Annotated in this window: 91 protein-coding genes, 2 tRNA genes and 2 pseudogenes (1 of these 95 running past the window's edge); 45 read left to right on the top strand and 50 right to left on the bottom strand. The window is 68.8% G+C overall.

Going from position 1 to position 115,343, the window contains the following annotated elements; genetic code table 11:
* From CU044_RS03595 to CU044_RS03585, 3 genes are all read left to right on the top strand, one after another.
* Window positions 1–7, top strand: the final stretch of a protein-coding gene (locus CU044_RS03595) for a rodlin (RefSeq protein ID WP_129767032.1). The gene continues 404 nt to the left of window position 1, outside the view; only the last 7 of its 411 coding nucleotides appear in the window; its start codon lies off the left edge, out of view; its stop codon occupies window positions 5–7.
* A 318-nt stretch (window positions 8–325) separates the two neighbouring features.
* Window positions 326–559 carry a chaplin gene (locus CU044_RS03590; RefSeq protein ID WP_129767031.1) on the top strand — a complete coding sequence of 78 codons (234 nt, stop codon included), beginning with the start codon at window positions 326–328 and terminating at the stop codon, window positions 557–559.
* Window positions 560–709: 150 nt separating this feature from the next.
* Window positions 710–1,675 carry a chaplin gene (locus CU044_RS03585; protein ID WP_129766951.1) on the top strand — a complete coding sequence of 322 codons (966 nt, stop codon included), beginning with the start codon at window positions 710–712 and terminating at the stop codon, window positions 1,673–1,675.
* A gap of 93 nt (window positions 1,676–1,768) precedes the next feature.
* On the opposite strand, the gene CU044_RS03580 is transcribed toward CU044_RS03585, so the two are convergent.
* Window positions 1,769–3,037 carry an FAD-dependent oxidoreductase gene (locus CU044_RS03580; RefSeq protein WP_129766950.1) on the bottom strand — a complete coding sequence of 423 codons (1,269 nt, stop codon included), beginning with the start codon at window positions 3,035–3,037 and terminating at the stop codon, window positions 1,769–1,771.
* Window positions 3,038–3,102: 65 nt separating this feature from the next.
* Window positions 3,103–4,482, bottom strand: a complete 1,380-nt coding sequence (locus tag CU044_RS03575; protein WP_193563866.1) for an ATP-grasp domain-containing protein — start codon at window positions 4,480–4,482, stop codon at window positions 3,103–3,105.
* Between the two features lie 162 nt (window positions 4,483–4,644).
* Between CU044_RS03575 and CU044_RS03570 the strand changes: the two genes are divergently transcribed.
* Window positions 4,645–5,832 carry a glycosyl hydrolase gene (locus CU044_RS03570; RefSeq protein WP_129766949.1) on the top strand — a complete coding sequence of 396 codons (1,188 nt, stop codon included), beginning with the start codon at window positions 4,645–4,647 and terminating at the stop codon, window positions 5,830–5,832.
* Between the two features lie 34 nt (window positions 5,833–5,866).
* Here the strand turns inward: CU044_RS03570 and CU044_RS03565 are convergent, their stop codons facing one another.
* From CU044_RS03565 to CU044_RS03530, 8 genes are all read right to left on the bottom strand, one after another.
* Window positions 5,867–7,069 carry a GNAT family N-acetyltransferase gene (locus CU044_RS03565; RefSeq protein ID WP_129766948.1) on the bottom strand — a complete coding sequence of 401 codons (1,203 nt, stop codon included), beginning with the start codon at window positions 7,067–7,069 and terminating at the stop codon, window positions 5,867–5,869.
* A gap of 5 nt (window positions 7,070–7,074) precedes the next feature.
* Window positions 7,075–7,698 (bottom strand): lipopolysaccharide biosynthesis protein, encoded by a 624-nt coding sequence (locus CU044_RS03560; RefSeq protein ID WP_240045317.1) that lies wholly within the window; start codon window positions 7,696–7,698, stop codon window positions 7,075–7,077.
* Window positions 7,699–7,909: 211 nt separating this feature from the next.
* The gene (locus CU044_RS03555; protein WP_129766947.1) at window positions 7,910–9,067 is read right to left on the bottom strand and encodes a glycosyltransferase; all 1,158 of its coding nucleotides are present in this window, start codon (window positions 9,065–9,067) and stop codon (window positions 7,910–7,912) included.
* Window positions 9,064–9,924: a polysaccharide deacetylase family protein gene (locus CU044_RS03550; RefSeq protein ID WP_129766946.1), complete on the bottom strand. Its 861-nt coding sequence runs from the start codon at window positions 9,922–9,924 to the stop codon at window positions 9,064–9,066. Before CU044_RS03550 ends, CU044_RS03555 begins: the two co-directional genes overlap by 4 nt.
* A complete protein-coding gene (locus CU044_RS03545) occupies window positions 9,914–11,680 on the bottom strand; it encodes a lipid II flippase MurJ (protein ID WP_240045316.1) in 1,767 nt (588 codons plus the stop codon). Before CU044_RS03545 ends, CU044_RS03550 begins: the two co-directional genes overlap by 11 nt.
* Window positions 11,677–13,158 carry an O-antigen ligase family protein gene (locus tag CU044_RS03540; RefSeq protein WP_129766945.1) on the bottom strand — a complete coding sequence of 494 codons (1,482 nt, stop codon included), beginning with the start codon at window positions 13,156–13,158 and terminating at the stop codon, window positions 11,677–11,679. Before CU044_RS03540 ends, CU044_RS03545 begins: the two co-directional genes overlap by 4 nt.
* Entirely contained in the window at window positions 13,158–14,966 is a 1,809-nt protein-coding gene (locus tag CU044_RS39300) for a sugar transferase (protein WP_240045315.1), read from the bottom strand. The genes CU044_RS03540 and CU044_RS39300 overlap by 1 nt, the downstream gene beginning before the upstream one ends.
* Window positions 14,963–16,165 carry a glycosyltransferase gene (locus CU044_RS03530; protein ID WP_193563865.1) on the bottom strand — a complete coding sequence of 401 codons (1,203 nt, stop codon included), beginning with the start codon at window positions 16,163–16,165 and terminating at the stop codon, window positions 14,963–14,965. Before CU044_RS03530 ends, CU044_RS39300 begins: the two co-directional genes overlap by 4 nt.
* A 490-nt stretch (window positions 16,166–16,655) precedes the next feature.
* Here CU044_RS03530 and CU044_RS03525 point away from each other — a divergent pair, with 490 nt between their 5' ends.
* From CU044_RS03525 to CU044_RS03510, 3 genes are all read left to right on the top strand, one after another.
* Window positions 16,656–16,895: a chaplin gene (locus tag CU044_RS03525; RefSeq protein WP_129766943.1), complete on the top strand. Its 240-nt coding sequence runs from the start codon at window positions 16,656–16,658 to the stop codon at window positions 16,893–16,895.
* A gap of 345 nt (window positions 16,896–17,240) precedes the next feature.
* Window positions 17,241–17,708, top strand: coding sequence for a hypothetical protein (locus CU044_RS38315; protein WP_165371768.1), 468 nt, complete (start codon window positions 17,241–17,243; stop codon window positions 17,706–17,708).
* Between the two features lie 207 nt (window positions 17,709–17,915).
* Window positions 17,916–18,254, top strand: coding sequence for a hypothetical protein (locus tag CU044_RS03510; protein WP_129766941.1), 339 nt, complete (start codon window positions 17,916–17,918; stop codon window positions 18,252–18,254).
* Window positions 18,255–18,429: 175 nt separating this feature from the next.
* Here CU044_RS03510 and CU044_RS03505 read toward each other — a convergent pair whose 3' ends face one another.
* Window positions 18,430–19,065 (bottom strand): vitamin K epoxide reductase family protein, encoded by a 636-nt coding sequence (locus CU044_RS03505; RefSeq protein ID WP_129767027.1) that lies wholly within the window; start codon window positions 19,063–19,065, stop codon window positions 18,430–18,432.
* A 56-nt stretch (window positions 19,066–19,121) separates the two neighbouring features.
* Window positions 19,122–19,628 (bottom strand): DUF5949 family protein, encoded by a 507-nt coding sequence (locus CU044_RS03500; protein ID WP_193563864.1) that lies wholly within the window; start codon window positions 19,626–19,628, stop codon window positions 19,122–19,124.
* A 322-nt stretch (window positions 19,629–19,950) separates the two neighbouring features.
* Here CU044_RS03500 and CU044_RS03495 point away from each other — a divergent pair, with 322 nt between their 5' ends.
* The 3 genes from CU044_RS03495 to CU044_RS03485 all read left to right on the top strand — a co-directional run bounded on the left by CU044_RS03495 (window position 19,951) and on the right by CU044_RS03485 (window position 25,781).
* The gene (locus tag CU044_RS03495; protein WP_129766939.1) at window positions 19,951–23,184 is read left to right on the top strand and encodes a DUF6531 domain-containing protein; all 3,234 of its coding nucleotides are present in this window, start codon (window positions 19,951–19,953) and stop codon (window positions 23,182–23,184) included.
* Between the two features lie 68 nt (window positions 23,185–23,252).
* Window positions 23,253–24,677 carry an RHS repeat-associated core domain-containing protein gene (locus CU044_RS03490; protein ID WP_129766938.1) on the top strand — a complete coding sequence of 475 codons (1,425 nt, stop codon included), beginning with the start codon at window positions 23,253–23,255 and terminating at the stop codon, window positions 24,675–24,677.
* 159 nt (window positions 24,678–24,836) lie between these two features.
* On the top strand, window positions 24,837–25,781 hold the full coding sequence (locus tag CU044_RS03485; RefSeq protein WP_240045314.1) for a hypothetical protein: 945 nt from the start codon (window positions 24,837–24,839) through the stop codon (window positions 25,779–25,781).
* Between the two features lie 239 nt (window positions 25,782–26,020).
* Here the strand turns inward: CU044_RS03485 and CU044_RS03480 are convergent.
* From CU044_RS03480 to galU, 7 genes are all read right to left on the bottom strand, one after another.
* Window positions 26,021–26,094 (bottom strand) — tRNA-Ala (locus CU044_RS03480).
* Between the two features lie 130 nt (window positions 26,095–26,224).
* Window positions 26,225–27,388, bottom strand: coding sequence for a gephyrin-like molybdotransferase receptor GlpR (glpR, locus tag CU044_RS03475; RefSeq protein WP_129766936.1), 1,164 nt, complete (start codon window positions 27,386–27,388; stop codon window positions 26,225–26,227).
* Window positions 27,389–27,525: 137 nt separating this feature from the next.
* Window positions 27,526–28,164, bottom strand: a complete 639-nt coding sequence (locus CU044_RS03470) for a GNAT family protein (protein WP_129766935.1) — start codon at window positions 28,162–28,164, stop codon at window positions 27,526–27,528.
* Window positions 28,161–28,634: a MogA/MoaB family molybdenum cofactor biosynthesis protein gene (locus CU044_RS03465; protein ID WP_129767026.1), complete on the bottom strand. Its 474-nt coding sequence runs from the start codon at window positions 28,632–28,634 to the stop codon at window positions 28,161–28,163. Before CU044_RS03465 ends, CU044_RS03470 begins: the two co-directional genes overlap by 4 nt.
* Window positions 28,635–28,801: 167 nt before the next feature.
* Window positions 28,802–29,368 (bottom strand): cyclic pyranopterin monophosphate synthase MoaC, encoded by a 567-nt coding sequence (gene moaC / locus CU044_RS03455; RefSeq protein ID WP_129766934.1) that lies wholly within the window; start codon window positions 29,366–29,368, stop codon window positions 28,802–28,804.
* A 72-nt stretch (window positions 29,369–29,440) separates the two neighbouring features.
* Window positions 29,441–30,775, bottom strand: coding sequence for a gephyrin-like molybdotransferase Glp (gene glp, locus CU044_RS03450; RefSeq protein WP_129766933.1), 1,335 nt, complete (start codon window positions 30,773–30,775; stop codon window positions 29,441–29,443).
* A gap of 3 nt (window positions 30,776–30,778) precedes the next feature.
* On the bottom strand, window positions 30,779–31,681 hold the full coding sequence (gene galU, locus CU044_RS03445) for a UTP--glucose-1-phosphate uridylyltransferase GalU (protein ID WP_129766932.1): 903 nt from the start codon (window positions 31,679–31,681) through the stop codon (window positions 30,779–30,781).
* 115 nt (window positions 31,682–31,796) lie between these two features.
* Between galU and CU044_RS03440 the strand changes: the two genes are divergently transcribed.
* Window positions 31,797–32,384 carry a 5-formyltetrahydrofolate cyclo-ligase gene (locus CU044_RS03440; RefSeq protein WP_129766931.1) on the top strand — a complete coding sequence of 196 codons (588 nt, stop codon included), beginning with the start codon at window positions 31,797–31,799 and terminating at the stop codon, window positions 32,382–32,384.
* Window positions 32,385–32,522: 138 nt separating this feature from the next.
* Here the strand turns inward: CU044_RS03440 and CU044_RS03435 are convergent, their stop codons facing one another.
* Window positions 32,523–35,432, bottom strand: a complete 2,910-nt coding sequence (locus CU044_RS03435; protein WP_193563861.1) for a penicillin acylase family protein — start codon at window positions 35,430–35,432, stop codon at window positions 32,523–32,525.
* Between the two features lie 257 nt (window positions 35,433–35,689).
* Between CU044_RS03435 and CU044_RS03430 the strand changes: the two genes are divergently transcribed.
* From CU044_RS03430 to mscL, 6 genes are all read left to right on the top strand, one after another.
* Complete coding sequence (locus CU044_RS03430) at window positions 35,690–37,276, top strand: potassium/proton antiporter (protein WP_129766930.1); 1,587 nt, start codon at window positions 35,690–35,692, stop codon at window positions 37,274–37,276.
* A 328-nt stretch (window positions 37,277–37,604) separates the two neighbouring features.
* Entirely contained in the window at window positions 37,605–38,906 is a 1,302-nt protein-coding gene (locus tag CU044_RS03425; RefSeq protein ID WP_240045323.1) for an MFS transporter, read from the top strand.
* 66 nt (window positions 38,907–38,972) lie between these two features.
* Window positions 38,973–39,344 (top strand): FmdB family zinc ribbon protein, encoded by a 372-nt coding sequence (locus CU044_RS03420; RefSeq protein ID WP_129766928.1) that lies wholly within the window; start codon window positions 38,973–38,975, stop codon window positions 39,342–39,344.
* A 100-nt stretch (window positions 39,345–39,444) separates the two neighbouring features.
* Window positions 39,445–40,278: an S-methyl-5'-thioadenosine phosphorylase gene (locus CU044_RS03415; protein WP_129766927.1), complete on the top strand. Its 834-nt coding sequence runs from the start codon at window positions 39,445–39,447 to the stop codon at window positions 40,276–40,278.
* 194 nt (window positions 40,279–40,472) lie between these two features.
* Entirely contained in the window at window positions 40,473–41,120 is a 648-nt protein-coding gene (locus CU044_RS03410) for a hypothetical protein (RefSeq protein ID WP_240045313.1), read from the top strand.
* Between the two features lie 255 nt (window positions 41,121–41,375).
* Window positions 41,376–41,924 carry a large conductance mechanosensitive channel protein MscL gene (gene mscL, locus CU044_RS03405; protein WP_129766926.1) on the top strand — a complete coding sequence of 183 codons (549 nt, stop codon included), beginning with the start codon at window positions 41,376–41,378 and terminating at the stop codon, window positions 41,922–41,924.
* A gap of 22 nt (window positions 41,925–41,946) precedes the next feature.
* On the opposite strand, the gene CU044_RS03400 is transcribed toward mscL, so the two are convergent.
* Window positions 41,947–42,180 (bottom strand): hypothetical protein, encoded by a 234-nt coding sequence (locus CU044_RS03400; protein WP_193563860.1) that lies wholly within the window; start codon window positions 42,178–42,180, stop codon window positions 41,947–41,949.
* Between the two features lie 113 nt (window positions 42,181–42,293).
* Here CU044_RS03400 and CU044_RS39295 point away from each other — a divergent pair.
* The 3 genes and pseudogenes from CU044_RS39295 to CU044_RS03385 form a co-directional block, all read left to right on the top strand.
* Window positions 42,294–42,476: pseudogene (locus CU044_RS39295) on the top strand (low temperature requirement protein A); the annotation flags it as partial.
* The gene (locus CU044_RS03390) at window positions 42,473–43,504 is read left to right on the top strand and encodes a P1 family peptidase (RefSeq protein WP_129766925.1); all 1,032 of its coding nucleotides are present in this window, start codon (window positions 42,473–42,475) and stop codon (window positions 43,502–43,504) included. The pseudogene CU044_RS39295 and the gene CU044_RS03390, both read left to right, overlap by 4 nt.
* 145 nt (window positions 43,505–43,649) lie before the next feature.
* The gene (locus tag CU044_RS03385) at window positions 43,650–44,498 is read left to right on the top strand and encodes a DUF6227 family protein (protein WP_129766924.1); all 849 of its coding nucleotides are present in this window, start codon (window positions 43,650–43,652) and stop codon (window positions 44,496–44,498) included.
* 76 nt (window positions 44,499–44,574) lie between these two features.
* Here the strand turns inward: CU044_RS03385 and CU044_RS03380 are convergent, their stop codons facing one another.
* The 4 genes from CU044_RS03380 to CU044_RS03365 all read right to left on the bottom strand — a co-directional run bounded on the left by CU044_RS03380 (window position 44,575) and on the right by CU044_RS03365 (window position 50,084).
* Complete coding sequence (locus CU044_RS03380; RefSeq protein ID WP_129766923.1) at window positions 44,575–46,707, bottom strand: fructose-specific PTS transporter subunit EIIC; 2,133 nt, start codon at window positions 46,705–46,707, stop codon at window positions 44,575–44,577.
* 160 nt (window positions 46,708–46,867) lie between these two features.
* Window positions 46,868–47,815: a 1-phosphofructokinase gene (gene pfkB, locus CU044_RS03375; protein WP_129766922.1), complete on the bottom strand. Its 948-nt coding sequence runs from the start codon at window positions 47,813–47,815 to the stop codon at window positions 46,868–46,870.
* Between the two features lie 11 nt (window positions 47,816–47,826).
* Window positions 47,827–48,588 carry a DeoR/GlpR family DNA-binding transcription regulator gene (locus CU044_RS03370; protein WP_129766921.1) on the bottom strand — a complete coding sequence of 254 codons (762 nt, stop codon included), beginning with the start codon at window positions 48,586–48,588 and terminating at the stop codon, window positions 47,827–47,829.
* A gap of 107 nt (window positions 48,589–48,695) precedes the next feature.
* Window positions 48,696–50,084, bottom strand: a complete 1,389-nt coding sequence (locus tag CU044_RS03365; RefSeq protein WP_129766920.1) for a S1 family peptidase — start codon at window positions 50,082–50,084, stop codon at window positions 48,696–48,698.
* A 93-nt stretch (window positions 50,085–50,177) separates the two neighbouring features.
* Between CU044_RS03365 and CU044_RS38310 the strand changes: the two genes are divergently transcribed.
* Window positions 50,178–50,354: a hypothetical protein gene (locus CU044_RS38310; protein WP_165371767.1), complete on the top strand. Its 177-nt coding sequence runs from the start codon at window positions 50,178–50,180 to the stop codon at window positions 50,352–50,354.
* A 52-nt stretch (window positions 50,355–50,406) separates the two neighbouring features.
* Here the strand turns inward: CU044_RS38310 and CU044_RS03360 are convergent, their stop codons facing one another.
* Complete coding sequence (locus tag CU044_RS03360) at window positions 50,407–51,846, bottom strand: MFS transporter (RefSeq protein WP_240045322.1); 1,440 nt, start codon at window positions 51,844–51,846, stop codon at window positions 50,407–50,409.
* A gap of 248 nt (window positions 51,847–52,094) precedes the next feature.
* On the opposite strand from CU044_RS03360, the gene CU044_RS03355 reads away from it, so the two are divergent.
* Complete coding sequence (locus CU044_RS03355) at window positions 52,095–53,150, top strand: YafY family protein (RefSeq protein WP_129766918.1); 1,056 nt, start codon at window positions 52,095–52,097, stop codon at window positions 53,148–53,150.
* 156 nt (window positions 53,151–53,306) lie between these two features.
* On the opposite strand, the gene CU044_RS03350 is transcribed toward CU044_RS03355, so the two are convergent.
* Together CU044_RS03350 and CU044_RS03345 are read right to left on the bottom strand one after the other, a co-directional pair.
* Window positions 53,307–54,302, bottom strand: a complete 996-nt coding sequence (locus CU044_RS03350; protein ID WP_129766917.1) for a sigma-70 family RNA polymerase sigma factor — start codon at window positions 54,300–54,302, stop codon at window positions 53,307–53,309.
* Window positions 54,303–54,757: 455 nt separating this feature from the next.
* Window positions 54,758–55,540, bottom strand: a complete 783-nt coding sequence (locus tag CU044_RS03345; RefSeq protein ID WP_129766916.1) for a class III extradiol ring-cleavage dioxygenase — start codon at window positions 55,538–55,540, stop codon at window positions 54,758–54,760.
* A 171-nt stretch (window positions 55,541–55,711) separates the two neighbouring features.
* Here CU044_RS03345 and CU044_RS03340 point away from each other — a divergent pair, with 171 nt between their 5' ends.
* Window positions 55,712–56,236 carry a MarR family transcriptional regulator gene (locus CU044_RS03340; RefSeq protein ID WP_129766915.1) on the top strand — a complete coding sequence of 175 codons (525 nt, stop codon included), beginning with the start codon at window positions 55,712–55,714 and terminating at the stop codon, window positions 56,234–56,236.
* Window positions 56,237–56,396: 160 nt separating this feature from the next.
* On the opposite strand, the gene CU044_RS03335 is transcribed toward CU044_RS03340, so the two are convergent.
* Together CU044_RS03335 and CU044_RS03330 are read right to left on the bottom strand one after the other, a co-directional pair.
* The gene (locus CU044_RS03335; RefSeq protein WP_129766914.1) at window positions 56,397–57,932 is read right to left on the bottom strand and encodes an MFS transporter; all 1,536 of its coding nucleotides are present in this window, start codon (window positions 57,930–57,932) and stop codon (window positions 56,397–56,399) included.
* 300 nt (window positions 57,933–58,232) lie between these two features.
* Window positions 58,233–58,889 (bottom strand): TetR/AcrR family transcriptional regulator, encoded by a 657-nt coding sequence (locus tag CU044_RS03330; protein WP_240045312.1) that lies wholly within the window; start codon window positions 58,887–58,889, stop codon window positions 58,233–58,235.
* Between the two features lie 325 nt (window positions 58,890–59,214).
* Here CU044_RS03330 and CU044_RS03325 point away from each other — a divergent pair, with 325 nt between their 5' ends.
* The gene (locus CU044_RS03325; RefSeq protein ID WP_129766912.1) at window positions 59,215–60,657 is read left to right on the top strand and encodes a M6 family metalloprotease domain-containing protein; all 1,443 of its coding nucleotides are present in this window, start codon (window positions 59,215–59,217) and stop codon (window positions 60,655–60,657) included.
* 188 nt (window positions 60,658–60,845) lie between these two features.
* Here CU044_RS03325 and CU044_RS03320 read toward each other — a convergent pair whose 3' ends face one another.
* The 4 genes from CU044_RS03320 to CU044_RS03310 form a co-directional block, all read right to left on the bottom strand.
* Complete coding sequence (locus CU044_RS03320) at window positions 60,846–62,576, bottom strand: class I adenylate-forming enzyme family protein (RefSeq protein WP_129766911.1); 1,731 nt, start codon at window positions 62,574–62,576, stop codon at window positions 60,846–60,848.
* A 158-nt stretch (window positions 62,577–62,734) separates the two neighbouring features.
* Window positions 62,735–63,490, bottom strand: coding sequence for an SDR family oxidoreductase (locus tag CU044_RS03315; protein WP_129766910.1), 756 nt, complete (start codon window positions 63,488–63,490; stop codon window positions 62,735–62,737).
* Between the two features lie 79 nt (window positions 63,491–63,569).
* Entirely contained in the window at window positions 63,570–63,734 is a 165-nt protein-coding gene (locus CU044_RS38305; RefSeq protein ID WP_165371766.1) for a hypothetical protein, read from the bottom strand.
* Window positions 63,727–64,203, bottom strand: a complete 477-nt coding sequence (locus CU044_RS03310) for an SUKH-3 domain-containing protein (RefSeq protein ID WP_129766909.1) — start codon at window positions 64,201–64,203, stop codon at window positions 63,727–63,729. Before CU044_RS03310 ends, CU044_RS38305 begins: the two co-directional genes overlap by 8 nt.
* A gap of 26 nt (window positions 64,204–64,229) precedes the next feature.
* Here CU044_RS03310 and CU044_RS03305 point away from each other — a divergent pair, with 26 nt between their 5' ends.
* Both CU044_RS03305 and CU044_RS03300 read left to right on the top strand, forming a co-directional pair.
* Entirely contained in the window at window positions 64,230–64,814 is a 585-nt protein-coding gene (locus tag CU044_RS03305) for a hypothetical protein (protein ID WP_129766908.1), read from the top strand.
* A tRNA-Arg gene (locus CU044_RS03300) sits at window positions 64,805–64,877 on the top strand. The genes CU044_RS03305 and CU044_RS03300 overlap by 10 nt, the downstream gene beginning before the upstream one ends.
* Window positions 64,878–64,924: 47 nt before the next feature.
* Here CU044_RS03300 and CU044_RS03295 read toward each other — a convergent pair.
* Both CU044_RS03295 and CU044_RS03290 read right to left on the bottom strand, forming a co-directional pair.
* Window positions 64,925–66,595 (bottom strand): annotated as a pseudogene (locus CU044_RS03295) (site-specific integrase).
* On the bottom strand, window positions 66,592–67,278 hold the full coding sequence (locus CU044_RS03290) for a helix-turn-helix transcriptional regulator (RefSeq protein ID WP_240045311.1): 687 nt from the start codon (window positions 67,276–67,278) through the stop codon (window positions 66,592–66,594). The pseudogene CU044_RS03295 and the gene CU044_RS03290 overlap by 4 nt, the downstream one beginning before the upstream one ends.
* A 96-nt stretch (window positions 67,279–67,374) precedes the next feature.
* Here CU044_RS03290 and CU044_RS03285 point away from each other — a divergent pair, with 96 nt between their 5' ends.
* From CU044_RS03285 to CU044_RS03240, 10 genes are all read left to right on the top strand, one after another.
* On the top strand, window positions 67,375–67,614 hold the full coding sequence (locus CU044_RS03285; protein WP_129766907.1) for a hypothetical protein: 240 nt from the start codon (window positions 67,375–67,377) through the stop codon (window positions 67,612–67,614).
* A gap of 212 nt (window positions 67,615–67,826) precedes the next feature.
* On the top strand, window positions 67,827–69,092 hold the full coding sequence (locus tag CU044_RS03280; RefSeq protein WP_129766906.1) for a DUF3631 domain-containing protein: 1,266 nt from the start codon (window positions 67,827–67,829) through the stop codon (window positions 69,090–69,092).
* Between the two features lie 314 nt (window positions 69,093–69,406).
* On the top strand, window positions 69,407–70,255 hold the full coding sequence (locus CU044_RS03275) for a DUF2637 domain-containing protein (protein WP_129767021.1): 849 nt from the start codon (window positions 69,407–69,409) through the stop codon (window positions 70,253–70,255).
* Between the two features lie 192 nt (window positions 70,256–70,447).
* Entirely contained in the window at window positions 70,448–71,101 is a 654-nt protein-coding gene (locus CU044_RS03270; protein ID WP_129766905.1) for a plasmid mobilization relaxosome protein MobC, read from the top strand.
* A complete protein-coding gene (locus CU044_RS03265) occupies window positions 71,098–72,741 on the top strand; it encodes a mobilization protein (protein WP_129766904.1) in 1,644 nt (547 codons plus the stop codon). The genes CU044_RS03270 and CU044_RS03265 overlap by 4 nt, the downstream gene beginning before the upstream one ends.
* A 131-nt stretch (window positions 72,742–72,872) precedes the next feature.
* Entirely contained in the window at window positions 72,873–73,298 is a 426-nt protein-coding gene (locus CU044_RS03260) for a hypothetical protein (RefSeq protein WP_129766903.1), read from the top strand.
* A gap of 388 nt (window positions 73,299–73,686) precedes the next feature.
* Entirely contained in the window at window positions 73,687–74,913 is a 1,227-nt protein-coding gene (locus CU044_RS03255) for a helix-turn-helix domain-containing protein (RefSeq protein ID WP_129766902.1), read from the top strand.
* A gap of 60 nt (window positions 74,914–74,973) precedes the next feature.
* Complete coding sequence (locus CU044_RS03250) at window positions 74,974–76,224, top strand: hypothetical protein (protein ID WP_129767020.1); 1,251 nt, start codon at window positions 74,974–74,976, stop codon at window positions 76,222–76,224.
* Entirely contained in the window at window positions 76,221–79,520 is a 3,300-nt protein-coding gene (locus CU044_RS03245) for a hypothetical protein (protein ID WP_129766901.1), read from the top strand. The genes CU044_RS03250 and CU044_RS03245 overlap by 4 nt, the downstream gene beginning before the upstream one ends.
* Before the next feature lie 93 nt (window positions 79,521–79,613).
* Complete coding sequence (locus CU044_RS03240; RefSeq protein WP_129766900.1) at window positions 79,614–82,598, top strand: RNaseH domain-containing protein; 2,985 nt, start codon at window positions 79,614–79,616, stop codon at window positions 82,596–82,598.
* 265 nt (window positions 82,599–82,863) lie between these two features.
* On the opposite strand, the gene CU044_RS03235 is transcribed toward CU044_RS03240, so the two are convergent.
* Window positions 82,864–83,682, bottom strand: a complete 819-nt coding sequence (locus tag CU044_RS03235; protein WP_129766899.1) for a DUF317 domain-containing protein — start codon at window positions 83,680–83,682, stop codon at window positions 82,864–82,866.
* Between the two features lie 323 nt (window positions 83,683–84,005).
* Window positions 84,006–85,823, bottom strand: a complete 1,818-nt coding sequence (locus CU044_RS03230; RefSeq protein ID WP_129766898.1) for a restriction endonuclease, SacI family — start codon at window positions 85,821–85,823, stop codon at window positions 84,006–84,008.
* A 1,004-nt stretch (window positions 85,824–86,827) separates the two neighbouring features.
* On the opposite strand from CU044_RS03230, the gene CU044_RS03210 reads away from it, so the two are divergent.
* A complete protein-coding gene (locus CU044_RS03210) occupies window positions 86,828–87,370 on the top strand; it encodes an NUDIX hydrolase (RefSeq protein WP_129766897.1) in 543 nt (180 codons plus the stop codon).
* On the opposite strand, the gene CU044_RS03205 is transcribed toward CU044_RS03210, so the two are convergent.
* Window positions 87,367–88,695 carry a helix-turn-helix domain-containing protein gene (locus tag CU044_RS03205; protein WP_129766896.1) on the bottom strand — a complete coding sequence of 443 codons (1,329 nt, stop codon included), beginning with the start codon at window positions 88,693–88,695 and terminating at the stop codon, window positions 87,367–87,369. The genes CU044_RS03210 and CU044_RS03205 overlap by 4 nt on opposite strands.
* A gap of 149 nt (window positions 88,696–88,844) precedes the next feature.
* Here CU044_RS03205 and CU044_RS03200 point away from each other — a divergent pair, with 149 nt between their 5' ends.
* The 3 genes from CU044_RS03200 (at window position 88,845) to CU044_RS03190 (ending at window position 91,388) form a co-directional block, all read left to right on the top strand.
* A complete protein-coding gene (locus tag CU044_RS03200; RefSeq protein WP_240045310.1) occupies window positions 88,845–89,279 on the top strand; it encodes an ATP-binding protein in 435 nt (144 codons plus the stop codon).
* A 437-nt stretch (window positions 89,280–89,716) separates the two neighbouring features.
* Window positions 89,717–90,811: a radical SAM protein gene (locus CU044_RS03195; RefSeq protein ID WP_129766895.1), complete on the top strand. Its 1,095-nt coding sequence runs from the start codon at window positions 89,717–89,719 to the stop codon at window positions 90,809–90,811.
* A 28-nt stretch (window positions 90,812–90,839) separates the two neighbouring features.
* On the top strand, window positions 90,840–91,388 hold the full coding sequence (locus CU044_RS03190; protein WP_129766894.1) for a class IV adenylate cyclase: 549 nt from the start codon (window positions 90,840–90,842) through the stop codon (window positions 91,386–91,388).
* 403 nt (window positions 91,389–91,791) lie between these two features.
* On the opposite strand, the gene CU044_RS03185 is transcribed toward CU044_RS03190, so the two are convergent.
* From CU044_RS03185 to CU044_RS03145, 9 genes are all read right to left on the bottom strand, one after another.
* On the bottom strand, window positions 91,792–94,935 hold the full coding sequence (locus CU044_RS03185; protein ID WP_129766893.1) for a type I restriction endonuclease: 3,144 nt from the start codon (window positions 94,933–94,935) through the stop codon (window positions 91,792–91,794).
* Window positions 94,935–96,179 carry a restriction endonuclease subunit S gene (locus CU044_RS03180; protein ID WP_129766892.1) on the bottom strand — a complete coding sequence of 415 codons (1,245 nt, stop codon included), beginning with the start codon at window positions 96,177–96,179 and terminating at the stop codon, window positions 94,935–94,937. The genes CU044_RS03185 and CU044_RS03180 overlap by 1 nt, the downstream gene beginning before the upstream one ends.
* Window positions 96,176–97,921, bottom strand: a complete 1,746-nt coding sequence (locus CU044_RS03175; protein WP_129766891.1) for a class I SAM-dependent DNA methyltransferase — start codon at window positions 97,919–97,921, stop codon at window positions 96,176–96,178. The genes CU044_RS03180 and CU044_RS03175 overlap by 4 nt, the downstream gene beginning before the upstream one ends.
* A gap of 812 nt (window positions 97,922–98,733) precedes the next feature.
* Window positions 98,734–99,273: a Pycsar system effector family protein gene (locus CU044_RS03170; protein WP_129766890.1), complete on the bottom strand. Its 540-nt coding sequence runs from the start codon at window positions 99,271–99,273 to the stop codon at window positions 98,734–98,736.
* 86 nt (window positions 99,274–99,359) lie between these two features.
* The gene (locus tag CU044_RS03165) at window positions 99,360–100,805 is read right to left on the bottom strand and encodes a DUF4407 domain-containing protein (protein WP_129766889.1); all 1,446 of its coding nucleotides are present in this window, start codon (window positions 100,803–100,805) and stop codon (window positions 99,360–99,362) included.
* Window positions 100,798–101,871 (bottom strand): hypothetical protein, encoded by a 1,074-nt coding sequence (locus CU044_RS03160; protein ID WP_129766888.1) that lies wholly within the window; start codon window positions 101,869–101,871, stop codon window positions 100,798–100,800. The genes CU044_RS03165 and CU044_RS03160 overlap by 8 nt, the downstream gene beginning before the upstream one ends.
* Complete coding sequence (locus tag CU044_RS03155) at window positions 101,868–104,135, bottom strand: hypothetical protein (RefSeq protein ID WP_129766887.1); 2,268 nt, start codon at window positions 104,133–104,135, stop codon at window positions 101,868–101,870. Before CU044_RS03155 ends, CU044_RS03160 begins: the two co-directional genes overlap by 4 nt.
* Entirely contained in the window at window positions 104,128–104,937 is an 810-nt protein-coding gene (locus CU044_RS03150) for a hypothetical protein (protein WP_129766886.1), read from the bottom strand. The genes CU044_RS03155 and CU044_RS03150 overlap by 8 nt, the downstream gene beginning before the upstream one ends.
* A 93-nt stretch (window positions 104,938–105,030) precedes the next feature.
* Window positions 105,031–105,744 (bottom strand): Crp/Fnr family transcriptional regulator, encoded by a 714-nt coding sequence (locus CU044_RS03145; RefSeq protein WP_240045309.1) that lies wholly within the window; start codon window positions 105,742–105,744, stop codon window positions 105,031–105,033.
* 335 nt (window positions 105,745–106,079) lie between these two features.
* On the opposite strand from CU044_RS03145, the gene CU044_RS03140 reads away from it, so the two are divergent.
* The 3 genes from CU044_RS03140 to CU044_RS39985 all read left to right on the top strand — a co-directional run bounded on the left by CU044_RS03140 (window position 106,080) and on the right by CU044_RS39985 (window position 109,303).
* On the top strand, window positions 106,080–106,358 hold the full coding sequence (locus CU044_RS03140) for a hypothetical protein (protein ID WP_129766885.1): 279 nt from the start codon (window positions 106,080–106,082) through the stop codon (window positions 106,356–106,358).
* A gap of 265 nt (window positions 106,359–106,623) precedes the next feature.
* Window positions 106,624–108,069 (top strand): FG-GAP and VCBS repeat-containing protein, encoded by a 1,446-nt coding sequence (locus tag CU044_RS03135; protein WP_129766884.1) that lies wholly within the window; start codon window positions 106,624–106,626, stop codon window positions 108,067–108,069.
* A gap of 322 nt (window positions 108,070–108,391) precedes the next feature.
* Window positions 108,392–109,303, top strand: a complete 912-nt coding sequence (locus CU044_RS39985) for a calcium-binding protein (protein WP_129766883.1) — start codon at window positions 108,392–108,394, stop codon at window positions 109,301–109,303.
* 176 nt (window positions 109,304–109,479) lie between these two features.
* On the opposite strand, the gene CU044_RS03120 is transcribed toward CU044_RS39985, so the two are convergent.
* Window positions 109,480–110,346, bottom strand: a complete 867-nt coding sequence (locus CU044_RS03120; protein WP_240045308.1) for an adhesin — start codon at window positions 110,344–110,346, stop codon at window positions 109,480–109,482.
* Window positions 110,347–110,583: 237 nt separating this feature from the next.
* The gene (locus tag CU044_RS03115) at window positions 110,584–111,561 is read right to left on the bottom strand and encodes a hypothetical protein (protein WP_129766880.1); all 978 of its coding nucleotides are present in this window, start codon (window positions 111,559–111,561) and stop codon (window positions 110,584–110,586) included.
* Between the two features lie 53 nt (window positions 111,562–111,614).
* Between CU044_RS03115 and CU044_RS03110 the strand changes: the two genes are divergently transcribed.
* Both CU044_RS03110 and CU044_RS03105 read left to right on the top strand, forming a co-directional pair.
* The gene (locus tag CU044_RS03110) at window positions 111,615–112,946 is read left to right on the top strand and encodes a CapA family protein (protein WP_240045307.1); all 1,332 of its coding nucleotides are present in this window, start codon (window positions 111,615–111,617) and stop codon (window positions 112,944–112,946) included.
* Between the two features lie 359 nt (window positions 112,947–113,305).
* A partial coding sequence (locus tag CU044_RS03105) for a HAMP domain-containing protein (RefSeq protein WP_129766879.1) occupies window positions 113,306–115,343 on the top strand: 2,038 nt, incomplete at its 3' end.

Below are 115,343 nucleotides of genomic sequence, written 5' to 3'. Positions count from 1 at the left end.
CCGCTGATCCCGCACCTCCCGCACCACGTACGGGCCGGCCGGGGCGATGGAGCCCCCGCCGGCCCGTACGGCGTTCAGGACGGCCGATCGAGGACGTGGCACGGGGTGCGGAATTGCGCAAAATTGCGCATGTATTCCGGGATGCGCGAGGAAGAAAACATTATCGTGGCAACCGAGTGAACAAACGGCTGCACGAATCCTGAACAGTTTCTTCGACAGCACGTAATCGTTGGACTTCCAGCAGCGGACGTATGAGCCGGAAAAGCCGTGCTCGCGTTCCACGAAAGCCGTGCGAACGTATTCGCCGCTGCGGAAAGGGCTCAAGATGAAGTGCAAGAAGGCCGCAACGGTCGTCGCAGGCCTGCTCCTGGCCATGGGTTCCGCTGCCCCGGCCATGGCCGACGCCGAGGCGGAGGGCTTCGCCGCCCACTCGCCGGGTGTTCTCTCCGGAAACGTCATTCAGGTTCCCGTGAACATTCCGGTCAACGTGTGTGGTAACAGCATCGACGTCATCGGCCTGCTGAACCCCGCGTTCGGCAACAAGTGCATCAACAAGTGACGTTGCAGTGACGTTCTAAGGGCACCCCACGGGGGTGTTCTCGGCCGGTCCCGGGGCGCGTTCGACCTGCGCCCCGGGACCGGCCTCAGTTGGCACCGATTTCAACCAGCGACCACTGCCCGTCGAACCGGCGGGCAGGAGGAGAACCAGATGCGAGATCTCATCAGTAAAGGACTGCTCACCGCCGCGGCGGCGTCGAGTGTCCTCTCCATGAGCAGTGGTTACGCCCACGCGGTGGGCGCCGACGGGGCGGCCGTCGGTTCACCGGGCGTGCTGTCCGGGAACAACATCCAGGTGCCTGTGGAGATCCCGGTCAATGTCTGCGGGAATACGGTGGATCCCATCGGGGTACTCAACCCGGTTTTCGGCAATGCCTGCGTCAATTCGACAAGCGGACCGCAGCACGCGGCGCATCCGGCTCCCGCGCCCCACTCAGAGCCCGCGCCCCACTCGGCCCCCGCGCCGCACGCGGATCCGGCGCCCCACGCCGGTCCCCCGGCGCAGGCGGCTCCCCCCGCGCACGCCACACGGCCGGCTCCCCAGGCGGACGACGCCGTCACACCGCCGGCCCCGCCCCACAGCCACGCGCCGCACCACGGCGCGCCCGGCCACGCGTCCCCCGGCGGGTATCACGACGAGGCCGCCAGCTCCACGCACGCCTCCGCGGGGGCCGTCGGCTCGCCGGGCGTGCTCACGGGCAACGTCCTGGAGGCCGTCCTCGACATCCCGCTGAACATCTGCGGGAACTCGGTGGATCTGATCGGCGTCCTCAACCCCGCCTTCGGCAACCTCTGCGTGAACGGCACCCCGCAGGCGCCCCACGGAACCCCCGGCACCCCCGGATCTCCGGAGGCGCCCGAGACCGCCACGCCGCCGGACGACCGCGCCGTGGACCCGGCCGGCCCCGCCACGCAGCCGCGTACCCCGGCCCCCCGGGGTTCCTCCGAAGCGATCCTGCCCGCCTCGTCGCATCTGACCACGGCCTCGGACGAGTTCGCTCAGCTGGCCTCCACCGGCAGTGACCTGAACCTGCTCGCCATGGGAGCCGCGAGCGCCGGTCTGCTGCTCGGTGGCGGAATCCTCTACCGCCGCAGCACCGCCGCCTCGCGCGTCTGACGGCGCATCCGCCGGGCCGGGAGAATCACGACGGATTCTCCCGGCCGGCGTGAACCCGCCGCGACGGCCACCGCCCCGGCCCCGGCGGCGCCGTCAGGACAGTCGCGGCTCCCCCACCGGCGCCGGCGAGGTCTGCCGCTGCCGGACCGTGACGAGCGATCCGCCACGTGATCCGAGCCTCCGCCGCACCCCCGCCACCAGCCGCTCGGCGGTGTACGCCGCCCCGTACACGAACCGCATGGAGGGGCCGAACGACGGGGCGCTCAGCAGACCGGCGACGAACAGCCCCGGGTACGAGCTCTCGAAGACCGCGCTCGCCTCGGGCGCGCTGCTCGGGCGTACCGTCCGCATGCCGGTCCGCAGCTCGCGGTCGACCAGGCCGAGCCGTTCGAGCCCCGGAGTGAATCCGGTGGCGGCGATGACGTGGTCCGTGTCCACGGTCTCGACCCGGCCGGTGGTGGCGACCAGTTCCAGCCGTACGCGCCCGTCCGCCCGGACCGCGCCCGCCACGCTCTCGCCGAGCCGGACGTCCACCGCCGACTCGAAGCGGTCCCGCAGCCACCACGCGCCGGCGGGGCCGAGCGCCGAGGTGAAGACCCGGGCCCGGGTCGTCTCGGGCAGTCTGCGGAAGATGCCCGGGGTCTCCGCGTAGAGGTAGTTCTTCCATCCGCAGCCCAGACCGGTGTGCGGGGCGCGGGCCGCCTCCAGGGCGGGGCGCTGCCGGGGCGGCGGCAGGGTGTTCCAGTTCAGTCGGTCCGACCGGGCCACCACCCGTACGACGGTGCCCTGTTCGGCGAGGAGCGCGGCGGTCTCCAGGGCGGCCTGCCCGGCGCCGATGACCGTCACGTCCCGGCCCTCGAAGCGCGTCAGGTCGGCGTGGTGGCTGCTGTGCGACACCTGGTCGGAGGGGAGTCCGCGCAGCGGGGCGGGGATGTCGGTGAAGGGCATCACCCCGACCGCGAGCGCCACCGTACGGGCGAGGACGGTGGTCCCGTCGTCGGTGTCGAGCCGGAATCCGCCGGGGCAGGCCCGTACGGACGTGATCGTACGTTCGTCGACCGGCGGGGCCGCGCGCTCCGCGAACCACAGGCCGTACGAGGCGAAGAAGCCGACGGGCAGCGGGGAGGCGTGACGTACCTCCACCCCCTGGGTCGCGGCGTAGGCGGCCAGGCTGAACGCGCCTTTCGGGTCGGAGAGATTCGACGCCCACGGTTCGGACTTCAGGAACATGCCGGGCGGCATATGGTCCCGCCACGAGGCCATGGGTCTGCCGAACACCCGCAGATCGAGGCCGGCCGCCGCCGCGTGGGCGGCGATGGAGAGTCCGTAGGGGCCGGCGCCCACAACTACCAGGTCGTACATCGTGTGTCCCGCTTCTCTGTGTCGGACGTTCGGACGTGGGGCTTGGGTGGTTGACGGACGGTGCGTCAGGACGAGGGCGTGTGGGAGACAGGGGGGCGTGGATTGGCGCGGTTCCTGCCCCGTCCGCGCTGCCGTACGGGGGACGTACGAGGCCGCTCGGAGCCGGCCGTACGGCGCCCTGGCAGCGCCCGTCCGAGCCTGCGCCAGCCACGCCGTACGACATGCAGCAGCCACGCGACGGCCATGGCGTACGCGGGCAGCGGATCGTCCAGCGCGAACCACGCGGCCTCCGTGGACCGGGGCCGCAGCACGCCGCCCCCGCTCCGGCGTACGCCCCAGTACCGGAAGGGCGTCAGGAAGGACGACCGCAGCGACGCGAGGAAGGACAGCAGCGCGTAGTTCTCCACCACGAAGGTCCTGCCGTGCGTCGCCTCCTGCGGGGGAACGGCCCGGCCGGTCAGATCCAGATGCAGCGCCCGTACGACATCCGTGCCCGACCGGTCGGTGAAGAGCCGGAACTGCGCGCCGGGCCGGGGGTTGAAGTCGAGCAGGTGGTAGGCGCCGGTGGCGGTGTCGAGCCGGAAGTCGAGATCGAGGATCCCGCGATAGCCGAGCGCCGTGACCATCTGACGGGCCATCCGCTCGACCGCCGGATTGGGCAGCCATCGGCCCACCGCGGTCAGTCCGGCCCCCACCGGCCAGGACCGTTCCTTCCGTCCGGCGGCCCCGATCAGGCACTCGCCGCCACCGCCGCTGTAGCCGTGGAAGAACCAGTCCAGGTCCCGGCCCTGCGGCAGGAACTCCTGGAGGAGCAGCCGGCTGCCCGCCTCGGCACTGCGCCCGTACAGCTCGCGGGCCTCCTGCGGGGAGCGTACGACCAGGGTGGAGCGCAGTCCGGTCCCCTCGGGCAGGAGCCAGGGCCTGCTCCACTTCGCCACCACGGGCAGCCCGAGCGACCAGGCCGCCGCCGCGGCCTCCTCGGCGCCCGAGGGGATGACGGTGCGCGGATGGGGGATGCCGAGCGTGCCGCAGATCCCGACCAGCTCCGCCTTGTCCGCGACGCGTTCGGGCAGCCCTGACGGTTGTTCAGGGAGCAGATAGCGGCCGTCGAGCCGCTCCCGCAGCCGGCCGACCGCGATCGCGCTCAGATCGTCCATGGCGATGAGCACGGGCGGGGTGGCGAGCCGGTCCGCGATGCCGAGCAGCAGCCGCTGAATCTCCGCCAGATCCGAAGGCTCCGTCAGAACCATGGGGCGGTCGGGCCGTAGATGCGCCCGGCGCAGATAGCGGGAGCGCCCCACGGGGCTGCGGGCGGCCTCGATCACCGCGTGGACCTCGATCCCGGCGCGGCCAAGGGATCTGACGGCGCCAAGGGTGCCGTGGTGGAACGGGTTGCGGTCGAGCCTCATGAGTACGGCGGGGACTCGGGTGTCAAAGCTCGGCACGGTGATGTCCTTCATTTCGGTAACCCATGCGGGGGATGAAATTCACGAACGGACTACTGGAACGCCAGGCCGGGTTCCCGATCGGCTTATTAGAAATACTTTGTGATCAACGTGACCACGGCTCGGGGCCACGGAAAGAGGTCCAACTCACGAGGAGCGGACATGCCCCTTCGACGACGACGGCTGACGACCACCTGCCTGGGAGTGGTCGCGGCCGGCCTCCTCGCGTCCGGCGCGGCGCTGCCCGTCGCCCATGAAGCGGACGAACCGGCCGCGGCGAAGGATTCGACGGGACGCGGGAAGCCGAAACCTCCTCGGGCGGACTCACCCGCGCTGGGCGCGTATCTCGATTACGGCCCGAAAGGCGTCCGGCGTATCGCGGGCATGCAGAGATGGCTGGGCGGCAGGGAGCTGCGGGTGGGGCACACCTATCTTCCCGGCGATGTGTGGTCCAACATCGAGGGCAGACCCGGCTTCCTGGAGGACTGGGCCGCGTGGCGAAAGGCGAAGAACGACCGGCTGTTCGTCCTCAATGTCCCCATGCTCGAGCGGAATGAGGAACGGGTGCCGGACGGTCTCGTCCGCCGTGAGCTGCGCCGGGCCGCGCAGGGCGATTACGACAGCCACTTCAAGGCCCTGGCGGAACGGCTCGTCGGTCTGGGTGTCCCGGACACGGTGATCGTGCTCGGCTGGGAAATGAACGGGGTCACGTACACCCACCGCTGCGGGCCCGACCCGGAGTCGTGGAAGAAATACTGGAATCGCATCGTCACCACCATGCGTGCAGTGCCCGGACAGAAGTTCCGGTTCGATTTCGCTCCGAACCGCGGACGGGACGACATTCCCTGGACCGAGTGCTATCCGGGTGACGATGTCGTCGACATCATGGGCATGGATTCTTATGACCAGCCCCCGGGCCGGACATTTGATGAACAGGTGAATGAGCCCTTTGGGCTTCAGGAGCACGTGGATTTCGCCGCTGCACACGGAAAGGTTATCTCCTATCCGGAGTGGGGCCTCTTCCGCAACGGTGACAACCCGGAATACATGCGCCGCATGCTCCAATGGATCGACACGTACAAGCCGGTGTACAGCACACTGACCGACTACTGCCCGCACGGTGTGTGGCAGTGCGGGCAGAATCCCAAGTCGTCGAAGATGTTCCGGGCCCTGCTGTACGGGTTCAAGCCGGATCTCCTGCCGGCGCCGCTGCCCACACCGGCCCCGACCCCCGCGCCCACCGAGCCGCCGCGGAACTGCATGCCGCTGGACCTCGGCCCCTGGGTGGAGAAGTGGCTGGGCGGCAAGATCTGTGTCCACGTCAACTGGTCACGGCGCGAGGACGGCTGACCGGCCCCCGGTTACGGGGCGGCGGCGCCCGGGGTCACCCCCCGGCGCCGCCGCCCCGCAGCCGTTTGACGAGCGCGGCGGCCCGGTCGCGGCCCGCCGCGAGCCCGACCAGCAGCCGCAAGGACGGCGCCAGATACGGCCGGGCGAGCAGCAGCCGCTGGTTGCGGACGGTCTCGGGGCGCCAGTGGTGTTTGTACGGCTCGTCGCCGCGCAGCATGCTCAGCGTGGCGCGGCCGCTCGTACTGATCCGCAGCGCCCCGCTCCGCAGCAGCATCGAGGCCACGTCCACCTTCCTGGCGCGCAGCACCGGATCGGCCCCGTACAGATAGCCGCCCTCCAGCAGGCCGGACATCAGGGTGAGATCCGCGGCGACCACCGCGCCGGACAGCCGGAACTCGGTCAGCCGCGCGTCGCCGTACTCGGTCATGGACCGTACGGACCGGGTCAGATGGTCCGCGAAGCGCGGGCTGAGATGTTCCGGGGTGACCCCGCGGCCCCGCCACTGGAGCCGGTGCAGCTCCAGCAGCCGCCCGACCGCCGCCGGGATCTCGTCCTTCGGCACCACCCGTTCCTCGATGCCCAGCGCGTCCAGCTTGCGCAGCTTGGCGCGGGCGCGCTGGGCGCGCGAGGAGGTGAGTCTGCCGAGCAGTTCGTCCATCGGAACGCCGGGCAGTTCGAGGCAGAGGGAGTCGTCGAGCTTCCTGCGCGGGCCCGCCCAGCAGGCGAAGATTCGTTCCGCCGCGGCCCCGGGCCGTACCTCGCGCAGATCGATCACCGCCGTACGGGCCAGCTCAGCGAGCGACTTCGCCAGCGCCGCCGCGGCGGCCTCGGTGCAGTCGTCGTGGAGCAGGACATCGGAGAAGTCGGAGATGGAACCGCCGAGTTGGACGAGGACGGGGAGAGGGCGGTGAACGAGCATCAGCGGGGCGGCCGCGACGAGTTTCGTGCCCCGGCGTACGAGCAGGACGCGCAGCCCGCGTCTGTTCCCGTACGACAGCCACCACGAGTGCAGCCAGGCATGGCTCTGGAACGGTGTGGCCGTGCGTGAGCAGCGGTACAACTCGTTCCAGTCCGGGGCGAGTTCGGCGAAGCGGCCGGCATCGCGGCAGAGCTCCGTGGTGAACACCGGGCCGGAGGCCCGCGACGCGGAGGCGGAGAGCGGGGCGAAGACGCGAAGGTGCGTGACCGGAGGAGCTGTGGGGGCCGCGGCGGTGCGCGCGCTCGATTCGGCGGCCATCGGACTCACACCGTTTCCGACTGCGGCAGCGGCTGCGCCTGGGACTGCGGCGGGGCGGACGTCGGACCGGGCACGTTCGCGTGGAACTCACCGTGCCGCGGCTTCGGTCTGACCAGCAGCCCGAGCCCGCCGAGCAGCCCGCCCGCGCAGCCGCCGACCAGGGCCGACAGCCCCGCCGAGGGGGTGACCGGAGCGGAAGGCTTCACGGCCCGGGAGAACTGGAGCACCCGCACCCTCGTACTTCCCTGCAAGTGGGAGCCGTTGACGACCAGCGCCCGCGCCACCCCGTCCGCCATGTTCACCGCGTTCGACGCCCGGTCCGAGGTCGCCGTCACGGAGATCATCGGAGCGTCCGGCGAGGTCGCCGTCTGCACACTCTCCTGGAGAGTCCGCGCGGGCACCCCGGCCCAGACCGCCGCGTCACCGATCAGCGCGACCTGCGCGGCGACGCGCCCGTAGGCCGTCGCGAAGCCCAGCGCGGCGGCCGGGTCGGACTTCTCCGTCGGTACGACGACGACGTAGCTGGTCGCCGAGTACTGCGGGGTACGGAGCATCCCGTACGTACCGCCCGCCAGCGCCCCGGCCAGGACCGCCACCGGCACGATCCAGCGGGCGGGCAGCGCCGCCACCTTCGACAGCCGAAGACGCGGGAGACGCGGGAGACGCCTGAGACGGAGGCGACGCGGGAGGCGGCCGACACGGGAGCGACGAGGAAGACGTGGGAGACGAACGAGACGGGGGCGACGCTCCGCCACGGGGGCGGACGCCGATTCAGGGACGGCGGGCCGGCGCCGCCCCGCCGGGCGGCGCGGGGGATTGGTGTGCGGAGTCATGAGCAGCTCACTTCTCGGAGGGGGCCGGGCCGCGGACGGCGTTCTCGTAGACGGTCATCAGCTGGCGTGCGCTGTGGGCGATGTCGTAGTGGCGCGCGGCCGGGGGTACGGGCAGCCGCCGCGGCCCCGCCTCCTCGAACCGCCGCAGTTCGTCGACGAGTCCGGGTACGGAGCCGCTGACCCGGCGCGCTCCCGGCGCGGCGTCGGCGGGCAGGTCCTGGAGGGCGGGGCAGGTGACGTGGAGGACCGGCAGCCCTGCCGCGAGCCCCTCGACGACGGCGAGCCCGAACGCCTCGTCGTGGGAGGTGGAGACGAAGACGTCCATGGCCGCGAGCAGCGAGGGGAGATCCGGCACGTGCTGCCGCGGGAGCGCCGCGGACGGGGACGGCGGGGGCGGCGGGTCCTGACAGGAGCCGTGCAGCATGATCCGGTCGGCCGCTCCCCGCTCCCGCGCGAGCCGCAGGAGCCGGTCGCGCTCGGGTCCCTCACCGACGAGGAGCAGCCGCGCGCGGGGCAGTTCGGCGACGGCCCGTACGAGCCGGTCGAAGCGCTTGCTGCCGGTGAGCCGTCCGACCCCGCCGACCACGAAGGCGTCCTCGGGCACTCCCAGGCGGGCGCGGGCCGTGCGGCGTGCGGTCTCGTCGTAGGCGAAGCGGCCGACCTCGATGCCGTTGGGCACCACATGGATACGGTCGGGGCGTACCCCCCAGCGCTCCAGACGCCGGGCGACGGTGGCGGAGACGGCGACGGTCGCGGTGCCCAGGCGTTCGCCCGCGAGATAGAGGCCGCGGGCGCCCGCGGAGAGCGGCCGGCCCTCGATCTGGACGGCCCCCAGGGAGTGTTCGGTGGCCACGATGGTCCGTACGCCGGCGATCCGGGCAGCGAACCGCCCGTACAGGCAGGCGCGGTAGAGGTGCGTGTGCACCAGGTCGTACCGTCCCCGCTTGATCAGCCGCGCGAGCCGGGGCAGGGCGCCGACATCGCGGTTGCCCGCCATGTCGAGGTCGGTGACGGGGACGCCGTCGGCGACGATGCCCTCGGCGACCGCCCCCGGGTTGGTGAGCGTGATGACTTCGCTCTGGGTCGGCAACTGCCTTAACAGAAGTCTGAGTTGCTGCTCGGCGCCGCCGATGCCGAGACCGGTGATGATGTGCAGCACCTTCATGTCGTCGTCGCCGCCCGGGTGTCGTCGTTCACGGTCCGCTCGGTGTGGGCGGTGTGGGCGGCCTGCGTGGCCTGCGCCGTCCGCCGTGTGCGCGCCGCGTACTCGGCGTACTCCTCCGCCGGGACCGGCTCGCGGCGCCAGCGGTGTGTCCGCCGCTTGAGGTTCAGCCGCAGGCCGGTGTCGCTCTCCCCGACATGGACGCGGGGCAGGGCGAACACACCGGTGAGCGGCCCCGGGTCGATGGCGCAGGCGTACGCGTACCCCGCTGCGCGTACGGCCTTGATGGCGCGCGCGTCGACCGTGCCGTACGGATAGCAGTAACCGGCGACCTCATGACGGCCGGTCAGATCCCGCAGCAGTTCGCGCAGCAGCTCACGGCTCCGCGCGGTGTCGGCGGCGAGCACCTCGTCGTCGGCCTTGGTCAGATCGGTGTGGCGCAGTCCGTGCGAGCCGATCTCCATGCCCGCCCGCGCCGCCGCGCGGATACCGTCCGCGGTGAGGAGGGACTTGCTCGGGCCGGGGGTGTCCCATTCGTTCGTACCGCCGAGACGGCCGGGCAGGACGAAGACGGTCGCGGTGAAGGCGTAGCGGCGCAGCAGCGGGACGGCCTCTTCCAGGAAGTCGGCGTAGCCGTCGTCGAAGGTGAGCCCGACGAGTCCGGCGCCCCGCCCTTCGGCGCGGGCGCCCAGCAGCCGGTCCATACTGACGCCGGTCAGTCCCCGGCGGCGCAGCCAGCGCAGCTGCCGGTCGAGCCGGTCCGGCGAGACCGTCACCCGGTAGGGGTCGTCGGTGGGGTCGGCGACGGAGTGGTACATGGCGGCCCACAGGGGGCCGGCGGACACCGTGTCAGCGGGCATGCGCGAGCTTTCGTGTGAGGGGGCGGGAGAGGAAGCGGAGGATGGTGTCGGTCTCGGGGGCCCGCAGGGCGCGCGCGATGACGAGGAACACCGCGCTGACCACCACGCAGGCCGCCATGGCGCCCAGGACGGGTGACGGAATGAGGGCTCCGCAGAGCCATCCGGAACCGGTGGCCGCCGCCGCGGCGGCACTGAGCTTGACCAGGCCCCCGGTCATGAACCGGAGGCTGACGGGCACGCTGTGCCGGCCGACCCCGTGCAGCATCAGGGCGGCGGTGACGGTGATGCCGAGCGCGTTGGCGGCGGCGATGCCGAGCACGCCCCACACCTGTACGAGCAGGGTGCCGGTGCCGGTGGTCAGCGCGAGCCCGGTGAGCATGGCGAACGCGGGGAACCACAGCGGGCGCGCGGCGGAGAAGTAGCAGCGTACGAGCGCCCCGACGAGCGTGTGGCCCAGCAGACCGAGCGCGTACACCCGCATCACATCGGCGGTCGCCGCCGTGTCCGCCGGCTCGAACGCGCCGCGCTGGAAGAGCACTTCGATGATCTGCGGCGCGCAGGCGACCACCGTGGCGGCCCCGACCAGCACGATTATCCCGGCCAGCGCGAGATCGCGCTCGACCCGGCGCCTGGCCCGCTCGGTGTCCCCCGCCGCCATGGCGCGGGCGACCACCGGGAAGGTGACGGTGCACAGCATCATGGAGAGCGTCATCGGGATCTGCGCGACCTTCTGCGCGTAGTTCAGATGCGAGATGGCGCCGGCCGGCAGCGGCGCGGCGAGGAACCGTTCGATGAGGACCTGGGACTGCCGGCTGAGCGCGAAGACGATGACGGGCGCGAGCAGGGCGAGGGCGACGGTCGGTCCGCCGCCCGCGTCCTTCGGCCCCCGCTCGGTCACGGTCACGTCCACCGGCCGGCGTGCGCGCAGCCTGCGCCACAGGACCGGCAGTTGGACGAGCACCATCAGTACGCCGCCGATGGCGACCCCGGCGGCGGCGGCCCGTACCCCCCACCGGTCGGAGACCAACAGCATGGTGGTGATGATCCCGGCGTTGTACGCGACGTAGATCATCGCGGGCGCCGTGAAGCTGCCGTGCGCGCGGAGCGCCGCGCTGCAGTACCCGGCCATGCCGAAGGTGAAGGCACAGGTGGCGGTCAGCCGGGTGCAGTCGACGGCGAGCCCCGGCTCTGGCAGTCCCGGTGCGAGGACGGCCACCACCCAGGGAGCGGTGGCCACCAGCAGCGCCGAGCCCGCGCTGAGGGCGAGGAACAGCCTTGGCAGGGTGCTCCGCACCAGGAGCCGTACGGGATCCGGGTCCAGGGCCGGTGCGGTGGCACGCCGGGCCAAGGCCAGGCTGAACGCCGGTACGAGGATCAGTGCCATGGCGTCCTCGATGAGGAGCGTGGCCGCGACCTCGGGCACGGTCCAGGCGACCAGGAAGGCGTCGGTGTCGGGACCGGCGCCGTAGAGATGCGCGATGGTCTGGTCGCGGGCGAGCCCGAGGAGCGCCCCGGCGGCGGTCAGCAGCGCGGTGAGGAACGCCGCGCGCGCCAGGAACCGTCCGGAGGAGAAGGAGCCGCGGCTCTCCGCGCCGGGGCGGGCCTCCCCTCCTGTGCCGACTCCTCCTGTGCCGACTCCTCCTGTGCCGACTCCTGCTGTGCCGGCTCCTCCTGTGCCCCCGCCCTTCGCGACCTCCACGGAGGGCGACTCGGGCTGCGGTGGTACGGCGGGAAGGGAGTGTCTCGTATCGCTCACGCGCGCCCGGCCTCACTCGTGGCGGGGCGCCGGGCGGGGCCGAGGGCCCACCGGGCGGCCAGGCCGAGCATCACGGCCGTCAGTACGGTCGACGGGCCGCCGATGTCCGCGTAACTGAAGTCCACCAGCTGCCAGATGAGCAGCCCGGTGACGGCGAGGCCGCAGTCGGCGCCGGTTCGGGAGCGGTGCGCGCCGGGCAGCCGGCGCAGCGCGCGGACGAGGAGCGCGGCCCAGCTGCCCACCAGGGCGACGATGCCCAGCAGCCCTTGCTCGCTGAGGACCAGCAGATACATGTTGTGCGGGGAGAGCAGCGGCTGACGCTGGAAGCCGAGACCCGCGCCCTCGGTGTCACTGGCGGCGGAGAGCGCGAGCGAGGCGTGGCTGTCGCGGTGGGCGGGGAAGCCCTTCAGCCCGACGCCGGTGACCGGGTGCTCGCGCCACATGTCCGTGGCCGCGGCCCACATGGTGTACCGGTCGGTGACGGACTGGTCGGGCGCGTCGGTGACCCGCGTGATGCTGTCGAGCCGCTCGGTGATCATCTGCGAGCCGATACCGAGACCTCCGACGAGTACGACGCCGAGAGCCCCGGCCACGAGCGCGACCACGACGGCGCGGCGCGGACCCGAGAGCGTCAGCTGGAGGGCGACGGCCACGGCGGTGGCGATCCAGGCGCCGCGGCTGAAGGACAGGGCGAGGGGTACGGCGAGCAGCCCGGCGCAGCCGAGCGCGACGGCGCGCCGCACGCGGGCCGCGTGCCGCCCCCGGCCGTCCGCCCCCGGGCCGTCGGCCCCCGGGCTCAGGGCGAAGCCGACGCAGATGACCAGTCCGTACGCGACGACCGTGGCCATGCCCATCACGTCGGTGGGGCCGAAGGTGCCGACCGCGCGGATCTCCTCGCCCATGTACGAGGCGCCGGTGCCGGTCAGATACTGCGTGACGCCGATCGCGCCCTGTACCAGCGCGAGGACGACGACGGACCCGGCGACCAGCCGGAGGTCACGGCGGTCGCGCAGGAGGAGCAGCAGCGCGCCCGGCACCAGCACGAAGATCTGGAGGTAGCGCGCGATTCCGGGCAGGCTGGAGCCCGGGTCGTGGGCGGTGAGGGCCGCGATGGTCACGCCCAGTACGGGCAGCCCGAGGACGACCGCGGCGGTACGGGTCAGCGGCCTGGCGCGGTCGCGCAGGACGCGTACGAGACAGTGCAGGACGAGCAGGCCGGAGGCCGCGTCCGCGACGCTCCCGGACCCGGCGGAGCCGTCCCCGGCGGGTGCCGAGGGCACGGCGAGCAGCGCGACGACCGCGACGGCCGGCAGCAGATGCGCCGACCGGCGCAGGACGTGTCCCCAGGGGCCCGCCGCCGCTGACGGGCGGGCGGCGGACCGGTGGGCAGCGGGTCGGCGCGCGGCGGGATGACGCGCGGTCAGCCCCGCGATCCCGACGCCGCCCGGGAATCCGACGCCGGTGGCGTCCGAGGCCATCAGCTGCCCGCCGGGCGGACGAGGGACGCGGCGGTCCGCAGCAGGATGCACACGTCCTGCCACAGCGACCAGTGGTCGATGTAGTGGTTGTCGAACCGCGACCGCTCCTCGATGGAGGTGTCCCCGCGCAGCCCGTGGACCTGCGCGAGACCGGTGATGCCGACGGGCATGCGGTGCCGGGCCGCGTAACCGGGCTGGGTCTTGCTGAAGTTGGCGACGAAGAACGGGCGCTCCGGCCGGGGTCCGACCAGGCTCATGTCACCCCGCAGCACGTTCCAGAGCTGGGGCAGTTCGTCCATCGAGGTACGGCGCAGGAAGTTGCCCACCGGGCTCATCCGCAGATCGTTGGCGATGTTCCAGCGGGTGGCGGACTCGTGCTCGTCGGCCGGGCGCAGGGTGCGGAACTTCAGCAGGGTGAAAGTGCGGCCGTTCTGTCCGACGCGTTCCTGGCGGAAGAGCACGTCACGGCCGTCGCAGAGCCGGACGGCGAGCGCGCAGGCCAGCAGGACCGGGGAGGCGGCCAGCAGGAGCGGGAGCGTGAACACCACGTCCAGCAGCCGCTTGACGGCCGCGTCGCGGCGGTGGCGGCGTACGGGGGGCGGCTCGACGCGGCGGGCGGCGAAGCCCCACAGGTGCCGCTCCATGGCGACGGGCGCGGCGGTCAGGTCCCAGGGCCCCGCGCCGACGAACCAGGTGGCGCAGCCGTACTCGTGGAAGAGCGCGACGAGGGCCGCGCGCTCCGTGCCGTCGCCGGGGCCGGTGGGGTCATGGAACCCGACGTCCTGGAACCCGGACTCACCGAACCCCGGCTCACCGAACCCCGACTCGCTGAACCCCGACTCGCTGAACCCCGGCTCGTTGAACCCCGCCTGGCCGAACCCGGAGTCGCCGAGCCCTCGCTCGCGGTCGGTGAAGTCGATGAACCGGTGGTCGATGAACAGCGCGTCCTGGACACCGTTCTGGATGACCGCCCGGTGGATCTCCTCGGCCGAGGTCAGCACCGGCAGGGCGGGGGCGTCCACCGCTCCGCCGTCCCGCCCGCCGGTCCTGGCGGCGGCCCGGTCCGCCTCGTCCTCGTCCTGCGCGGACCCGGCGATCCCGACGGGCCGCAGACCGTACTCGGGATGCTGGGCCAGCAGCGCGGCCAGCCGCCGCGCGGCCGGTCCCGAACCGACGACCAGAGCGGACCGCAGCCGGTTGCGTGCCACGGCGCGGCGCCGCGTGTGCAGGAGCGAGCGGCAGCCGCACGCGACGACGAGCTGGAGTGCGCAGCCGCCCAGCAGGTCCGGGACCCCCACGGCCAGCGCGGGGAAGAGCGCCGCGAGTACGGCGGCGGCGGCGCACCAGGCCACCGCGATCCGGGCGGCCAGCGCGGGGAGCTGGTCCAGCCCCGACAGGACGACACCGGGGCGGTAGAGCCCGGCGCACGCGTTCAGCACGGTCACCCAGGCGATGAGCTGGACGACGAGTACGGCGTCGCGCTGCTCGTCGCCGAGGACGACGGTGGACAGCAGCGCCGCGAACACGTCCGAGGCGAACAGCGGCAGGCCGAAGCGCAGCGGAGAGCCCGCGGGACGGCGGGACGGCCGCGCGAGGCGGTCCGGGGTGTCGCGCGGGGAGGCGATCGAGACGCGCCGCAGGACCTGCTGCCCCAGGGTCTGTGGCCCCGGGGTCCGCGGTCCGACGGTCTGCTGTCCCAGGGTCTGCTGTCCTGCCGTCTGCTGTCCCAGGGCCTGCTGCCCCATGGCCTGTTCCGCCGTCCGCGCCCGCCCGGTGGGCGGGGGAACGCTGGTGCTTTCCGTGGTCACTGGGGAATCGGCTCCCTGCGTTCGGGGCGCGGCACGGAGGCGACTTCGCGATACACATCCGCGATGGCCCGCGCTGTCTGCCGCACGTCATAGGTGCTGAGTACGTGCTGATGGCCCTGGCGGCCGATCGCTTCGCGCAGTGGCGCGTCGCGGAGCAGAGTGCCGATGGCCGCCGCCAGCGCGGGCGGGTCCTCCGGCGGTACGAGACAGAGCGCTTCGCGGCCGGGCGGCAGGCTCTCGCGCGCCCCGTCCACGTCGCTGAGGACGACGGTCCTGCCGCTCGCCATGGCCTCCAGCGGAGCCACCGCCATGCCCTCCCAGCGCGAGGGCAGGACGACCAGCTCGGCCGCCCGGTACCAGGGCGCGGTGTCCGGTACGGCCCCGGCGAAGATCACCGAGGGCGGTGCGGCGGCGCGCAGCGCGGCGGCGTCGGGACCGTCCCCGACGAGGACCAGCCGCGCCCGTGGCAGTTGGAGGAGGACCTGGCGCCAGGCCCGCAGCAGGATGTCCTGCCCCTTCTGTCTGCAGAGCCGTCCGACGCAGAGCACGACGGGTGTGTCCGGCGGGAGGGCGGCCAACGGCGGGAGCGCGGCCCGCGCGGCGGTGGTGCCGGTCAGGTCGGCGGGCCCGGACGGCCCGCCGGCGGATCCGAACCGCCCGACGTCGACGCCGTTGTGGACGACGGACCAGGGTGCGCGGATGCCGGCCCGCTCGCCGGTGCGCCGTTCCGCGTCACTGACGCATACGACCCGGTCGGTCCACCGGACGGCCCACCGCTCCCAGTGTCCGGCCAGCCGGCCCGTCACACCGCCGACCGCCTCGAACGACCACGCGTGCGGCTGGAAGACGGTGGGCACCCGGCCCCGTACGGCGAGCCGTCCGGCCAGTCCGGCCTTCGCGCTGTGGGCGTGCACCAGATCGGGCCGGACCCGCCGCACCACGCGCGCTGCCCGCCCGATCTCACGGACCAGTCCGGGCCCGGGGTCACGGGTCGCCCGCCAGTCATGGACCTCGGCGCCGAGCCGGGCCGCAGCGGCGGCCAGCGGCCCTTCCACGGGACAGGCGACGGCCACGCGTACTCCGGCGTCCCGTTGTGCCCCGACCAGATCCAGGACCACCCTGGCCACTCCGCCGTCGACCGGCTGGACGAGGTGGAGCGCGGTGAAGCCGGCCCCGGGCCGGCGCCGTTCTGGCTGCACGCGCAACTCCTCCACTCGTGGATACGGAAAAACGATCTCTTCGAGCGGGCTCGGGCGCCCGGTGTTCAGTTCCGGTTTTCCGCTCCTACGAAAAACGCACCGGCACGACAGGGGTCACGCTGGACACCGAATCGAACACATGAGTCATCCGGCGCCCCGCGAATTCATTACCGCCCCCGAGAACCGTCGAATTCCACATAGTGGCTCTCCGTCTCGAAGACCGAAACAATCAGGCACCTTTACAGAGGGCGGACTGAAAATCACGTGAGACGCGCTGAATCGCGCTGAACGTACAAAAGGACTCTTAAGAGCGGTAGTTCCTCGCCCGACCGTTGCTCCTCACCCGATCGGCCACCGCACCCGGCCGAGTGGCAGACGGGGCGTCACTCTTTCGGGCGCGCAACCGATGGGCGCCTTCGGCGTTGATGCATAGGTCAGGCAATCGCGCCCGACACGTACTGCGTCCCTTTCGACCGAGGAGCCCTTCTCCATGTCGCGTATCGCCAAGGCTGTTGTTCTCTCCACCGCGGCCGCCGCCGCTGTCGCCGGCGCCTCCGGCGTCGCCTTCGCCGACGCCGACGCCGGGGCCGCCGCTGTCGGCTCCCCGGGTGTCATCTCCGGCAACGTCATCCAGGTCCCGATCCACCTGCCCGTGAACGTCTGCGGCAACACGATCGACGTCGTCGGCATCCTCAACCCGGCGTTCGGCAACACCTGCGTCAACAGCTGACGACCTTCGCTGTCGCTGTCGGCGCCACACCCACGTCGCGTCGACGTCGCACGCGAGAGCCGCTCTTTCCCTCGGGGGCAGAGCGGCTCTTCCGCTGTCCGGGGGACACCCTTACGCGCCCCGGCGACCACTCGTACGGCGGCGCGGCACGGGCCCGCGCGGGCGCCGTCCGGACGCGTCGGACCAGGTGAGAGCGGGTCGGAGCGGGCCGGGACGGATACGGCGGCCGTGATACCGGCCGCAGGGAGGGTGCCCGTTCGGTTGCGGGCTCCGGGTGGGGAACCGACGGTGAGGAGAACGTGACGACTCGTCCCGAACGTTCGGCTCAGCCCGAAAGGACCAGGCATGCGTCTCCCGCTCTCCCGCCGTTTCACGACCGCCGCCGTGTGCGCCGCGCTCGCGCTCGGCACCGTGGCTCCCGCCGCCGCCCGTGAACTCCCGCGCGACACCGGAACCGACACCGCTCCGGACCCCGCGCCCGCACCCGCGCCCGCACCCGCACCCGCGCCGGACTCGACGGCACCCTCGGCGCCTGCCGCACCCGCGGCGCCCGCGCAACAGGCCAAGCCCTCGGACGACGCCAGTGACGTGCTGAAGCCCATCGCGGATCTGGTCCAGGCGGCGCTGAAGGCTCCCGACGGAGAGCTGTCCGCCGCTGACATCGAGAAGCACACCAAGGCCATCAGGGACGCCGTGGCCGCCCTGAAGGCCACCGTTCCGGCCGACGCGCTGGCCGAAGTGGTCGCGACCGTACAGAAGTCCACCGACACATTGACCGAACCGTCTCCCGCGGCTGATCCCCGACAGCCGTGAATAGCCCACGCCCGGCTGCTCGTTCGATACGAGAATAGGGCGAGTCCCCTTCATTCGAGTGGCCTGTCCAGAATTCCTTCCCGACGGAGTTTCCGCCGCGCGCACGCGTCGTTACTGATGACGAGCGACCGCGCGAAGGGTTCTCCAAGAGGCCTGTGCGAAGCGTGAGTTGTCTCACAACAGACATCACCGAAAGAAGGATTCACGATGAAGCCCATGAAGGTCGCCGCTGTCGTCGCCGGTTCCGTGATGGCTCTCGGCGCCGCCGCTCCGGCGTTCGCCGCCGAAGGCATGAGCCTCAATGGCGGGCTGGAGACCGTGATGAGCGAGGGCCTCAAGGACCCCCGGCCGCTGAACACCAACGCGCTGGACACCGAGAACCCGGGGTCCGTGCTGAACGCCGTGAAGGGCGCCACGGACAGCCTGAACAAGAAGAAGGGCGGCAAGACGAACGGCAAGAAGACGTCGGGCAAGACGGGCGCCAAGGAGATCGTCGGCACGTCGACCGGCAACAAGCTGCTCGGTGGGCTTCCGCTCGGCAAGTAGTCCCCGGTCGGCACGTAGTCCCGGCAGCGGTTTCCGGAGACGGCATGACGGCTTCCCAGGACGGTTTCCGGAGGCGCGGCGATCCCGTGCGTGACCGGACCGGACGGTCCGGGCCCCGCGCGGGCCCGGACCCCGTAGCCGGCCGGCCCGTGGCCAGACCCCGCAGGACCTGACCTCAGCTGGTCCAGAAGTCCCACCAGCGGGTCAGGATGAGCATCCCGATGATTCCGGTCCACAGCACCGGCGGCACCCAGTGGAACTCGCCGAGCGCGTCCCGCAGCCCGGCGGGCGCGGGCAGGATCCCGTGCTCGATGTTGTGCGCCGTGACGTAGCAGAACATCACGATGGTGGCGACCCAGGCCAGACAGCACCACAGACACAGCGAGTTGATGCTGTAGAGCGACTGGTACTGGAGCCACGTGCAGAAGCCGACGCCGAAGAGCGTTCCGGCGTTCAGGCCGAGCCAGAACCAGCGCCGGTAGCGTGCCCCGGCCAGCAGCCCCGCGCCGACGCCGACGACCACCGCGTACGCCGCCAGCCCCAGCATCGGGTTGGGGAAGCCGAAGACCGACGCCTGGTCGCTCTTCATGATGTTCCCGCAGGAGACCACCGGGTTCAGACTGCATCCCGGGGTGAAGTCCGGGTCCTCCAGCAGTCTGAACTTGTCGAGGGTGATCACCCAGGCCGCCAGCAGCCCGGCCGCCCCGCTGATCATCAGCACGAGCGCGAAGGCCCGTCCGCCGCCCCACGTACCGCCGGTGCTGTCCGTACGCTCGTCGGTGGCCGAGTTCTCGGCCAGTGCCGTCGCCATGACGTCCGCTCCCCTGCTTCCGGTGCTCATCCGGTATCCGTCCGGGCTTCCGACGCTCAGCCGCGCAGGCTGCGTACCGGCACCAGACTGTGCGCGGCGCTGGTGAGCATCGCCTCGTCGCCCGCGAAGGCGCGCAGCTGCTCCTCGGTGACGGGCCTGCCCGGGGTCGCCTCGGCCCACGGCCGGGTGGCGACGATGAAGTAGACCTGCCCGTGGTCCCGCGCGTCCCGCTCCCACTCCGGCGGGACGGGGCACTGCGCGTTCAGATACGGCATCGTCAGCACGGCGCGCCCCGCCTCGACCAGCAGCGTGATCGGCACGTTGGGGGTCTTCGAGACATCGACCAGATCGCCGCCGGGGATCAGCCCGATCTCGGCGAGCACCGTACGCATCGTCTCCTCGCCGGCCTCCGCCCCGTCCTTGCCGTCCCCGAGTGAATAGGCGAGCAGGAAAGGGGCGTTGCGTTCGCCGCCGGAGGGGTCGCTGGTCCAGGGAATCACCGAGAGAGTGCCCAGCCTGGAGGCGTGCCGCGCACTGATCGAAACGGATTTGGTAGAGGTCATGTTGCGGCACATTAGTGGCCTGCGGGGAATATCCGTGAGCCCGCTTCACCCAAGTGGGGGACCACGCACGCCACTTCGGGACATCACTCTCCCAATTTCGTTTTTCAGTACGAGACTTGTTCATCAGTCCTCGCGCGGGGGCGCGTCGTACCGCCGCTTCGACGGCGCCGACTGACCCGAGCCGCACTGAACGGTCCCCGGAAACGCGAGAATCCGGGCCCGTGACAGGGCCGGGAGGACCGGCCGGGGTGGCTCCCCACGTCCCATGACATGCTGAAAGATCGTATGAACTGATTACCAGCAGAGCGGGGGCTGTTGCGTCGTGGGTTACACAATTCCAGAAGGCGTCGACACGATGCTCGATGTGGTCGGTGTGGGGTGGCCCAACGTCGACGAGGACGCCTACCGCGACATGGCCGACGCGTTGCGGGAGTTCGCGGATGATGCCGAAGATGACGCGCACGCCGCCTACCAGCACATCCAGCAGCTGCTCTCCACCGGGCAGAGCGAGTCCCTGACGGCGTTGGACAACCACTGGTCGAAGGTGCAGGGCAAGCACCAGAACCTGGCGAAGGCTTCCCGGACAGTAGCGGGCGCTTTGGACCGGGTGGCGGACATCATCGTGGCCCGGAAGATCGCCGCGGTGGGTGAACTGGCCGACCTGTGCGCCACGGTGGGCGTCACGCTCGCCTTCGCACCCGTGACGGCGGGGCTGTCGACACTCCTGGCCGGTGCCAAGATCGCGGCCACCCGGATCGCGTTCAAGAGGATCCTGAGGGAAATGGCGGAGGCGGCCGTCTCGGAGATCGTGGCGACGCTCACCGAGCCTGCGGTCGCGGCCATCGAGAACATCGTCGCCGACCTGGCGATCCAGACCGCGATGAACGCGGCAGGAGTGCAGGACGGCTACGACACCGACCGGACAGTGCGGGCCGGGAAAGACGGGCTACAGATCAATTCGGCCGGTGGGTCGTCCGGCCCGGCGCCGGGCGGCGGTCCCGAGATCGACCACGATGCGCACGGCAAAGCCGGTATGCACCTGGCCAACGTGCAGATCTCGATGACTGGCAGGACCAAGGACAAGCTCAGCAGAGCCAAGGGCCACCACGGGCGCGCCAAGGGCAAGGACTCCCTGACCGCCGTCCTGGACACCACCATCGAAGGGGTCACGGAAAGACTCGGCAAGGCGCTGAAGGACCTTGGCGACCACGTCGGCAAGACGGTGCCCAACGCCATCACCAGAAGCTCCAAGACCCACAGAAACACCGACCAGGACATCCGAGACCGCGTCAAGAGCATCGTGTCGAACGACGGCAGGGACGAGGGCGGCCTGGGCGGACGCCGCGGCGTCTCGGACGGCGAGCACCGTCGCGGATCCGACAACACACGTGTCAAGCCGAACTCCCTCGACGGCGCCAAGGACGACCCTCGCCGCAACGCCGTCTCGCTGGAGAAGAAGACGTGCAAGAACGATCCGGTCGATGTCGCCACCGGCGAGATGACACTTCCCCAGACAGATCTGTCGCTCCCCGGTGTCCTTCCCCTCGTCCTGCGCCGTACCCACCTGTCCGAATACCGGTGGGGCCGCTGGTTCGGCCGGAGTTGGGCCTCCACCCTGGACGAACGCATCGAACTGGACGCCAAGGGAAAAGGCGCGGTCTGGGCGCGGGAGGACGGCTCCCTGCTGATCTACGCGGGGCTCCCGGCTCCCGGCGACACCGACGGCGTCCAGCCGCTTGAGGGTCCGGACCTTCCCCTGATGTATGAGGGGCAGGACAACGCGTCCACGACGTACCGAATAACCGACCCGTCCTCGGGGTCGACGTGGTACTTCACCGGCAGCCCGTACAACGGGTCCCCCGCGTACTGGCTCAAGGAGGTGAGGGACCGTAACGACAACTATGTGTCCTTCGCACGGCGCCCCGATGGCGCACCTGTCTCCGTGACACACAGCGGCGGCTACCGCGTACAACTGACCGCCGACAGCTCCCGCGTCACCGCGCTCGCCGTGCGCGCTCCCTCCGGACCGGTCACCCTTCTCGACTACGGCTACGACGCGGCAGGCGACCTCACCGACCTGACCGGCCCTGTCGGACAGCCGATGCGCTTCACCTACGATGCCGACGGCCGTATCACGTCGTGGACCGACCGGAACCTCTCGACGTTCCAGTACGTGTACGACGGTGGCCGCGTCGTACGGACCATCGGCCCGGACGGCTTCCTGTCCTCCACGTTCGGATACGGCGTCGAGGCCGAGACCGGCCACCGCGTCGTCCGCTACACCGATTCCACTGGCGCCACCACCGTGTTCCGGCTCAACCACCGTCTTCAGGTGATCGCGGAGACGGATCCCCTGGGCAACACCACCACCCAGGCTTGGGGCCCGGACGGCCATTTGATCTCGCGGACCGACCCGCTGGGCCATGCCACGGAGCTGACATGGGACGACAAGGGCAATCTGGCCTCGGTCCGATTGCCCGACGGCGCCCTGGCCACCGCCCACTACAACGCACTCGGCCTTCCCGTGGAGGTGACGACCGCTGAGGGAGCCGTCTGGCGACAGACCTTCGACGAACTGGGCAACTGCACCAGCACCCGCTCTCCCGACGGGAGTGTCACCCGCTTCACCCACGATCGCACGGGTGCCGTGGCCGGCATCACGGACGCGCTCGGCGGCGTCACCCGTATCCGAGCCGATCGGGCCGGGCTGCCTCTTGAGATCACCGACGCCGGACACCATGTCACCCGCGTCGTGCGCGACCATCTGGGCCGCCCCACGCGGATCACCGACGCCATGGGAGGGACCGAACACTTCGCGTGGGATGCCGAGGACCGGCTGCTTTCCCGGATCCTCAAAGACGGCAGCCGAGAGGAATGGACCTGGGACGGCGAGGGGAACTGCCTCACTCACACCGACGCGCACGGTGGCGTGACAGCGGCCGAGTACGGGCACTTCGACAAGCCGATCACCCGCACCACCGCCGACGGAGCGCGTTACGAGCTGCGATACGACACGGAGCTGCGCCTTGAGCGGGTGACCAACCCACTCGGGCGGTCCTGGGACTACTCATACGACCCGGCCGGCCGGCTCGCCGCCGAGAGTGATTTCGACGGCCGTGAGACCCGGTACACGTACGACACCGCAGGACGCCTCGGATCCCGGACCACGCCGCTCGGCCAGACCTTCACCTACACATGGGATGCCATGGGCCGGTTGGCCGCCCTCGACTCGGGTGGATCCGTCACTCACTACACATACAGCGCCGGCGGTCGGCTGATCGGTGCGCGGTCCCCGGCTTCCGCTCTCACCATGGAGAGGGACGTCATGGGCCGCCTCGTCTCCGAGACCGTTGACGGCCGTACCAGCCGCTACACCTACGACCTCCTGGGCCGCCGTCTGACACGGACCACGCCCACGGGTGCCGTCAGCAGGCTGGAGTACAACGCGGAAGGTGACCGCGTCCGTCTGATCACCGACGGACACGCCCTGGCCTTCACGCACGATGTCCTCGGCCGCGAACTGTCCCAGTCCTGGGCACGCTTCAGACACCCGTAACCCTCGACACCGCCTGGGACACGCGCAGCAGGCCGAGCCATCGGTCACTGACATCGCGCGGCGTCACCTTGCGCGAGCGGCAGTACGTCTACCGGGCCGACAGCTATCCGGTTTCATGGAGCGAGTCGACCGCGGACAGCCGCCGGGACATGAACATATCCCTGGATCCGCTTGGACGCCCGGTCGCCGTCGAGGCCCCGGGCTGGCGGGAGCGCTACACCTACGACGCGGCCGGCAACCAGACAGCGGCCGACTGGCCGGAAGCGAACGGGCATGCGGACGCCCGCGGCCGGCGCGCCTACGACGGCGGACGGCTGATCTCCGCGGGATCGATCCGCTACGAGCACGACGCGGCGGGCCGAGTCGTCGTACGGCGCCGCACCCGGCTGTCGCGAAGGCCCGACACCTGGCGCTACGAGTACGACGCCGAGGACCGCCTCATCGCGTGCACCACGCCCGACGGCACCGTGTGGCGTTACACGTACGACCCACTGGGACGGCGCACGGCGAAGCTTCGTATGGCCGCCGACGGCCGGACAGTCGCGGAGACCGTCCACTTCACCTGGGACGGCACACATCTGGCCGAACAGTCGGATACGTCCACTGGCACCGTGGTGACCTGGGAATACGAAGGCAACAGGCCGCTCGCGCAGTACGAGCGCAGGACGCCGGGCGACGAGGAGACCGACGCCCGGTTCTTCGTGATCGTCTCCGACCTGGTCGGCACACCGACCGAGCTCGTGTCCGAGACGGGCGACACAGCCTGGCGCAGCCGCTCTACGTGCTGGGGCACCACCGCGTGGAACAAGGGAGCGACGGCATACACACCGTTACGTTTCCCGGGCCAGTACGCCGACCCCGAAACCGGGCTCCACTACAACTACTTCCGCCTCTACGACCCCGACACAGCCCGCTACACCAGTCTGGATCCGCTGGGCCTGTCACCCGCGCCCAACCCGTCCACCTACGTCCTCAATCCGTGGACGTGGACCGACCCGTTGGGACTCGCTCCCAAGCGCTGTCAGATGGACGCGTACGACTGGAACGGCGGCGTTCGTTACGGTCGTCTCGATCACCTGGGCCGTCCCACCGGCGTCTACGCGCAGCTCCGTCCGGAGATGCTGCACACCGGTTCGGAGGCCGGCTCCTTGTGGCCACCAGGCTGGCGCGGCAACGGAACGGCCTTCAACGAGGCGCGGGGACATCTGCTCGCCGACCGGTTGGGCGGCGCGGGCAAGGGAAGGCTGGCGTTTCACAACCTGGTGACCCAGACGCAGACGCCGACGAATTCACCGGACCAGCGGGACCAGGTCGAACAGGTCATCTTCGACGCGGTCAAGAAAGGCGAAATCGTTCAGTACAACATCAAGCCGGTCTACGAAGGCAGCAATCCAATCCCGATCCGTATCGACTTCACCGCTTTCGGCAATGACAAATTCAAGTTCACCCACAGTATGGAGAACCCCGCTGCCGGGATTCGAACCGGCGTGTAGCATCCGCGGGGAACAGCAACTGGGAGGAAAGAAGTGACGCGCACCACGCCCGAACGGCCCGTCGATATCGAGGAGGTTTTCCCGGAACTTGTCCGGTACCGTCGCACGAGTACCCGCCTGCACCCCCGGAAAGGCTCTCCGAAGCCTGACGAGAGCTCAGTGGCGGGCCCGTTCCTGTGGCCTTCCGCCGAGCCGTGGCCCGTGTGCACGGCCTCCCACGACAAAAGCACGGGGCACCGGCTGGAGGACGTACGGGAGGAGCGCCGGATTCTGGACGCCGCCTGGCAGCGCGACCCTCGGGGTGAACTGTCGCAGCCCGAACGTGAGGCTCTCTCCGCTCTCCAACCAGGCTTGCACGCCCCCGAGATCGGAACGGAAGATCCCATTCCGCTTCTCGCCGCCGCCCAGTTGTTCACCCGTGACATTCCGGATCTCAACGGCCCCGAGGGGAAGGACCTCCTTCAAGTCTTCTGGTGCCCGTTCGAGGCCCACGGACCGGACCGTACAGTCGACGTGGTACTGAAATGGCGGCACTCGCAGGATGTGACGGACATTCTCTCGGACATCCCGGAGCCCGTTGTCGTCGGCCGTCAGGAATGCGTGCCCATGACGTGCGTGATCGACCCGGAACAGGTGACGGAGCATGAATACCTCGGCATGCTGAGCCAGGAACTCCAGGAGTCCATCGAAGTATGGGAGGAAGAACTCCTGGACGCCGAGGACGACTCCGAGGACCCCGGCAGCTACGACAGTTACGAGGAATACGAGGCCGCCACCGGCGACGGCCCCGAACAGTCCGAACTCACCTACCAGCACGACCTGTCCATCCCACCGGGATGGAAAGTCGGCGGGTTCGCCTCCTGGCACCTCACAGGGCCGGCTCCGATGACCTGCTCGTGCGGCGTGGCCATGCGGCCCCTGCTGACCGTCCACGACCGCGAGTGGGACAACGGCACGCTGAGCTGGGTCCCGCTCGAGGACCGGGACAGCGTCCACTCGATGGGTGCCAACGTCCCCACCGGCGTCTATCTCGGTCGTGGGCTGATGCGCGTCTTCACCTGCCCTGACGACCCCACACACCCGCACCGGCTCAGCTTCCAGTGAGTGAGGACCGACGCGTCGCGAGACCGTAGGAGCCTGCTTCCACTCCGGCGGTCTCCACGGCAGGCCCGCTTCCCAAACCCCGGGCCTCCGAGACGGACCACTGCGCTTCCCAACGGCCCGGCAGGCTGACTCTCACACCAGCAGGAGCTCAAAACGACGAGATCCCGGTCAGACGATGACCGTCTGACCGGGATCTCGTGAACCGTTCCTGGATGAACCACTGAACGGCCTTGTTGTTGTGGACCTGAGGGGATTTGAACCCCTGACCCCCTCGATGCGAACGAGGTGCGCTACCAGTCTGCGCCACAGGCCCTTGCAACGAGTGAAACTTTAGCACCCTCTCCGCCGTGCTCGGAAATCCGTCAGGGGCTGGTCACCGGGGCACCGTGTCACCGGGCCCGGGGGTGGGCGGGGTGAGCGGGGGCGGGGTGGGGGGCGCTGGGTCACTCGTTGGCCGCTCGGGGGCGGTCGTCCTCGTCGTACTGGTCGAACAGCGGGGTCCTGCCGCGGTCGCGCGTGCGGCGGGGGGCCGGGGCGCGGGGCGGCGGTGGGGGCTCCACCGCGGGCTCCGCCGTGGAGGAGCGGGCCGCGCTCCACGTTTCCGGGTCGCCGACCTCGACGCCGCCGGTGGCCCGGGGAGCGACCGGGGCCGTGACGTACGTGGGGAGCGGGACCGGTACGGGGTCCCAGCTGTCGCCGCTCGCCGGGCCGCGCTCGCGCTGCTGGTCCACCCACTCCGCGTGGTCGGTCTGCTCGACCAGGGCGCGGCGGCCCGCCTCTTGGGGCGAGACCGTGGGCGCGGGGGCAGGCTCGGGGCCGGGTTCGGGCTCCTCGTCCGGCTCGCCCGCGGCGGCCGTCGACGGCTGGTGGCGGCGCGGGCGGTTCTCACGGAGCCGCTGCGCGGCGGCCTCGGCCCTGCGCCGGTCCATGGTGAACGCGAAGCGCCGTCGCTCCTGACCGCGCAGATGCACGATGTACGCGCTCAGGAGTACGGCCGGGACGGCCGGCGCCCAGAGGAAGCCGAGGCCGCCGACCGCCGCGACGACCGTGCCGAGTGTGAAGGCGAGGAAGAGGACCACGGTGGTACGGCGCCGGCGGGCGAGGACCTGGAGGCGCTGTGCGCGCCGGGCGCGTTCCGCCGCGGCGCCCGAGGGCCGTACGCGCCGCTCGGGAGCGCGCCGCCCGGGAGCGGGGGCGGAACGGTCGGGCGCGGGGCGCGCGGGCGCCGGGCGGGACGCCTGGGCGGGACGGGACGCCGGGCGCGCGGCCTCCGGCCTGGCCGGGGCCGGGACGTCCGCGCGGATTTCCATCCGGGCCTCGGTACGGGCCGGGGGCGCGGAGAAGGCCCGGACATCGACGGAGCTGATCGACTCCGTGCGGCTGTCCGGTTCCCGGTCGGGCCCCGCCTCCTCGGCGGTGCGCTCCTGAAGCTCCTTGGCGTAACGGCGCTCCATGGACGCCCGTCCGGACAGCAGCCGGATGGCGGTGCTGAAGCGTTCCGTCGGGCGTGCCTCATTGAGCTCGTCCTGCCTGCGGAGCCACATCGGCACCAAGTAGGCGGCCCAGGCCCCGACAATGACTGCGTAGATCAGGCCGCTGCTGCTCACGGTTCACACCGTAGAGGGGTTCGCACGAGGGCATCCGCCAATTGAGCCGGTGTGTCGCACGATCCAGCTGATAACACTGAATTTTTTTGTGATGGTGCGGATCAGTTTATGGCCATATGCCGATCATTATCGAACACTTATTTCATTTTCTGATCGTTTCCGGTCGCACCTGGTCGGGCCCTGCGCCAGCGACGGAGCAGCCCCTCGGGCACCTCCTCGGCGGTGAGCACATAGATGAGATGGTCCCGCCACGCTCCGTCGATATGCAGATAGCGGGGGCGCAGCCCCTCCTCGCGAAATCCGAGTTTGTCGACCACCCGGCGGCTGGGGCCATTCTCGGGGCGGATACAGATCTCGACGCGGTGCAATCCGACCGAACGGAAGCAGTGGTCCACGGCGAGGGCGACCGCGGTCGGCATGACGCCGCGGCCCGCGACCTCGCGGTCCACCCAGTACCCGACATGACCCGAGCACATCGAGCCCCAGGTGATGCCGGCGACGGTCAGCTGGCCGACGAGCCGGCCCTGGTACTCGATGACGAAGGGCAGCATCCGGCCGGCGTTGGCCTCGCCGCGCAGGTGGCGGACCATCTGACGGTAGGTGGGGCGCTGGGCGACCGGGCCGCCCGGGGGCGGCGGCGGGATGGTCGCCTCCCAGGGCCGCAGCCAGTCGCGGTTGCGCCGGTTCACCTCACGCCACGCGCGCTGGTCGCGCATCCTTATGGGGCGGAGGGTGATGTCTCCGTCCACCAGCATCACGGGCCAGGCCGGGTTCATCCGGAGGTACGGGGGTGGTCGCCGCCGTGGATCTGGTCCACGGCGTGGACGAGCAGCCGGCCGAGCACGGCGAGACCGTCCCGTACCCCGCCCGTCGAGCCCGGCAGGTTCACGATCAGGGTCCGACCCGCCACACCCGCCAGCCCCCGGGAGAGGGCGGCGGCGGGGACCTTCGCGGCGCCCTCGGCGCGGATCGCCTCCGGGATGCCCGGGATCTCGTAGTCGAGCACGCGCCGGGTGGCGTCCGGGGTGCGGTCCGTCGGGGAGACGCCCGTACCGCCGGTGGTGAGGATGACGTCGTACGCGGCGGCGACGCCCTCACGCAGGGCCTGCTCGACCGGATCCCCGTCGGGGACGACCTTCGGTCCGTCGACCGCGAAGCCCAGCGCGGTCAGGCCGTCGGCGAGGATCGGGCCGCCCGTGTCCGCGTAGACCCCGGCGGCGGCGCGGTTGGACGCGGTGACGACCAGGGCGCGGTACGTGGAGGCGGACGGGCCTGCGGACCGGGACGCGGACGGCTTGGCGGACCGGGACGCGGACGGTTCGGTGGGGCTCTCCGAGGCGGACGGGGGGACGGACCGGGAGGCGGACCGCGGCTCGGTCCCGGGACCGGGACCGCCGCTTCTCGCGGGCGTACTCACTCCGCACCTCCGTCCGCCTCGGGGACCGCCGCCCCGGGCGGCACCACCGCCCCGGGCCGGGTCCAGTGCCCCGACCTGCCGCCCGTCTTCTCCTCGACCCGTACGTCCGTGATGACCGCGCCCTTGTCGACCGCCTTCACCATGTCGACCACGGTCAGCGCGGCCACCGAGACGGCGGTCAGGGCCTCCATCTCGACGCCCGTGCGGTCGGTGGTCTTCACCGTCGCGAGGATCTCGACGGCGTCGTCCGCGACCGAGAGGTCGAGCGTGACCCCCGAGACGGCGAGCGGATGGCAGAGCGGAATCAGGTCGGGGGTCCGCTTGGCGCCCATGATGCCCGCGATACGCGCCGTGGCGAGGGCGTCCCCCTTGGGCACTCCCCCGCCCCTGAGCAGTTCGACGACGCGCGGCGAGACCAGCACCCGGCCGCTGGCGCGCGCGACGCGCGCCGTGACCTCTTTCGCCGAGACGTCGACCATGCGAGCCGCGCCCGACTCGTCGATATGCGTCAAGCTGCCTTGCTGAGGGGGTCCGGGGGTCTCCCCCCGGGAAAACACGGTCATTCGCTGTGGCGCTCCCGGTCCGGGCCCGACGGGGCCTGTGTGGGCAGACACGGTACCGCCACCGCGCGGTGCTCAGCCGATCAGGACGACGTCGACCTCCGTGCCGGGCTCCACCGAGACGGACTCCTCCGGGATCACGATCAGCGCGTCGGCATGGGCGAGGGCGGCGATGAGGTGGGAACCGGCCCCTCCCACGGGGGTGATCGTGCCCCCCTCGGCGTCGTACGTACCGCGCAGGAACTGGCGGCGCCCCGCCGGGGACGACAGCGTCTCGCCGGCCGCGAGTGTCGCCCGGACGACGGGGCGGTGCACGTCCTCCCGGCCCATCAGGGCGCGGATCGCGGGGCGGACGAACAGTTCGAAGGAGACGTACGAGGAGACCGGGTTGCCCGGCAGCGCGAGCAGCGGGGTGTGCTCCGGGCCGATCGAGCCGAAGCCCTGCGGCTTGCCCGGCTGCATGGCGAGCTTGCGGAAGTCGACACCGCCGCCCGGCTCGTCCTCGTCGCCGACGGAGGAGAGCGCCTCCTTCACGACGTCGTACGCCCCGACGCTGACGCCGCCCGTGGTGACGACCATGTCGGCGCGGATCAACTGGTCCTCGATGGTGGCGCGGAGTGTGTCGGCGTCGTCGGTGACGGCGCCGACCCGGTACGCGATGGCGCCCGCGTCCCGGGCGGCGGCGGTGAGCGCGAAGCTGTTCGAGTCGTAGATCTGGCCCTCTCCCAGCTCCTCGCCCGGCTGGATCAGCTCGCTGCCGGTGGAGAGCACGACCACGCGCGGGCGGGGTCTGACCCGTACCGAACCGCGGCCGATGGCGGCCAGCAGGCCGATCTGCGGCGGCCCCAGGACCGTGCCCGCCTCCAGGGCCAGGTCACCGGCGCGCACATCGCTGCCGCGCGAGCGGACGTGGTCGCGCGCCTCGGCCGAGCGGAACACCCGTACCTCACCGCTCGATCCCTCACCGCCGGCGCCGGCGGGGCGCATGGCGGTGGCCGCGCCGCCGCCCGCGCCGCCGTCGGTCCATTCCACCGGGACGACGGCCTCGGCACCGGGCGGCAGCGGGGCGCCGGTCATGATCCGGGCGGCCTGCCCGGGGCCGACCTCGGGCAACGCGCCGCTGCCCGCCGCGACATCGCCGATGACGGTCAGCACGGCCGGGAACTCGTCGGTGGCACCCGCCACATCGGCCGTGCGGACCGCGTATCCGTCCATGGAGCTGTTGTCGAACGGCGGCAGAGCCACCGGTACCGTGACGTCCTCCACCAGCACACAGCCCTGGGCGTCGGGCAGTTGCAGCTCGATGGGGTCGAGCGGGTGGACCGCGGCGAGGATGTCCGCGAGATGGTCGTCCACCGACCACAGCCGCTCATGGCCGGCGGCCGGTACCGATTCTGCCGTGCTGCTCAAGTGCTACATCTCCTCGCTGACATAACTGCGGAGCCAGGCGCGGAACTCCGGGCCCAGGTCTTCACGTTCGCACGCGAGTCTGACAATGGCACGCAGATAGTCGCCGCGGTCGCCTGTGTCATAGCGACGGCCCTTGAAAACCACGCCATGGACCGGTCCGCCCACCTTCTCGTCGGCGGAAAGCTGCTGGAGCGCGTCGGTGAGCTGGATCTCACCCCCGCGGCCCGGCTCGGTCTGGCGCAGTATGCCGAAGACGGCGGGGTCGAGGACGTAGCGGCCGATAATCGCGTAATTGCTGGGGGCGTCCGCGGTGTCGGGCTTCTCGACCAGATCGTGCACCTTGACCACATCGGCGTCACCGGTGGGCTCGACGGCGGCGCAGCCGTAGAGATGGATCTGCTTCGGGTCGACCTCCATCAGCGCGATGACGCTGCCGCCCTCACGCTCCTGGATCTCGACCATGCGGGACAGCAGCGGGTCGCGGGGGTCGATCAGGTCGTCACCGAGCAGCACCGCGAAGGGCTGGTCACCGACGTGCGGGGCGGCGCAGAGCACGGCGTGTCCGAGGCCCTTGGGGTTGCCCTGACGCACGTAGTGCATGGTGGCGAGGTCGCTGGACTCCTGGACCTTCGCGAGCCGGCCGGCGTCTCCCTTCCGGGTCAGCGCCTCCTCCAGCTCGTAATTCCGGTCGAAATGGTCCTCCAGCGGGCGCTTGTTGCGGCCGGTCACCATGAGGACGTCGGAGAGACCGGCGGCTACCGCCTCCTCGACGACGTACTGAATAGCGGGTTTGTCCACAACCGGCAGCATCTCTTTTGGAGTGGCCTTCGTGGCGGGCAGGAACCGGGTGCCGAGGCCTGCGGCGGGGATGACAGCCTTGGTGATCCGGGAGGGCGAATGAGTCATGCGGAGTACACTATCCGCGCTTTATAGGCGGAAGATGATACTCCGGTTAACTTTCGTCTCATAAACGATCAGACGCGAGGTTTGTGATGTCCGGTGCGCAATGATGAGTAACGACATGCCCGGAAAGGCCGCGCTGCGCCGCGAACTCCTCGCCCTGAGGGCGCTCCTGTCCAGGGAGGACGCACTCGAAACCGGGGCGGTTCTCGCGCGGCGCGCACTCGATCTGCCGGAGCTCGCCGACGCCCGGACCGTCGCCGCGTATGTCTCGGTGGGGCGCGAGCCCGGCACACGCGCGCTGCTCGACGCGCTGCGTGCGCGGGGGGTACGGGTCCTGCTGCCGGTGCTCCTGGCGGACAACGACCTCGACTGGGCGGAGTACGGGGGCGCGGACCGGTTGGTACCCGCGGGGCGGGGGCTGCTGGAGCCGGACGGTGCCCGGCTCGGCGTGGACGCGGTGCTGGAGGCGGAGGTCGTGCTGCTGCCCGGCCTCGCGGTGGACGGGCGGGGCATGCGGCTGGGGCGGGGCGGCGGCTCGTACGACCGGGTCCTGGGCCGGCTGGCCCGCGCCGGAGCGGAACCCGCGCTGACCGTCCTGCTGTACGAGAACGAGGTGGTCGCGCGGGTCCCGGAGGAGCCGCACGACCACCCCGTACGGGCCGTGGTGACGCCGGGGGGCGTCAGGCGCTTCGACGACCGGCGGTAGCCGCGCCGGTGGCGCCGGTGGCGTCAGGGGCCGCCGACGGCGGGACCGGTGGCGGAGGCGTCAGCGGTACCGGCCTGCGTCCGGGCGCCCAGCGGCGCCGTCGGCATTCCGCTCCGGCTCGGCCCGGCTCGCCCCGGCTCACGATGCGGGCGGTTCGAGCGTGAGGGTGTCGCTCGTCGCGCGTTCCACCGTGTTGACCTTGTACGGCCAGTCGAGCAGCTCGCCCTTGGCCCACTTGTCCGTCTGGTCGGTGTAGTTCGCGCTGTACGCGTGCCCCGAGGCGCCCGTCAGATTGATCCAGCGGGACTTGTCCCAGTCACCGACGTTGACGACCATCCGCATCGACGGCACCCACACGACCTCGTAGCCGCCCGCCGCGTTCCAGCCCGTCGCGTCGACCGCGGCCTCGCCGCCGCCGAGGTTCCACGGGCCGCGGTTGAGCATCTGCTTCAGGAAGCCGGGGCCGCTGGTCCCGAGGGTCTGGTTGTCCAGCTGGAGCTGGTGCAGCCGGCCCCAGCTCCAGCTGGAGACGTCCTTGCCGAGCTTGGCGGTCAGCTCCCAGCGGGCGTCCTCCATGGCGCGCTCGAACAGCTTGTCGCGGGTCTTGGTGGCGCCGTCCCTGCGGCTGCCCGGGGAGCTCCACCAGGCGTTGTCCTCGTCCTTGATGATGCTGCGCACAACCTCGTACCAGCGGTCCCCGCCGTCCGGCTGGGCCGCGTCGGGCGCGCGCTGGCCGCATTCCCGTACCGGCTGTATGTCGTCGTCCGCCGGACCGGTGCTGTCGGCGGGACGGACGTTCAGGCACTCGCCCTTGACGCGCACCTCCTTGGGAAGCTTGTTCCCGAAGGCGAGCTTGAGGACATTGCGCCAGACCGCGTTGAAGTAGGCCGCGGCCCCCGAGTCGGGCTCCTGGGTGTAGTCCCAGCCTTCGAGGAGCTTCTGCGCCTCGCGTACGGACGGGTCCGGGATATCGATCTTGAGCAGATAGGGCATCAGCAGCTTCGCGATCTCGCTGGTGTTGTCCATCTGCATGGTCTGCATGTCGTCGGTCGAGATCTTCCCGCCGTCCTTGATCTTCGACTCGATCAGGTCGTTGATCCGCTGACTGCGGGCGCCGTAGCCCCAGTCCTCGGTCAGCGGGTACGGGTACTTCTTCGAGTCGATGACGGCCTGATTGGCGGTGACGATGTAGCCGCGCTCCGGGTCGTACTCGTATGGCAGCTCGTCGAAGGGGATGTAGCCCTTCCACTGGTACTTCGGGTCCCAGCCCGGAGCCGGCGTGCGGCCGTCGAAGCCGTCCGAGCGGATCGGAATGCTGCCCGGCGCCTGGTAGCCGATGTGGCCCTTGGTGTCGGCGTAGATGAGGTTCTGCGAGGGGACCTCGAAGTGCTCGGCGGCCTTGCGGAACTCGCTGAAGTCCTTGGCCCTGTTGAGCTCGAAGACCGCGTCCATGGACTTGCCCGGCTGGAGCGCCGTCCACTGGAGCGACACGGCGTAGCCGTCGCCGCGGTCCGGGGCGACATCGCCGACCGGGGCCTTCTCGCCGACCTTCACCAATTCGCTGTTGCGGTCCGAGACCAGCGGGCCGCGGTCGGTGGAGCGGACGGTGATCGTCTTGCTCTGGCCGCCGGCGACCTTGATGGTCTCCTCACGGGTCCTGAACCGCTTCTCCTTGTCGCCGTACTGGTAGGAGTCGCCGTTGACCTTCTCCAGGAAGAGGTCGGTCACGTCGGCGCCGAGGTTGGTGAAGCCCCAGGCGATGTCCTGGTTGTGGCCGATGATGACGCCGGGCATTCCGGAGAACGTGTAGCCCGCGACGTCGTACTTGCAGGTCGCCGAGACGCTGCGGCAGTGCAGACCCATCTGGTACCAGAGCGAGGGCAGCTGGGGCGCGAGATGCGGGTCGTTGGCGAGGAGCGGCTTGTCCGTGGTCGTGTACCGGCCGGAGACGACCCAGGAGTTGGAGCCGATACCGCTGCCGCTCGGGCCGAGCAGCTCGGGGATCTCGTCGAGCGTGCCGGAGAGTGCTTCGAGCTGGGAGTTGAAGTCCTCGGTGGCGCCGGACGCGGTGATCGCCCCGCCGGTGCCGGAGTCCGCGCCACTGTCCGTGCCGGTGCCGGTGCCGGTCCCTATGCCGGTGCCTGTGCCTGTGCCTGTGCCCGTACCGGTGTCCGTGCCGCCGGTGCCTGCACCGCTTCCTGTACCGGTGCCGGTGCCGCCCGTGCCGAGGTCCGAGCCCGTGTCACCCATACCGCTTTCCGCGCCGTCGGTGGGCTCGGCCTTGGGGTCGTACTTGCCGGTGATCGGGTCGATCCCGCCCGCGCTGACGATCGGCTTGTTCCGGTCGTACGGATACGACGGGTACAGGTCATCGATCTGCTGGTCGCTCAACCGGCTGGTCAGCAGTGAGCGGTCGATCTCGTCCTGCATGTTGCTGCGCAGGTCCCAGGCCATCGCCTTGAGCCAGGCCACCGAGTCGACGGGCGTCCACTTCTCGGGCTTGTAGTCATTGGTGAAGCTCAGGGCCGCGTACTCGAAGGAGATGTCCTTGCCGTCGCGGCCCTCCAGGTAGGCGTTGACGCCGTCCGCGTACGACTGGAGGTTCTTCTTGGTCTCCGCCGAGAGCTTGGTGTCGTACTCGCGCTGTGCCACCCCGCGCCAGTCGAGGGTGCGCAGGAAGGTGTCGGTGTTGACCTGGCTCTTGCCGAACATCTCGGAGAGCCGGCCGGAGGTCATATGGCGCCGGACGTCCATCTCCCAGAAGCGGTCCTGCGCCTGGACGAAGCCCTGGGCGCGGAACAGGTCCTGGTCGCTGTTCGCGTAGATCTGCGGGATGCCGTAGCTGTCGCGTCTGACATCCACGGGCCCGGAGAGCCCTTTGAGTTCGAGCGTCCCCGTCGTCTGCGGGAAGGAGGCACGGACCGTGCTGACGCCCCAGTACGTGCCGTAGCCGACACCGCCGACGAGCGCCAGCACCAGGACGATCACGATCAGACGGGCGCGTCGCCCCTTCTTTTTGGCGGAAGGGGGGGCTGTGTTGGCGGGCATCGCTGTCCTTCGAGGGGCAGGGTGGTCCTGGAATGCTGGAGCAACCATAGGCGCAGCCGTTCATCGTCCCGGACTCGGTGTCATGTAGTGCGACTCGTCGGACGATCACACAGGTGATCACGCCATGGTTCCCGGCGGATAGCGGCCGGAAGGGAGGCGCAGATCACATCTGCTCGTACTGGCGATCGAAAGCGTCAAGAAAACGTTAAAGATTAGGTAAGGTAACGAAGTACCGGCTGCCGGAGGAACGATCCGGCATGCGCGAGGGGAAGGATCGGCCGCTGTCTGTCCACCATCTCAATGAACTTCTGCTCATCAGCTCCCTCGTGCTGCTGATCGCGGTCGCGGCCGTCCGGATCTCCTCCCGGAGCGGGCTCCCCAGCCTGCTGCTCTATCTCGGGATCGGGGTCGTCATAGGTCAGGACGGTCTCTTTCACGTCAAGTTCGACAACGCCGAGCTGACGCAGGTAATCGGATACGCCGCCCTTGTGGTGATCCTGGCCGAGGGCGGTCTGGGCACCAAGTGGAAAGAAGTGAAACCGGCGCTGCCCGCCGCGGCGGTGCTCTCGACCGTGGGCGTCGCGGTGAGCGTCGGGGTGACCGCCTCGGCCGCCCACTATCTGATCGGTCTCGACTGGCGCCAGGCGCTGATCGTCGGCGCGGTCGTCTCCTCGACGGACGCCGCGGCGGTCTTCTCCGTACTGCGCAAGGTGCCGCTGCCGTCCCGGGTGACCGGGGCGCTGGAGGCCGAGTCGGGTTTCAATGACGCGCCTGTGGTGATCATTGTGGTCGCCCTCTCGGCGTCGGGCCCGGTCGAGCACTGGTACGTGCTGGTCGGCGAGATCACGCTGGAGCTCGCGATCGGCGCGTGCGTCGGACTGGCCGTGGGCTGGGCGGGCGCCTTCGGGCTGCGCCATGTGGCCCTGCCGGCCTCCGGGCTGTATCCGATCGCAGTGATGGCCATCGCCGTCTCGGCGTACGCGATCGGTGCCACGGCACACGGCAGCGGCTTCCTCGCCGTCTATCTCGCCTCGATGATCCTGGGGAACTCCAAACTGCCGCACGCCCCGGCCAACCGAGGGTTCGCCGAAGGGCTCGGCTGGATCGCGCAGATCGGCATGTTCGTCCTGCTCGGACTGCTGGTGACCCCGCACGAGCTGGGGGACGACTTCCTGCCCGCGGTCGTCGTCGGTCTCGTACTGACCATGGTGGCGCGGCCCCTGTCCGTGCTGGTCAGCCTGCTGCCGTTCCGTATCCCCTGGCAGGAACAGGCGCTGATGTCCTGGGCCGGTCTGCGCGGCGCGGTGCCCATCATCCTGGCGACCATCCCGATGGTGTCGAACATCGAGGGCAGTCTCCGGATCTTCAACATCGTCTTCATCCTGGTCGTCGTCTACACGCTGGTCCAGGGGCCGACACTGCCCTGGCTGGCCAAGGCCCTGCGGCTCGGCGATCCCTCCGAGGCCGCCGACCTGGGCATCGAGTCGGCGCCATTGGAGAGGCTGCGCGGCCATCTGCTCTCCGTCGCCATCCCCGCGCACTCGAAGATGCACGGCGTGGAGGTCGGGGAACTGCGGCTGCCCGCAGGGTCCGCGGTGACCCTGGTCGTACGGGACGGCAAGAGCTTCGTACCGCAGCCGGCGACCGTACTGCGCCGCGGCGACGAGCTTCTGGTGGTCGCGACCGATCCGGTACGGGACGCCGCCGAGCGACGGCTCCGGGCGGTCGGGCAGGGCGGAAAGCTGGCCGACTGGCTGGGGACGGGAGCGGGGAACGGTACGGGCGGTGGGGCCGGAACCGGGGCTGGGACAGGGGCCGGGACCGGAAGCAAGCTCCGTTCCTAATCTCAGGCGTACCTTCATGCTGTTCGTTCCTTTCCCAGGTGACATGGTGTTCGTACCTGTACGATGAAGGCACAGTTGATCGACCAACTCTGCCTGACGCAGTGCTGGCGCGACCGTATGGCGGCCGTGGCGTTCCCCGATGTGGGCCCTGGTACCTACCGCAGTTCCGCGCAAGAGGACAGCTCTCGGCGGTGCCCGTACATCCGGGGGCGCGCTACCAGGCGGCAGAAAGGCAAGGACCGTGTCCCACAACACGGTCGACACCACCGAGGGCGGCACCCCGGCCGCGACGCCTCCGGCCGCGACGCCCCGCCCCGGATACGGACGGCTGCTGCGCACGCCCGGCGCCTGGACGTTCCTGCTCCCCGGGTTCGCCGCCCGGCAGCCCTTCGCGATGCTGACGATCGGCATCGTGCTCCTGGTCCAGCACACCACCGGCTCGTACGGCAGCGCGGGAGCCGTCGCCGCGGTGACCGGCGTCTCCATGGCGGTCTTCGCACCCCAGGGCGGAAAGCTCGCCGACCGGTTCGGGCAGCGGGCGGTGCTCGTCCCGGGCGTGCTGCTGCACACGGCGTCCGTCGCAGCGCTGATCGTGCTCGCGCTCGCCGGCGCCCCGCTGTGGGCGCTGTTCCTCGCCGCTGTCCCAACCGGCGCCTCCGTCCCGCAGATCGGCCCCATGGTCCGGTCACGCTGGGCCGCCCTGCTGGGAGGCAGCCCCTCCGGTTCCGGTTCGGGCCCCGACTCACGCTCCGGTTCGGGCCCTGGCTCCCGGCCCCGTGGCGACGCGTCACTGCTCCCGACGGCAGCCGCCTTCGAGTCCGTGACGGACGAGTTCACCTTCGTCATCGGCCCGGTACTGGCGACCGCCCTGTGCACCGGCGTCCACCCGGCGGCCGGACTGATCGCCGAAGCCGTGCTGACGCTGGCCGGAGGGCTGCTCTTCGCCGCCCAGCGGGGTACCCAGCCCAAGACCGGCCGACATGGGGAAGGCGGCTCGGCCGAACCACGGGTCTCCGCGCTCTCCGTGCCCGGTGTGCGGGTTCTCGCCATCTCCTTCCTGGGAATCGGTTCGGTCTTCGGGGGCATGCAGGTCTCGCTGACCGCCTTCTCCGAGGAGATCGGCAACCCCGGTGTGAACGGTCTGCTGTACGGCGTCTTCGCGGCGGGCAACATGCTCGCCGGAATCGTCTGCGGCGCCGTGGCCTGGAAGATCGGGCCGCGTCGCAGGCTGGTGGTCGGATACGCGGGGCTGACGTTGGCCGCGTCAGCACTGTGGGCCGTGCACTCGGTGCCGCTGCTCGCCGGACTGGGACTGCTGGTCGGACTCTGCATCGCTCCCGCGCTGATCACGGGATACACGCTGGTCGAGTCGCTGGTGCCCGCCTCGGCCCGCACCGAGGCGTTCACCTGGCTGACCGGCGCCGTCGCGCTCGGCCAGGCCGCGGCGGTCACCGTCGCCGGACAGCTCGCGGACGTCCATGGCGCGAGCGCCGGATTCCTGGTGCCGCTGGTGGGCACCGCGCTGGCGCTGGTCACACTGATCGCGCTGCGTTCGAGGCTGGCCCCGAAGGCCTCCGGGCTGGTCGCCGCACGTGGGATGAGTCACCGCCTGCCGGTGACAGTGGACTGATCGCGCGGAATACGTCACTATGGAGCGTCGTTAGCACTCATTGAGTGAGAGTGCCAGGAGGAGCAAGTGCCGACCTATCAGTACCAGTGCACCGAGTGCGGCGAGGGCCTCGAGGCGGTGCAGAAGTTCACCGATGATGCCCTTACCGTGTGCCCGAACTGCCAAGGACGCCTGAAGAAGGTCTTCTCCGCGGTCGGCATCGTCTTCAAGGGCTCCGGGTTCTACCGGAACGACAGTCGTGGCTCGTCGTCGAGCAGCGCCCCTGCTTCGGCGAGCTCGTCGGGCTCCGCCTCGGGTTCCGCGGGCGCGAAGTCGTCGTCGTCGGAGTCCAAGGCCCCGGCGTCGGCCTCGTCCTCTTCCGGCTCGGGCGGCTCCGGGTCCGGCTCGGGCTCCAGCTCCACTTCGTCGAGCAGCTCCAGCGGCTCCTCGGCCGCCTGACGCCTTCTCCTTCCGCTCCTTCCTTTTCGTGGGGACCCCGCTGTCTTGAACAGCCGGGGTCTTTCGCGTACGCCTGGGCGAGTACGGCTACTGTGATCGAATGGCGAACGCAGAGATCGGTGTGATCGGTGGCTCGGGTTTCTACTCCTTCCTGGAAGATGTGACCGAAGTCGAGGTGGAGACCCCCTACGGGCCTCCCAGCGACTCCCTCTTCCTCGGCGAGATCGCGGGTCGGCAGGTCGCGTTCCTGCCCCGGCACGGACGCTCCCATGGCCTCGCGCCGCACCGCATCAACTACCGCGCCAATCTGTGGGCACTGCGTTCCGTCGGTGTGAAGCAGGTTCTGGGACCGTGTGCCGTGGGCGGGCTGCGGCCGGAGTTCGGGCCGGGCACGCTGCTCGTACCCGATCAGTTGGTGGACCGTACGAAGGCACGCGCGCAGACCTTCTACGACGGGCTGCCGCTGCCTGACGGAAACACCTCGAAGGTCGTGCACATCTCGCTCGCCGATCCCTACTGTCCCGAGGGACGCAGGACAACGCTGGCGGCGGCGCGGGGGCGCGACTGGGAGCCGGTGGACGGCGGGACGCTCGTGGTCATCGAGGGACCGCGTTTCTCGACGCGGGCGGAATCGCGGTGGCATGCGGCGATGGGCTGGTCGGTGGTCGGGATGACCGGGCACCCCGAGGCGGTACTCGCACGTGAACTGGGGCTCTGCTACACCTCCATGACTCTGGTGACGGACTTGGACGCGGGCGCGGAGACCGGCGAGGGCGTCTCCCACGAGGAGGTCCTCAAGGTCTTCGCCTCGAATGTCGACCGGCTGCGCACGGTGCTGTTCGACGCGGTGGGCGGATTGCAGGCGAGCGAGACGCGCGACTGTCTGTGCGCACACGCTCTGGACGGGATCGACACCGGGATCGAGCTGCCCTGATCCGGATTTGCCCGGACCCCTCGCGAACCATGCGCGAGAAACCGGGAATTGCGGCGACACCCGGCTGAACCACTCCGGCGGGTGAGGAAGTTGTCCACAACCGCCGAGCGATCCACAGGCCGCGACGGGATCGTGACGGACCGTGCATCGTGAGGAGCGACCGCAGAGCTCCTCACGAAACGGTGGTTGTTGCCATGTCGCGCTCCTTCTCGCGTGATCCGTCCCGTCCTGCCCTCCCGTACCCCTCGCCCGGCCTCCCCGGCCTCTCCCCGCTCTCGTCCCCCTTTCCCTCTCCCCTCCCCGCGCCCGCCGCGCCCGAGCCGTGCGGTGTGCCGCTCTTCGATCCGCTGCGGGTACGGGGCTCCGGCCGACGGCTGCGCAGGGCGCTGTTCAGGCGGCGGCGGGCGACCGCGGCCGGTCTGGCCATGACGGCTGCCGCGCTGGCCACCGCCGGGGCGGGGGGCTCGGTCGGTACGGCGGCGGATGCCGACGCCCATACGGAGTCCACGGCGGCCGGAGCCGTGGCGGAAGCGCCGTCCCGGCCGTCCCGCGCTCAGCGGGCGGCGGAGATGGTGTCCGCGCCGGTCCGTATCGCGGACGCGGCGACGGTCCGGCTGCTGCGCCGGGGAGACCGGGTGGATGTGATCGCGGCGGCCGACGGAGCGCCGGAGGCGAGGGTGGTGGCTTCGGGAGCCCGGGTGACCGAGGTTCCGAGGGCACGGGAGACCGTCGTGGACACCGGAGACGGCGGGGCGCTGATCGTCCTGTCCGTTCCGCGCGCGACCGCCACGGAGCTGGCCGGCGCGGGCGCCACGTCACGGCTGGCGGTGACGCTGTGCTGAGCCGGCTCGTGCGGGGTCGGCTTGTGCGGGGTCGGCTTGTGCGGGGTCGGCTTGTGCGGGGTCGGCTTGTGCCGAGGTTCGCGCGTGGGCGACTGGTGCCGGGGCGCTTCGCGCTGAGCCGACGCGTTCGCACTCGCACTGGCGAGCTGTGGGGTCGCCTGATCGCGTCTGCGGATTGGACAGTGTGGGCACACGCTGCCGTAGGTTGCGAAGCTGATTGTCACCTCTACCGCACATGCGAAGAAAGGCTCACTCGTGAGCAAGGAGAAGGAGAGCGTGCTGGAGGGCTTCAAGGCCTTCCTGATGCGCGGCAACGTGATCGATCTCGCGGTCGCGGTGGTCATCGGCGCGGCGTTCACGAACGTGGTGAACTCGGTCGTGAAGGGCTTGATCAACCCGGTGGTCGGCGCGTTCGGCACCCAGGATCTGAACAAGTACAGCTCGTGCCTGAAGTCGCCGTGCAAGACGAACGACGCGGGCGAGGTCGTGAGCGGCATCCCGATCATGTGGGGAACGGTGCTGAGCGCGGTCCTCACGTTCGTGATCACGGCGGCCGTCGTGTACTTCCTGATGGTCCTGCCGATGTCCAAGTACCTCGCCAGGCGAGCCAGGCAGCAGGCCGCCAAGGAAGAGGTCCAGGAGGTCACGGAGCTCAGCGAGCTGGAGGTGCTGAAGGAGATCAGGGACACGCTGATCTCGCAGCGTGTCTCGGGGACCGCCGTCCCCGGGCAGGCCACCACCGGGCAGGCGACTCCTGGTCAGACCGCCTCGGGGCCGAACAATCCGGGGCAGGGCAATCCGTAACGGCTGACGGCCGCACCACCGGTCAGAGGTGGTGGGGCGGCTTCTCGTCGAGGAAACGCGCGAGATCGGCGGCGCTGTCGCCGCTCCCGGCGGGCCGGTCTCCCCAGCCACGGTCCGTGTCGTCCGTCGACTGCTGGTCCAGCGGATCGTCGAAGATCAACGCCGGACTGGGGCGCGGCGGCCGGGACGGCGGGGGCGACTGGGCCGGCAGCGGCGACTCCGGCGCCGACGGCTCGGGGGTGGGGGCGGTGCTCATAGCTCCAGGGTACGGGGGCTCGGTCCGGGCCGACGCGGACGAGGAGGGGCGGGAGCGCCCCGCCCCGGTCCGGGTGGCGCTCAGCGCGCGCCGCACCGTCCCGCCACCCGTACCACTTCAAGACCGGTACGGCGCAGCAGCTCGTCCTGCCGGTCTCGGCGGCGGCGATCGTCGCCTGTACGTTCCTCGGGGCCCGGGCGGTCCTCGCGGCCGGACTGGTGGTGGCGGCGACCGTGGCGGTGGGGGTGACGCTTGCCGAGCACGCGGACGCCCGTGGTACGGATGGGGGTTCATGACATCGAATGACGCACTGACCGACGTGGCGGGCCTGCGGGTCGGGCACGCCCAGGTGGCGGGAGACCGGGCGCTGACCGGCACCACGGTCGTTCTCGCCCCGGAGGGCGGCGTGGTGGCCGCCGTGGACGTACGGGGCGGCGGGCCGGCCACCCGGGAGACCGACGCCCTCGATCCACGCAATATCGTCCAGCGCGTCGAGGCCGTGGTGCTGACGGGCGGCAGCGCGTTCGGGCTCGACTCGGCGTCCGGGGTGATGGCGTGGCTGGAGGAGCGCGGGCGGGGCATCCGGGTAGGTCCCGACCCGTCCCAGGTGGTGCCGGTCGTGCCGGCGGCCGGGGTCTTCGACCTGGGGCGCGGTGGCGACTGGCGGGTCCGCCCGGACGCGGCGACGGGCCGTGCGGCGGTGGAGGCGGCGGCCGGTACGGCGAACGGGGCACCGGTCGCGGAGGGCGGCGTGGGCGCCGGGACGGGCGCTCTGGTCGGTCCGGTCAAGGGCGGGATCGGTACGGCGAGCCTGGTCCTGGAGTCCGGGATCACGGTGGCCGCCCTGGTCGTCGCCAACGCCGCGGGTTCCGCGATCGATCCGCTGACGGGCGTGCTGTACGGGCGCTACCTCGACGGCCGTACGGAGTACCCGGCGTCCGAGGTCCACGAGGCGGCGCAGCGGCGGCTGGCCGAGCTGCTCGAGCGGAACGGACCTCCGCCGCTCAACACCACGCTCGCCGTCGTCGCCACCGACGCCGAACTGTCCCGGGCACAGGCGCACAAGCTCGCGGGCACGGCGCACGACGGTATCGCGCGCGCCGTCCGTCCCGTGCATCTGCTCAATGACGGGGACACGGTTTTCGCTCTGGCGACGGGTCAACTCCCCCTCGCCGAGGGGGATCCGCTCGCGCTCAATGAGGTACTGGCTGCCGGAGCTGACGTCGTGACCAGGGCAATCGTCTCCGCCGTCGTGGCGGCGGAGAGCGTGGCGGGGCCGGGCGGGACGTTTCCTTCGTACCGCGAGCTGTACGGGCTCGACTGACCGGCGCAGTCGCCGAGTTGGCGGGGGCGCGCGGGAACTTCACGTACGCCCCCTTCGTTTTCCCAAACTTAGGACGCGATGTAAGCCCTAGGCACTACGTTATGCAATCACCAAGTGACATGTGGCGACGGCCTGGAGACCCATCTTGAACGATCCCTACGAGACAACCGAGACGCACCTCGAGCGACTCCTGGGTCGGGCACTCAACTCCTTCGACCTGCCGGACGCATTGGTCGAGCAACTCAGCCATGCGCTGGCGCACGCCAGCTCGCTGTGCTCCGCGCACCACAGTGCGGGGCTGCACCGCGAGACCTACCGACACACGTATCTGCTCATGAACGGCAGCGCGCTGAGTCTCTGGGAGCTGGTGCACAACACCGGCCGGGACGAAGCACGGTCGCACGAGCTGTACGCGGAGGAGTCCGAGGCGCAGCTCGCCGCGGCCCGTCTCTGCCGCCCCGGCAGCCCCGAGGCACCACGGCTCTCCGACGACGGGTCAGCGGGCCCGGAGGCGGTACGCGATCCCGACGGGCCGCCCATGGACGATGCGGCGGCGGGGCTGCTCGCGGAGTTGGAGTCCGAGCGCACGGCCGAGATCGACGCGCATCTCGCGCTGCTGCGCGGTCTGCGTGCCATGCCCTCGACCCCGCTTCCGCGGCACCGGACGTACTCTCCGGACAACTCCCCGGATCATGCGCGCCGGGTGCTGCGCCGGGCGGAGAACGCCGACCGGCCGGGCGAGGAGACGGCGCGGCTGCTGCGGACGGCGTTCGCGCACCACATCACGCAGGTCTTCGGCAGACAGTGCCAGGTCGAGGGCAAGGACGCCGGGTTCATGCTCTACGAGCACGCGTTCCTGCTGATCGACGGCAATGAGACGAGCCTGTGGGAGGTGGAGCACACGGCGACTCCGGACGGCCGTCATATGTGTGAGGTGTACGAGACGGAAGACCTCGCGCGCGAAGCCATGGAACTCCGCGCGCAGGTGCGATGACGTGAGGTGAGGGCGGGAAGCGGGGTGGGTCGTACGGCCGTCAGGGGTGGACGGCGTACGACCACGAGGACCCGGCTCAGGCGGCCGCCGGTATCTTGGCGTCCGCCCCGGCCTCCCCGTCGCCGCTGACGCCGTCACGGGTGCTTCCGGCCTCCGCCGCCTGGTCGGGACGGCCTGTTTTACGGGCTCCCTTGAGGAGGATGACCAGCCCCGCGCTCACCGCCGTACCCGCCGCGATCGCGATCAGGTAGAGGAACGGGTTGCCGATCAGTGGGATCACGAAGATGCCGCCGTGCGGGGCCCGCAGCGTGCACTCGAAGAGCATCGACAGCGCGCCGGTGACCGCGCCGCCCGCCATCGCGGACGGGATCACCCGCAGCGGGTCGCCGGCGGCGAAGGGGATCGCGCCCTCGGTGATGAAGGAGGCACCGAGCACCCAGGCGGCCTTGCCGTTCTCCCGTTCGGTACGGGTGAACAGCCTGCCTCGTACGGTCGTGGCCAGCGCCATGGCGAGCGGCGGGACCATGCCGGCGGCCATCACGGCGGCCATGACCTTGAGGCTGCCCTCGTTGGGGTTGGCGAGACCGCCGACCGCGAAGGCGTACGCGACCTTGTTCAGCGGGCCGCCCAGGTCGAAGCACATCATCAGACCGAGGATGACGCCGAGGATGATCGCGTTGGCGCCGGAGAGACCGGACAGCCAGTCGGTCAGTGCTTTTTGGAGCGAGGCGATGGGTTTGCCGACCACCAGGAACATCAGGAAGCCGACGATCGCGGAGGAGATCAGCGGGATCACGACGACCGGCATGATGCCGCGCAGCGGGGCGGGAACCCTCAGTTTCTGTATGGCCATCACCGTGCCGCCGGCGATCAGACCGGCGGCGAGGCCGCCCAGGAAGCCCGCGTTGATGGTGAGGGCGATGGAGCCGCCGACGAAGCCGGGCACCAGACCGGGGCGGTCGGCCATCCCGTACGCGATGTAGCCCGCGAGGACCGGCACCAGGAAGCTGAACGCCAGGCCGCCGATCTGGAACAGCAGGGCGGCCCAGCTGGTGTGGTCCGTCCAGATGAAGTGCTCGGCGACGGAGGGGGCCTTGTTGATGGTGTAGCCGCCGATGGCGAAGCCGAGGGCGATGAGAAGCCCGCCCGCGGCCACGAAAGGAACCATGTAACTGACGCCGGACATCAGCCACTTGCGCAGCTTGGTGCCGTAACCCTCGCCCGGTTCTCCCGCGTTGTCCACGGGTGAGGCGTGGTCGCCGGCGGTACCGGTGATCTCGCCGCGTTCCGCCTTGCCGCGTACCTCGGCGATCAGCTCGGCGGGCCGGTTGATGCCCGCCTTGACGCCGACGTCGACGGTCGGCTTCCCGGCGAACCGGTCCTTCTCCCGTACCGGCACGTCGTGCGCGAAGATCACGGCGTCGGCGGCGGCGATGACGGCGGGGTCGAGCCGGTTGAACCCGGCGGATCCCTGCGGCTCGACGACCACCTCGACGCCCGCCTGCTGCCCGGCCTGTTCCAGTGCCTCGGCGGCCATGTAGGTGTGCGCGATGCCGGTGGGGCAGGAGGTGACAGCGACGATCCGGAAGGCGCGGTCGGCGGGCTTCTGCGGCTCCTCTGCCACCGGGAGCGCGGCGGGCCCAGGCTGCGGCTCGGACTGCGACTCGGAGCCTGGCGCAGGGCCCGGCTCCGACTGCGATTCGGGACGCGGCTCAGGGCCCGGCTCGGGCTGCGGCTCGGGGCGCGGTTCGGGCTCGGTCCGTGTGGCGTCCTCGCCGCGGATCAGCGACGCCGCCGCGGTGGCGTCCGTCGCCGTACGCAGGGCCGTCGTGAAGTCCTCGTTCATCAGACGCCGGGCCAGGGCGGAGAGGATCGTCAGATGGGCGTCGTCGGCACCGGCCGGGGCCGCGATCAGGAAGATCAGATCCGCCGGACCGTCCGGGGCGCCGAAGTCGATGCCCCGCGCCGAGCGGCCGAAGGCCAGCGTGGGTTCGCTGACATGGGCGCTGCGGCAGTGCGGGATGCCGATACCGCCGTCGAGCCCGGTCGGCATCTGCGCCTCGCGCGCGGCCACATCGGCCAGGAAGCCGTCCAGGTCGGTGACCCGGCCCAGAGTCACCATCCGTTCGGCCAGCGAGCGGGCCGCGGCTTCCTTCGTCTCGGCGGCCAGGTCGAGGTCGACCAGGTCCGCGGTGATCATGTCGCTCATCGCGGGCTCCTTCGCTTGCTTATCGCGCGGGTCAGGTGAGTGGGAGAAAAAAGAGGAGAAGTACGGGAGGTGGCAGGAAGGGAAGGGGGAGACGGAGAGGGAGAGAGAGGGGGAAGGGGAGGGAAAAGGGTGGCGGGGGTCCAGGGGGCAGGGGACGGGCTCATGAGGCGGGCTCCGCGAGAGGACGGTCCAGCGGGACGTCCGCGGTCACCGTGACCGCCGACGGGTTCAGGTCCGCGGGCGACGGCATCACGCTGCCCGGCAGCTGCACGGCCGCCGCGCCGTGCGCGACGGCCGACGCGAGGGCCTCGGGGCCTTCGCCGCCGGCTGCCAGGAACCCGGCCAGTGAGGCGTCGCCCGCACCGACGTTACTGCGGACCGTGGTGACGGCGGCGCAGCCGAAGTACGTCCCCGCGCCCGAGACCAGCAGCTGGCCGTCCGCGCCGAGGCTGGCGAGCACGGACCCGGCGCCGTACGTCCGCAGCTCCTCCGCGGCCTTCACCGCGTCGCCCACCGTCGCGAGGGGGCGTCCGACGGCCTGGGCCAGCTCTTCGGCGTTCGGCTTCACCACGTCCGGCCGTTCCCGTAGCGCGGCCAGCAGCGAGGGGCCCGAGGTGTCGAGCGCGATCCTGGCCCCGGCGCGGTGCGCGCGGGCGACCAGCTCGGCGTACCACTCCGGCGCGAGGCCGCGCGGCAGACTGCCGCAGCAGGCGATCCAGGTGGCCGCGCCCGCGTGCGTACGGATCGTGGAGAGCAGCGACTCGGACTCGGCGGCGGTCAGTTCGGGACCCGGCGCGTTGATCTTCGTCAGGGTGCCGTCCGGCTCGGCGAGCGCGATGTTGGATCGGGTCGCGCCCGCGACCGGCACCGGCGCGACCTCGATGCCCTGCTCCGCGAGCAGTTCGGCGACGAGCGCGCCGGGCGCACCGCCGAGCGGCAGTACGGCGACCGTGCGCCGGCCCGCCGCGGCGACGGCCCGCGAGACGTTGACGCCCTTGCCGCCGGGGTCCATGCGCTCGGCCGTGGCCCGCAGCACCTCGCCTCGGTCGAGGGCCGGGACCTCGTACGTACGGTCCAGGCTCGGGTTCGGGGTGACGGTGAGAATCATGCGGCGCTCTCCTAGACGCACAGCACTTCGGTGCCCGCGGCCTCTACCGCCGCGGCGTCCGAAGGGCTGAGCCCGCTGTCGGTGATGAGCAGGTCGACATCGGCGAGAGCGCCGAAGCGCGCGAAGTGTTCCTGGCCGTGCTTGGCGGAGTCGGCGAGCAGCACCACCCGCCGGGCGGCGCCGACGAGCGCGCGCTTGACCGCGGCTTCGGCGAGGTCCGGGGTGGTGAGACCGCCCTCCGGCGAGAACCCGTTCGTGCCGAGGAAGACGACATCGGCGCGGATCTCGCCGTACGCGCGCAGGGCCCAGGCGTCGACGGCGGCGCGCGTACGGTGCCGCACCCTGCCCCCGACCAGATGGAGATCGATGCCCGGGTGATCGGCGAGGCGGGCCGCGACGGGCAGCGCGTGCGTGACGACGGTGAGCCCGCATTCCAGCGGCAGCGCCGCCGCGAGCCGCGCCACGGTCGAACCGGCGTCCAGGATCACGCTGCCGTCCTCCGGCAGCTCGGCGAGCGCCGCGTGCGCGATACGGTCCTTCTCATCGGCGGCGGTGGACTCGCGCTCCGCGAGGTCGGGCTCGAAGTCGAGCCGCCCGGCCGGTATGGCCCCACCGTGCACACGCCGTACGAGCCCGGCCCTGTCCAGGGCCTTGAGGTCACGCCGTACGGTCTCGGCGGTGACCTGGAACTCCTCGGCCAGCGACAGCACATCGACGCGACCGCCCTCGCGGGCGAGGCGCAGGATCTCCTGCTGGCGCTCCGGTGCGTACATGTGGTTTTACGTCCGTTCCGTGCCCGAACCTGTGGTTTCGGCGACACGCTACGCCCAGATTTCCAGAAAGTAAACAGATCCGGGCACGGTACGGACAGGGTCGGGCGTCAGCCGTTCTCGACGATGCCCTCGCCGTAGCCGACGGTTCCCTCGCCGTGCCCGGGGGCTCCCCCGCCGCCGTCGTTCCCGGCAGCGCCGTCACCGTCACCGGCGGCACCGCCGTCGTCTCCAACGGCACCGCCGTCGTTCCCGACCTCGCCGCCGCCCTCGGCATTCCCGGCGGCACCACCGTCGTCGTTACCGGCCGCACCACCGTCGTTCCCGGCGGCACCACCATCGTTCCCGGCAGCGTCGCCGCCGCCGTCGTTCCCGGCAGCGCCGTCGCCGATCTGAGCGCCGACCGCGGCCAGCGCGGTGGTCACCGGCTGGAAGAACGTCTCGCCGCCGACGGTGCAGTCACCGCTGCCACCGGAGGTCAGGCCGATGGCGCTGCCGTCCGCCGTGAAGAGGGGACCGCCACTGTCGCCCGGCTCCGCGCAGACGTCGGTCTGGATCAGGCCGGTGACCGTACCTTCCGCGTAGTTGACGGTGGCGTCGAGGCCGGTGACCGAGCCGTCGTTCAGCCCTGTGGTGCTGCCCATACGGATCACCGCCTGGCCCACCGTGGCCTCGGCGGCCCCGGTGATCTCCACGGTCTGTCCGTCGCCCGTGTCGACCGTGCTGGGGGCCTCGGTGGCGGCGTCGTCGTAGCTGACGAACGCGAAGTCGCCGTCGCCCGGGAAGGTCGCCTGCTGTACGGTGCCCACCGGCGCCCCGCCCGCGGCGTCCGACCACTCGTCGGCGGCGACTCCGCAGTGGCCGGCGGTGAGGAAGCCGGGCGCGCCGTTCCCGTCGATGACGTTGAAGCCGAGCGAACAGCGCGCGCCGCCGCCGAAGATGGCGTCACCGCCCGCGGCGACGGTCTTGAACTCGCCCGCCGACTTCTTGATACGGGCCGTGTCGGCGCCGAGCGACCGGACCGTGGACTCGATCCGGTCCCACTTGTCGCCGGTGACGGTGCGGTCCGCCGTGACCTGGATCTGGTTGGTCCTCGGATCGACGGCCCACGCGGTGCCCGGGATGGTGGCCTGTTGGCGCAACGTCGTGGCAGCGGACTTCAGTTGGGCCGTGCTGTTCTTGACGCTCCGCACCACGGCTCCGGCCCTGGCGGCCTCGGCACGCGCGTCCTTGTCGTCGCCGACGACATTGACGGTGACCTGCTGCCTGTCCTTGTCGTAGTAGGCACCGGCGAAGGCCGGGCCCAGTCGTTCGGCGATCCGTGAGGCGAGGTCGCCCGCGGACACGGCACTCAGCGTCTTGGGCGCGGGAGCCGGAGAGGCGTCGGATCCGTCCTGCGAGGCATTGGCCTGGGGCAGCAGAATCGCGGCCGTCACCACGGCGGCGGCACCGCCCCCGGCGAAGGCGATCTTCCGCTTGGGTATGCGTTTGTGGCTCAACTCGTGACCTCCTGTGGGGGACGGAGTCCGCTCGTCGGCAGCAGACGGAACGCGCTACGCGCTACGGGCCTTCATACGCAGGAGATCTGAGTTGTGTTCAGCCAGGTGTGCGGCAGGGTGTTCGGCCCGGTCTTCAAATCGGCCATCACCCGGCCATCATTCGGCCGTCACTCGGTCTTCGACTCGGTCCTCAACTTGGCCCTCACCTCGGTCCTCACCTCGGTCTTCAACAACGCGCTCTTCAACTCGGCGATACGCGAACGACGGTGACCCGCACCCTGACGCCTGTCCGGTGCGGATCTCCCTGTGCCGTTGCCCACTGTTACGAGGCGGCCTCCACCGCCGACTCCTCCACATGCTGCTTCGGCCGCGCCGGCAGCGCGAACATCACGCCGAAGATCACCACGAGCACCGCCACCGCCCACCACAGCGCGTGCTGGAATCCGTCCACGAAGGCCGTGCCGACCGCCCCTGGGCCGACCACCGCCGAGCCGGCCGCCGCGGAGCCGACGCGGTCGTCGACCACACCGAAGAACACCACCGACACCAGCCCGAGCCCGAGTGCGCTGCCCATCTGCTGCGTCGTGTTGATCAGACCGGACGCCGAGCCCGCGTGCTCGCGCGGCACTCCGGACAGCACCGCGTCCGTCAGCGGCGCGACGATCAGTCCCATGCCGAGCCCCATCACCGTCAGCGGCAGCGCCATCTGCCAGGCGTGGATGTCCGTTCCGTACCGCCCGGCTTCCCAGATGTAGACGAGCAGCCCCGTGGCCATCGTCAGCGCACCGGTCTGGAGCACCTTCCGGCCGAAGCGCGGCACCAGCTTCTGTACGGACAGCCCCGCCGCGACCGAGACCGCGAGCGAGAACGGCACTCCCGTGAGCCCCGCCCGCAGGGGGCTCCAGCCGAGACCGATCTGCATATAGAGCGTCCAGACCAGGAAGAAGATGCCCAGAACGATCCCGAAGGTCAGCTGCACGGTGATACCCGCGGCGAAGCTCTTCACCCTGAACAGCGACAGCTCGATGAGCGGCGAACCGTCCTTGCGCGTCTTCCGCTTCTCGTACGCCACGAAGCCCGCGAACACCAGCACGCTGCCCGCCATGCACAGATGGCCCCACAGCGGCCAGCCCAGCTCGCGCCCGCGCGTGAGCGGGTAGATCAGCATCAGCAGGGCGACGGTCACCAGCACCACGCCGACCAGGTCGAGCCGGAGCGCCTTGGGCGCCTTGGACTCGGTGATGAACTTCCGGCCGAGCAGTACGCCCGCGATCCCGACCGGCAGATTGATCAGGAAGATGGGCCGCCACTCCAGCCCGGCGATGTTCCACTGCGTCAGCAGCGCGCCGAGCAGCGGTCCCGAGACGGCGCCGAGGCCGACGATCGCCCCGAACATCCCGAAGACCTTGCCGCGTTCGTGCGCGGGGAAGGTGACATGGATGATCGCGAGCACCTGCGGCACCATCAGCGCCGCCATCGCCCCCTGGAGCAGCCGTGAGCCGGCCAGTATCTCCGGGGTCGCGGCGAATCCGCAGAGCGCGGAGGCGATCGTGAAGCCGCTGATACCGATCAGGAAGAGGCGCTTGCGGCCGTATATGTCACCGAGCCGACCGCCTGTGATCAGTCCGGCGGCGAAGGCGAGAGCGTATCCGGCGGTGATCCACTGGATGGCCCCGAATGAGGCACCCAGATCCCGCTCGATGCTCGGGATGGCGATATTGACGATCGTGACGTCGACCAGGTCCATGAACGCGGCGGTCATGACGATGGCCAGGGCCAGCCAGCGACGACGGTCCCCGGCGGGCGCGGTGACCGTGCCGCCGCCGACGGCCGAGCCACTGTCCGAAGCGCCGGGACGGGACTCGGCTGCCTTGTCCTTGTCCAGAACATCCACAGAGGTCGAGGGAGAAGGCGGAGAAGGCGGAGAAGAAGCGGGCGAAGAACTCATGCCGAAGAAGCTAGAGACCATCTAGGCCAGTCCATGTCCTAGATAACGCGCACCATGGATCCATGACCGACACCCCGGCACGGCTCCTCAGTCTGCTCTCCCTCCTCCAGACTCCGCGCGAGTGGCCGGGCAGTGAGCTGGCCGAGCGGCTCGCCGTCAGCCCGCGCACCATCCGCCGCGACATCGACCGGCTGCGCGCCCTCGGCTACCCCGTCGAAGCCACCATGGGCGCGGTGGGCGGCTACCGGCTGGTCGCCGGCACCGCCATGCCGCCGCTGCTCCTGGACGACGAGGAGGCCGTCGCCATCGCCGTCGGGCTCCGCGCCGGGGCGGGCCATGCCATCGAGGGCGTCGAGGAGGCCTCCGTACGGGCCCTCGCCAAGCTGGAGCAGGTGCTGCCCTCCCGGCTGCGGCACCGCGTCTCCACACTCCAGGCCGCGACGATCCCGCTCACCCAGGGCGACGGCGCCAGCATCGATCCGCGCACCCTGACGGTGATGGCCTCGGCGGTCACCGGCACCGAGCGGCTGCGGTTCGGCTACCGCTCGGGCGACGGTACGGAGACGAAGCGCCAGGTCGAGCCGTACCGTCTCGTCTCCACCGGCCGGCGCTGGTACCTCGTGGCGTACGACCTCGGGCGGGAGGACTGGCGTACGTTCCGGGTCGACCGGGTCAGCGAGCCCTTCGCCACCGGCGCGCGATTCCGCCCGCGCGAGCTGCCGGCCGGGGACGCGGCGAAGTTCCTGAGCCGGTCGATGTCCCGGATGCAGCCGGCGATGGAGGTGGACGTGAGCTTCCTGGCGCCCGCGCGATTCGTGGCGGCGCGGCTCCCGGCCCATCTCGGCACGCCCGAAGCCACCGGCCCGGACTCCTGCCGCCTGCACGCCTCGGTCAACGACTCGATGGAGTGGCTGGCACTCCGGCTGGCGCTGCTGGACTGCGAGTTCACGGTGCACCGGCCGGACCGGCTGACGGACTACCTGCGGGAACTGGGGGCGAGGATCACCCGGGCGACTGCCCCGGCTGCCCTAGCCGTCCCTGCTGCCCCAGCCATCCCTACTGTCCCCACCACCCCCACCACCCCGGCTGCCCCGGCTGCCCCGGGAGAGACACCGTAAGTGCCCTCTCGTACCCGCCCCGGACAGAGGTGAGCCCCGGCACCTGGGGGGGGTTGGTGCCGGGGCTCGCTCTCGGGGGCCGACGTATCGGCCCGTACGTACCGCTCGGAGAGACAGTACGAGTAAGGGGGACACTACGGCTACAGGACGGCGACGTCACGCCGCCGCGTCGAAACCTGTGTCACGAGCCATCTTTTTCAGCTCCATCAGCGCGTGCTTCTCGATCTGCCGTATCCGCTCGCGGGTCAGGCCGTGCTGCTTGCCCACCTCGGTGAGCGTGCGCTCGCGGCCGTCCTCGATGCCGTACCGCATCCTGATGATCGAGGCCGTGCGCTGGTCGAGCTTGCCGATCAGGTCCTCCAGCTCCTCACTGCGGAGCAGCGTCAGCACGGACTGCTCGGGCGATACCGCGGAGGTGTCCTCCAGCAGATCACCGAACTGCGTGTCCCCGTCGTCGTCCACCGACATGTTCAGACTGACCGGGTCACGCGCCCAGTCCAGTACGTCGTTGATCCGCGCCGGGTTCGACCCCAGCTCCGCGGCGACCTCTTCGGGCTCCGGATCCCGTCCGTTCTCACGGTTGAACTCCCGCTGAACGCGCCGGATCCTGCCCAGCTCCTCCACGAGATGGACCGGCAGCCGGATCGTCCGGGACTGGTCCGCTATGGACCGCGTGATGGCCTGGCGGATCCACCACGTCGCGTACGTGGAGAACTTGAAGCCCTTGGCGTAGTCGAACTTTTCCACGGCACGCACCAGGCCGGCGTTGCCCTCCTGGATCAGATCCAGCAGGGGCAGACCGCTGCGCGGGTAACGCCGCGCCACGGCGACCACCAGGCGGAGGTTCGAGCGTATGAAGACGTCCTTCGCACGCTCGCCCGCGGCGACCAGCGCCTCGAGCTCTTCGTGCGAAGCACCACCCGCCTCGCTCTTCACCTCGCCGTCGAGGATCTGCCGGGCGTAGACTCCGGCCTCGATGGTCTGGGACAGCTCGACTTCCTTTTCGGCGTCGAGCAGCGGCGTACGCGCGATCTCGTCGAGGTACATGCCGACCAGGTCGCGGTCGGCGATCTCCCCGCCTACAGCGCGAACACTGCTTGCCGCTTTCGTCCCGCCAGAGGCGGTACGACGGGCGACGGCACGGGTTGCCATGCGAGCTCCCTTACTGAACTGAGTAGGTCGCGACACCCTTGCGGGTGCCCTGCATCCGAAGGAAACAACGACTGGAATCCGGACAGAATTCCCATGCCGTACATGGATTTTGTGATCATGCAGTACCCTGTGCCGCCACGACGGCGTCGCCGGTGCCGCGGGGAGGGCCAGAAGCGCAGGTCAGAGCAGGGGTGAGGGCCGGGATCCGGACCGGGCCCCGGTCGTCCCGTATCCCTGCGGATCCCTGTAACCCCACATCCCTGAAGACGGCTCGCGCCCGTCTTTGGTTGCTCAGCGCAGGCCGGGCCGGCGCCTGCCGCCGGGCCGGCGGCCGCCCCGTCGGCCCTCCGGCGCATCAGAACATCGGCACGTCGGCTCGTCACCTCATCAGCCGAACCCCACCGTCAACCGAACCGAATCGTCTCCCGAACCGCACCGCCAGCCGAACCCCAGCGTCAGCCGAACTGGACCGACCTCTTCGCCAGGCCCATCCAGAAGCCGTCGATCACGCTCCGGCAGCTCTCCAGCTCGCCCTCCGACGCACCCAGCGTCACGAAGAGTGGCGCGAGGTGCTCAGTACGGGGGTGGGCCAGCCGGCCGGCCGGGGCCTTGTGCTCGAAGTCGAGCAGGGCATCGACGTCCCGCGCCCGCAGCGCCCGCGTACCCCAGTCGTCGAACTCCGCCGACCAGCTGGGCACCCCGCCGCCCGTGTGCCGCAGCGCGGCCAGGTTGTGGGTGAAGAAGCCACTGCCGACGATCAGTACGCCCTCATCCCGCAGCGGCGCCAGCTTGCGCCCGATCTCCAGCAGCTTTTGCGGGTCGAGCGTGGGCATGGAGACCTGGAGCACCGGAATGTCGGCCTCCGGGAACATCTCCACCAGGGGCACATACGCGCCGTGATCGAGCCCGCGGTCCGGCACGTCCTGCACCGGCGTCCCGGCGCCGCGCAGCAGCTTCCGTACGGAGTCGGCCAGCTCGGGCGCCCCCGGCGCCGCGTACCGCACCGCGTAGTAGTGCTCGGGGAAGCCCCAGAAGTCGTACACCAGCGGCACGGTCTCGGTCGCGCCGAGCGCGAGCGGGGCCTCTTCCCAGTGCGCGGAGACCATCAGGATCGCCTTGGGGCGGGGCAGCGTCGCGGACCAGGCGGCCAGTTCGCCCGGCCAGACCGGATCATCGGCCAGCGGCGGGGCCCCATGGGAGAGGTAGAGGGCGGGCATGCGCTCCGCGACGGCTTTCATGGCGACTCCCGGTCCGTTGGGCCTGCCTCTGTCCGTGGATCGCTCTCCGTGGATCTCTCTGTTCACGGATCCCAGCTGTTTCCACTGCGACTTCTACTTGAACTATCAAGCATTCGCCGACAATCCTAACCAAACCTAGTTTAACTTTCAAGAATGGGTAGAGTGGAACACATGACCACGGCATCCACCGGCAACGGCGCCGGTACGGGCGAGGAGCCTCGCTGGCTCAGCGGCGATGAGCAGCACGTCTGGCAGGCGTATCTCCAGGCCACCACACTGCTGGAGGACCATCTCGACCGCCAGCTCCAGCGTGACGCCGGAATGCCGCACATCTACTACGCCCTGCTCGTGCATCTCGCGCGCGCTCCGCGTCGCCGGATGCGGATGACGCAGCTGGCCAAGGACGCCAAAATCACCAGGTCACGGCTGTCGCACGCGATCGCGCGGCTGGAGCAGCACGGCTGGGTGCAGCGCGAGGACTGTCCCTCCGACAAGCGCGGACAGAACGCGTTCCTGACGGACCTGGGAAACGAAGTCCTGGAGAAGTCGGCGCCCGGCCATGTCGCCGCCGTACGCCAGGCGATCTTCGACCGGCTCAGCCCCGAGCAGGTCGGACAGCTCGGCGAGATCATGCGGGTGATGGCGGAAGGGCTCCAGCCGGAGGGCACGGGCGCGGATCTGCCCTGGCGCCGCTGACGCACGAGATACGGCATGAGCGAGGAACGCCGCGACCGTCTGGCATGAGTCGCGACGTCGCGACGTCCCGCGGCTACGAACCACGGGTACGCATCCGCCCCGGTACCACCGCTGAATCGCGGCGGCACCGGGGCGGTTCCGTACCGTGGAGCAGCGACCGTCAGTGCATCGCCACCGGAATCTTGATCTCGTCCTCCACGCCCTCGGCACCCGAGGCGACCGGCGAAGTGCCGGGACGGCCCGTGTTGATGAGGGTCACGGCGATCGCCGCGGCGACCAGCAGGATGCCGACCGCCCACCAGATCGCGCTGGAGAAGCCGGCCACCAGGGCCTGGAGCTGAAGCAGCTGCGCGTTGGTGGCCGTCGCCGCGTGGGAGGTGACGTACGCGGTCGTGGCCGAGGCCGCGATCGTGTTCAGCAGCGCCGTACCGATCGCGCCGCCCACCTGCTGCGAGGTGTTGACCATCGCCGAGGCGACACCCGCGTCACGCGGCTCGATGCCGTGCGTGGCGAGCGCCATGGCCGGCATGAACGCCGTACCCATACCGAGGCCGAGCAGCAGCTCCGCCGGCAGGATCAGGCCGGTGTACGAGGAGCCGATCTCCAGCTGGGTCAGCAGGAGCATGCCGACGGAGGCGACCAGGAAGCCGGGGCCCATCAGATAGCGGGGCGCCACCCGGGTCATCAGCCGGGCACCGATCTGGGTCGAGCCCGTGATCATGCCCACGATCATCGGCATGAAGGCGAAGCCCGTCTTGACCGGCGAGTACCCCTCGACCACCTGGAGGTAGTACGTCAGGAAGAGGAACAGACCGAACATGCCGATGATGGCGAGGCCCAGCGAGAGGTAGACACCGGCGCGGTTGCGGTTGGTCACCACGCGCAGCGGCAGCAGCGGGGCCTTGACCCTCGACTCGACGGCCACGAACGTGACCAGCAGGACCGCGGCGGCGACGAAGAGCGAGATCGTCGTCGCGTCGCTCCAGCCGTCGGACTCGGCGCGGGTGAAGCCGTACACCAGCGAGACCAGGCCCAGCGTGGAGAGCACGACGCCGGGGATGTCCAGCGCGGAGCGGTTGCGGCCGCCCGCGGGCTCGCGGATCACGAAGTACGCGCCCAGGGCGGCGACGATCGCGAACGGGATGTTGACGAAGAACGTCCAGCGCCAGTCCAGGTACTCGGTGAGGAATCCACCGAGGATCAGACCCACGGCGCCACCGCCACCGGCGATCGCTCCGAAGATGCCGAAGGCCTTGGCCCGCTCCTTGGCGTCGGTGAAGGTCACGGCGAGCAGCGACAGAGCGGCGGGCGCGAGCAGCGCGCCGAAGACGCCCTGGAGCGCGCGGGCGCCGAGCAGCAGCCCCTCGCTGTTGGCCGCGCCGCCGATGGCGGACGCTGCGGCGAAGCCGATGAGGCCGGTGACGAACGTGCGCTTACGGCCCCACAGGTCGGCGATACGTCCGCCGAAGAGGAGCAGACCGCCGAAAGCGAGGGCGTAGGCCGTGATGACCCACTGCTTGTTGCCGTCCGATATGCCCAGGTCCTGCTGGGCGGAGGGCAGCGCGATGTTCACGATCGTCGCGTCGAGTACGACCATCAGCTGCGCGAGGGCGATGAACACCAGCGCTTTCCAGCGGCTGGGGTCGGCGGCCGTGGCCCCTGGATCGGGGAGCCGCGTTTCGGCTGTTTTTGACATGGAGGTATCCACCTAAGGATGCGTAAAGGCGAAAACGTACGTAAGCGCACGCGACGCTGCGTGACCTACGAAGTCATGGAGTCAACGGAGTCTCTGTGCGGCCGCTGGAGAGCGGGCCGCTGGCCGCGGGCACGGGTACGGACATGCGCCGGCGAACCTCTGAACCGGGCGCGACCACTGGGGCTTGCCGGAACAGCTGAACTGCCGGAGCCGTCTCGGTCACGGGATGGACTACTGGGACGGTGGGGGCCTGGCCGCCGGGGTTCGCGGGCCTGGCCGGTGCGTTGGTTCAAGGGCGCGTCACGGAGCGGCGCGGCGCAGATCCTCCAGAGTCGCGGCCGAGCCGACGAGTTCGGACCTGGCGGGTGCTTCCAGGCCATCGAGGAACAGTTGGATATGCCGGTGGGTGAACCGGTCCATATCCAGGCAGCCGGTGCCGGGCAGTGGGCGGGTGAGCTGGGACAGCGCGACCATCAGATCGCCGACGGCGACATCCGTACGCAACCGCCCGGCCTGACGCGCCCGTTCCATGAGCCCCTCTACGACCGTCTCCAGACGCACACGCTGGGCGTCCAGATCGGGACGTTCCCTGTCAAACGCGGCGGACAGCATCGGACAGAGCGCCCCGACTCGTTCGTCGGCCGCCGCGTGTACGAAGCGGCGCAGTGCGATGAACGGGTCGGGCTCCTCCGCGGCGATACGGTCCGCCTGGTCGGCGACACTCTCCATGACGGAGCGCACTACCGCGTGAACGAGGGCGTACCGGTCGGCGAAGTGCCGGTAGAGCGTGGCATTGCCGATACCGGCGCGACGGGCGATCTCGTCGAGCGGGGCGTCGGCCCCGTACTCCACGAACATCTCACGGGCCGCCGCCACGATCCGCTCCCGGTTGCGCAGAGCGTCCGCGCGCGGGCGGGGCGCTCGGCGCGCTGGGGTTTCAGCTGCGGTGGCGGTCACGTCGGGCCCTTCCCTCGGTCGGTCTAGTACGTCGCAGTACGTCGCAGTCGTCGTCGTACGTCGTCGTACGTCGTCGCAGTACGACGTCGTGTAGCTCGTAGGTCGCAAGCGGGGATCGCTTCCCCGTTTCCCAGAGACACACGTGCAAACGGGGAAGCCATCCCCGGTTATTTCACTCAAACATGTGAGCTGGGTCACTCTGCTCCATTCGGTGTCAGGAACCCACGATCGGCGCACCCAGCGAGCGCCGACACGCCGAGCGACGCAGGGTGATCGAACAGCGCAGTCAGTACGGCCGACTGCCGCGGACGTAAAGGGCGACCGCATGCAGCAGAGGCGTCAGATACGCGGAGCCGGCGGCAGTGCCGGAGCCACAGGAACCAGCAAAGACACAGAAGAAGCAGAAGACGCAGAAGACGCGGAGGACACGGAGGACACGGAGGACACGGAAGGCACTGGAGGCGCTGGAGGCGCCCGACGCCCCCGCCCCCGGCCCTCCGGCCGCCTCAGGCGCACCAAGTGTCCCCGCCGGCTCACCGCCATCGCCGGCCTCACGGCGCTCACCCTCGCTGCGCTGACCACGGCGAGTTCGTCCCTCCACGTCACCAGCCCCGCCTCAGGGGGCCCTGGACTGGCCATGGGCTCCCCCCTCGGCCCGTGCCGTATCACCTCGAACATCGCCGTACAGATGTCGGAGGGCCTGCCCACCCCGGCCGGTTACTCCCGTTCCACGGGCAAGATCCGCGCTCTCAACCTCATGATCGACTTTCCGGACGCGCCGGGCACGGGGAAGGCGCTCGACCGGCTCTCCGAGTTCTTCCCGAAGACGTCGCAGTGGTTCAGAACCAGTTCGTACGGGCGGCTCGACTACCGTCCCGAGGCCCCGCTGCGTGACTGGGTACGGATGCCGCTGCCCTTCGCGGAGTACGGGATCGCGCGCGGGTCACCGTACGAGCCGGGCTACCGAAAGCTGGTCGACGACATCGTGGCCGTGACCGACCCGGCAGTGGACTTCAGCGCGTACGACCTGGTCAACGTGCTGGTGACACCCAACGCGGGCCCCTCGGCGCTGGACACCGTCCTGTCCGTCACCTTCTCCGGCAACGCGGACGCCCCGCACGCCGACGGCGCCCCGCTCTCCAACACGTCGTTCGTCTACAGCCGCCAGGACGACGGCTCCGGGTCGTACGCCGAGACCGGCTACCGGGTGCTCCCGCACGAGAACGGCCATGTCTTCGGACTGCCCGATCTCTACACGATGGACGGCGGCGGCTCGGTCGGGCACTGGGACATCATGTCCGAGGACTGGGGCGCCAACAACGATCTGCTGGGCTGGCACAAGTGGAAGCTCGGCTGGCTCGACGACGAACAGATCCGCTGCGCGTCCGGTGCGGGCATCAGCGACCATGTGCTCGGTCCGCTGGCCACCACGGGCGGGCCGAAGCTGGCGTTCGTACCGATCTCCAAGGAGTCGGGGTACGCGGTGGAGGTACGGACGCGCGAGGGCAATGACGAGGCGGTCTGCGAGCCGGGTGTCCTGATCTACCGCGTGGACTCGGGGGTCGACACGGGCCGCGGCCCGATCACCGTCGCGGACGGCAAGCCGAACAGCGGTGGCTGTACGCGCAGGCCCAATGTGCACGCGGAACTGTCGGACGCGCCGTACCGGCCGGGTCAGACCTTCACCGACCAGGAGAACGGCATCAGGATCTCGGTGCTGGAGCAGGAGCCGGACGGAAGTTTCAAGATCAGGGTAAAGCGGTTCTGAGCGTCATGGGGAAGCGGTCGGTTCTGAGCGTCATGGGGAAGCGGTCGGTCCTGAGCGTCATGGGGAAGCGGTCGGTCCTGAGCGTCTCCGGGCGGCCCCGCATGCTCCTTCCCTTCCTTCCTCGCGTCCTTCCTCGCGCGCCAGTCCTTCCTCCCTCGCGCGCGCCAGTCGTTCCTCGTGCGTGACCGTCATTCCTCGCGTGCGCGGATGTGCTCCGCGACCGGGTCCCGCAGCTCACGCTTGAGGATCTTGCCGGTCGGGTTACGCGGCAGCGGCTCCTCCCACACGAGCACATGCGCCGGCACCTTGAACGCGGCGAGCCGACGGCCGACATGGGCCCGCAGCTCTCCGGCGTCCGTCCCGGCGCCCGGCCTGATCCGCACCACCGCCGCGACCTCCTCGCCCAGCACGGGGTGGGGGACGCCGAGCACGGCGGCGTCGATGACGTCCGGATGGGCGTGGAGTACGTCCTCGACCTCGACGCAGTACACGTTCTCGCCGCCGCGGACGATCATGTCCTTGAGCCGGTCCACGATGCTGACGCGCCCGTCGTCCCGTGCGACCGCGAGGTCACCGGTCCTGAACCAGCCGTCGCGGGAGAACGCCCGCCCGCTCGACGCCTCGTCCCGCCAGTAGCCGCGCACGAGCGACTGGCCGCGCAGCCACAGTTCCCCGACCTTTCCCTCGGGCAGGGTCTCGCCGGCCGGGTCCGCGATCCGCACCTCGGTGACCGGCGTCGGACGTCCCACGCTCGCCGGGAACCGCCGGTAGTCGGCGCCGAAGTTGGCGAGCACGCCGCCGGAGGTCTCCGTCAGGCCGTACCCGTTACGGGCTTCGATGCGCTCCCCGTAGCGGGCGGTGAGGCGGGCGATCAGATCGGGCGGCGCGGCGGCTCCGCCGGTGGCGAGCATGACGAGAGATTCCAGCGGGTCGTTCGCGGCCGTCGCCTCGTCCAGCAGCTGGAGCGCGGTGGCCGGGACGCCCGCGTAGTGCGTCACCCCGTGCTCGTGGATCAGTTCCAGGGCCCGTCGCGCGTCCCACTTCCGCATCAGGACGAGCGTGCCGCCGACGGCCATCGCCGAATAGAGGCTGGTGAACGCCGCGACGTGGAAGAACGGGAACGTCATGAGCGTGATGGGCGCGGGCCCCTGGCCGGGCAGCTGCCCGCGCCCGAGGGCGGAGGCGGCGGCCTGGAAGCGCGGGTTCATGGCCGCGCCCGCCTGTGCGAGATGCGTGGCGACGGCGCCTCTGGGCCGTCCCGTCGTCCCCGAGGTGTAGATGATGGTGGCGTCGTCCTCGGGGCGCACCTCGACGTCGGGGGGCGCGGTGGCGGGATCGGGGGCGGGGAGTTCCTCGTACCGTTCCACGCGGGCGCCGACCGCGCCGGCGCAGCCAGCCGCGCCGTCGTTGCCGTCGTAGCCGTCGTGGTGGAAGACGACAATCCGCACCGGCTCGCGCCCGCCTTCGCCCTCCCCCTGCCCCTGCCCCTGCCCCGCGGCCCATCGGCTGACGCGCGGCAGCCGCTCACCGTCCACGAGCAGCACGCGCGGCGCGCAGTCGTCCAGCGCGTACGTGAACTCGGCCTCGGTCCACCAGGCGTTGAGGGGTACGGCGATCAGCCCCGCCAACTGGGCGGCCCAGAAGGCGATCTGCCACTCGGGGTGGTTGCGCATGGCGATGGCGGCGCGGTCACCGGGGCGCAGCCCGTACGTACCGACGAACCGGTTGGCGAGGGCGGAGGCGGCGGCGAAGAACTCCCCGTACGTATACGTCCGGTCCTCCGCCACCAGGAACGGCTGATCGCCGAAGGTCCAGGTCGGCTCGACGAACTCGCGCAGGGTGCGCGGCCCTTCGGCGTAGACGAGCGAGCCGTTCTCGGCGCGTACGACGGCGAAGGGCGCCCCGGGCGCGGTGAGCATGTGCGACACGGGCACCTCGGGAATCTCTCTAAGCGCCTGCTCAGTACGAGGGCGACGCTACTCCACCGGCTTGACGGAGTCGACCCGGGCCGCTTTCGTCCGCCGCCCGGCGCGTCCCCGGCGGACATGCGCGGCCAGTCCATCAATCCTTCAACCCATCAGTCCACCTGCGTCCCGCAGGTGATGTTGAGCGCGGTCGCGGTCATGGAGCGGGCACGGTCGGAGGCGGCGAAGGCGGCCACGTTCCCGACGTCCTCCAGCGTCGCGGCGCGCTTCAGCATCGTGCGCCGCTCGATGTCGTGGACGATGGCCTCGCGCCCGTCGAAGCCGGCGGGAAGCGTCTCCACGATGCCCGCGGTCTGGAGCGTCAACGCCCGGATCCCGAACGGCCCCAGCTCACAGGCCAGTTGGCGCCGCAGCGAGTCGAGCGCCTGAAAGGCGACCTGGAGCCCGCCCAGGCTGAACTCGGGCGTGGGATCGCCGTACCCCCCGAACACCAGGATCACACCGGAGCGGCGCGGCTTCATATGGCGTGCGGCGGCGCGCGCGGTCAGGAAGTTCGTCCGCAGGGCGGTCACGACGGGCCGTTCGAAATCCGCGAGTGCCATGTCGGAGAGCGGGGTGCCCTGCACATCGTTGTGCGAGATCAGATTGAACGAGACATCGATACCGCCCGCCCGCTCGGCGACATCGTCGGCATGCGCGTCCACGGCTCTTTCGTCGAGCGCGTCCAGTACGACGGTCTCAACGGCGCCGCCCTCGGCCCTGATCCCGGAGGCGACGTCCTCCAGCGGCCCGGGGGTACGGGCGGCGAGAAAGACCCGCGCCCCTTCGCGCGCGAAGGTCCGCGCCACGGCGCCCCCGATGGCTCCACTGCCGCCGTAGATCACAGCGGCCTTGTTCCTGAGCAGCATGTCGGCTCTCCCCTTCTCGCATCCGAACGAGGCGCACGCACGCCCCACCGCATCGAACGACTGCCAAGCCACCCAGAACTCATCGCTCCGCCTGCTTGAATCCCCGCAGTCCGTGGAATTCGCGCGATGCCCGCTCGGCAGCCGGGAACAGCGCCCACGTCGCTCCATCGGCCACCGGCTCGACGAGTACGACAGCCCTGAGCACCGCTGACAACGCGGCCACGCCGGGAACGAGGTCAGACAAGGTAGTCCTCCGCATCTTCCATCTCACTGCTCATCAGGCTGATCAATGCCTCGTACTTTTCGCGCCCGAGATAATACGCCCCGGAGTGGTGCGAAAAGAAGAACCGGCCGGTTTCGTCCATGAGTATGGTGGAGCCGTCGTACGTGTCGTATCCGACAGGGAATAGTTTCGTTCCAAGATCCCCGGCCAGCTCAGAGATCTCCTCGGCGTCTCCCTTGAATACGAGATGCGGCGTGAATATCGCGAAGTTCTCCGGAGCGGTGTCGATGACGGCTCGAAGGAGCGTGTGCTCGCGGATGAAAGCGAAGGCAGGTGCGGAAGGCTCGATATCCACGCCGTACGAACGGTATCGCTCGACCACGGCCGCGATCGCTTCGGACGCCGCCTCCTCCCCGACATCGCGTCCCGGGTGCCATCCTGCTTCTGTCAGCCACGCATCTACTTCTTCGGCTGTGGAAAGTAGCGGCATCGTCGCCCTCGCTCTAACTGTGTGCCGTGACACCGATCAACGGAAGAATTCTTGAATCTGCGGAGAAAATTCACTACGCGGACGGAACCGAAGAACTCGTCCCTGCGGGAGAACAGCCACCCGGCGAAAGCGACGAGGAGCGTGACTTCTACCGCGCCGAGCACTTGCAGCAGATTCCGGAATTCACCCGCACCCATCAGCTGGTCTACCCCTACCGCAGCAACGCGGACGCGGATCACTCACAACAACTCGACGCCTCCCTGCGGAACGGACGTCTCATCTTCTACGGCGTGGAAGCCCAGCAACTCCTGACCGTCGGATTCGTCCTCACCCAGAACTCGACCGGCCGCGCGCTGCACGAGGAAGGTCCCGTGCCGAGCCACACAGCCTGCCCCTCCCACCCGGCTCCTCCACACCAGCGCCCGCCCGATCCCCGATCCGGTACCCTGTGGATCGAGCGCTCTGGCGGGCGCTGCGCCGTACCACGCGGGCTCCGCGTGACCCTACGACGTAGCGGCCCAACCCAAATCGCTCAGGGCTTGACCAAGAGACCTGGCCGCGACTCGTCAGCGAGATCCGCGCAAGGTGTCGCACAAGCCTCGCCTTCGTAGCTCAGGGGATAGAGCACCGCTCTCCTAAAGCGGGTGTCGCAGGTTCGAATCCTGCCGGGGGCACAGCGCGTTACCGCTCTGACCTGGGGTTTCTTCACCAGGAAGGGCCCCTACTCGGCCTCGGACTCCTCGTCCGAGGCCGTTTGCGTGAGCGGTGCGTGAGCGGACGGGAAGTTGATCTCCCGAATTCCTCCCAACGGATCAGCACCATCCGGCACGGGTTCCACGCCCGCAGACTGCGCACCGTCGGGCTCCCCCTCTTCGGGGGCAGTGTTCTCGGGGGTTGCTCGCGCTCGCGGAACGAGCCGGGCCGCAGCCTCTGCGATTGCCAGATCCGCTTCGGGAAGCAGGCTCGTGTACGTGTCCGACGTGATGGTGATCGAGGAGTGACCGAGCATCTCCTGGATGTCCTTCAGGCCGGCACCGGCCGCGTGAGCCAGGGTGGCGGCACCGTGACGGAGGTCGTGGAGCCGGATCGGCGGTAGCCCGAGTTCCTCGTGCAGCTCGATGAACCGCCTTGTGACGTTGGCGGGGTGGAGCAGTTCTCCGTTCTCGCGGGTGAAGACTCGCCCGGTCTCCACCCAGGCGTTCTCCCACTCCTTGCGGTCCACGTCCTGCTGGGCGCGGTGCCGCTTGAGGGCCTGAACCGTGTCGGAGTCGAGGGCGATGGTGCGCGCTCCGGCGTCCGTCTTCGGGTCGTCCTCGTACACCTCTCAGCCGTTCACCACGAGTTGCCTGGCGACCGTGAGGAGCCCGGCGTCCAAGTGCGTGTCGGTCCATCTCTGACCGCACGCCTCGCCTCGCCGAAGTCCACGGAAGGCGACCAGGTGAAACAGCGCGTAGAGGCGGTCTTCCGCGACATGGTCCAGAAAGAGTCCGGTGTGCTCCGGAGTCCAGACCATCACCGGCGAGGGCTTCTCGCCGGTCCGCTCCCAATGGATGATGCGTTCCTCGGTCCATACGAGGGCCTTGGGGCGCTTGCCGGCCTCCAACTCGACGTGGGACGCGGGGTTGAAGGTGATCAGCTGCTGGGCGATCGCGACATTCAGCGCCGCCCGCAGCGTGGAGCGGACGCGCTGGCGCGTGGCCGGACCGACGATGCGCCGGTAGGGCTCCATCTCTGCGATAGCCGCTTTCATCGCCTTGCGGCGGGCCCGGTGCTCGCGCCCCTTCCAAGGGATCCGGCCAAGATCCTCGAACGCCTTTCGACGGGCTGCGTTGCCCTCGGCAATCTCGACGTTGGCCTCGGCGATGGCTTCGAACAACTCTGATAGGTGCGCGACCCGGAGGCGGTCGAGCCGTAGGTGCCCGATCCTCGGTTTGAGGTGCACCCTGATGTTGCTCTCATCGCGGCTGATGGCGCTTGGTCGGCCCTTCTTGCCTGCCAGCCACATGTCCAGCCACTCACCGACCGTGAGCCGGTTCGTCAGGTCGAGGCCGTGACTGAGACGCCTGCGCGTGCCCTCGATGTCCGGCAACGATGCCTTCTCATCGGCCACCTTTTCCAGCAACTCCGCTAGCTGCACCAGCCCCTCGGAGTCGTCGGAATCAGCCAGACCGAGAAGGGCCCGGACGTGATCAAGGTCGCCCTGTGCAGCCTTCCGCGTCTCGTAGCCGGCGCGGTTGAAGGAGCGGCGGGTGCCGTCTTCGCGGGGTGGGAGTTCCTGGCGTATGGAGTAGGAGCCGTGCTTGCGGCTGGTGAGTCTGGGACAGCTCTTGCCGAGTGGTCTGCCGGTCTTGGGGTCGCGGCAGTAGCAGCGGCGGTGTGTGGAGCCCTTCAAAGGCGGTCCTCCGGGGTCGTGTTGGTGCTGGTCATGGTTTCGGGGGTGTCGACGTCGCCGAGTGCGGGTGGGAGGTCGGGCGGGGTGGCTCCGTCGTCGCGGAGGTCGCGGCGGAGGTAGCGCAGCTTGTACTTGGCGATGATGGCCTGGTCTCCGTAGGTGATCCGTCTGCGTTTGGCTTCTTCCTTCTCGGCGCGGCTCGTCGCTGTCTTGGCCGCGAACCGCGCCTCTTCTTCCTCTTCGAGTGCGGCGATGGCGGTGTGGACGAGGCTGGTGTGGGCTTCGAAGTGGGGTACCAGCCCTGCGTCGTAATCCGAGACGTCTTCCTCGCCGGTGAAGCGCCGCAGGGCGGTCCAGGTGGGCACGAGGTACTGGAAGGGCAGTTCCTGGGTCTCTTCGACGTAGCCGACGGGGAAGATCAGGCAGCCCGGGTAGGTCTTGAGGGCGGCGGCCAGGACCATGACGTCGACCAGCGGAAGGCTCGCGCGGCGTCCGGATTCCATGTTGGCGATCACGTTGCGCGGGATGGGATGCCCCAGGCGCTCGCACTCGTCGGCGAGTTCCTGCGCGCTCCACCTCATCTCCTTTCTCCTGCGCCGTACTTCGCCGGCCACGTTCGCCTGGACGCGGTCCACCCATTCCGGGAAGTCGTCCTCATCAGCATCCACACCATGTTGTGTCATGGAGACACATTAGCTTGAGGATCCTTGTTGGTGTCGCCTGGAGCCGGACGTGGTTGCCGCGTTCGCCGAGGGCTGTACCGAGAAGGGGCGCACCGTATGCGCGAAGACGCGGCCGACGGCCGGTTGAAGGGTTCGAAGGGGATGAGCCGGGAGGAGCTGCTCGCTCTGCCGGTGGCGGTTGACCTGGATACGGGCAACCGTGCTCTGGGACTCGGCCGGAGCAAGGGGTATGAGCTGGCGAAGCGGGGCGAGTACCCGTGCAAGGTTCTGCGCCTGGGCAAGGCGTACCGGGTGGTGACGGCGGATCTGCTGGGTCTGCTGGGGCTGGCGGCGTGAAGGCGCGGCAACGTAGCAGAAGGTTCTGCGTTGAGCTGACACAGAAACGCTGGACTGTTGCCGGGCGTGGACGTACGGTCCGTGTTCCCTCGGGAAACGGAGTGGCCCTCCGGCGCGGCAACGCCCAAGGCCACAGCGGCCCCGAGCGGTCCGTGAGTCAACCCGGCGGCAAGGGCGTGAAGGCCCGCCACCGCCAGAGAAGGAGCCGCCCGGTGGAACAGCCCCAAGCCGAGCCCCATTCCACGCCCAGCAGGCTGTCGTGGCCGCCCGTAGCCGTCCCCGGCCAGCACCTCGGTGAGGCTGCGCCTGACGCCGCTTCGGCGGACCAGCCCACCGATCAGGTGCCGTCGGAGCCGGAGACTGCGGATGCCTCGGCGCTGCTGGACGAACTGCGGGAGCAGATAGCGAAGTTCATGATCCTGCCTTCGGCTGAGGCTCTGACGGCGGTGACGTTGTGGGTGGCGGCGACGCATCTGCAGCCCGCCTGGCAGCACGCGCCGCGTCTGGCGGTGGTCGCTCCGGAGAAGCGGTGCGGCAAGTCGAGACTGCTGGACGTTCTGACCGAGACGGTGCACAACTGCCTGATCACGGTCAACGCCAGTCCCGCCGCGATCTTCCGGTCGATCACCGACGACAACCCGCCCACGCTCCTGGTCGACGAGGCAGACACCCTCTTCGGCACCGCGAAGGCAGCCGAGCGCAACGAGGACCTCCGGGGCCTGCTGAACGCCGGGCACCAGCGGAACCGACCCACGCTGCGGGTCTCGGGGCCCGAGCACAAGCCGACCCAGTTCCCCACCTTCGCCATGGCCGCGCTCGCCGGAATCGACGACCTGCCGGACACGATCATGGACCGGTCGGTCGTCATCCGGATGCGCCGCCGCGCACCGGGCGAGAAGGTCGCGGCCTTCCGCACCCACCGCGACACCCCCGCACTGCACGCCCTGCGCGACCGCCTCACCTCCTGGCTGAAGCCCCTCGGCACGCTGGCGGCGGACCGGGAACCAGTGATGCCGGTGGAGGACCGCGCCGCCGACACGTGGGAGCCGCTGGTGATCGTCGCCGACCTCGCCGGAGGTGACTGGCCCGCGCTTGTCCGCGTCGCCTGCCAGGCCATGAGCGACTACGAGGCGGGGCAGGACGAGGAAGGCGGTCTGCGCACCCGCCTGCTGGTCGGGATCCGCCGGGCCTTCGGCGCCGAGCGTGACCCGGCGGTGCTGGCCACCAAGCGCCTGCTGGAGGCACTGAACGCGGACAGGGAAGCGCCGTGGGCGGAGTACGGTGCCGGCGGTCTGACGCCGCGCGGCCTGCAACTGCTCCTGAAGCCCTACGGCATCAGCTCGGCCAACCGGCGCTTCCCCGACGGCACCCAGGCCAAGGGCTTCGCGCGCAACCAGTTCCTCGATGCCTGGGCCCGCTACTGCCCCGAACCGGCACCCGCAGCCGTGGCAGAGCCGCTTCCCGGCACCGCGCCCTGACCCGGAACGTCCCGTCGCACCCGTCCCCGCCCAGCTCAGCACGGGGACGAGTGAAGACCCCGCAACGAGTCGACTCGACATCACCACTCCACCCGTACCTGCCCTGACCAGGCACGCAACGAGTGGTACGACTCCCGCCCCCACGGCGGCCCTGCCCTCGCTGAGGCAGTGCCCCACCCCAGTTGTGCCGTCCCGGGCATCCCCGCCATGTCACCCCGCCCGCCAGGACGGACCACCGCTACCTGAGGAGAACCCGCTTGCCCCACCCCACCACCCAGCACCAGACCACCATCGCGACGACGCAGGGCCAACACATGACGAAGCACACCGTCGAGCGGTACACACTCGTGGCCGCCGGCGTTGTCATCGTGGCCCTGACCGCCGGGGCGTTCTGGCTGTCCTACGCGCATCTCGCCGAGGTCGCCGGGAAGCACGGGCTGGGAGGTTCACCCGTCCGTCAATGGGCGTGGCCGGCGACGCTGGACGCGTTCATCGTCGCGGGCGAACTCCTGATGCTCCGCGCCGGTCTGCGCAGGGTCACCGACGGATGGGCCATCACCGTGACCGCCACCGGATCGGTCGGCTCCATCGCCCTCAACGTCGCAGGCGTCAGCGGCACAGGAGGTGCTGGCACCTTGCCGCTGCTCGACTACCTCGTCGCCGCGGTCCCACCCACCGCAGCCCTGCTCGCTTTCGGTGTCCTGATGCGGCAGATCCACCAGCTCGTCGACCAACCCGCAGGCCGTCCGGGCACGAGTTCCGACCAGCCTGCCGACCTGCCGACCACCGCGTCCGCCGAGACGCCGGAACCACCGGTCCTGGCTGCGGAGGCGGAGGGCGAGTCGCTCGGCGGCAGTCCTGAACTCACCGGCCCATCCGGTTCTCCCGCCCGTAGTGCGCCGGAACTGCCCGACACGGTGCTGCCTCAGGAGGCGCCTGCTCCTCGGCGTACGGGGCGGCCTCCGAATGCCTCGCTTGACGAGCTGCTGGCCATCGCCCGACCCGTGGTCGAACGGCTCGGTGGGATCGACCGCGACGTAGTCACGGACGAGATTCGGAACGTGCAGGGACGCAAAGCCTCCAACGAGCGCCTGCTGAAGGTCTTCAAGGTGCTTGAGAAGGAGCGGGACTCAGCGCGTCCCTCGGCCCAGCGGTCCGGCTGACCGCCTCACGCCTCTCAGTCACCGGAAGTCCGGAAGTAGTTCGGACTTCCGGTGACCGGACGTTCCCCACGCGTCCGCCCTTCCCTCTCAGAGCCCCTGCTCCACCGACGCCCCCGCTTCAGAGCCCACTGACTGACCCGCCAGGCGCATGACACCCAGCCCGATCACTTACCGACCCCGGAGTTGCACACCATGACTGACCAGCAACGCGAACAGCCCACCCCTCAGCAGGAGATGACAGCCACCAGCACCAGCGGAGCAAGGTATGCCGTTGGACCGTCCAAAGGCCGGTCCAACGGGGGAATCTCCGCCCCGGGGGTGGCGGAGGGGCTCGGGCACCAGGGGGTGCCCGAGCAGGACGATCCCACTGACGTTTCTGCGTCTGCTGTTGTGCCGTTGCCGCGTGCTGCTGATCAAGCCGCGCTGCACCGCGTCGCCCGCCGCCGCGAGCGCCAAACCGAGCAGCGCAAAGAGCGTGTCGACGTCCGCTACAGCGTCGATGAGAAGACCGACATCCTCGGCATGGCCCAGCCGCTGAACATCGCCGCCGCCCACTACGTCGGCGCTGTCGTCATGGCCCACGTGCACGGTGACCTCGCCCTGCCCGGCCAGCGCACCCCGCTGGACGACTACATCGACGAACTCAACGCGCTGCGCGCCCAGATCACCCACATCGGCCGCAACATCAACCAGATCACGAAGAAGCTCCACTCCGGCGGCCACCCACACCCCGGGGACAGCGCCCTGCTCGCCCAGACCGAGCGCACCCTGACCGCCGCAGGCGCGGCCGTGCGGGACATCGCACAGGCCGCGAACCAGGCGGTCAGCAAGAAGGCCGTCCGTTGATCGCGAAGATCAGCAGCGGCAAGAGCACCGCCGGCCTCATCCGCTACCTCTTCGACACGGAGAAGGCGAAGGGCCACACGGATCCGCACCTGGTGGGCTCCTGGGACGGCTTCGCCCCGGATCCCGGCCGCGCCGACGATCCCGACGGCGTCAGGAAGCTCCTGGTCGCGGATCTCGACCTTCACGTCAAGCAGGCCAAGAGGCTGGGCCGCGCCCCGGAGAAGCATGTGTGGCACTGCTCGGTCCGCGCCGCCGGAAGCGACCGCCACCTCACGGACGAGGAATGGGCCCACATCGCCCGCCGCGTCGTTCACGCCACCGGCATCGCCCCCGACGGTGATCCGGACGGGTGCCGGTGGGTCGCCGTGCGGCACGCACCGGACCACATCCACATCGCCGCAACCACCGTGCGGGCGGACCTGCGGGGCGCCCGGCACTGGAACGACTACCTCACCGCGGACCGTGAACTCGCCGCCATCGAGAAGCACTACGGCCTGCACCAGGTCGTACGCGGCGACCGCACCGCCGCCAAACGCCCCACCCGCGCCGAGCAGGAGAAAGCCAAACGCGCCGGCAGCAAGACAACGGCCCGTGAGCGTCTGCGTGCCGCAGCCCGCACGGCGGTGGCCGCCGCAACGAGCACGGAGGAGTTCCTCACCCTGCTGGAGCACACCGAGGGGGTGCTCGTCGACGTCAAGCGCTTCCCCTCCGGCGACATCCGCGGCTACACCCTCGCCCTCGAAGGTGACACCAACAGCGAGGCGGAGCCGATCTGGTACTCCGGGTCGAAACTCGCACCGGACCTGTCGTGGCCCAGGATCAGCGAACGGCTCACCGCCACCGCCGCCACCGCACGGCCGTGGCAGGACGCGATCACCGCCGCCGAGGACATTCCCCGTGCTCTCGCGCACGATACGGCGCCGGCCGCGCAGGCCCACATCACCGCACTCGGCGAAACCCTCGACGCACTGCCCCTCCTCACCCCCGCCCCCTACCAACACGAACTCCGGCAGGCAGCCGCAGCCTTCGAACGCGCCTCCCGCTCCCGCATCCAGGCTGAGAACCACCACGCCGCCCGCCTGCGCGCAGCCGTCAAAACCATGCTCCGCACCCCACCCCCGAACAGCACCGACGGCACACTCCTGGCCCTGCTCCTCGACACGATCGTCCTCGCCACCGCCGCCACCCTCCGATGGCACCACCTGCACCACCACGACCAGCAGGTCACCGCGACGCGTGATGCCCTCACCCACCTCCACGTGGCCGCGGACCAGGCCGCCGTCACCGCTCTGGCCACCGTCAAACGGGCAGGGCCGAGCAGTCCCGTGGTCCGGCTCCGGTACGAGCATGTCGTCCGCATGGTGCTGCCCGAACACGCCGACACGATTCTCAACGCCGCCGACTGGGAGGCGCTCGCCGCCACCCTCGCCCGCGCCGACACCAGCGGCCTTGACTCCGTCGAAGTCCTCCGCGCCGTCGCCCAGCGGCCCCTCGACGACGCCCGGTACCCCGCGCGGCTCCTCGCCTGGCGCATCCAACAGACCACCCACACCGCACAGACACCCCGCACCGCACCGCCGGCACCACGGCTGGCGCCAGGCCCGGCGCCCCAGCCCGGCGGGCCGCGCACCCGCCACTGACCGCCCGCACCCCAAGCCCCTGTCCCGCGAGTCATGGAGGTACCTCATGCCCCGCGCACCACCCCGCGATTCACCGCGAAGCGCTCACCAGCTCAGACCCCATCCACACGACATTGCAGAAGGAACCGCCCATGCCCCAGACCCACTTCCGCCCCGACGTCGTCGCGCTCTTCGCCGACGTGGACTGGCACGGCCACCTCGACGACCCCCAGCGCGCATACCACCGTGACGGGCGTCCCTTCACCCTCGCCGAGCAGCGCCTGCTCGTCACCATCACCCCGGAAGAGAAGGCCGCCGGGCACCAGCAGATACGGCGCGAGAACGAGTGGCTGGACGAAGTCGACGCGATGAGGGACGACTTCGTCGCCCTGATCAGGAAGTACTTCGACCAGCTCCCCAAGGGCTCCGTGGTCGCCGACGCCATCAGCATCATGACCGACGAGGACTACGCCGAGTACGAACGCCTCGTCCCGATCGTCACCGCACAGGACACCCTCGAATACCGCGCCACCCACGGAAACTCGTCCGAACATCTCACCGGACACACGGAGGACTGAGCGCCTACGCCGACGGCTGCCCGCTCTGTGGGCAGCCGTCACGGCAGCGCCTTTCCGACGAAGTTGATCTGGTGTGGACGATCTCTCCAGGCCGTCCACGTGCGACGGACGATGCGTAGGAGCGGGGCGAGGGTTTCACAGGGGGCCGCCGAGCAGGCGCAGAGCGGCCCCCGGGTAGGGCGGGAGCGGTCGGCCGGACGGGGGCGCCATGGTTCCAGGCGGTGATCAGGCCAGTCTCTCTCGTTACGTGGTTGAGACGCGAACCGATGCCAAGCTGGCAGCCGATTGATGGGCCCGATCACCTATGTCCGAGCCCATCAATGTCTCTGCCCCAAAGTCGGCAGTCAGAGCAGTTGCAGTGAACTGTTCCCTGCGTTTTGCTTCTGACATGGCGCAGTCCCTCCGTCCTCAGGCCCTGGAGCATCAGCGACTGTTCAGAGACATGAGCCTGGAAGAGTTAGCCGAGGCCGTAGGAGTCACTCCGCGTGCCGTACGTCACTGGGAGGCGGGAACACGGGCCGTCGGAGACCGGGCTTTCGGCCGGCTGCTAAAAGTCTTGCAATGCGGTGCGCAGGACCTGACGGGTCGCGATCCGGGGACCGAGAGCCTGGCCGACTTGCGCCGTGACGCAGGCATGAGTTGCGAAGAGGCGGCCTCGGTTCTACGACACAAGAGGGGTGCACGGGGCCTGAATTTCAGCGCGGAAAAGGTCCGTGATCTGGAACGTGGCAGACGTGTCCGTGGCTGGACGTGGGGGTCTGCAGAAACCCTCGGGCGGGTGGCCCGCATGCTCGCCCAGGTCTATCGAGTTCCGGACCGGGTGGTGATGGATGCCTGGCGCCGTAGCCGCCCGGAAGAGCCTCTTCCGCTCCTTCCTGTGCGACGTGCCCGTCAGCCGTCCGGCGAGTCGCTCGCTGCCTGGAGCTCCCTCAACGACCGGCAGCGTACCTATCTGGCGTGCATCTTCCAGCAGGATCAGGAGGTGGAGGAGGAACAGCGGCACGCCCGTTACGTGGGCGCGGAGCAACGACCGGCAGCTGAATGGCGGCGTATGACGTTAGCGCTCTCCGCCTCGTCCGATGCGGTCGGCTACACCCGCATTCAGGAGCGGCTGCGCGAGGCTGGTGTGCATGACCCAGGCGCCGGGTCTTCAGTGGCCGCTTTGGAGCGGCGTGGGTTGATCGTTGTGTACCGGGACCGGGTCTATGTCGACGGGCTAGGGGACTTGCCTCGTACCCGGGTGGAGATGAGCCGGCATGGGCGAGTGGTAGCCCGCGCGGCGCTCGGTGTTTCCCGCGAGGTAGGGCCGCCCGCGCCGCTGCTGTCGTTGTGGTTGTGGAAGATCGTGGTCCGTGTCGCGCACGCTGGGACGCAGGGGGTGGACGGCAGTCTCGCCGGGCGTGGGCCGCATTACCTGGCGGTGGGGCAAAGCCCGGATGGACGGACCCCGAGTCGGGGCTTCATTGTGTTGCGGCTCCCCGATGGGGTGACTCATGGGCCGTATCGGTGGTTCCTTACGGACTCCGGGAGGCGCCACATCGCCGATTTCCTCGACACCTACCGCGGTCTGTATCCCAGTCTTGATACACAGGGCGTCGGCGAGATCTCTGGCTGAGCTCCCCGGGCGGGATCCTCGGGTTCATTGTCAGTGGCCTGCCGTAGGGTCCGGCCCGTGATGCAAGCTGACGACACGACAGACATTCAGCAGACCCACGCGCTGCTGGAAATCGTCAAGGCATTCGCCGTGTGCGAGCACGCGATGGCCAGCGAGGAACTGGACGGGCCGAGACGCCTCGACCTCCTCATGGAGGCCCACGGCATCCTGATGGCGGCATGCGGCCCTGGACACCTGATCCGGTTCGACGAACTGATGGGCAGGCTCACTGGCGACCGGGCCGGCTCCCTGGAAGGACTTCTGCCCGACTGGATCGACGGCGAGGCTCTCGTCGGCGTGCGGCTCATGGACAGCGAGGGCGTGGCCACCGAGGAGGGGTTCGACTTCCGGCACGAAGCCCAGCGCGTCCTGCGGGCCGCGCAAAAGGTTGGGAAGTTCACCGGGCAGGTAACGAAGCCGAAGCTGGACGACGAGTACAGCCAGGAAGCCGTCTTCAGCTCGATCAAGGGCCCTTACTACGAGAGGCACCGCACCACGCTGGTGGAGAACCCCACGGTGCCGAGTGGCAACCTGGCGGAACTCAATCTGCCGTCCCGGGCGAACGACTTCTACAAGCCGATCTCCCAGTACGGGCAGTACAACGGCTGGTGGTGGCCCTGCCCTGCCTGCAAGTGGCCTATGAAAGTGGCGGCTTCTCGCACGGGCGTACGCACCCGTGGCACGGTGCGGTGTCTGTACCCCTGGCACGAGGAAACGGGTGCGTCGTACGAGTTTGTCGTGACTGCTCGGAAGAAGACGGCACCCGTGCTGAGTCCGACGTTTGAATGCCGGGTTCCGTCTGGAAGGTTCGCGCGTCTGTGGACCGGGGCCGTGCCGCAGGTGCCGGAGGCCAAGCCAACTGCGGAGTACGTGGCGCTGGTGCGGCCCGTGTGGCGCTACACGGTCGTCCCCGGTCTCCCCGAGCTGGCCCTGCATCGGGCGACTGCGGCGGCTCTGGAGGGAACGGCTTGGGCGTCGCATCTGTGGCCCAACGGGGACCAGTGTGACCTGTGGATCACCCGCGAGGACGGTGAACAGCCGCGGTTTCTTGCCGACTTCAAGGACTACACCTGGCCGAATCATCTGATCAGCAAGCTCCACATGGACGGTGGCGATCGAGGCGGCGCGGAGTATCTGGTGGTGCCCGACCACCGTCAGGAACAGGTCGGCCAGCTCGATGCGGTGTGCCGCATCTACAGGATGAAGGCAGCGATGACCGCGACGGACTACCTGGAGATGGTCATCGGGCAGGTCAAGGAGGACCGGGCATGAGCGGGGAGATGACAGGGCAGGAAGCCGGCCTGGCAGGAGCACTCGCGCTGACCGCGCACTACTTTCCCCGCAAGGACGACGAGGGTCGGGTCCACGCCGGTTTCGAAGAGGCCACGTTCTTCGCCCATCGCAAGCCGCAGGCATGGTCGCAATGGGCGAGCTTGCCAGTGGAAGAGCGGAACCTGATCCGTCAAGTGATGATCTTGATGGCTCAGGAATGGACGGACGCGAAGAAACTCAGGGCCGCGGTCCTCGGGCTGCTCGGCACCCTGGCTCCCGATTCTGACCTTGCGGACAGGTCGGGCGGTTCGCTGCGGTTGCCGGCCGGGGATCCGCACTTGGCGGACGCGGTGATCCCTCGTGTGGGAGGTGATCCCCTCGCTTACGCGCAGCGTGTCACCGGCCCGTTCTTCACCTTCGGCAAGCGCCCCAAGGCACAGGCGTTCGCAGGCCCAGGAACGCTTAAGACGAGGACGGCCTACCTGGGCAAGGAGCACGGCACGACCAGCAGGGAGATCTATATCCAGGGAACTCCCGGCTTCCTTGAAGCACCCGGCCACGAGGTTCTGCCGCAAGTGCACACCCGCCCCCAGCGCGAACGGGTCGCACCGACGGTGAAGCAACTCCTGGACGTCGCCAAGATTCTCAGCGGGCAGGACAAGAGCGTCGCCTACCTCCACCAGGTGCTCAAGCGCTTCTTCAAGAGCATGAAGACCACAGACGGCGCACTGACGGAACTCGACCTGACCAACGGAGACCTGCAGGTCCTCAACGCCCCCACCGGGAGCGGCAAGACGGTCCTCGTACGGGTCATGGCATCCTGGGCAGCGATAAACGACCGGCGAATTGCTCTCGCCGTCACCGATGTGCGAGCCACCTTGGACATGGCCTGGGACATCAACAACGACCTGGCCTACCTGCACCGGAACAAGCATCTCGCCGAACCCGCTCACTGCACTCCGCTGATGTCCCCGTCGAGCATGCACCGCCGGGCCATGGACTACGCCGCCCTCGGCTCCTCCACCCAGATCGACGAGTGGGACCGGCGCGCCAGGACCGACATCGGGCTCCTGTCAGCCGGCTGCGCGCAGCGGGCATTGATGGACCCGCCCACCCTCTATCCGTACGGTGAGGAGAACTGCACCTCGCTGACTTCCGTGGCCACCGGGTCCACGCGGCTCACCTGCTCTTTCGCCCCGGTGTGCGGAAAGTTCCAGCAGTTCTACCAGGCCGCCGACGCAGCCGTCATCGTCACCAACCACGCCAACCTGCTCGAAGGCCGGACACGCATCGGCGTCGTCCTGGACGGACAGAAGTTCCGTGGTAAGGCGCGCGGGACCAGCGGCATGAGCGTCCTTGAGATGACGCTGCGAGCATGCGATGCGCTCGTGATCGATGAGATCGACGCTTTCCAGACGGCCGCCATCAGCAGTTGCACTTCGGAAATCACTCTGGCCTCCCGGAAACGAGCGACCGCGCTGCGGGAGATCGACTCCGACGCCAAGAACCTCCCCCTCGTCCATGAGATGGGCCTCGTAGCGCCCGTCAGTCACGCCCGTCTCATGGCCGAGATGCTGCTGCTGTGGCTCTGCTCCGGAAGCGGGCTGAAGCTGAACCCTGGCAATGGGGCGGACAGCCCCGACGGCGCAAGCCGCGACAACACCGGCTGGCGACTGGCCCGTTCAAGGGACCGCGAAATCCTCCAGCTCCTGTTCCCCGACGAGACCGCGGCCGAGGACATTGCACCCGAGCTGTTCGCCTTCCTCGACGAGATCATGCCCGCCCCCTGGTACGACTCCGAACCGGATGAGGACATCGAGCTTCCCGAAGGAGCCGACTGGGACGCTGTCGAAACGGCCTTGACCACACTCACCGCACAGCGAGGCCAGGACCACCTCACCGATACCCGCGACGCGATGCGCACGCTCCTGCGTGATCTTGTGCCCGATGCGCATCAGCAAGCCGCCGTGGTGAACCTGCTGGTCACCCGCACCGTGCTACGAGAGCTCGACGGTGCGCTGGACGAGCTGCGCATGCAGGCACAGACCCTGCGCTACCTCGACCTGGGATCGGTTCGCAAGATCCTCGAAACCATGCGGAGCAAAACGGTCTCCACCCTCTACCCCCTGGCAATGCTGGGCCGCTCCATCCACGGCTACCAGGTGAAGGGCATGGACAACAAAGAGAGGGAAGCGGAGCTCCTGTCTCGTTCCTTCGGCGGCGATCCCCACACCTTCGTCAGCGAACTCGGCGGTCTCACAGCCCTACTGACCGCCGGCGTGCAGCGCCCAGTCATGGGCCTGTCCGCTACCGCCTATTTGCCCCAAGCCGTGCAGGAACACATCCATGCCCCGGTCCGCTGGTGGTTGCCCGACACCCGCCCTGAGTCCATCGTCACCGTCGCCACCCCCGTGCGGAGCAACAACGGGGACGCCATGAGGATCGGAGGGCTCCCGCCGGAGCGGAAACCCAACGCACTACGCGATCTTGGCAGGGGCCTGTACGAACAGCAGCTCGCCAAACGCCTCGCCCGCCTGGAGAAGCAGGAACCGGAACGGGCCCGCGTCATCCTCGCCGTCAACTCCTACGAACAGGCTGCCTACCTCGCCTCCGGGGTGGCACAGGCCGACGGTCTAAACCACCGAGTCTGCCTGCTGGTGAAGAAGCCTGAGAAACAACGCTACGAGGAGCACCTGCCCACTCACGTGGACCGCATGGTCCGCGAAGAGCTCAAGGACTTCCCCGGCCGCGGAGAAATTCTCATTGCTCCCCTCGCCGTCATCGGACGCGGTCTGAACATCGTCGTCGGTACGCGCTCGGCGGTCCGCGACATCTATCTGTGCGTCCGGCCCGTCCTCAGCATCGAGGACACCGACTGGCTGCACGCAAGCGTCAACGCCGCCGGTTTCAACACCCTTCCTGCCGGCGGCAGCGACGAGCCCCTGGCCGTCCTGCGCACCGCGAGCGAAGCCTCCTGGAAGCAACTCACCAAGATCCTTCGCTCTCCGGCCCGCTTCTCCAACATGGACCACGACCTGCGCAAGGAACTCGTGGCAGGCATGCTCGTTCTACTCATCCAGCTCGCCGGCCGCGCTAGGCGGGGCGAGACCGACATGACCCTCCACATCGTGGACCACTCCATCCACGACAAGAAGTTCAGCTCCGACCTGGCCACGATCATCGAGCAGATCTACCGCGACTGGACTCCGGAGCAGCGCGAGATCATGAATGAGCTCTACGGTCAAGCACTTCAGGCATTCCTGACGTACGCCGGGCTCGAACGCGAGACGCTCTGAACTGCCCACGCCTGCCTCTGCCTTGCCGTGGCGGAGACAGAACCGCATCTCCTCTCCAAAGAGGAGAGACCGAGAGACGAGGTACCCCCGCTCATGGGGCGAAGCAGCACGCAGCGGGATCTCACCGCGCACACCACATCGATCCGTTGCAGCACCGAACTTCTCGAAGGCATGACCGCCCTGGTCTGGGACTTCGGCGACTATCACTCGCCGATCCGCAGGACCTGGCGAGAGTTGGGGAGCACGGCAGCAAGAAACGGAAAGTGGATCAAGGATGTCCAGGAAACTGATCCTTTCCTGGTCCCCTATTCCATCGCTGTCACCGTGCTCCAGCAGATCACCGATGGCTACGTCTACCTGGACAAGAACCTGGCCTTCATGGTGACGCTCAACCCCGTGAAGCCCGACACGCTCCGGACGGTCTTCACCTACCTGGAAGGCATCGTCCGTAAGGTCCCTCTGGACGAGATCCCCTTCATGGACCAGCCCACCCTGGCCCGACTAGTAGCCGACGCCACTCCACAGCGCCACAACTTGGCGGAGAACATCCTCCAACAGGAAGACGGAAAGCCCGCCAGCCCGGACAACTGGGCCTACGAGGCGGTCAAGTGGCACATCGCAATGAAACTGGCCGCAAAGCCCTTCCTCGACCGGGAAGTCGAACCGGTCCTTGAGGCATACGAGGCTGCTACCGGTGAAACAAAACACCGGACCGCCGACTGGCGGCCCTCCGGCAACATCGCGGCAGTGCAGTACCGGCCCATCAGCACCGGTGACCTGATCGCCTGGGACCAGCCCATCGGGCCGGTCTTCGCCAACCTCGCCCACCCGGTCAACCTCGGCGAAGCGATCAAGGCCCGTCCAGAGAACCCCACCCGCAGCCAAGTCCAGTACGCGATGTCTCGTCTGTCAGTGAAGATGGCCACCTACACGGCTGAGCCGAATCCCGTCCTGAATCTCGATGCCCACATCCGACGCATCAACAACACGGTGATCCACGCCAGCACCGTCCTTGTGGACCAGGGAACAGACAGGCCACTCATGTCCGTGTCCCTGGACGGGCGCGGCCTACGGCAGACGAACAAGCACGCGCTGGAAATCCTGGCGAAGATGGACGCCGACCGGTCATCGCTCAACGCGATCGAGGAACGCGTCGCCGACGAGCGCGACCGGCTGAATACCAAGGACGAGAACGGTAAGAGGATCGACATCCTGACTCCGCCACCGGGCGCGATCAGGCCAACCATGCCCAAGACGGACTCCTTCGCCGTCGGCACCGGCTCCGGCATCTATCACCTCTCGCTGCTGCGGGACCACGTCCAGCGCGCCTTCGGCGACACGGCATCCCTGCTCGACCTTAAATCGAAGGGGAACGTCTTCGGCAAGCGTGCCCACGAGCCCGCCACCGCCGCCCTGGCGAAAGAGAAGAAGCAGAAGAAGAACGACGGCGAGTATGTCGATCTCATCGGCAAGCCCTCCCCCGAAGGGATCCGCCGTTCCATTGAGGCGGCCGGATATAAGAAGCTCCGAATTCTGTGCCTGTGGTACCGCGACGCGACGCTCACACGGATGATCCACGGTCTCGCCCACCCCTACGGTCTCGACCCGGATAGCATCGATCCTGACCCCGCCGGAGAGAAGCCCTTCCCCCTCGCGGACGGCATCGAAGCCGTCTTCTGCAACGCCGAAGCCCTGTTGGAGCACGGTCCCGGAACTCAGCGCGCCACCGACGCCCAAAGGATCACCAGCACGTTCGCAGAACCTGGTGTTCTCCTCGCCGCCTGGTGTGAAACGGAGATCCCGGTGCGCGGCGAGGAACACGAGGGCCTGAAGCCCGCCGAGGTGAAGACCGCCCTTGCGGAGAACGATGCCAAGCACCAGGTCGTGCGGGAGCTCGCCAAGGCCGCAGTGCCATCTCAGTTCCTCGTCGGCCGCGAGTACGACCCGTTCACCAAGACCTTCAGCATCGTCAAAAAGCCTCCGAAAGCCTTCGAAGACCACCGCGTCTACATGGGGGTGCTGGACCTCTACCGTTCATGCGGCGTCGTGGACGACCGCTTCGAGCGGGCCCTCTACCCCGACGACGATCCCTACCCGCTGCCCCGCATGGCGTTCTGCGGCATCCACATCCGCAAGCAGGCCACTGACCGCAAGTACAAGGGCGCGCCCAAAAGAATCATCACCGCCAGTGCGATCATTCCTTCCCCTGACCCCGGCGGCCCCTGGCGCATGATGGGTTGGAGCAACATCCACCCGCAGTGGGAGCACTACGCCCTCGCACAGAGCAATTTCCACGCCGCCAACTACCCCCTTCACACTGAGAACGGGGACAGCGACTTCCAGCGCTGGGCGCAGGCCGGCGATGACGTCTGCACCGCCCTCAAGGAACTCCACGACGAACTCGACGGCCTGCCGTACGCCTTGATGATCGACGGCCACGCGAGCCGCCGCGTATGGCCCGGCCTTCACAACAACAAGCAGGGCCTGGGGAAAGATCCGGACGACCCCCGCCTCTGGCTTCCCGCAAGCGGACTGCCCCCGTCCTGGAATCCGGCCAGCATCATCCGCATGAACTGCGCGCAGGCGGAGATGCCCCGCCTGGTCAACGTCACTGAGAAGCAGAAGAACGGCAAAACCGTCCCGCTAAAGACTTCGAGCGACCTCTACTACCCGGAGGACCGGCCTGAAGGCCACCCGTGGTTCCTGTTCACCGAACCCCGTAACTACGGCAAGAAGCGCCACGGGCAGTGGAAGACCCGCTGGCGGGCCGACCCCGGAAAGGCATCGAAGAACGTCGGCGAACGCAAGGAGAACGAACTCAACTCGCCGTGGTACAGCATGACCACGCGGGAGATCACCCCCATGCACACACGGGACGGCTACGACCGGGAGACTCTCGCGGTCGCTGCCGCACGGCTCAGCCACCAGGCGCTCTCCTGGTCAGACCGGACGCGATACCCCGCCCCGCTCCACGCCGCACTTCAAATGGACCTTGGCCACCCCCAGTACCGCCGCTCTGCCCCGAAGGACCCCGAGAGCATCGAGATCCTGAAGGAAGCCCGCGGCACTGACTCGTAGACCGTCAGCATCAGCAACGGATTTAGCCCCTTTTCGGTTTGACGCAAGGCCAGCCGCCAACTACCCGAGCCGCACCGACACAACCGCCAAAGCCGGCAACACGTGCCGAGCCTGAACGTCGCTTGGCCCAACTGAAAGCGGAGAACAAGCACCGCCGTGCGGGGCAGCCGGATTGATGCATGGCCGGAGTGCCAACGAGCTGCCAGAGCAGCGTGAAGCCGGGCCTCCCGAACGGGAGGCCCGGCTTCATGGCGCGGGTCACTGCTCAGCTGGCGGGGGCACACAGCAGCTGGTCCCGCGTGCTCTCCGGCAGCAACCGGCGCAGTACCGGTGCGGTGGAGCTGAGCGAAGACGCGAACGCGGCGACAAGGCCGTGCGGCACGCTGGTGCTGAACGACGCAGCCCACAGGTACGGGGCACCCATGGCCGACTCAGCCCACGCCTGCCAGCCCGTCGCCCCTGACTCCTCAGCCTCGGCGGTCAGGGCGCGGGGGTCGGCATCCTGGATGAGGGGTGGCACCTCGCCGAGACTGAGGCGGGCGGTGAAGGTGGGGTGCATCGCCGCCGCGTGGGGTTCGTCGGCGTCGCGGAGCCAGCCGTGCGCGGTGGCCGCATCGAGGACCGCCTCGGGACCGGCGGGCAAGGCGGCGGGCCGGCCGCACTCGTCGAGCGCGAGGAGAAAGTCGGCGAGGACCTCGCCCGGAACGTCGGGGGTGAAGTAGGCGGACCAGTCCGCGAGCGGACTGCTCGCGTCCGAACGGGCAGAAACCTGCCACGCGATCGGCAGCCCACCAAGGTGAAACGGCTCGTCCGGCAGCATCCACTGAGCCCACCGAAGGGCGTCAGGACTGATGTGCAGGACGGTGCTGCGCAGCACCTGATGATTTTCCAGCGGCTCGTTGACTTCACGCCGCCCGCGAACGACAGTCAGGCCAGTCCAGCCCAAGTCGGCGAGGCTGTCCGCGACGGCATCGTAGAGACGACCGTCGTCGCCAGCCAAGTGCCGGGGACCGACCCAAAACGCGGGAGGAGCGCCAGGTCGGAAGGGATCGCTGGGATGGTGCGAGTGCAGGGGCGCCTCCATGGGCTCGGGGGGTAGATCTTCCGGCAGGGCGTTGTACGTTGACATGGTCTGCGGCTAGCACACCAGTCCTTTCGGAGACCTTTGTGTCTGCTCCCGGCGAACTGGTGTCCCTTGCTATCCAATTGAGGCGTTCGACATCGAACCCATCCGTTTCGGCTTCTATGACAGTGAACCTAGTCGTCCAGGATGATCGCGCTGGGCTCGCATGGCCACATGAGCTGGGCCGCACTAGACGCCGAGGTATCGTGCGTGCAGGTGGCCTGCTGGACTGCGCGACGGCTAGTACGTCTCCGTCGGCAAGGCACCTGAGCACCACTCCCCATTCAGCGAGATACAGCCCACCGAATTCTACGGTCGACGAGATTATCGTGCGCCAAGTCCGCAAAATTAGCCGCACAGTTCGGGTACTTCTGCAGCACTTCGGCAACCGAACTAGCGGCACCTCCACTTAATGCGCGCAACCATGTCGAAATCCTACCCTGGGCATCTTTCTGATCCCATACAGCATCCCAGCGGAATGCGCCTCGGCAGCATTCCTCCAGCAGGTCTAGTTCGTTTACGAGGGCGGCCTGACGGCCGATATTAAATATCCAGAAAGCCACCCGATTAACCTCCGGCCATTCATTTCCTCCACGCGTCTCAATAAGCCTGGCCATTTCACGAATTACATCGATAGCGCGACCGGAGTCCCTCAGTAAAGCCGCCAATACTGGAGCCTCATCCACTCCGAGTAGGATGTCGCAAAACGCGGCAGAATTACCCGTCCTCCGAACCGCAAGATCCAGTAATTCATCCAGCGCGACTGTCGACCCTTTTGACACTTCCGCAAGGAGGTAAGCAGTATTTCTGGGGTCCTGCCTAATTGGAGAATTAAGCTCGCGGGTGACGAGTTCGAGGAAATCGCTGACGGAACCTGGCCGCATCGCAGGGTCGTCTCTCGTAGCGCTTCTCACAACCGCACGCCATACCCCATTTGCAGGTATTAGGGGAACGTTTGCGCGTGGACGTTTGCCAGTGACTGCCCAACCAACGAACTGACCCAAGCTGTATATGTCTGCCTGCGGTCCTGCGCTGTGGGCATCGTCCTCCAATTCGGGTGCCGCAAACCCCTCCGACCCTAGAGCCATACCTTTCCTCGTCCGCTGAGGATCAGTCGTCATCCCTCGCGGACGCCTTACGATGCCCCAGTCAGCGAGCACCCACCGACCGCGCAGCAAAAGAATGTTGTCAGGCTTGATATCGCGGTGCACATATCCCTTTTCATGCGCTACCTTAAGAACCGAACATACGGCTTGCAGCAGAGAGAGAAGTACATCATCATTCCGCAACTCATCGCAATGATCTACGGCGGTACCTTCAGCGTACGGCATGACAAACCAGGTATGGTCCTGGGCGTAGTCCAAAATGGGCATGGCATGAGGGTGCCTACCGAGAAGAAGTCCTACTTCTATCTCCCGTCTCATCCGAGCAACGCGTCGACCTAGCGGTATGCGGAGTTTCTTCAGAGCCACCACGGAGCCCGTAGACTTATCTCTCGCCCTAAACACCTGAGCTTGGCCGCCATCTACAGGAATGGGATCGCAGGCATAATTTTTGCGAACACCAACCACGTGGCGGGCAACTGATTCCGGCTTATTATCGTATCCCGCATGTTCGGAGCAGACCTTCAGGAAGGCCATAAGCGCCAATTTGCATTCCTTCGGACTGTGCTGTTCGAGAACTCTCAGGGCGTCATTGAGCCTGCCGAAGTGCATACTATGCTCCGGCGGCAGCCGGGATATCTCGTCGTAGTGACTGTAGCGAAAGAAGGGCTGATTATTTAGAGGCTCTCTCCCAGTGGTGTACAGGTCGAAACCAAGCCCCGCGGCGGCTGGCACAAGGACGCGGTGGCACAGCGTTCGGGCTGAATAAGACCGAGTGCTGTATGCCTCCTTTATGGAGCGAGGGTCCACCGCCACATCGCATGCACGGGCAAGGAGCGCGGTACCCAGAGCGGGGGTGTATGTGCGAGGTGCTCCCTCTTGTCGAAGTGAGCGCGAAAAATTCAGCCATGTATCAGGCAACGAAGTAGCTTCAACCGCTTGGACATATGCGTCGTCCAATATCTGGCGGGCAGCATCCAGGTCAAGCTTGACTCCCATATCAGCCCCCTTGATCAACCGGCCCCGATCGTATGCAAATTGGGGTCACCGCTATCGAAGTCCCAGGCTATGTTATCTACTTGGGTCCAATGGCGAGCACCGAGCCACATCCCAGTGATGGTGCCGGACCACTGTCGCAGCCCAGCGATGGCAGGCGCCGCCCGTGATGCGGACTCGGGAGTGAGGGCTTCGAGCTGGGCCTCCAGCGGCCCCCCGTCGCGTTTGTGGGTCACTGCACCATGCCGGTGCTGTCTCGCAGTCGGCCGGGTCTGGGCCATCCAGTGCAAGCACCGACGAGACGACGCCTACGGCGCCGCCGTGGGCGTCGGCGTGCTCCAGCAGGTCAATGGCACCCCACGGCAGGGGCGGACATCGCGGTCCTGCTGAGCAACACGCTGACAGAGACGAGTAGCCAGGGATCACGCGAGCAGAGAGAGCACTGGTCTGAGGGCTTGATTTTCGCCGCGCTCGCACACACACGCCGGCACCTCGTCGCACCCGTTCTCCTGTCTCACGAGTCATGACAGCGCCGTCGGGCGGCGCGGCGGCGGGATGCGGTCCAGCAGATCCCACAGCGGCCGTGATGCCCAATTCCGTTGTCAGTACCTACTGTCAGTGGCCGAGATGACGCAACCCCCTCATCGAGGGTGGGATGGAACCGGTCTACCGGACCGGAGTTGGGGTTGTACCAGCCGCGTCCAGGTCCCCCTCCTTCGTCTCGGGGCCGGGCCCGACAGCGCAACCACACCGAGTCGTCGCGCATGCAGAAGATGACCCAGCCCCGGTACTCGCCGCACTGCGGGCAAGCGCGGACCTCACCGTCAATAAATGGCGGCTGTACCCAGCGCATCATGAACCCATCGACGTGCTGCCGAGATGGCGCCCGCAGATCGGTTGGTCGGCCGGATCACGCGAGTACCGGGCCGGAAGTCGTTGATGGGGCAGACGGCTTCTCGTCCAAGTGACATTCTGTGAGCTGCACAGAGGCGAAGGGGAGTTGGCTCATGCAGTGGACGGTTCATGGCGAGCGCCAGATTTACGACAACCCGTGGGTCAATCTCTGGCTCGTGGATGTCCAGCAGCCGGACGGCCGGCGGTGGGAGCACCATGTGGTCCGGATGCGGCATCTCGCGGTCGCCGCGGTGGTGGATGAGCAGAAGCGGGTGCTGATGATGTGGCGCCATCGGTTCATCACGGACACGTGGGGCTGGGAGCTGCCGATGGGCCTGATCGAGGCCGACGAGACCCCGGAGCAGGCGGCGGCCCGTGAGGTGGAGGAGGAGACCGGCTGGCAGGTGGAGCGCCTGAAGCCTCTCGTCTACGCGCAGCCAGCCAACGGCATCACCGACTCGGAACATCACGTCTTCCGTGCTGAGGCTGCCGCCTATGCCGGTCCGCCGACCGAACTGAACGAATCGGACCGTATCGAGTGGATCCCGATGTCCGAGATTCGCGGCATGATCGACCGTCGCGAGGTGGTCAGCAGCGGAAGCCTGGTCGGGCTGTTGTACCTCCTGCTGGACGACGCCACGAGCGCCGCAAGCTAGCCGAGCGCTTCGCGCATGCGCTGCTCGAAGGCGATCACCGGCGTCTCGTGCGCGTAGGGGGCGAGGCGCTGGTGGAACTCGTGGACGTGGCCCGCGACCCGTGGTGAGTCGAGGGACGCACTGAGGTCCAGGGCGAGCCCAGCGCTATGGCACGCGGCATCCAGCTTCCCCTGCTGGAGTTGGGCCGTGGCCAGCCAGAATGCGTGGAAGGCGCGGCCACGCTGTTGTGCGCCTGTTTCCCGTCGAAGGCCCTCGGCGATCAGTGGCTCGGCACGTTCCGACTCGCCCAGCTTGGCGAGGGCGATTCCCGTGTCGACGATCAGTTTCGTCTCGTCGAAGTAGCGGATCCAGGAAGGCGCCTCGCCTTCCTGGCTGCGGGCTTGCTCGTATGCGTCCCGGGAACGTCCGATGGCCTGGTGACACGAGGCGGCGTCGCGGAGCGTGGCGTGGGCGAAGGCTTCCCGCATGTGGAGCATCGACATCACAAGCGGCTGCCCGCCGGCGGCTCGGGCGCTGTCCTGGGCCTTGCAGGCCAGTGCCACCGCATTGACGGGCTGTCCGTCGTACGTTGCCTGCAGGCTCATGCAGGAGAGGACGTTGGCCATGAAGAGGTAGTCGTCCTGCCCGTGCGAAAGCCGCAGCGCCTGGGTGAAGTGGGTGCGCGCGGTGCTGTACTGGCGGGCATCGAAGTAGGCCCACCCGGCGAGGCGAGCGAGCTCGGCCGCGAGTGACTGAAGATCGCGGCGCAGAGGGGTGCGGACGCTGCGCATCACCTGCGTCACGTATCGAAGGTGCCCTACGACAGCCGGACGCAGGGAAGCGCCGCCGTGTTCGTCGTCACGGCGCCAGTAGTCCTCGACCGATGACCGCAGGGCGAGGAGCGTCGATCGCGTTACCCTTCCATCGGCGAGCATCAGCAAGTCGTCGAAATCACTGTGGGATTCAGCGTCAGTTTCCCGTTCAGTGTCGGCGAAGGTCTCGTATGTCTGCGCGGAACGGCTCGGAAGTCGGTCTCGCGACGTCGCGGGGGACGGGATTTCCCAGGGCCTGTGGGCGAGCCCGAGCATGGCGCCGGGGATACGAAGGCCGTCGGCGACCCGCTCGATCACATCGATGTGGGCGAGTCCGCGCCGCCCCGACATGATTTCCCCGACCCGGCTCGGTGTCATGCCGCACAAGGCGGCAACGCGGGACGGGTAGATGCCCGCCTTCGTCCTCACGAGGTGGAACACCTTCGCGAAGTCGCGCTTCTGACAGGCGCGTTGCCACTCGGGGTTCGCGAGCAGCTCAGGCGGAAGTCCCTGATGAGGCTGGGGTCCGGGCACATGCGCTCCTCTGCCGCATCAGGCGGTGCCGTCTGGCGGTTGGTCAGCCGCTCTGGATATTACCCACGTTGGGTAATCACTGTGACCTGATTACGTGATGGCCCTTCGCGGTGAGCTGGTCCTCCAACCGCCTGCGACGAGGGGACGCGATGTACGCGATGGCCACGCACGACCAGCAGACCGCCGAGAGATGGCACATGCAGTTCGCCTCGACCGCCGCATGCGTCTCCCTCGTCCGGCGCCAGGTGGAGAAGACCCTCAGCGAGTGGGGATACGTACTCGACGACATTGACCGGGTCGTCCTGGTCTCCAGCGAGCTCGCGACGAACGCCGTGCTACACGGACACGTCCCCGGGCATCTCTTCGAAGTCGCTCTGATCTCGACGGACCACAGCTGCTTGATCGAGGTATCGGACGGCAGCCCCCGCACTCCGATGGCACTGCGTCTTACGGCTGATGAGGAACACGGTCGTGGGCTGCCGCTCGTCAGCGCCCTGGCCATACGAGTCGGCCACCACGCGCGCAAACCGAGGGGCAAGACGGTCTGGGCCCACATGCTGCGCACATCCCAAGGATCACGATGAGAGGGCACCACACGAGTGCGTCCCGCAGCACGCGCACGAGCTATTGCCCCGTCGAGACCAGCCCTGGGGCCGGCCGCCGGCGCGAGGCGACAGCCATGATGCGCGTCATCGGCCGCTACGCCGGAGTCCTCTTCATTATCGGCATCAGCGCATCGTGCGGCCTGGTCGTCGGTCTGGCCCTCGCAACGGCACCGACTCCATAGACCGGTCCGCCCCAGGCGAGTACCCGCACCGCGGGTCGGCTCCCCCGTGCCCACCTGGGGCGGACCCTCCCCCCTCCGTCGGCTGCCTATGAGCGAGCTCGGCAGCCGACGGAGGGCCACCCACCGCTCCGCACCCACCGTGACCCCAGCCACGCGGTCCGCCCGGGCAGCAGCGCGGACGCGCCATGCGCGCCGTGCGCCGCGATCCACTTCGACCCGCCTGAGGTACGCCGAATGATTCAGCACCCAGCCCTTGAGAACATCCACCACGCGGTCCCGATCACGGTCACCACCGACCGCACCCTCAGAGTGAAGATCATCGACTCCTGCGGGATGACCTGCACCTTCTGCCACAACGAAGGCACCCCCGTAAGCGTGGACAACCGTGCCCACGCGACCGACCTGTTCACCGACTCGGGCAGCTCCGGACGCGTATCGATCTACGTGGCCACCAACGGGGCGAACTTTCTCAGTGCGCCTGTTTTCCCGGACGAGTCGTTCCGCCACGCACTGGAACAGCTCCGGAACGCCCTCGGCTTCCACGAGGTCCACCTGACCGGGGGCGAGCCGACCCTCCATCCCCGGCTTCCCGAGATCGTCACCATGGCCAGAGAAGCCGGCTACGCGGTAAGCATCACCTCGAACGGTGAGAACGGGGCCCGGATACTGCCCAGTTGCGCCTCGGCCGGGCTCGGGCACGTCAACTTCTCCGTCTTCGGAACGACTCCCGAAGAGCTGGCACAGGTGCAGCACGTCCGGTACCGGAACAAGGCCCTGGCTGAGCGCAAGATCGCAGCATTGGACGAGTCGATCAGACTCGCCGTGAAGCTCGGCGTGGACCCACGCGCGAACATCGTCCTGCCGCACCGAGACCATGTGCCGCGCGTTCACCGCCTCCTCGCCAAATACTCCCCCTCCCTGTCCGTCCGGATCCTCTCCTCGCTGGCGGACGGCGACGAGTCCCTGAACGCCATCGACATCCTGCTCGACGAGCTCGGCGCCGAACTCGAAGAAGTCCGCCTCATCGCGGGCACCTCGGGCTTCCGCATGTCCTACCGGCTGCCCGACGGCCGTCCGCTCATCGTCAAGCACATCCGGCCGGTGAGGCTGCCGACAACCTGCGCCAACTGCCGCTTCAACAACGCCACCGACTGCCAGGAGGGCTACTACGGCGTCCGCTTGTACCGAGACACGACAGGCCGCTTCCACGTCGGAGTCTGCATACAGCGCATGGACCTCTGCCTACCCGTGGAAGAGTTCGTAGCCGGCGACACCCGCGACGAGGTCGTCAGATTACGGGAGAGCGACCTCCGAGACCTGACCGCCTAGAAACCGATCACCAGGAGCACAGACAGCGATGGCCCAGCACGAGTACGAGGCGAAATTCCTCAGCATCGACGTCGACGCGGTACGCGCCCAACTCCGCGCCGCCGGTGCACAACGAGCGTTCGACAAGACCATGTTCACCCGCTTCATCTTCGAGAACGACGCGGTCAAGGGCGAACAGTGGCTCCGGCTGAGGGACGAGGGAGGCAAGAAGACCCTCACCCTGAAGCAGGTCAGCGACGCCACCACCATCAACGGCACCACAGAGATCGAGATCGAGGTCAACGACCTCGACAAGACAGCCGAACTCCTCGTCGCCCTCGGGCTGCGCCAGGTCCGATACCAGCAGAACTACCGGGAAGAGTGGCAGCTCGGCGACATCACCTACGACCTCGACACCTGGCCCGATCTCCCCACCTTCATCGAGATCGAAGGTCCGTCGGAAGAATCGGTCCGCAAGGCGGTGGCCGCACTTGGCTTCGACTACGAACAGGCCCGCTACGGCAGCATCGACCTCATCTACAAGAGCGAGCTGGACCGGGACATCCTCGTCGAGCCAACGCTGCTCTTCACGGCGTAACTGATATGCAGCGCGTGGGCCGTCGTCCTTGGAGGGTGACGGTCCACTTGCTGGAACCGTCACCGAGCAGACACCGTCGTCCAGCACTACTACTTCACCGAAAATCTCGCAGAACCCCACAAACCCCAGGATTAGCGGGCCAGCCTGCCAGAACGCGAAAGCCGACAGGACACCTTGGCCAGATCTGACGGAGTCACGGTGCCGGGCAGGCGACGCTCGCTCGCCATGGTCTCAGTTGTGGTCTCATTCACCTCTGTCCAGTACCGTTCGCAGGCCCACCAGCCAGCAACCCCGCCGCTGGTCAGAACGCTCCCGCACACCCCCGAACCCCCAGACGAATAGTTGGAAAGCGTGTTGGGGGCGCGACCCCTCATCTGCTGGGGCGGGACATTCATGGCCGTACCTAAGAATCCACGTGCTGATCGACGGCTGCCTCGTAGAAGGCATCCGCTAGGGCGACGATGATCGAGTTGATAGCCGGGCCGTCAGTGAAGAAGTAGTCAGCCATCGTGTTGTGGGCGTCCTGGTTATCTGCGACCGCCTCCGAAACTGCTGCTTGGAAGTCTTGTGACTCCATGAACTGCTTCTTGGAGTTCACCCTGGTCTGGTTGATCAGATTCGGGTCGGCGAGCAACCGCTGGACGAGGCCCTGCACGAACTCCCGGACCTGGGACTCGGCGAACGATTCGGCGCCGAAGAGGTCGTTCATCTTGGCTATGACGACCTGGAGCGCGACGTACTTGGGATCCTTCTTCGAGCCCGTGCCGACGGCGCTGATGCCCTTCAGCTGTCCGTCGCCCACCAGTGAAATGTCGACCGCGATCGCTTTATCGTGCTTGACCCCGACCAGCACCACGTCGGAGAGGTCGACGTCGGCCGTCCAAGCGGACTCGGCGATGACCTTCTCCAGCAGGCGCAGGAAGATTGAGAGCATCTCCATGTAGGGGTCGCCGTAGTCGACGATCTGGGACATGAAGTCGTAGAGGCGTACGTAGGTGGAGACGTCCTTGCGGAAGAGGTCGAGCGCGTTGAGCGTGACCCTGTCCTCTTCCTCGATCGCTCGCGTGTAGCGGCGGCGGAAGTCGTGCTGCGCCGGGCTGATCGCTGCCGAAAGCGCGTTGTTGCCTTTCCGCGTCACCCACAGCTCGGCGACCTTGCGGACATCGTCCTCGGTGTAGATTCCGGCCTGGGCGAGCTTGGCAGCCAGGTGGACGACGACGTACGGATCGGTCTCGGTCTCCAGGGTCGCATTCTTGAAGTACGGCTCGAAGGCTGCCTTGATGTCCTCAGGCTTGTTGGCGAAGTCGATGACGAACGTCTTGCGCTTCTGCTCCCCACCAGCGGTGCGGTGGGTGCGGTTGAGCCGCGAGAGTGTCTGCACCGCCGTCACCCCTGACAGCTTCTTATCGACGTACATCGCCGAGAGCAGGGGCTGGTCGAAGCCGGTCTGAAACTTGTTGGCGACCAGCATGATTTTGTACGTGTCACCCTTGAAAGCCGCCGCCAGATCAGCCCCGGCGCCGGGATTCATGTTGCCCTCGGTGAACTCGTCATCCTCCGAGGGCTGCGGGCCCCAGTCGCTGTGCCAGGTCTCGTCCTCGGCCATCTGCACCCCGGCGGAGAAGGCGACCAACGTGCGGTAGCTGTACGAGGCGTCCTCGTCGCGGCGTCTGGCGATGTAGGCGTCGATGGCCAGCTTGTACTTCACTGCGGACTTGCGTGACCCGGTCACCACCATCGCTTTCGCCTTGCCTTCGAGGAGGTAGGCGACATTGGCGTGGAAGTGCTCGACGATGATCTGCACCTTCTGGCTGATGTTCGTCGGGTGGAGCTGCACCCAGCGCATCAGACCCTTGCGGGCCGCAGACTCCTCGACCTCTCCTCCGTCACCGCTTTCGGCCCTGCCGGCGATCTTCAACGCGGTGTCGTAGTGCTGGTATCCCTTGAGCACGTCGAGGATGTAGCCCTCCTCGATCGCCTGCTGCATCGAGTACAGGTGGAACTCGCACGGTTTACCGTCGTGCCCCTTGCGACCGAACAGTTCCAGCGTCTTGTTCTTCGGCGTCGCGGTGAAGGCGAAGTAGGAGATGTTCTCCGACTCGGCCCGCTCAGTCATCTCCGAGGCCAGCACCGACTCCACATCAACTTCGCCGCCCTCCTCGATCTCCTTCACCTCCTCAGCCGTCAGTACCTGCTTCAGCTTCGAGGAGATCTGACCCGACTGGGAGGAGTGCGCCTCATCGGCGATGACGGCGAACCGCTTGCCCTTCAGGCCGGCATCGGCTCGGATCTCGTCCAGCGCATGCGGGAAGGTCTGCACCGTTACGGCGATGATGAGCTCACCGTTCTTCAACGCCTGTGCCAGCAGGCCCGACTTCGACTTCGCGCCAGCCTTACGGACGTCCTCGGGGCTGATAGTCGCGACGATCTTGCCGGTACCGTCGATCTGCCGGATCGCATCCTGCAGCTGGGAGTCGAGCACGGTGCGGTCCACCACCACGATGATCGAGTCGAAGACCTTCTGGTCATCGACATGCAGCCGCGCCAGCCGGTGGGCAGTCCAGGCGATGGTGTTGGTCTTTCCCGAACCAGCCGAGTGCTCAATCAGGTACCGATGCCCGACACCCTCCTCCTTCACCGCCTCGACGATGCTCGTGACGGCTTCCCACTGGTGGAACCGCGGGAAGAGCATGCTTGTACGGCGCATCGACGTGCCGGTGGTGACGTCCCACTCCTCTTTGGTCTGCACGATCATCAGCCGACCGATGATGTTCAGCCAGGCGTGCCTCTCCCAGACGCGTTCCCACAGGTACGCCGTCGACGAGCGTCCGTCCGAGCCAGGTGGGTTGCCGGCAGCGCGGTCGAAGCCCATGTTGAACGGCAAGAAATGGGTCTTCTCCCCCTCCAGCCTCGTGGTCATCGCCGCTAGGTCGTTCGAGACCGCAAAGTGCACCAGGGCCCGGTGCCCGAACGACAGCAACGGCTCCGACCGCCCATTCGTCAACGGTTGGCGATGCTGCTTGTATTGGTTGACCGCCTCATCCACCGACTGGGTGAAGTCGGTCTTCAGCTCCACCGTGGCGACCGGGAGCCCGTTGACGAAGAACACCAGATCGATATTGCGCTGGTCGGCGGTCGAGAAGTGCACCTGCCGCACCACCCGGACCCGCATCGCCTCGAAGTGTGCCGTGGTCGTCTCGTTGAGCGACGTTTCCGGACGGAACTGCGCCATCTTCAACCGACCACCGCCGATGTACTGCACCCCGTTACGCAGGATGTTCAGCGTCCCCCCGCCGTGCTCCAGCGGCCGGTCGAGCGCCGCGGTTAGCACGTCGAGGAACTTCACCTGCGACCCCGCTGCCTTCAACGCCTTCTCATACGCCGGCCTCTGCGTCTCTTTCAGCCACGCGAACAGGTCCGCAGGGAACAGCGCCCGCTCTCGGTCGTAGTCACCACCATCACGGTCGTTCGCCGAATACAACCACCCGTGAGCCTCGAGGTACTCGCAGATCTCCGTCTCGAAGACCACCTCGTTGTGGTCGGCCATCACGCCACCTCTCGTACGTCGATCTGCCCCATCACCGCCGCCGTGATCAGCGCCGACCGCCGCTCGCGAGCGAGCTCGATGAACCCCTCAGTCTCTGTGCTGAGGGTGTCGATCTTCGCCATCTGTTCATTCAGATGTGCCGCGACCGATCGCTGAATCTCGAGCGAGGGAAGCCAGATGGGAGTATTTCGCAGAACGGATACTCGAATGTTCCCGGCCGCAGCACCGCTCATGGAGAGATGGAAATGGTCCTGGATTGACTTGGAATAGAGCTGCCAAAGCAAGAACTCACCGACACACGAGTTCGCGTCTACACGTAGAAGCACCATTCTCTGCCCCAGACAGATGGCGTCGGACGGGACCATCGACGCCTCACCTGCGGACCCGCCTTCTCTCGCGAAAACAACATCGCCCAGGGACGGAGATCCACCGGCATTCCGTTCGCGCCACGTCGCTTCGCTCACTCGCAAACCATGCCCAGGCCGATACCGGCCGCTTCGGACGGAAGCCGTGCGCACCGCTTCGAACGGACCATCGTCGTCTACAGCAGGCGTTGTGTGAGGACAGTCGACAACGTCAAGGCACGCGCGGACAATGCGGCTGTTCGACCCAGCCTTCGTGAATGCCCGATCGATGACAGCCTGCCGTCGCTCGCCGAGCATCTCGATCAGCCGGAGTTGCTCCTCGATGAGCGTGTCGATGCGGGCCGTCTCATGGTCGAGGTAGTTGGCGATGGCTCGCTGCTCCTCCAGGGGAGGCACGGGCAGCGGAAGATTGTCCAGGTCTGGCTGTTGCACGCGACGGTCAAACGTCGTCTGTGCCCGCGTGTAAAGGCGGTATTGATCAAGGTACGGCTGCGATCGCAACAGGTGATGAACGAACCGCGGAAGCAAGGCACCACGCGACCTGAAGACGCGGTAGTCGGGGCTGACTGCTCCTGCCCGCCGCGACACGCCGATGCCGCCGCCGATCAGCCACATCGGGTTAACCACAAGGTCGTCGGTCTCGGTGACGAGGTACTTTGGCAGGCTGGCTTCGGCTGGCTCCTGGCGCCCGCCCAGCTCAGCGCGCGCGACGACTTCACCTGTCGAGCGCAACGACAACATCTCGTGTGCGAGGTGGGCATTTCGTCGATCGAGTCGGTGGAACAAACCCTTAAAGCGAACCACGTCCCACGACTCGGGCCGGTTCTCAAGCAATTTAGAGACGGCACGGTGTGCACCGATGAGCGTCGGAGAGTTCATCCCTCGACCTCCCGCAGCAGGTCGAGGATCTTGGTGACCTGCTTCTCCAGGTCGGCGTCGATCTCGGCGAGCGAACGGGGTGGAATGTACTTATAGAAATGGCGGGTGAAGGGGATCTCGTAGCCGATCTTAGTCTTCGCCCAGTCGATCCAGGCATCGGGGACGTGTGGCTTCACCTCCGTTTCGAAGTAAGTCTGGATGACTTCGCACTCCCCTGCCGTGCCGGCGGTCGAGCCACCGTAGGTGAAGGGCACGTTCTCGGTGTCACGCTTCTTTGAGTCCGGCTTCGGGTTGCCCTTGCGGTCGACAACAGGGTTCCCGTCCTCATCGAGCAGTGGACGCTCAATGGTGATGGTCCAGTAGCCGAACTCGTCGTTACGCAGCACTTTGGCAAGGTCGGGATCGGCGTCCTCGAAGTCGGCGTACAGCCGCACGACCTCGGCGCGATCAGTTTCATTGATCTCGCGTCCCTTGGAGCCGAGGTTCTTCCGCATCTTGGTCCAGAACGACGTGCCGTCGATGAGTTGGACCTTGCCCTTGTGGTCAGGGTGCTTGGCGTTGTCGAGGATCCAGATGTAGGTGGCAATGCCGGTGTTGAAGAACATGTTGGTTGGCAGGGCGATGATCGCCTCGACGAGGTCGTTCTCCAGTAGCCACTTGCGGATGTTGGAGGGACCGGACTCGGCGCCTCCGGTAAAGAGTGGCGAGCCGTTCATGACGATGCCGACGCGGCCGCCGCCGTCCTCGGGTGCGCGCATCTTGTGGGCTAGATGGAGCAGGAAGAGCATCTGGCCGTCCGAGGTTGCGGGGAGTCCCGGCGCGAAGCGGCCGTAGGGGCCAGCGGAGTCGCGCTCCTCCTTGACCGCCTTGGCGTACTGCTTCCAGTCCACCCCGTAGGGAGGGTTGGACATGCAGTAGTCGAACTGGCGGCCCCTGAAGGCATCGTCGGTGAGCGTGTTACCAAAGGCGATGTTGGTCGCGTCGTGTCCCTTAGCGAGCAGGTCAGACTTGCAGATGGCGTACGACTGCGGGTTGTACTCCTGACCGTACAGGCTCAACTTCGCATCGGGGTTCTCGGCGAGCAGGTGTTCCTCTGCCAGGGAGAGCATGCCGCCGGTGCCGGCCGTGGGGTCGTACAGCGACCGGATGATGCTGCCCTCGGTGAGGTCGACGTCCTTCTCCGCGAAGAGCAGGTCGACCAGCAGCCGGATCGCGTCGCGCGGCGTGTAGTGGTCTCCGGAGGTCTCGTTCGCGGCCTCGTTGAACTTGCGAATGATGTACTCGAACGCGTCCCCCATGTCTGCGTTGGACACCACGTCGGGATGCAGGTCGACGGCGCCGAAGGACTTGATGATCTCGCGCAGGAGCCCGGCCTTCTCCAGCGCCAGAATCTCCTTCTTGAAATCGAAGTACTCGAACACGTCGACGTCGGCGGAGAACCGATCGATGTAGTCAGCGAGGTTGTCCGCCAGCCCGTCCGCATCGGCCAGCAGGTTCGCGAATTCGTAGTTGGACGTGTTGTGGAACGTCCTCCCCGTGGCCTTCTTGACCTCGACCTTGAGCCGGTTCGGGTTCTCGTACCTCGCAGCCAGCTCACGTACCGCCGCGCGGTCCGGCTCAAGGATGCAATCGAGCCGTCTCAGGATCGTGAACGGGAGGATCACTGTCCCGTACTGGTTGGGGCGATAGGGACCCCGAAGCTGGTCAGCGATTGACCAGATGAAGCTACCGAGCGTGCTCACAAGGTTCCTTACGGGAGTCGTCTAGCAGTGCCGATCACTTTGCCAGAGGCAGCAGCCAGCGTCCCATGGTTCAGCTATGGGACCCCTCGACGTGCTCTTGCCGATCGGCCAGGGTGCCTCCACGTGTTGCCGGATCGGCAACTCCGCAAGACGTTGGAAGATGGCAAGCGCGAACTGGGCGCGACAGACTCCACCACGGCGAGATGGAGATGCGTCGGCACGACACCGAGGTACCTCAGGCGCGTGAGCGATGCGTGAGCGGACTGCCCGATACAGGGCGGCACGAGCCGGATCAAGTGGCTCGCCGCGCGGTTCTGACCAGGGGAAACAGCACCGCGTGGCAGCGCCAGGCACCCCCCGGCAAGGATTCGATCCCACTCCTAAAGCGGGTGTCGCAGGTTCGAATCCTGCCGGGGGCACAGCACATTACGGCGCTGACCTGGGGTTTCTTCTCCAGGAAGGCGTTCTGTTCGGCCTCGGACTCCCCGTCCGGGGCCGTTTGCGTGAGCGGACGGATCGCCAGACCCTGACTTTTCTCCCGCCGGATCAGCACCATCCGGCACAAGCTCCGCCCGGACTTCCCATGAGACAAGGTCGCGGCGTCCGTGACCCGCAGCCGGTCGAGCCGGCAATGCTCGATCCTCATTCGAGACGAAGACGAAAGGGTTGTGGGTGCATCGGGGGTCAGACCCGTGAGTGGTTGTGGGAGCCGTTTCGGGTCTGGTCGGGCATTACCTCGGCAGCCATCGGCGTGCGGAGCTCGCTGAGCGCGTTGTGGTCGGATGGCCAGCCGTTCCTCAGCCGCCGTGCCGCTAGTTCGAGGCTCCCGTCACTATGCCCAGCAGCGCGAACGCGAAGAAGACCATGCCCCAGGCCAGTGCGTGGCGTATGCAGCGGTATTTGGTCCAGGCGATCTGGGACAGGATCGCCAGTTGGCTCAGGTCACGGGACATGGGGTCGGTGCGGCGGACTGTCCGCTCCAGGTGAGCGACCGACATCGCAAGCCTCGCGTCGCCGAAGTAGTGAGTTCGGGAGCGGCGGGGGTTTCCGAGCCGTGGGGTCATGGCCAGGCCCAGGAGAACGAGTGCCGGTACGCAAGCGGCACAGCTCGCCCAGAGGAGGAACTGCGGGACCGCGGCGTACTGTCGTAGGGCGATAACGTCGCTGCCGATCGCACCGAGCAGGGCTGTCAGGGCCGCGCCCAGGGACGCCAGCAAGAGGCCGGCCTTGTTGTCGGCCTTCGTGAGCTCCTCACGGGCCTCGGACAGCAGGATCCTGGCGAGTTCCGCGCCGCGGTCCGCTGCGGTGGCGGTGTCCGGGTCCATGTCGGCGTCGTCTCCGGGCGTGGTCATGTTTCCCCTCCGTACCGTCGGTGTCAGGCGGCCGCCCCGGCGTGCGGGGCGGCCGTGGTGCTGTGTTCCTCGTGCAGGCGGGTGCCTCAGACCGCCGTCGAGCGGCGGATCTCGTCCTCCAGCGCGTTCACCGCCTGCCGGACCCGGATGTTCATCGCTGCCCTGTGCTCCCGGAACGCCGCCTCCGACTCGGCGCGGTGACGCCGCACCTCCTGCTCGATGGCGTCCTGGGCGATCTCGAGGTTCGCCATGGCCCGGCGTTCGTCGAGCCGGACCTCCTCGTCGTGGATCTTGACGGCACTGTTGCTGGCGCTGGTGAGCATCCGGTCGTACGCGGATTCCCCGCTCAGGTACTTCACCAGTACGGGGAGTACGTCGAGGAGGACGAACAGCAGGCGGACCAGCCAGATGCCCACGAACAGCACGGGGTTCCCGGCCGCGAGTTGATCAAGTGCCCGCATCCGTTCCAGGACACCGATCTCTTTCTGCTTGGCACGCTCCTCGCCCAGACGCTGCTCGATGCCGTCGGCGCGGGCCTTGAGGAAGGTGCCGCGTGAGACGGTCTGCTCGGCCTCGATCCCCGAGATACGGCTGTTCATGTGGGCCAGGCGCTTCTCGTTCTCATCGGTGCGGTGTGTCGTCCGGTAGTCCTGTGCCTTGTCGCGCAGGCGCAGGCACTCGGACGTCCGCTGATACAAGCCGGTGGCCGCTATGCGGATCAGCCGGCGACACTCGTTCCGTACATCGGAGTCGATGGCCTCCAGCCTGGAGGTATCCCGGTCCACGCGCTTCTGCAGGACGGCGGCGTCCGAGCGCAGGGCGGCCAGTTCCTCGACCCGTTCGCCGGGTGTTTTGCCGAAGGAGAGGACGTAGTTCCTGTCGCAGCCCTCCGGCGTGACGGTCTGCGTCGTGGACGGTACGGGGTTGCAGCGGACCAGGTTGGTACGCAACTGGTCGATCGTGTCGGTTCGTTCGTCGGCCACGCGTTGCTCGATCGCCGTCTGGAAGATGCGCAGTACCAGGGGCTCGGCGATCACCATGCCGAGCATCAGCGCGATCAGCAAGCGCGTGAGAAGAGGTCCGACCCGTCGCCGCGCGTTGGGCTGTGGAGTGACCAGCCAGCGGTCGAGGTTGAGCACGAACAGCATCCAGATGACCGTCGGGACGAGGGCCATGATGGAGACCCTGCCGAGCGCCTCGGTCGCGAAGTTCCACATGGAGAACGCCGCGATGACAGAGGTGCCGAGCACCACCCCGCCGAGGGCTGTGTACTTGCTCCGCTCGTACCTGACCCTGGCCAGCAGTCCCTCGTCGACGCCGGTGAGGGCACGCAGCCGTCGTGCGATGTCGAAATCGACGGGGCGGCGGGCGGCGAGGGCCTCGTGACCGGTGGTGCGGGCGGCGGACACATCCTCCGTAGTGAGGGTGGTCGTCCGGCCGCTTGCAGTACGCGCGGCGGCATCATCGCCAGTGTCCCGGCCGCCCGCCGCCGTGCCGGGGGCCGTCACCTGGTCCGTCAGGAAGTCAGTCAACGAGATCGTCCTCGTCCTCGACGAGACCACCCTGCGGGTCGCGTGAGCCGTCCCGGCCCGTTCCCGTGCGGAAGGAGCGCGCCTGCCCCGACTCGACCATGCGGGTCGTACCGGCGGCGGTTCCGACGCCGGTCGCGGCCTGGCCGCCCGTCTCCTGCAAGACCTGTTCCAGTACCTGGTGATAGTCGACGTACTCGCTGCCGCCCATCTGCCGCAGCAGCGTCAGCAGCATGTCGCGGCGTATCTGCGCCTCCGCCGTCTCCCGCGCCTGCGTGTGGGCCCGGTCCGACGTCTCGGCCTCGTGACGGTGGGCCGACTCCTTCTCGGTGATCCGATGGATGCGGGCTGCGGCCTCGGTGACGTCGATCTCCTTCCGGGTGATGCCGAAGGCGTCCACGTGGTCGGACCCCTGGGAGAGCAGTTCCGCGATCCGGAGTGCGTCCTGCGTCTCGAAGTCGCGCTGCCCCTTCTGCAGTTCCCATGAGCGCCGCTCGTCGCGCAGCTTCTGCTCCCAGTCCCGCAGGTCGTCCGACGCGTGTACTTCGGCGCTGACGAATTCCACGCTCATGCCCGTGACCCGTGGCGGCACGATCGCGCTGTAGGCGGTCATACGGTGACTGACTTCGGTCCGTACCGCGTTGACTTCCTCCACGCGATGCCCGGCGCTCACCCGCGGCAGGTCCCCGTCGCCCACCAGGTAGGCGCGCAACGGGACGGTGACGTCGATGATGCCCTGCCGGGCGATGGCGGCCGGATCGGTCACCTGACAGGTGAAGGACGCCCGCACCGTGAAGTTGTCCGCTTCACTCACAGACGGGAGCGTGCGCTCCACCTCGACCAGGCGCGCTCGGGTGTCGACCATGCTGACCGAGGAGGCGTCGAGTACGTCGGGGTGGGACGGGTCATACACCATGCCCTCGGGGAACGGGCGGTAGTTCCCGCCGACCCTGAAGACGTGGACCGCGCCGGGCGGCAGCTGCGGCACGTCGTCGCGACGGCGACGCCGAGACCACCAGGTGCCCTGGACCGTGGCCAGGATGTGCTCGGCGATGACGGGGTAGTTCACTTGCTTCGGCCTCCTTGAGCGGAAGTGAAGGGAGGAGTGGATATGAGGGACGCGGTGGCGCGCCGGGAGTCCGCCGGCGCTCGGCCGCGCAGTGATCCAATGAGCACCTGCGCCACTTGGCGGGCGCCGGGAATCGCGTAGTCGGGGTGCTTCAGGGCAATGGACAGGTGGTGGCACAGCGCGGCCCACTGGCGCTCGCTCATGGCTTTCCGCATCGCCTCACCGAGTTCGCGTACGGCGTCGGTGACGGACGGGTCGTCCCGCAGTTGCACCAGCGTCCGGCACAGCGCGCCGACGGCCCGGCTTCGGTTGCCGCTGTGCAGGACATCCGCCCACAGGGACCCCAGGTGGCGGGCACTGTCCGGGACGGTGGTCAGGAGTGCCGCGGTGACGGGTTCCGGAGCCTCCAGCCGGGCGGCTTCCAGGAGCTGAACGGCGGCCCGCAGCGCGATCGACCGCTCCCGGGACCCCGGCGCAGTCCTGGCGATCACCGTCCGTACGTACCGGAGGATGAACAGCGCGCGCTCGGGGTCCTGATCGGCGGTCTGCAGCAGCAGAACCAACGAGCGGTGCGCCGAGAACGCGATCCGCTCCCCACGCTGTGCCAGGAACCAAAGCCGTTTGAGGGCCTCCAGGCGGTAGAGGGCGCCCAGGCGGCCCGTCAAGGCCATGGCCGCCGTCACGGCACGGCGTGGCCCGCTGTTCTCCGTCCAGCTCAGGGCGATGTTCAGAGCCTGCGGCGCGAGATGCTCAACGTCGCACATGAACTGCAGCGTCAGCGCGGCGGTCACTCGCTGACTGGTGAGTCCTTCTGACCACGCCTTCAACATGCTCTCGTCGACCTCGACAAGCGCGTACCGGGCGAGGAGCGCTACGCCGCGGGCCACCTCCGTACGAGTGCCCAGGTCGCCCAGCAGGGCCAGCTCACCCAGCCAGCGGCGCAGCGGGTACCAGAGCTCGTAGCCGTACAAGTCGTGCAGCTCCGCGATGACGAACTCGCGGACACGAGGCTCGGTGAAGACAAGATGACGCTCGCTGCGCCCGGCGTTCCGGCTCGGCCCAAGCCGGTGCTCGACCGTCACGAGCCCCTCCGCCCGCTCCTTCCACCGGGCCCGGGACTGCTGGGCCACCGCACCGTGCAGCGCCGTCCTGTCCTCGTGGTCCGGCTCCGCTGCCGGTGTCTCACCGCTCAGCTCCCAGTTGCGCACGTGGGCGGCGAGCGCGGCACACTCCTTCTCGAACGTCCGCTCCGGGATGCCCTCCAGAAAGGCCAGGGCCGCGAGCGGGATCAGGTCGTCCGCGGACGGCTGCCTGCGGAACAGCTCCCGGACCAGCTCCCGGCACCGGTCCCGCAGGGTGTCCAGCGCCCTTTCCGCGCCCTGCTGGGACAGGACCAGGGCTGCGTCGACAACGTCCGCCGGACGGCGCTGTTCGCCGACCCGCTCCCGTAGCTCGCGCTCGGTGTCCGGCGCGAGGGCGACGTGAGGCAGCAGTTCCCTGCAGTGCTCGAACAACTCCACGGGGTCGGGAGCCCGCCATTCCACACAGTGGTCCCGCAGCGCCAGCCGCCGATGGGTCGTGCCGCCCGCAGTGATCACCAGGTACGACCCCTTGCGGCGCAGTTCCTCGCTCAGCCGCCCGATCGAGTACGCCTGCACGGCCTCGACATTCAGCTCGCCGACATAGTCGAGGATGACGTACCCCTGCCCCGGCTTGAGGTCCTTCGACACGGCCAGCTCGGCGAGGGCGTTGGCCGGCGACAGGCTGCGCAGCCCGGCCTCCTCGCCGAGGATCTCCCTGAGCAGGGCGAGGGATCCCGCGCCCCGGCCGCAGTTGTCCTGGCCGGTCAGCACAACGAAGGCGTCCTCGCGGAGTTTGCCGAGGGCCTCGTCGAAGCAGGGCTGCGGCGGGATGTAGAACCGCAGGGCGCGGTCCGACTCCTCGGGCTCGATGGTGCCGGGGGCGAGACCGGGGGACGAGACGGAGCCGAAGCCGAACGCCGCTCCGGAGGCGTCGACAACGCCGTAGAAGTTGTTGTTGACGAGCTGGTGGACGCGGCGGAGATCGTCGTAGCCCCGGTCGTCCTCCTCTCGTTCGTCCGCCTCCGGACGCCGCTCGGGAGCCGCGCCCGGTCCGGCATCCGGGCCGAGGCCGTCCTCCCCGGCTTCCGGCTCGCCACCGACGTCGTCCGGTACGGGCGCCTCGTCGGAAGGGGGTACGGGCGGTACGGCGGACCGGTCGTCCAGGTCCGGTTTGTCAGCCACCGGCGCTCCTGAAGCCGAAGACGGCGCCTCGGGCGTCCACGGGACCGGCGACATTGGTCACGTTGATCTCGTCTGCCCGGTACTCGTTGCTGATCCCCGCCCTGTCGGCTCCGCCCGTGGCGGCCGGTCCGGGCCGTGCTACCGCGGGCTTCCCGGACGCCGGGCTCTCGGGCCACCCCGTCTCCCCGGTCCTGGGCTCGTTTGAGGTGGCAGCCGGTGCGCCGAGCGCGGGCACACGCAGCCAGGCCGTGGCCTCGTACTCCTTCACCTGGACGGTGACGCGGGTGAAGTCCGCGGGAGTCAGGGTCGTGTGACGCCCCGCCACCGTGGACCGGAAGACATCGTCGGACAGCAACAGCACCAGGTCGGCCCCGGGGTGCGCGGCCAGGGCGTCGTAGAGCGGACGCGCGTTCAGCAGGCGCGCCGTGGCAACCACGGCCGTACCCGCGAAGCCGTTGTCGGCCAGCTCCACCAGTCCCTGGTGGATGACGGCACGCAGCCGCATGCGGGCCTCGGGAACTCGCTGAGCGTTGTACTCACGCAGCTCGGCGACGAGTTGGCGGATGTAGTCGTCGACCAGACGCGGTTCCTTGCCGTCGAGGGGCCGCACCGCCAGCTGCTCGTCGCCCTTGCTCTGGATCTGCCACTCCGCGCGGTCCAGGCCGGCACGCCTGGCGGCACGGTCGAGAAGCCGCGGCAGATCATGCTGGATTTCGGATTGTCTACGGTCGTTGTTGCTTCCGTAGCCCTGTGCGTCCACGGCGATGCAGGTACAGGGATAGAAGTCAGGCCACGCAGCCACCCGATCATTTCCTCTCTGGACAGGTGATGGGCAGACACTGCCCACGAGGTGCTGTCCGAGAGGCTAGGAGAGAGTGCGCGAAGTGATTCCGTATCAGTACGGGTTGTCAGCCACGACTTTGGCGAATTCGAGCAACTTCGGAACGTCACAGATGGTTATGTTTCGGTAACTGCGTTCCACCAGCCCCTGAGCTGTCAGGGCGGCCAGGTTCTTTTCGGCCGTGTTGAGCTTCAGGCCGGCCAGCGAAGCGAGTTCCTTTTGTGTGAGCGTCACGCCGAGGTCGCACCGCTTGCCGTCGCTGTCCGGATCGGGCTGGGCGTAGGCCTTGCACAACTCGGCAAGGACCCTGGCCAGCCGAGTCAGCGAGTCGTAGGCCTGGAATTCGATCCGGCGCAGGTTGGCCCAGCGCAGCCGGGCACACAGCATGTGGAGGATGGCCCGCATGGCGTCCGGATGGCGGGAGAGAAAGGTCTCCAGTGCCCGCACCTGAATGATCCGCGCGGTCACGTCACCGCACGCCACCACCGTGCCGGACCTGGGGCGCTCCTCGAAGGCCGCCATCTCACCGACCAGGTCACCCGCTATGCGGACGGCGAGCAGCATGTCGTAACCGCTCTCCGCACTCGCGACGACCTTCACGACTCCGCTCGTGATCAACAGGACGTGCCGACTCTCGTCGCCCTGCTGGAGCAGGGCGCGATGCGGCGGATAGGTCATCGGCGTGCCCTGGCTCAGGAGTTCTTGCCGCGTCGTGTCTCGCAACCGGCCGAGAAACGTGGACGGTGGCCACGCGTGATTCACCAGCACCCCCGATAATCGCAACTCCGCGGAGCGACGCGCCGCTCAAGCCTGACCATGCTGCCGTCGAGCCGAGTGCCGGCAAACAGGCAGGACGGGATGTGGCCTGTTTTCTTGCTTCTCTGCCAGAATTGACCGAACACACGTTCCTCGTGGAAGTAATGGAAGCAGGTCATCAGAGAAACGGTTATGCAAGCGTCAGCAGACCCTCCGGCAGAAATGTCCTCGGCCGGCCCCGAGACTCCTACCAACACCGCACGGTATCGGAGAATGTACGGATGGTCACCTGGCTCAACCGACCGTGGAGGTAGTGGAATACGACGGTCATGGGACAGGATGAGCCGGTGGCCAGATGGTTCCGCAGTTACTGGGATGAAGAAGACAGGTGGTTCTACTTCGAGGTCGGCGACGACGGGTGGGTGAGCCGGCAGGTCGAACTCGAAGGGCCCGCATTGCGCCCCGTCGAAGCCGCGTCGGCCGGGGAGGATGACGTCCGGTACGGCTTCACCGCCGAGTCGCCCGTCACCGGCTGGGAAGGGCATGTCGAAGAGCCTCTGGCCCTCCGGGAATTCGAGGACGTATGGGCCACGGCCCGGCGCTACCTCGCGGCACTCGAAGCGTGACGCGTCGTCCGTGGGTCCGGATCCTGTCGGGGGCGCTGCGCCGTACTGGTCTGGCCCGGGGTTTCGGTGGGGGCAGGGGGTCGAGTGCGTTCCGTGGGGTCCGTACAACCCCCGGGGCCCTTCGGTGGTCACATCTGCACCGAGCGATGCGCGTGTGCGGGGGCGGAGGCTTGGCAGATCCGGCCCCCCGGCATGTCGTCGGCTCGGAATACCGACTCGGACGGCCGCTACGGCGTCCGGCGTGCCGTAGGAGAAGAAGACACGCATGCAGCAGCACCTTCGCACCATTCTCGCGACCACCGCCTCGGCCGCCCTCGTCAGCGGGCTGCTTCTCGCCGCCGGGGGGAGTGCCGTCGCCGCGCCGTCCGGGGTGCAGGGCGACTTCAACGGCGACGGTTACCGCGATCTCGCGATCGCCGCGCCCCTCGGGAAGATCAGTGGAAAGGCGGGGGCCGGGTACGTGGCCGTCGTCTACGGCACCAAGAACGGGCTCGACAAGTCCAAACGCACGATCATCAGCCAGGCCACCACCGGTATTCCGGGAACGCCGGAGACGAGTGACTACTTCGGCGACCGCCTCACCACCGGTGACCTCGACGGGGACGGCTACACCGATCTGGTGGTCGGCGTGCACGCCGAGCGGATCGGCGACACCGACTCCTACGGCGTCCTCACCGTCGTCTGGGGCGGCGCGAGCGGGCTGAAGTCCGCCGTGGACATCTCGGCGCCGCTGCCGAAGTACCGGAACGAACTCGGCTGGGGCCTCGCCTCCGGTGACTTCGACGGGGACGGACGCACCGACCTGGCCGCCGTCAATATCGCCGCACCCGAACTGAACATCTTCAAGGGACCGGTCTCCCGGACCGGCAAGGCGGCGGGCCTCGTCGGTATCGACACGTCCAGCCAGACCGGCATCAACGCCGACAGGATCGTCGCGGGGAACGTCAACGGCGACGGCGCGACCGACCTCCTGGTCATGGGCCAGGAGGAGAGCGGCGACGCGTACCGGACCCGCAGCGTCCTCTACAAGGGGGGCAAGACCGGGCTCAAGGCGTCGAGCAAGGTCGCCGGGGGCTACGAGGCGGTCATCGCCGATGTCGACAAGGACGGTTACGGCGACATCGTCACCGGCAACTTCATGGAGAAGTCCGCCGACGAGCCGAACGGCGGCCTCGGAGGCGCGATCACCGTGACGTACGGCAGCGCCGCCGGGCTGTCCACCCGTACGCCGGTCCGCATCACCCAGGACACCACCGGAATTCCCGGCACCGCCGAGAAGGGTGACCGCTTCGGCTGGAGTCTGGCCGCGGGTGACACCAACCGCGACGGCTACGCGGACGTCGCGATCGGCGTGCCGGGCGAGGCCATCGGGAGCAAGCGGGCCACGGGCACGGTCACCGTGCTGCGGGGCTCCGCCAAGGGGCTGACCGGCACCGGTTCCAAGAGCTTCACGCAGGACACGGCGGACGTGCCCGGCGCCGCCGAGGCCGACGACCAGTTCGGCGCCTCCGTCGAACTCACGGACAGCAACAAGGACGGCCGCGCGGAGCTGGTGGCCGGCGCCTTCGCCGAGAACGCGGGCGCGGGGTCGGTCTGGCTCTTCACGTCCGGTACGAGCGGTGTCACCGCCACCGGTTCGACGACCTTCGGCGCCGCCTCGGTCGGCGGGCCCGCCGGTCTGTCGTACTTCGGCGACGTCCTCGCCGGATAGGGCGTAGTAGCGCGGCACCCGTCACAGGGGCCGGACCCGTCTGGGTCCGGCCCCTGTGACGTCCGTGCGTGGGTGCTGTCGCGGGCCATGTCGCTTTCCGCGCGGCATTCTCTTCGCTTTCATGAATTTCCGTTGAACCGCGATCGACGGCGCATTGCCGTATTGCCGCCCATCGGCCAAACATCGCTGGTCAGTGGATATTCCATGCGACTGCGCCACGGATGCGCGGATATATACCGAACCCGTTGGGTGCAACCAACTCCGATCCCAGGCGGTCACAACTAATTGTAAGAACCACATACGCCCCCACGGAGGTTTGCACATGCCCTCTCCCCTCGTCAGCCACCGGGTTGTACGTGCCGCATCGGCACTGACGCTGGCTCTCGGTACGGGGCTGGTCGCTCCGCTCCTCCTGGCCGGTACGGCCGGCGCCGCGGCGCCGGAGGCCACCGCCGCGTTCAGCGCGACCGACCACGCGATCCTCTACACGGCCGCCGCCGGCCAGACCAACAAGGTGAGCGTCACCGCGTCGAGGACCAGCGGCACCGCGGAGATCACCTATGTGATCGACGACTCCGTGCCGATCACCGCGGGCACCGACTGCGTCCATCCCAGCAGCGCGGACAAGACCAAGGTCTCCTGCACGGTCGCCACTCTGGACAGTCAGGACCCGTACCCCACCCTGAAGGTGGCCCTCGGCGACGGCAACGATGTCGTCACCTACCACAACACCACTGACGACACGTACTACTTCGCCTCCATCGACCTCGGCGTCGGCAAGGACACGCTGACCGAAACCGGCGGTGTCCAAGGCAACTCCGTCATCGGCGGAGAGGGTGACGACAGCCTCACGGTGGGCGAGGTCACCGTGGCCTCCGGTGGTGACGGCAACGACACCATCCGCGCCGCCCGCGGAACCATAGCCCTGGGTGGCAACGGCAACGACACGATCTACTCGAACGGCGACGACAGCGCCGCCGACGGTGGCGCGGGCGACGACGAGATCCGCGGCGACGCGGGCGAGCAGAGGCTGGAGGGCGGCGACGACAACGACACGATCCACGGCGGCGCCGGAAACGACTTCATCTACGGCGGGAAGGGCAACGACATCCTGCACGGCGAGGGCGGCGACGACACGATCTACGGGAACAGCGGGGACGACGAGCTGTACGGCGGCCCCGGCACGGACACCCTCTCCGGCGGCCCCGGCAAGAACGTCGTCCACCAGGACTGACGGCACCTGACCGCGCCTGACAGCACCTGACCGACAGAACCGGCCGCTTCACCAGACCCGGGGCACGGCGCGGCCCACCAGGCCGTGCCGTGCCCCGGCAGCGGCAGCGGCAGCAGCAGCAGCAGCAGCAACAGCAACAGCAACAGCAACAGCAACGGCAACGGCCCGTATCCCCGTCACGTGCAGTTGAGGTTCATCTGGGCCGCCGCGTGATGGGCTCCGTAGCGGTCCTCGCCTCCCCAGTCCCTGCCGCGGTCGAGGAGTTGGACCGAGAAGGACTCCCCCTCGACCCGGTAGCTGCCGACGCTCACCAGGCTGCCGCGGTGGGCGGTCTGGCGTACGCCGAAGGCCGCGTAGGCGGACGAGGTATCCGCGGGATCGCGGAGGACGCGGTAGACGGTGGGGTGGCCCGCGGTGTCGGCCGGGCGGCCACTGTCCGGGACGTAGACGGCCAGCGCGCACTTCTCGTACGCCTTGCCCAGCTTCCAGGACCAGGTCGCCGTGGAGCCGCGGTCCCGGGCGGGGCTGCCGGACATGGGGACGGCGGAGAAGCGGCCGTCGCACGAACCGCCCTCGTAGCCGCCGTCGGTGACGGTGTACCAGGCGGCGTCGCCGTTCTCGAAGCGGCCGTGTTCGGTGTACTCGCCCGAGGCGCAGCCGGGGCCCGCCCACGCCGAGTAGCCCGGGTCGTCGGGGTCGTGGGTCGCGGTCGGTGGCCCGGTCGGTGGCTCGGTCGGTGACACCGTCGGAGAGTCGTTCGGGGGCTCGGGCGAGGACTCGGTGGGGGACGCGGACGGAGACGCGGATGAGTCTCCGCCGCCCAGGCCCGGCAGTTCCGGCGGGCCGATCCTGGTCGGGAAGCCGCCTCGGGAGTCGGAGCCACCGCCCGAGCCGTCTCCGGAGCCGGTGACCATGGCGACTGTCGCCCCCAGGGTGCCCAGCGCCAGTGCCACCACCGCGACCGTCACCAGCGGGCGACGGCGCGAGCGGCGGCCGTCATGGCCCGTGTGCCGCTCGGGCCCGCCCGCGACGGTGTCGCACACGGGGCACACCACGCCCGGCAGCGCTGCTCCCCGGCCACTCCCGCACCGTTCGCACCTCATGCCGCCCCACTATGGGGGATCCCGCCACTCTCCGGCAGCGGAAGCCCGCGATTGGCCGGTGGGCGGCGCGGCGCCCGGCGTACGTACGCATCACGCATCACGCATCACGCATCACGCATCACGCATCACGCATCACGCATCACGCATCACGCATCACCAAGGCCCGGGTACCGGGAGTCAGCCCCCCGAACGTGCCTCCCGCTCCGTCGCCTTCGGCGCCGTCGTCTTCCGCTCCGCCGTCTTCCACTCCGCGACCGCCGTCGTCATCGCCGCCACCACCCGGCGTCCGCGGGCCGTGTCCTCCCGGACCGTACGGCTGAACTCCACGTGGATGAACGGGACTCCGTCGTCCGCCGCGAGCCGGCCCTGCTTGTTCGCGCGCCCCGCCAGCGGGCACTTGGCCGACCAGGCGCGGCACACCCGGAAGCCGTCGTCCGTCAGGGCCCGCGCCAGGGTGACGGCCTGCGGGCGGCCGTCGTCGCCCGCGCCCGTGGACACCACCGCGTCGTGCGCCCGTGCCGTCTTGTCCGCGAAGCCGTGGACCTGGATGCCGGGGAGCCCGCGGGCGACGAGTTCCGCGCAGACCGCGTGGAAGACCGTGTCGGTACGGTGCGCGACGTCCGCGGCGTTCCCCTCGCCCGCCATGCGATGGGCACCGGCCACGACCAGTACCCCGCCGGGGGCGCCGCGCAGCACGCCGAAGCCGAGGGTCTCGCTGTACGCGTCGGCGACGGGGTGCGGCACCTGCACCGAGAAGCGGGCGGGCGCGTCGAGGTCGATGTAGACCCGCCCCCAGCCGCGCGCGCCCTCGCGGGCCCGGTCGGCGATCTCCGCGTACCGCCGCCCCTTCACGGTGTCCCGGAGGATGTGTACGCCGAAGTCGACCTCGGCGAGCCTGCGTTCGGCCTCACCGCGCTTGCCGTCGAGATAGAGTCCGACCCCGGCGGCGACGGTCTCGCGCTCGACGCGGTTGGGCGGCAGGAAGCGGGCACCGGCCACGGTGTCCGTGGCGAATCCCGCGATCCGGCGTTCCAGATCGAGGTCGGTACCGTTGCCGGTGGCGGGTGCGGAGGGGTCGTCGGAGTGCCGGTCCAGGACCGGAGTGACGATCACCACAGCTGCCGCGATCAGGACCCCGACCAGCAGGCTTGCCATGATTGTTATCTTCACGGTCGGAGATCGTGTCATATGACGTTCAAAATACCTATGTGAAACAACCCCTCCCTCTGCTCCGCGGACGACTCCCCCTGCTCCGCGGACGACTCGCTCTGCCCCGCGGACGACGTGCCGACGGGCGTACGGCCCTCCGCACCGCCGCGACAGCCTGTCTCGCCGTCTGCCTCGCCACGGCCGTCGCGGGCTGTTCCGTCCTCGGTTCCGACGACGGGGGCACGGACGCCAAGGGAGGCGGAGGGCCGTCGTTCACGGTCGCCGCGGCCGGTGACGTACTGATCCATCCGCCGCTGACGGATCAGGCGACGAAGGACGCGAAGGCCATGGGAGGCAAGGCCGGGACGCTCGACTTCGCGCCGCTGATGGCCGGAGTGAAGCCGGTGATCGGCAAGGCGGATCTGGCGATCTGCCACATGGAGCCGGTGGTCGCCAAGAAGGGCGGGCCCTACGAGGGGCACCCGAACTTTCAGGTCCCCCCCGAGATCACCACCACGCTCAAGGGCGTCGGCTACGACACCTGCTCGACGGCGTCGAACCACTCGATCGACCACGGCGCCGACGGCGTGAAGCGCACTCTGGACGCGCTCGACGAGGCCGGTCTGCGCCACACGGGCTCGGCCAGGAGCGAGGACGAGTGGCGCACGCCACTCATCACCGAGGTGAAGGGCGTGAAGGTGGCGCAGCTCTCCTTCGCCTACGGATTCGGGGCCGAAGAGGTGCCCGCGGACAAGCCGTGGCTGGTCAACAAGACGTCCTTCAAGGAGATCGCGGCGGCCGAGAAGCGGGCCCGCGCGGCGGGCGCGGAGGTGGTGATCCTCAGCATCCACTGGGGGCGTGAGCACCAGAACGCGCCGAGCCCCCAGCAGATGAAGCTGGCCGAACGCATCACGAAGGACACCGGCATCAATCTCGTGATCGGCCATCACTCCCATGTCGTGCAGCCGATGGAGAAGATCAACAACACCTGGGTCGCCTACAGTCTCGGCAACCAGGTCGCCCGGCACGAGGTGCCCACCGGCCAGTCCGAGGAGGGTGTCATCGGCTGGTTCACCTTCACCAAGCGCGGCGGCACGTGGGATGTACGGGCGCAGTACGTGCCGACGTTCGTCGACATCCCGCCGGACCCGGAGGACCCCGAGACGCCCGACAAGCTGCCGGACGGCGCGGTCACGGACTACCGGCTGGTGGATGTGGCGCGGGCGCTCAAGAACGGCAAGCCGGAAGGCGGCACGCCGGACGAGGGGAAGAAGTACACCGAGGTGCAACTCGCCCGCTACCGGCTGGCCTTCGACCGTACACAAGGCACGATGCTGAACCGCGGTGCGTCGAAGGACGGGCTGACACCTCTTGAGGAGCCGCCCAACTAGGCTGATTCCGGCGGTTGTTCGGTCTGCCGGGGTTTCGGACGCGGATACCGCGCCCCAACGCCCCGCAGGCCGGAATCCCTTCGGTACGAGGCACCCTGACGGTAGCTTCCGGCCGGAGGTTCCGCGTGTCCGGTACGTAACATCTGTAATACAGATCACACGCGCGACTGTCTGATTTTGCACAACCATTCGACGGCGCGACCGGTCCTAATCTCGCGCGTGGGACGCGTGGGAACGGTGGGGGAAATCCCCCCGTCCCCCTCCTTCCCCCACACGCTCGTCTTTATCCGCTTCATCCGCCTGCGCGCACGCACGCGCGCGCTCCGGCGCTGCCCGCACCACGCTGAGAGAGGTACCCCATGGCCGTTTCGTCTGCGAAGCGGAGGCACAAGGTCCGCAGACGGGCCGACATGTCGCTCCTGGGCGGCATACGCCCACCGATCGCGGTCCTCTCGGCACTACTGCTCGCGCTGGCCGGCCTCACGGCCCTGGGCTTCGGCAAGCCGGAGAACGAGGCGCTCCCCAAGGCGGTCCGGATCTCCCAGCAGCACTTCGCCGAGGACGGCGCCATCGCGCTGCGGGCTTCGCTGGACGAGTCGATCACGGACCTCAGCCGGACGGCGGCCCTGTTCAACGCGGGCGATCCCGTCTCCGCCGACACCGTCCTCGACAAGCTCGGGAGCGTCTACCAGAAGTGGCGCGGCTCGGCCATCGTCGAGATCAAGTCCGGCAAGCTGCTCGCCGCGCGCGGTGAGAACGTGCCGCTCCTCGCGGTCGACCGGAAGAAGCTGTCCGACGAGGACGGGCTCGCCCCCCGGATGGTGCGGCTGAAGAACGGCGAGACCCGGCTGCTCACCTTCGCCCTGCTGTCGTGGGAGGGGCAGCCGCAGCAGCTTCTGGTCACCTCGAACAGCCTGAAGGTCCCCGGTATCAGCCTCGGCAAGTTCCGGGTGATCGCCGTGGCCGACTCGGACGGCACGATCCTCAGCAGCGACGGCCTCCAGATCTCCGCGGACACCGAATCGGAGAGCATCAAGGACGAGCTGAAGGAGACCGAGAAGCAGCTCAAGGCCTTCGCGAAGCTCGCCGCGCAGAAGTCCGGCCAGAACCCGCAGACGACCAAGGAGCCGGGCTCCGGCGGCTTCCTCGGCGTCAGCGGGACGATGACGGGCCCCCGGATCTCCGAAGAGCGCACGGTCGCCGGATACGCGACGCTCGCGGCGCCCGAGGCGGGCGAGAGCACCGACGCGACCGGCCTCGGTCTCTCCGTGGTCACGCAGGTCGCCGTCCCGGAGAACACCAGCCGGGTGAACGACCCGCTGTTCGGCCTGTTGTCCGCCGCCGCGCTGATCGTCATCGGGGCGCTCGCGGTGGCCCTGCTGCTCGGTACGGTCCAGCGCCCGCTGCTCCGGCTCTTCCTGGAGAGCCGCCGCCTCACCCGCGGCGATCTCACCCGGCCGGTGACCGTGCCCCGGTTCGGCGAGACGCGACGCATCGGGGACGCGCTGGAACAGCTGCGGCTCCAGCTGCTCGGCGCTCCCGCGCCCGGCGCGGGCCCGGCCACGGACAAGGGAACCGGAACCAGCGGCTCCAAGCGGCGCGGGCGGCGCGTCGGCACCCGCGCGCTGCTGGCCGGCGGCGGCATCCTGCTGCTGATCTGGTCCGCCCCGATGATGCTGCTGCTCAACCGCGCCGGGGACACCGCCGTCGTACCGCAGCAGCTCGTCAACGACCAGCGCGACCGCACCGACACCGTCACCGACCGGGTACGCCGCGCCCTCAACGAGGGCCACGCCGACCTGCTGTCCGTCGCCACCCTCATCGGCGACCAGACCGGGCCCGCGGACATGGCGAAGGTCCTCGAACGCACCAGGACCGAGCACCCGCGCTACCGCTCGCTGTACGTGCTCTCCGCCGACGGCTCGGTCCTCGCCAAGGCGGGCGACGACCCGCAGCACCCCGGCGGCAAGCGCACCAGCACCGAACCGATCGGCATCCTCAACACCGACGCCAAGGAACCGCAGGTCGCCGGATACGCCGAACTGCCCGGCCGGGACGGCGCGCTGGTGGTCGGCGAGTTCCGCGTCGACTTCCTCAACTCGCTCCTCAAGCGGCCCGGTCTCGGCCAGATACGGATCGTCGACGCCGAGCGCCGGACCGTGGGCTCCAACACCGGCTACCGCGCGTTCCAGAAACTGCCCTCCAGCAGGCTCGACTCCCTGGTCGAGGCCACCGGCCAGAAGGTCGGCCTCGGCACACGCCCCAGCGGAGTGCTCTTCCGCGACGACGACGGCATCCAGATCGCCGCGGCCGCCCCCTTCGCCGGCGGCGGAGCGGCCAAGTCGCTCGGCTGGACCGTCGTCAGCTGGCAGCCCGCCTCCGCCCTCGCCATCCCCG

Origin of the sequence: Streptomyces sp. L-9-10, assembly GCF_004151105.1 — a bacterium.
Classification (GTDB): Bacteria; Actinomycetota; Actinomycetes; order Streptomycetales; family Streptomycetaceae; genus Streptomyces.
This window is presented reverse-complemented; position numbering and strand designations above follow the sequence as displayed.

Bases quoted from the DNA above. Each gene is read 5' to 3' on its own strand.
- CU044_RS03590 (WP_129767031.1), top strand. From the start codon at position 326: ATGAAGTGCAAGAAGGCCGCAACGGTCGTCGCAGGCCTGCTCCTGGCC.
- CU044_RS03585 (WP_129766951.1), top strand. From the start codon at position 710: ATGCGAGATCTCATCAGTAAAGGACTGCTCACCGCCGCGGCGGCGTCG.
- CU044_RS03580 (WP_129766950.1), bottom strand. From the start codon at position 3,037: ATGTACGACCTGGTAGTTGTGGGCGCCGGCCCCTACGGACTCTCCATC.
- CU044_RS03570 (WP_129766949.1), top strand. From the start codon at position 4,645: ATGCCCCTTCGACGACGACGGCTGACGACCACCTGCCTGGGAGTGGTC.
- CU044_RS03565 (WP_129766948.1), bottom strand. From the start codon at position 7,069: ATGGCCGCCGAATCGAGCGCGCGCACCGCCGCGGCCCCCACAGCTCCT.
- CU044_RS03555 (WP_129766947.1), bottom strand. From the start codon at position 9,067: ATGAAGGTGCTGCACATCATCACCGGTCTCGGCATCGGCGGCGCCGAG.
- CU044_RS03550 (WP_129766946.1), bottom strand. From the start codon at position 9,924: ATGCCCGCTGACACGGTGTCCGCCGGCCCCCTGTGGGCCGCCATGTAC.
- CU044_RS03540 (WP_129766945.1), bottom strand. From the start codon at position 13,158: ATGGCCTCGGACGCCACCGGCGTCGGATTCCCGGGCGGCGTCGGGATC.
- CU044_RS03525 (WP_129766943.1), top strand. From the start codon at position 16,656: ATGTCGCGTATCGCCAAGGCTGTTGTTCTCTCCACCGCGGCCGCCGCC.
- CU044_RS38315 (WP_165371768.1), top strand. From the start codon at position 17,241: ATGCGTCTCCCGCTCTCCCGCCGTTTCACGACCGCCGCCGTGTGCGCC.
- CU044_RS03510 (WP_129766941.1), top strand. From the start codon at position 17,916: ATGAAGCCCATGAAGGTCGCCGCTGTCGTCGCCGGTTCCGTGATGGCT.
- CU044_RS03505 (WP_129767027.1), bottom strand. From the start codon at position 19,065: ATGGCGACGGCACTGGCCGAGAACTCGGCCACCGACGAGCGTACGGAC.
- CU044_RS03500 (WP_193563864.1), bottom strand. From the start codon at position 19,628: ATGACCTCTACCAAATCCGTTTCGATCAGTGCGCGGCACGCCTCCAGG.
- CU044_RS03470 (WP_129766935.1), bottom strand. From the start codon at position 28,164: ATGAACCCGGCCTGGCCCGTGATGCTGGTGGACGGAGACATCACCCTC.
- moaC (WP_129766934.1), bottom strand. From the start codon at position 29,368: ATGACCGTGTTTTCCCGGGGGGAGACCCCCGGACCCCCTCAGCAAGGC.
- galU (WP_129766932.1), bottom strand. From the start codon at position 31,681: ATGACTCATTCGCCCTCCCGGATCACCAAGGCTGTCATCCCCGCCGCA.
- CU044_RS03440 (WP_129766931.1), top strand. From the start codon at position 31,797: ATGCCCGGAAAGGCCGCGCTGCGCCGCGAACTCCTCGCCCTGAGGGCG.
- CU044_RS03435 (WP_193563861.1), bottom strand. From the start codon at position 35,432: ATGCCCGCCAACACAGCCCCCCCTTCCGCCAAAAAGAAGGGGCGACGC.
- CU044_RS03430 (WP_129766930.1), top strand. From the start codon at position 35,690: ATGCGCGAGGGGAAGGATCGGCCGCTGTCTGTCCACCATCTCAATGAA.
- CU044_RS03415 (WP_129766927.1), top strand. From the start codon at position 39,445: ATGGCGAACGCAGAGATCGGTGTGATCGGTGGCTCGGGTTTCTACTCC.
- CU044_RS03410 (WP_240045313.1), top strand. From the start codon at position 40,473: ATGTCGCGCTCCTTCTCGCGTGATCCGTCCCGTCCTGCCCTCCCGTAC.
- CU044_RS03400 (WP_193563860.1), bottom strand. From the start codon at position 42,180: ATGAGCACCGCCCCCACCCCCGAGCCGTCGGCGCCGGAGTCGCCGCTG.
- CU044_RS03390 (WP_129766925.1), top strand. From the start codon at position 42,473: ATGACATCGAATGACGCACTGACCGACGTGGCGGGCCTGCGGGTCGGG.
- CU044_RS03380 (WP_129766923.1), bottom strand. From the start codon at position 46,707: ATGAGCGACATGATCACCGCGGACCTGGTCGACCTCGACCTGGCCGCC.
- pfkB (WP_129766922.1), bottom strand. From the start codon at position 47,815: ATGATTCTCACCGTCACCCCGAACCCGAGCCTGGACCGTACGTACGAG.
- CU044_RS03370 (WP_129766921.1), bottom strand. From the start codon at position 48,588: ATGTACGCACCGGAGCGCCAGCAGGAGATCCTGCGCCTCGCCCGCGAG.
- CU044_RS03360 (WP_240045322.1), bottom strand. From the start codon at position 51,846: ATGACCGCCGCGTTCATGGACCTGGTCGACGTCACGATCGTCAATATC.
- CU044_RS03355 (WP_129766918.1), top strand. From the start codon at position 52,095: ATGACCGACACCCCGGCACGGCTCCTCAGTCTGCTCTCCCTCCTCCAG.
- CU044_RS03350 (WP_129766917.1), bottom strand. From the start codon at position 54,302: ATGGCAACCCGTGCCGTCGCCCGTCGTACCGCCTCTGGCGGGACGAAA.
- CU044_RS03345 (WP_129766916.1), bottom strand. From the start codon at position 55,540: ATGAAAGCCGTCGCGGAGCGCATGCCCGCCCTCTACCTCTCCCATGGG.
- CU044_RS03340 (WP_129766915.1), top strand. From the start codon at position 55,712: ATGACCACGGCATCCACCGGCAACGGCGCCGGTACGGGCGAGGAGCCT.
- CU044_RS03335 (WP_129766914.1), bottom strand. From the start codon at position 57,932: ATGTCAAAAACAGCCGAAACGCGGCTCCCCGATCCAGGGGCCACGGCC.
- CU044_RS03325 (WP_129766912.1), top strand. From the start codon at position 59,215: ATGCAGCAGAGGCGTCAGATACGCGGAGCCGGCGGCAGTGCCGGAGCC.
- CU044_RS03320 (WP_129766911.1), bottom strand. From the start codon at position 62,576: ATGCTCACCGCGCCCGGGGCGCCCTTCGCCGTCGTACGCGCCGAGAAC.
- CU044_RS03315 (WP_129766910.1), bottom strand. From the start codon at position 63,490: ATGCTGCTCAGGAACAAGGCCGCTGTGATCTACGGCGGCAGTGGAGCC.
- CU044_RS03310 (WP_129766909.1), bottom strand. From the start codon at position 64,203: ATGCCGCTACTTTCCACAGCCGAAGAAGTAGATGCGTGGCTGACAGAA.
- CU044_RS03290 (WP_240045311.1), bottom strand. From the start codon at position 67,278: ATGACACAACATGGTGTGGATGCTGATGAGGACGACTTCCCGGAATGG.
- CU044_RS03285 (WP_129766907.1), top strand. From the start codon at position 67,375: ATGCGCGAAGACGCGGCCGACGGCCGGTTGAAGGGTTCGAAGGGGATG.
- CU044_RS03275 (WP_129767021.1), top strand. From the start codon at position 69,407: ATGACGAAGCACACCGTCGAGCGGTACACACTCGTGGCCGCCGGCGTT.
- CU044_RS03270 (WP_129766905.1), top strand. From the start codon at position 70,448: ATGACTGACCAGCAACGCGAACAGCCCACCCCTCAGCAGGAGATGACA.
- CU044_RS03260 (WP_129766903.1), top strand. From the start codon at position 72,873: ATGCCCCAGACCCACTTCCGCCCCGACGTCGTCGCGCTCTTCGCCGAC.
- CU044_RS03255 (WP_129766902.1), top strand. From the start codon at position 73,687: ATGGCGCAGTCCCTCCGTCCTCAGGCCCTGGAGCATCAGCGACTGTTC.
- CU044_RS03250 (WP_129767020.1), top strand. From the start codon at position 74,974: ATGCAAGCTGACGACACGACAGACATTCAGCAGACCCACGCGCTGCTG.
- CU044_RS03245 (WP_129766901.1), top strand. From the start codon at position 76,221: ATGAGCGGGGAGATGACAGGGCAGGAAGCCGGCCTGGCAGGAGCACTC.
- CU044_RS03240 (WP_129766900.1), top strand. From the start codon at position 79,614: ATGGGGCGAAGCAGCACGCAGCGGGATCTCACCGCGCACACCACATCG.
- CU044_RS03235 (WP_129766899.1), bottom strand. From the start codon at position 83,682: ATGGAGGCGCCCCTGCACTCGCACCATCCCAGCGATCCCTTCCGACCT.
- CU044_RS03230 (WP_129766898.1), bottom strand. From the start codon at position 85,823: ATGGGAGTCAAGCTTGACCTGGATGCTGCCCGCCAGATATTGGACGAC.
- CU044_RS03210 (WP_129766897.1), top strand. From the start codon at position 86,828: ATGCAGTGGACGGTTCATGGCGAGCGCCAGATTTACGACAACCCGTGG.
- CU044_RS03200 (WP_240045310.1), top strand. From the start codon at position 88,845: ATGTACGCGATGGCCACGCACGACCAGCAGACCGCCGAGAGATGGCAC.
- CU044_RS03195 (WP_129766895.1), top strand. From the start codon at position 89,717: ATGATTCAGCACCCAGCCCTTGAGAACATCCACCACGCGGTCCCGATC.
- CU044_RS03190 (WP_129766894.1), top strand. From the start codon at position 90,840: ATGGCCCAGCACGAGTACGAGGCGAAATTCCTCAGCATCGACGTCGAC.
- CU044_RS03185 (WP_129766893.1), bottom strand. From the start codon at position 94,935: ATGGCCGACCACAACGAGGTGGTCTTCGAGACGGAGATCTGCGAGTAC.
- CU044_RS03180 (WP_129766892.1), bottom strand. From the start codon at position 96,179: ATGAACTCTCCGACGCTCATCGGTGCACACCGTGCCGTCTCTAAATTG.
- CU044_RS03170 (WP_129766890.1), bottom strand. From the start codon at position 99,273: ATGACCACGCCCGGAGACGACGCCGACATGGACCCGGACACCGCCACC.
- CU044_RS03135 (WP_129766884.1), top strand. From the start codon at position 106,624: ATGCAGCAGCACCTTCGCACCATTCTCGCGACCACCGCCTCGGCCGCC.
- CU044_RS39985 (WP_129766883.1), top strand. From the start codon at position 108,392: ATGCCCTCTCCCCTCGTCAGCCACCGGGTTGTACGTGCCGCATCGGCA.
- CU044_RS03115 (WP_129766880.1), bottom strand. From the start codon at position 111,561: ATGGCAAGCCTGCTGGTCGGGGTCCTGATCGCGGCAGCTGTGGTGATC.